We start from the raw sequence: 114972 nt of genomic DNA on the forward strand, positions 1-114972 counted from the left end.
AAGAACTGCGTTTTACCCGCGTTGGCCGCATCGGCCTTGGCGTGGGCCTCCAGCATGCGATCGTGCTCAAGCTCTTGCCGCATGCGCTCCCGCTCCACTTGCGTTTGGCGTGCACCGATCGCGAAGGATGAAGCCAAGAGCAAAACCATCAAAGCGCCCATCCAGCCCAGTTTGGCCAACGCATCCTCAACCTGGTGATTCAGCAAGCCCTGCTGCTCTTCGGTTATGAGAGTCGATGCCCGCATGGTCATGGCACTCATCGCCGGGGCCATGTTTTGCAACTCCCGCCACAAGGCCACTTGATCGACAGGGGACGCGGCCGCTTGCGCCAATGTGGCCTCCAGTCGCGGGAGCAGCAGCACCAACAAGGTATCCACGCGCTTGAACTCGTCGGTTTGACGCAGGTTCGCAGCCACTGCAGCGGTACTCACACCTTGGTGCTGAGCGCGCAAACTGTTCAACGCGCGTTTCGACTGCGCGGGATCCAAGGCCTTGCCGCTGTGAATGCTGGCGTCGAGTTGTTGCGAGAGCTGGAGGTATTCCCGCTCCAGCTGATAGGCGGAATAGGAGGAGGACTGGCTGAATGCGACCTGCCTGCGCTGCGCCTCACGCAACTCGGCATAGGCCTGCTGCATGAGCACCCCCACGATCGACACGCACACCACGGTCGCCAGCCAGAGCAGCAATCGTCGTAACAGTGTGGGGGTCAGGTGGAACATACGGTTTCTCTAGAAGAGCTCGCGATCCTGCAAGGCGCCGGGCGACGCAGTGCCCCTTGCTGCGAGCTTGCGCGTTTGCGCAGCACCAACCATGATGGAGGAAATGATTTGACCTGCAGCTGACTCCGCTGAAAACTCCACATCACAGGGCATCGCACAACGCATGAGATCACTCCTTGAAATCACATCACCCCAATAATACGCCAAATATCTTTTATTTGTTGTAAATATTCAATTCAGTCAAAATCAACACCAAAGACTCGTCGCACCAAATCGTCAGAAAAGTAATAACGAATGCTTTTCTTGCTTTTTTTGATAAATTTGATACATTGACAAAAAACAAGACGCTTTTTCGGAAACCACACCATGGCAACCAACTTCCATCAACCTTCGGTTCATGCGCTCTTCGACGCAATGCCCACTGCGTTGATCACTTTCGGTGTCAACGGAGTTGCAACCTACGCCAACCGCGCTGCGCGCCTCCACCCGGACAAACCGGTTGAAGCCATGAGTGGCCGGATCGTGATCAAGAACCTCGCGCAAGCCATCGCCTTGGGTAAGGTCAAACTGCCCTACCCTGCCGAGGTCGGGGTCGCAGACGGTAAGAAGCTCAAAGGCATGTTCATGGCCGGCCCTTCTGGCTTAGACATTGCGTTTGTCGCCTTGCCTGAAGAAAAAGAGTCAACTACGGCCGGCCCCGGCATCCAGAGCCGCATGGGCCTCGACCAGATCATTGAACTACTGCAAGACGAAGTCGGCCCCCCCATGCGCAAGCTAACCAGCATGCTGGGCTCCCTGCCTGAGAGCGAAGCCGGCAACCGCATCGAAATGGCGGCAGACGAGCTTAAAGAGCGGCTGCGCCGGCTGGCAGACTTGCTCGCAGTCTTTGGCGAAGAGGCGATGCAAATGGACGATCGCATGGACCTAGGGGCCCTGGTCACCCAAACCCTGGAAGACCTCCGCCCGAAAGCCGTGCAATCCAAAGTCCGGTTCGAAGTCCGCCCGCCCAACAACACGCTTCCCCCCATTTATGGCAATGCCCGTTTGATCAAGCGCGCTTTGATGGAGTGTTTTGACAATGCACTCACGCATTCGCGCCGGGAGGTCAAAGGCGGCGTGGACTGTGCGGTGCAAATCAGTTACACGCTGACTGGCGAACATATCTTGGTGAGTGTGCGGAACCAAGGGGCCGTGGCCCCGGAAGACAAAGGCATTGAAACGCGCGATTTGTTCGCTGCGCGCAGCCCCAACCAGGCGAACGGTCGCCTTGGTTTGCCCTTGGTAAACCGCATCATCGGTTTGCATGGCGGCAACATGCGGATGTCTATCGTGGACGGTGAAGACACCCGCGTGATGATTGAATTTCCCACCGGCGCGCCACAGCGCGGCCAAGCCAATTTGGATATGGAACAGGCCCAGCGCTATGCCGCGGATCTGGCCCAGTTAATGCAACGTCGCAAGAAGGAAGACGCATCATGAAACGCAAAGCACTCATCGTCGACGACCAGCCGGACATCCGCAAGCTGATCATGATGACCATGGAATGTGAAGACTTTGACCTCCACGAGGCCGACAACGGGGAAGACGCCTGGCTCGTTGCCCAAAAGTTGCGTCCCCAACTCATCTTGCTCGACGTGATGATGCCGGGCTCGCTGGACGGCTACCAGGTCTGCGAGAAGGTCAAGGCAGACCCGATGCTCGGCTCCATGACCAAGGTGATCTTGCTGACCGCCAGAGGCCAAAAAGCCGATGTGGAGCGCGGCCATGAAGCCGGTTGCGATGCCTATCTGGTCAAGCCCTTCAGCCCGATCGAGCTACTGGATACCGTCGACCGCTTGGTCCCCTGAACCACACCCGCTGCTGCTATGCAATCCCTGCAAGGCCTCACGTTCGTCAGCCGCCGGTGGGCTCCGCCCTACCGGATCGGCAGCCTGATCATGGGTGGAACACTCGCCGTCATGCTGATCCTGTCAGCACTGTATGGCGTGTATGCCTACCAACGCATCGGCGCTGAAACACTGCGACTTGCCCACACCCATGCCACATCAGTAGCCCGCATGGTGGCAAGCAGCAGCTCGGCAGCGCTGGTGACGGACCGGCAGCAAAATTTGCAAGCCAACGCCATTGATGCGATCAAGCTGCCCGGCATTGAGCGCATCAGCGTGTACCGCCCTGACGGCGTCAATCTGATGGAGGCCACGCGTTCGCCGGACGGCGTACATGTCAACACCGGCAAACCGTTAACCGGCTCGCAACTCACCCAAGTGCTGCCCGCGAGCGGCCCTGCAGGCGACTACTACACCGCCTGGCAGCAGGTCGACAAAGACAACACCTTCAACAATGTGTGGGTACGTGTGGACTACAGCTTGCACGAGCGCACCCAGGAACTGCAACGCCTGTGGCTGCAGTCAGTGTGGGTGGCCTTGGGCTTGATGGGTTTGGTGATGCTGTGCCTGCGGGTGATCATTGCCCGGGCACTGGCACCGGTGCGCGAGCTCACCGAATTTGCAGCCCAGATTCCGCTGCGCATGGGGGAAGAAATCGCACTCGAGCGCTCCAGCGTCGAGGTCAGCCAACTGCAATCCGCCATCAACCAGGCCAGCCGCGGTATGGCAGCGCAGGTCAACCGGGTGCAGGCGATTGTGAACACCGCGGCAGAGGCCATCATCGGGCTGGACGAATACGGAAGAGTCACCACCACCAACCCGGCAGCGACCAGTATTTTCGGCCGCTCGGAGGAAGAAATTCTGGGTAGCTCTATCGAGTGTTGTGTGCCCGGCCTCAATGCCGATGCGCTGCACGAAATGTTCGGCCAGGGCATGGAGCATGTGCTAAGCATCAGCCGCGTGACCCGCCATGACTTCATGGGTACCCGGGCGGACGGCACGCCCTTCCCGGTAGAAATTTGCTTGGGCGAAGTCAAAAACGACAAGACCCTGCGCTATGCCTGCATCGTGCGGGATCTGACCGACGAGCGCGCCGCGCAAGAGACCTCCGAGCTGTATGAACGCGCATTGGCCAGTAGCCACAACGCCGTCTTCATCACCAACGGCAAGATGGAGCACCAGCCGATTGTGTACATCAACAATGCGTTCCAGAAATTCGTGAACTTGCCACGCTGGGACATTCTGGGTGAGAGCCTCGCACTGCTGCGTGGCAAGAATGCCGACGATCCGGGCGTGCGGGAGCTCACCGAGGCGGTGCGCGAACACCGCAACGCGAATGTCACCATCCACCGCGAACTCGAAAACGGCGAGATCCAGATTGCTGAAGTATCCTTGTCGCCGGTGATGTCGGACAAAGGCACCTTGACGCACTTTGTCGGCATCGTGTCGGACATCACGGCGCGTGTGCGAGCCGAAGAAGCGATGGCCGAACGACGCGCCCAACTGGATGCGATCTTCAGCCTGAGCCCGGATGGTTTTGTGATGTTTGACGCGCAAGATCAGTTGGTGTTTGCCAACCCTGCGTTCGAGCGCATGACCGGCTTGGGCAAGCATGGCTCTGCACCAGTCAGCCTCTCGCAGTTCGAGCATCAGCTGCTGGCCTTGTGTGATGAAAACAAGCCATTGCCCGCCATGCGGGGCGACCAGCCCGATGCGTCGTGGGAAGAAAAACTCCAACTCGCACGCCCCCAGCGGCGCGTGGTGCAAGCCCGCTCCCGGCGCAACGAGGCCGGGCGCCGCGAAACGATTCTCTACTTCCGCGATGTCACCCATGAAGACGAGGTGGACCGCATGAAGAGCGAGTTCTTGACCGCTGCCGCGCACGAGTTGCGGACACCGATGGTCAGCATTTTTGGCTTTTCCGAGTTGCTGACCCGGCGCAAGTTCAACGAAGAGCGCCAGAACGACATGCTGCGCACCATCCACAAGCAATCGGGTCTGCTGGTAAAAATGCTCAACGAGCTGCTGGACCTGGCCCGGATCGAATCGCGCGGTGGCTTGGACATGCAAATCACGCCCCATCCCCTGGCCGATATGGTGCAAGGCTGCATTCAGGGGCTGATGCTCAAGGACACGGACCGACCTGTCCTGCTGGCGCCCCTGCCGGCGCTGCAAGTGTTGATGGACCCGGAAAAGATGCAGCAGGCCCTGACCAATCTGTTGGCCAACGCATTCAAATACTCACCACAAGGCGGCGACGTCACCCTCGACGTGCGCACCGAAGTGGCACAGGGTGTGGAGTACGCCGTCATCAACGTGCGGGACCAGGGCATCGGCATGAGCTCCGACCAGTTGGAGCGGGCTTTTGAGCGCTTCTACCGCGCTGATGCCTCGGGCAACATTCCGGGCACCGGGCTGGGACTCAGCTTGGTCAAAGAAATCGCCGAGCTGCACAAAGGCCGCGCCGTGTTGCAAAGCGCGTTGGGACACGGAACCACAGCGAGCCTTTGGATACCTTTGGCGGTGGATCTGTAAACACTGGGGTAAATTGCAGCACCTGCCTCGGCAAGTGCGCCAGCAGATGCCCTAGAAAGGCTTCTGGCGAATGCCCTGAAAAGGCTTAGAGGGACAGCTGACGGTTGCGGGCGAGCCGCTCGATCGCCGCAAAATCAACCGGTTTTTGGAACAGTGCGGTGCCTTCGGGCAGACCACCGCGGTCCGCCACGTCACCCGGGCTTAAGGCCGTAACCGCCACCACCTGGAGCCCAGCGAAGCTGACGCCACCGGCGCGCAGGGAGCGCACCATTTCAAAACCATTCATGCCCGGCATGTTGAGGTCGGTGACCACCATGTCTGGCATCCACTGCCCGATACGAACCAGGCCCTGGAATCCATCACTCGCGGTACTGAGCTCCACCGGGAAGGACCAGCCCTCCACCACCATGGAGAAGAGCTGTCGCAGATCGGCATCGTCCTCCACCACCAACAGCCGCAAAGGGCGGTCGCCGGCAGCAGGCTGGCCGTGCACCACCGGAACCAGCATGTCCGAGCGCTCACGGGTCAGGCGCTCGACCGCACTGCGGGCAATACGACGGTGCCCACCGGCTGTGCGCCATGCCGGCAATACGCCCGACTCCACCCACAGCTGCACCGTACGCACCGCCACGCCCAGCACTTCGCCCACCTCGCGGGTGGTCATGAGTTCGCTGTTGCTGTCGATCTTGCGCATGGCGTTCAGTGCATTCCGGAGGGTTCTTGCAAGGGCAGCCACAAAGTGACTTCGGTGCCCACACCCTCTACGCTGTCCAACTCGGCATCGCCGCCTTGGAGCTGCATGATTTCTTTGACTAGGCTCAAACCTAAGCCGGTACCCGGAATATCCCCTAGCGGGTGGGCGCGGTAAAACCGCTCAAAGGCCCGTGCGGATTGCGCGGGCGTCATACCGATGCCTTGGTCCGTGACGCGCACGCCCACCTGCTGCTGCTCGCCCACGCGGCGCAGGCAGGAGTCCAACAGCACGCGGCCACCTTTGGGGGAATATTTCACGGCGTTGGAGAGCACATTGAGTAGCGCCTGCCGGGTCTTTTCAAGGTCGGCCTGCACCATGCAGCAACCGTGGGGGAGCTCGCACACCAGGGCATGCTGATCCGCCTTGTAATGCCAGCCGGCAAGGGTTCCGTCGACCAGCGCAGCCACACTGCAGGACGCGATCCGCAGGTCTTTACCCCGTCGGGCCTCGATGCGCGAAAGGTCGAGCAACTCATTGATCAGGTCGATCAACGAGCGGGATTGCCGGTGAATCGTGCCCAGCAGCTCCTGTTGTTTGTCAGGGTGAAGCTGCCGGACCAGCATCAATTCGGTGAAACCGAAAATGCTCGCCAAGGGTGTGCGCAACTCATGGGCGGCTGCCGAGAGAAACTCTGATTTCATCCGGTCAATATCGTGGGCCTCGGTCACGTCGCGCAGGTAGAGTCGGTGCCCGCTTACTACGCCGCTGCCTAGAGCTACACACCGGACCTGCAGCACCTTGCGGCCGCCGGCATGCCACTCCACGCGGCACTCGGCCACGCTGCCCGGCGAATGTGGCAGGTCCATGAACCATGCCGTCAAGCCGGCGCGCTCTGCCATGTCCGCCTGGTCCCACCACTGCGTGGCACGCGCGTTCAGTGGCTCGGGCTCTGTACTTGGGTGCCAGATGAAAACCGCCTCTTCCGAACCCTCTAGAGCGCTTTGCATCTCTTGCAGTTGGCGGCGCAAACTGTGGGCCTCGGCGTGCACCTCCGGCTGTGCGCACAACAGAGCGTCCGGGTCGATCCACATCGCACCCGACTCGGCGCCACATTGCAGATGGTAGTTTTTCATCATAAATGGCTGCTACCCAAGTAGATATTGCGCACCATGCTCTTATTTTTATAGCATCTAGCGACCATCCACGGCTGTGCGACCGAGCAGGTGCACCGTGAGTGCGTCCAGATAGCCGCACAACCGGTCCGCGCTCAAAGGTTTCTGGTAGCGCACCACCTGTTGCGGTAGCCGGGTGTCCCCCTCCATCTCCTGCGGAGACATGGCAGACAGCGCGATGATGTTGAGCCCCTTCAGGTCCGGCTCTTGGGCCAATGTCTGGATCAAGGTAAAGCCGTCCATCGGCTCCATCACCAGATCGGTGACCACAAGATCCGGAATCATGGCGCGCACATGGGTCAGAGCCTGGTTGGCTTCGTTGACGATGGTCAGTTGGACCGTATGCCCGATGCGTGCCAGCAGCGACTTGAAGAACGCGATTTGCACCGCGTCATCCTCGACAAGCAGGATCCGCAATGGCCGCGCACTGGTCACCCCGGCAAGGCCGACATTGCGCGCGTTGAGCAGTTGCTCCACGCTGCTGCGAAATATCCGGCGGTGCCCTCCAGGGGTGATCCAGGCATCCAACTCCCCGTTGATCACCATTTTTTGCACCGAGGTGGTGGAGAGCCCCAACAACTTCGCCGCCTGTTGGGTGGTTAAAACGTCGCGTTCAGCGTTCATATCAACTTTCTCCGGTTGCATTTTTCATGACCCACAGGCAATTCGCACAAATATCAGAAGGAATAAGAGTTAAATTTAACTAAATCATTATTACGCAAACAAGCATATAAAACAATTTAAATTTAATCAATTAATGAAAAACAAGCAAAATTAAACAGGAATCCACAAACGCTCAATCGCATCGGCCACAACGGCATAGTCTTGAGCCGCCCGGCTGTGCGCGGCATGCTGCCGCACCGGTTTGCCACGGCCGAACGCCTCGGCCACCCGGATATCCACCCGGATGCCGGGCAGCAGACGATTCCGCCCGAATTGCTGGCCCAAGTCCTCGCAGACCTCGCGGTGCAAGCCAATGCGCGCATCGAGCATCACCGGCACAAAACCCAGCACCTTCAAGTTGTCGTTCATGCCGCGGCTGGCGACCCGGAAGATCACACGCGCCAACTGCCGGACCCCCTCTCCCGACAAAAAATGGGGCACAAAGGGAACCAACACCCGGTCGGCAGCGCACAAGGCGTTGAGCAACAAGCCGTCCAGCGAAGGCGGTGTGTCCAGCACAATCATGTCGTAGTCCGCCAGCAAACCCTCGGCGGCCAGCGCCAAACCCAGCGCGTTCGAGGTATCCCCCGACCCCCCGTGGTTGAACAAAGGGTCTGCCGGGACCAGATCCAGGCCCGGCACCGCACAAGGGCGCAGCGCCTGCCGCAAGGTGTTGTGCCCCGCCAGAAACCCCTGAGCGGAAGCGGCACCCCGCACTTGCGGAACCCCGAGGCCTATCGCACAGTGGCTCTGGCTATCGAGGTCGATGAGCAAGACCCGGCGGCCGCGGGCGGCATATTCGCTGGCCAGGTTGACCGCCATCGAGGTCTTGCCGGTACCGCCTTTGCGGTTGGTGATCACGAGTACGCGGGCTTGTGGCATTTAGAAGAGCTCGATCTTGGGCAAACCGTCGTTACTGACCTGCGCTTCACCACCGGTGGCGGTTTTGTGGGCCAGGTGCTGGCTGGCCATCACATAGCGGGACACCTGTTGCTCCAGCTGCTGGGTGAGGGACACCATGCCCTCGCGGTCCCAAGGCTTGTCGTGCATCTGATCGGCCACGCTCTGCAAATGGCTGTTGAGCTCATGCATGGCGCCCTGTACTTGCTCGATACGCTGGCGGATCACATCGTGGAACTGGATCTGACCCAGCGCCTCCGAGAGCTTGTGCACGATCTCCATATGGCCGCTGCGCACACCCTCCACGATTTCCAGCAAACTCGCCGAGCCCTCCGCAAAGCGCGCTTGCATCGCGTTGATGTCGTCCAGCACCTTGCGCATGTTGCCGGCTGAGGAGTGCCGATCTGTATGGCTCTCCACGCTTTCCAGCTCTTGATCGATCCCGTCGGTGGCAGAGCTGATGCGGCGTGCAATGTCCACCGCAACCTCGGCAGTCCGGTTGGATAGCACCCGGATTTCGGCTGCCACCACCGCAAAACCACGGCCGCTTTCGCCGGCACGGGCGGCCTCGATGGCAGCGTTGATGGCCAGGAAGTTGGTTTGCCGAGCGACGTTGGAAATCACATCCACCAAAGGCGTCAAGGCCTTCACCTCTTGCAGGCGCTTGAGCCGTCCGAGGTTGGTTTCAATGTCGCGCTGCTGATCTTGAACGAACATTTCCAGAATCGCACCGAGTTGCTGGTCAACCTGAATCTTTTCGCGCACCACCTCTGACAGCTCGGCCCCATTGGCTTCAGACGCCTGTATGCGCTCCAGCTGTTGGCCCGAGACCTGGTACACCGAATCCACAATTTTGATGACGTTCATGACGCCTTCCTCGGTGTCACTCACCGAGCCATCGAGCTGCTGGGCCAGTACCTCCAGGTAGGGCGCCACGTGGCGCAACTCGGCAGCGGCCATGTCGGGCGGCATCCGGGCGTGGCCTCCGACGCCCCGGCTGGTACTGCGGGCGTGCTGCCATGCCCGTTGCACCACCAGGTTCAGGCCACCGGCCAAGGCAATGGCCAGCAGCGAAACGGCCAAGTACTCCCAAGGTTTGGAGCCACCCAAAACCGTTGCAGTGTGGGCAAGGCCCCAAGGGGCCAGCCAGTACATGGCCACACTGACACTGCCCCACACGAGGCCGGTCATCCACAGGCGGTGAAGCCAAGGTATATCAATAGCATGCGACATGGTGTCTCCTGCACGAGCAATCGGGCTCAGGCGCCGGGCACGACCTGCTTGACCACGCGGACCAGATCAGGGCCGGACACCGGCTTGACCAACCAGCCGGTGGCCCCCAGTTTCTTGCCTTCATCGCGCTTGCTGGCGTCGCTCTCGGTGGTGAGCGTCAGGATGGGGATGAAACGGTAGCCCGGCAGGATTTTGACTTGGCGGATCAGCTCCAAGCCACCCATGTTCGGCATGTTGATGTCAGTGATGATCAGGTCCGGCTTCAACCCGCCCTTCAGCTTGGTCAGCGCCTGCACACCGTCGGAGGCGGTCTGCACCACAAAACCGTTCATCTCCAGACTGCTTTTGACACTCATGGTCATTGTGAGCGAATCGTCCACGATCAAAATAGTTTTTGCCATCACTCTCTCCTTACGAACCGGCTGAAAACACGCTGCGCAAAGCACACTCCAGTGGCGCAGCGACAGGCCAAACGGCCACCTGCACACCGGCGGCCATCAGCACTTGAATATTGGCGGGGTGCATGTGTGTGCACGCAGAAAAATCGGCTTGCACCGGGCTGCGCTCTTGCAGCCAGGCCAGAAGCACTTCGGCGTCTTCCACACCGACGATCTCGGCAAACACCACCTCGGTGTCACGGTATTCGATAGTCATCAGAGCATCTCCTTGGTGTTGAGCACCATCAGGACGGAGCCATCCCCCATCAAGGCCGAGCCGGAGTACGCCCGCAACCCGCTCAGCACCCCGGAGAGCGGCTTGAGGATGATGTCGGCCGTCTCATGGAAGTCATCGACCACCAGCCCCAGCGACTCGTCGCCTACGCGGACAACCAGCACGGCATATTCGTCGCTGTCGTTCGTCACCGGCGGTGCGGCCAGGCCCAATACGGCGTTCAGGTCACGCAAGGGGACCACCCGCCCACGCAAGAGCGTTGCCTTGCGTTGCTTGATGGTGCGCACTGAAGCGCGCGGCACCCGCACAGTCTCCACGACCGCATCCATCGGAATACCGAACATCTGCTGGTTCGACTCGACGGTCATCACATTCGTCACGGCCATCGACAGCGGCAGCGACAGGCGGATGCGGGTGCCCTGCCCTTTGGTGCTCTCCAGCACGATATTGCCGTGCACTTGCTCGATGGCAGTGCGCACCACGTCCATGCCGACGCCGCGGCCTGACAAGTCCGAGATCACCTCGCTGGTCGAAAAGCCGGGAATGAACACCAGGTTGACTGCTTCCTGGTCGCTGATGCGGTCCATCGTGGCTTCGTCAATCAGCCCTTTTTGGTAGGCCTTGAGCTTGATGGCCTGGGCGTCGATGCCTTTGCCGTCGTCGGTGATTTCAATCACCACGCGGTCAGCCTCCTGGCGGGCGGCAATACGCAAGGTACCGGCCGCCGGCTTGCCTGCTGCGGTGCGCACCTCGGGCATTTCAAAGCCGTGGTCCAGGCTGTTACGCACGATATGGACCAAGGGGTCGCCCAAAGACTCGATGATATTTTTGTCAGCCGCTGTTTCCTGGCCCTCAAGCTCCAAATTCACTTGCTTGCCCAAGCGGCGCGAGATGTCCCGCACCAGGCGCGGAAAGCGCTGGAACACAAAAGACACCGGCATCATGCGGATCTGCATGATGGCGTCTTGCATTTCTTCCGAAATGCGGTTGATCGTGGCGTACTGTCCCTTGATTTCCCGGGCCAGCTCGCGCACACCGAACACGGTTTCTGCGCGATTGGCCAGGTAGGGCATGGCATTTTTAGCCACCACCATCTCGCCGATCAGATTCATCAGGCGATCGATCTTGACCTGGTCCACCTTGAGGCTCTTCGGGCTGGCCTCCTCGGGGCGACGCCCCACCCGCACATCCGCCTCTTGCAATTCGGGCTCTGCGGGCTCCGACTCCATCGCAGGTGCGACCACGGCAGCCACCACAGGCGCAGGAGCAGGAGCAGCCGGCACTGTTGCGCTGACTTTCACGGCGGGAGCGACCGTAGCAGTTGCTACCGCTACAGGGGCCACAGGAGCTGCAGGCACGTCGGCCACAGCGGCTTCTTCCGGAAAAGCTTGGTCCAGCCAAGCGGCCAAGGGGGCTGCGGTTTGTGTTGCCAGTGCAGTGGCAGCCAAGGCCTCCAGCGCCGGCACTTCGCTCTGCCGGCCAAAGGCTTTCAAGCAACCGCTGAGGGACGCCACGGCAGCCTTGATGCGTCCGGGCAGCCAAGCAGCATCGTCGGGCAGCGCCAACACCTCGCGCTGCACATCGATCACGTTTTTCAGCGCCATCGCATGCACATTGTTGTGAATCGGCGATTGCGCAGGCGCCGCGGGTTTGGCGGGTGCCACCGATGCGGCAGCTGGCTCGGTCCAGTCCGGGTTCTCGAAGGTGTTCACGGCCGAGACCAGGCGGCGCAACGCGGCGGTATCCGGCTGAGCGGCGGTCAACAAAAGCTGCATCCAGCGCAACGCCGAAGACAACCACAGGCTGCTGCTCGACAGCTGGATCATGGTGTCCACCGCGCGCTTGAAGCCTGTCAGGTCCTGGTGGTCGATCAGCGCGAGCGCGTCTTCCACAAAATCTTCGTACACCGGCCCGCCGTTGGAGTCGCCTTGCGGTATCAGCAAACACAGCGCAGGCACCTCCACGATGTGCACCTGGTCCGGCACATAGCGATAGTGCGCCTCGACTTCGCCACGATCAGCGGCTACCAGCACATCAAAATCGAGCATGCACCGGTAGGCATCCAACTCCGCCAATGCGGGCCACGCAGCCCGGGCCGACATGCCGGTCCACAGCCAGCCGGGGGTTTGGTTGGCCTGGTGCAGCGGGTCATCGCCTTGATAAAAGCACTCTTCGGACGGCACGTAGCGCACCCACAACAGGGGCGCACCATCCCGCGCTTGGGCCCACGCCTGCATCCGGACGACCTCAGGCACCCGGGCCAATTGCTCGGCCAGGGGGAAGGTGGGCGCCACGCTGCCGCTTTGCACAGCGCCCGCCTCGCTCACTGCCTGCGCGGATGTTTCTGCATCCGGGCTGATGAGTGCGCGCAGGGCTTTGGCTTGGCGCACGGCCTCGGCGGCCATGTCGGCAGAGACCGGCTTGTCGGCTTCAATGCCATCACACAACAAGCCTACAAAGTCCATCGCGTCCAGCAGGCGGTCTGCCAGCGTTTGCGAGTAGCGCACCTCTCCGTGGCGCACCGCGTCCATCAGGTCTTCGCCGGCATGGAGCACCCGGCTCATCTCCGGAAAGTCAAACAAGCCGCTGTTGCCCTTGAGGGTGTGCACCACCCGGAAGAGCTGGGTCATCAACTCTTCGTCGTCGGGTGCCCGCTCCAGCTCCATGAGCTTGCCGCCGATGCCTTCCAACGCATCGCGCGCTTCGGACAAAAACTGTGCAAGCAACTCATTCATAGCGCATCCCCTTGCAGCAAGGCCACGTGTGCCACCAACTGATCAGGCCGTGTGGGCTTAACCAGGTACAGGTTGGCGCCCGCTGCGTAGGCCCGGCGCCGGTCGGCAGAGGCGGACTCGGTCGACACCATGATGGCGGGCACCTGGGGCATGTCCTGGCGGCGAAGTTCGCGCAAAAAGCCGTAGCCGTCCAGCTTGGGCATATTGACGTCGACCAGGTACAGGTCAAACGCGGTTTGCATGGCTTTTTCAAGGGCCTCAATTCCGTTGATCGCCTCTTGCACTTCGTAGCCGGCACTCTCCAGGATATTGCGGTGGTACATGCGCACTGTAGCGGCATCATCAATTACCAGTATTTTTTTCATGGGGTTTACTCCGTTGGCTTCTGGTAAACAATCGCTTCGGGGAACTTGCGCACCTTGTAGAGCGAAGAAATCCGGCTCATGGATTCGGAATGTCCAAGGCAGATAAATCCCCCCGGCTTAAGGGCGTCGTAAAAGGTTTCCGCAGCCGCCTTGCGGGACACATCGTCAAAATAAATCAGCAGGTTGCGGCAGAACACCACATTAAAATTGCGGTAGGCACGCGTGTCCGCCCGGTCCGACAAGTTGACTCGGGTGTACTCCACGGCGCCACGCAAGTCGTCGCAAATCTGAAAGTCTTCCCCCACCTGCCGGAAGTACTTTTGCCGGTATGCCGTGGGCAGCTGCCCCACCGAACGGGGCGAATACAAACCACGGCGGGCCTGCTCGAGGATCCGGGTGTCGATATCCGACGCTACGATTTCGACATCAAAATTATGGATGCCGGCCCAGCGCTCCAGCAGGTAGATCGCGATCGAATAGGGCTCCTCACCGCTGGAGGAAGGCAATACCCAGATCCGCAGCGGACCATCGTCTTTCTTGCGCGACACCAAGTCCGGCAACAAGGAGTTCACCAGGCACTTGAACTGGTACTCCTCGCGGAAAAAGTAGGTCTCGTTTACCGTCATGGAGTTGGTGAGCGTCTGCAGCTCGACCCCACTGGCCTGAAAGCGCAGCATGGTGAAGTAGCTGCGAAAGGTGGCGTTGCCGGTGTCCGCCATTCGCTCCAGAAGCCGCTTGTCCACAAAGTAACGCTTGGACATGTCGAACTGGATGCCGGTTTTGCGATAGAAGAACTCCCGGAATTTCTGGAAGTCGTCTTCGGAGATAGAGGCGTCTGCCATACGGTGCTCAGTTCTCTTGAATGCGTTTGATCGCGAGATCAGCGGCATATTGGATGTAGGGCTCATCAGCGAACCGGACTTTGAGGCGCAACAGCGATTCGAGTGAGGCTGCGCCACCGACCTCACCAAGCAAATCCACCGCGGTGCCGCAAACGTTGACATGGTCGTCCACATCGATCACCTGCAGCAGCCAGTTCTCCACCAAGGGGTGGCGCAGGGACTCCAAGATGTTCACCGCGAAGATACGCACATCACTGTCTTCATCCATTAACAGGCCCAGCATGATGGGTGCCACTGCATCGGGCAGTTGCTTCATGGCTTCGATGGCTTCGTTCCGCAAGCCCGCGTCCTCGGAGCGCAAGCACGCCACCAGGCCGTTGACAGCGGTGCCGTCGCCAATGCGGGTGATGCTTGTCAGCATGACCTCACGCACCGAGGCATCAGGCTCGACTTGCAATGCCTCCACCAGGGCCTCCGAGCAGTCGGGGCAATCCACCAGGTCCCGCGCAGCCCAGCGGCGCACTTCGGGTTCAGCGGCGAGCAATTGCTTGCACAAGCTGGGGCAGTCACGCGCGGAGGTCCGGGTGTCCCCGCGGACGCCCTCCGCTGGAGTTTGTTTGATCAGTCCCATCGTGTGTACCTCAGGTGCGTGCAACCCAGGTTTTGACCTGTGCTGCAATTTTGTTTAAAGGGAGAACCAGGCTTGCGCCTTTACGCTGAACCAGTTCTTTGGGCATGCCGTACACCACGGCGGTTTCTTCTGACTCGGCAATCGTGCTGCCACCGCGCCGTTTGATTTCTGCGAACCCCTCGGCACCGTCGTAGCCCATACCGGTGAGCATCACTGCGATGATCTTGGAAGGCGCCACATGCTCAAGCGCACTGCGCGCCAGCAACTCCACCGACGGATGCCACATGTGCTCAGGCGACTCCGGTTTGGGTGCCACGGTCAGGGTGTTGCCACGTTTGCTGAGCACCATGTCTGCACCACCCTTGCCGATGTAAATCTTGCCTACCTCCACCGGCATGGGGCGATCGGCTTCCAGCACCTCCAGGGGGCACATGGCGTTCAGTCGGCCCGCGAAGGGGGCGGTAAAACTGGCCGGCATGTGCTGCGCCACCAGCACCGGCAGAGGAAAGTCTTCCGAAAAGAAAGGCAACACCTCTTCCAGTGAGCGGGGGCCACCGGTAGAGACACCCACCAGCACTACACCGTCTTGCTTGCTGGCCGCCAACTGGCTCGCGCGCTCAGCCACTGCCTGCCGGTCGGTTGCCATGCGCTCGCGCAGCGAGCCGCGCTCTGCGCCCGAGGTCGCTTTGCTCCGCAGTTTGGAGCGGGCTGCCGCCCGCACCTTGGCCAGCATGTCCTTGCGGATGTCGTCCAGCGTGAGCGAAATCGTGCCACCGGGCTTGGCCACATAGTCCACCGCCCCGAGGTTGAGGGCCTCAAAGGTGGCCAGTGCGCCTTTCTCGGTGAGAGACGAGACCATGATCACCGGCACCGGCCGCTGGGCCATCATCAAGGAGAGGGCGGTAATACCGTCCATCTCAGGCATGTTGATGTCCAAGGTCACGACGTCAGGCTCAAAGCTCAGGTTTTGTTCCACCGCATCCTGGCCGTTGCGGGCCTGGCGGATGTCGAAGTCACCTTCGTTTTGAAACAACTGCGTCAATTGGCGCCGCATCAGTGCGGAGTCGTCAACGATGAGCAGTTTGATCATGGCTGTATCTCTCTCTTTCTTCAGGCGCTGATCGCCGCAACCTGGTTCAAATCGGCGTCGGCGAGCAAGTGGGAGGGTTCCAGCAGCTGGAGCATGCGTTTCTGCTTCTCGAGGTTGGCCATGCGGGCCAACAGGCTGCTTTGCGCATCAGACATGCGGGGTGCCGGCTCGATCGCGTGCAGCGGCACCTTGAGGACTTCGGCCACCGAATCCACAATGAAGCCGGTGCGCACGTTTTGGATCATGAAGACCACAATGCGTTGGCCATCATTGCGGGCTACCCCGTTCAGCCCCAGCCGCCGGCGCAAATCCATCACCGGCAAGACCTGTCCACGCAAGTTAATGACCCCCTCCACCGCAGCAGGTGCTTTGGGCACATGTGTCAGCTCTGCAGGCACGCGCACGATTTCCTGCACGCTGTCGATGGGCACACCGAACTCTTCGGTACCGAGGCGGAAGACCACGACCTGCTCGTCGTCGGGGCCCGTGTTCTGGTGCCGATCTGTCAGGCGCTGGCCCTCGGCATCGAGGTTGGCCAGGGCGTCCTTAATGGCAGAGTGGCGAAACAGGTTGTCGGTGGAGATGATGGACACCAAGCGCTTGCCGCCGTCGATGCTGCAGATTTCGGTGATATCGGCCATGTCGCCTTCGCGGGCCAACAAGGGCGGCATCGGCTCCACCAGCTTTTGCGGGACCCGTAGCACCTCGTTCACGTTGTCTACCACCACACCGACCGAGGCGCCCTGCACCGACACCACCACGATGCGGCTGGACTCATCCGACGCGCGACGGTCCAGTGCAAACATGCTGCGCAAGGAGACCAGCGGTAGCAGGCGGTTGCGCAAGGTCATCACCCCTAACACATGGCTCTGAGAGCGCGGCACTTTGATGATGGTCTCTGGGATCTGCACAATTTCTTGCACATCCGAGATCGCAATCGCGTACTCCTGAGCAGCCACATCAAAGCTTACGAGGTGCAACTCGTCTTCGCTGACCAGATGCTGCGCAGTAGCCGTGGTGCCAGAGCCCATGCTGCTGATGCCAGCGGCTTGCTGGTCGCGCTGCATGCGGGCGATGTGGGCAAACTCCTGGTCGATCAGTTTCTGAAAGTTCAGAACCATCACCATCGCGTGGCCACCCACGTCTTTGATGATGCCTGACAGCAGGTCGGCATCGACGGTGCATCCGACGCCGTCCAGGCCTTCCATTTTGCTGGGGTCTACCCCCACCACGCTGGATACCCGGTCCACCACAAAGCCCAGGGGCTCGCCGTAATTGATGACCACAGCCCGCGAGGAGTCGTCGGACACTCGCTCTGCAAATCCCAGCGCGCGGCGCAGGGACACGATCGGCAACACATGGCCCCGCAGGTTGGCCAAGCCCTCCAGGGTGTGAGGTGCCATAGGTACCCGCACAACCTCAGGCACACGGATGATTTCTTGCACCGGCGCCATTTCCACCGCGAAGACCTCGTCCCCCGCCATGAAAGTGACGTACTGCCGGATCCCGGAGGCGTTATCGCCTTCGTCCGGCACAGCCGCACCGGACGGCTGCATGGAACTGTTGGGAGTGCTCATAACGCGTTACTCCGGTTCAAGCGCTTTGGAGTTCGTCAGCGAGTGAAGAAATCTCTTCGATAGCAGCCGCCAGTTCTTCGGCGCCTTGGGCTTGTTGCTTGGCCGCCGAGGCCGCCTCTTCCGAGGCTTTGGCCGCTTCTTGCGCAGCACCGGCAATTTGCTCCACACCCCGCTTCACCTGTGCGACTGCTGCTCCGATTTCTGTAGCAGCGGCCAGAATCTCACCGACGTTGTCGCCCACCTCGGCAATATCGGTTTCGATGGTGAGCAAATTGACGGTGGTGGCCTTGGCCTTTTCAACCTCGTTAACCGCAGTCGACACGATTTCTTCGAGGTCACGGCCTACAACGCCGATCTGGTCCTGCACCGCCTTGACCAGGTCTTTGATGCGGTCTGCGTTCTCCGCAGAGTCTTGGGCGAGGTTGCGAATATCCGTGGCAACCACCACAAAGCCTTTGCCGAATTCACCGGCGCGGGCCGCTTCGATCGAGCCGTTCACAGCCAACATATTGGTTTGGATCGACACCGTGGTGATCGCATCCACAATCTTGTCGATACGGCGGGACACGAGTTCCAACTCTTTCACCTGGCGAATGCTTTGGCGGCTGGAGTCTGCACTGGCCAACACATTGGCAATCAAGGCGTCCACCGAAGTCTTGTTGGTGGCAAGCAGTTCACGAATCGCTTTCACTTTGGCCGTTCCGGCGGTGCCGCGCTCCACTGCCAACTGGGCGCTCTTTTCGATCTGGGTCACAGCAGCAGAGGCCTCTTCGGTTCCGGCGGATTGAACCTCGGCACCTTTGCGGATCTGGTCGATGGCGGCCATGATCTGGGAGCCCGAGCGGCTGATTTCCTGCACCGCGGACGACAACTCTTCGGCGGCAGAGGCCACTTCCTCGGCGCTCTTGGCAACATCGGTCGAGTTCTTCAGGTCCTCGGCCAATTCCGACAGACCTTGCGCGGTTTGCTCGCATTGCGACAAGGCCTGCGCCTGCTCGGCCACGGTTTTGGCGGCTTCTTCTGCAGCAGCGGACTGCTCTTCGGCGGCTGCTGCAATATCTTCAGAACCCTTGAGCGCCTGCACAGTGGCAGTCGCAGACTGCTGGGCACCGGTGGCAATCTCACCGATGGCGCCCACGATTTCCACTGTGTCTTTGCGGATCTGTTCCAGCTGGCTGGTGATCACTTTGCCGTTTTGAACTTCCTCTTCTACCGCTTTGGCCGATTTGCCAATGCCTTCGGCGATCACCTTGACCTCGCCCTGAATCTGACCCACGAGATCCTGAATTTGTTTGGCGCTCTTCTCCGAGGTTTCGGCCAAGGTGCGGACTTCGTCCGCCACCACTGCAAAGCCTTTGCCGTGCTGCCCGGCGCGGGCGGCTTCAATCGCAGCATTGAGTGCCAGCAGATTGGTCTGGTCTGCAATCCGGGCAACCGCTTTGACGATGTCCCCGATATTGGCGGCCTGCTTTTCCAGCTCTGCCACCATACCGACCGATGCCGCTTGCCGCTGTGCCGACACACCCACATTGGCCACCAGGCTGGTCACTTCAGTGCCTGTGCGGGCAATCAGTGCTTGCGACGACTCCACCCGTGCCGCACTGGCCTTAGCGTTGTGCAACTGGCGGGTCACTGCACCTTCCACCTGCTTGAATGCGGCCAGCGACTCTTGGGCTGCGCCTGTTGCCTCTTCGGCACCGGTGGCGATCTGGTCGGATGCGCGCTTGAGCTCTTCGGCAGCCGAGGCCGCTTCGGTGATGCCGGACGACATCTGAGTAGTGGCCGCTGCAATGCGCTCTGCCGCTTGCTGTTGCTTAGCCAAGGTGCGGGCGCGCTTGCGTTGGGCCTCAGCCTCACGGGTGACAGCGGCGGATGCGCGAACGGAATTGGTGTCTGCAGCGACGCCATGAGGTGCGCTAACGGCTTTTTTAACGAGTGCCATGGGAGTGAGTCCTTTCGGGGGAGAGTTGCAGGCAGCTGGGCGCAGGGTTGACGAGAACGAAAGGGCAGCGCCGGGGCCCGGCCATATTCCATTGCGCTGCTAGGGAAAACATGCGAGAACCTGTGAGTTAGCGGTGGACCACGCCGGCGGACGCAGACTCTGGCTGGGCCGCCTCGTCAATCAGGCGGGTGACCAGCTCAATCAGCTCCACAGGCTGAAAGGGCTTCACAAGATAAGCCTTGGCGCCGCTAGCCAGACCGGCTGAAATATCGTCCTCCGAATCCGCAGCTGACAACATGACTACCGGCACGTTGCGAAGCTGGGGGTCTGCGCGCATGACTTCGCAAGCCGTCAGCCCGGAAACACCGGGCATCCGGACATCCATCAGCACGAGGTCGGGCTTGTGTTCACGCGCCATTTCGAGGCCCTGCTCACCGCCATTGGCCTCCAGCACCAGAAAGCCCATATATTCGAGCGTCATGCGAATCAGCCGGCGAATGCCGTCGCCGTCCTCAACTGTCAAAATTGTTTTTTTCATGTTTTTTTGCACCTGAAAATCTTTGTGGTGAATTTACCGAAAATTCCACTTTTAGTGTTGATTTTGATTTAAATTTTTTCTCAAACTTTTCTATCACTTCCTTCTCGCGATAGTTTTCATGTTTATTTTTTCGAAGATCGTGGCGTGGATCACCCAGCCCTTGTTTTGGGTTCTGCTGGTGTTGATCAGTGCGTGGGTGCTCGCCAGGCGAAGCCCGGCGCTGGCGCGACCGGCCCTGGGCTGGAGCGCGGTGCTAGTGACATTGATCGGCTGGATGCCATTGCCGGAGCTCTTGATCCGGACGCTGGAAGCGCCTTATGCCGAGATCACCCCGGAAACCGACATCTCCGGGTATGCCGGCATCGTGGTCTTGGGCGGTGGCACGGCCCGGGGGCACCTGCAGGCCGACTACCGCCACCCGTTGACCAATGACGCAGGCGAACGCCTGTCTGTCTCTGCAGCGCTGGCGCTCAAAAATCCGGGAATGACGGTGATCTACACCGGAGGCGAAGGCGACCCTAACGGGGGTGGACCCAGCGAGGCTGAACGGGCACTCAGGTTCTATGACAGCCTGGGGGTCCCGGACGGGCAAGTGCGTTACGAGTCGGTCTCGCGGAACACGTATGAGAACGCGGTGCTGACGGCCGAGCTACCGGGCATCAACCCGCAAAACCGCTGGCTGCTGCTGACCTCTGCCTGGCACATGCAACGGGCCAAGGCCACCTTTGAGAAAGCGGGGTGGAATGTGACAGCCTACCCGGTCGATTTCCGCGCCGAGATTAGCCCGCGGTGGACACGCTACTCGATGCAAGCCGGAGTGTCCGACTGGCAAATGGTGCTCAATGAATACGTGGGCTGGGTGGCCTACCGGCTCACCGGGCGGCTCTGAGCGCCCGGGATATCCAGCTTAGGCCTGGGGCTCTTTGAACGCGCGCACCTGGTCGATGCGCCGGCCTTCGAGGGTCTGGACTTCAAACACCCACTCGCCCACGGTAATGCGGGCACCAGGCTGGGGGAGTTGACCCGTCACCGCCATGAGCAACCCTGCCAGCGTGTTGTAGCGGCCACGCTCTTCATCGGGGAGCTCGTCCTCAATGTCCAGGCGGGCTTTGAGCTCGCCCACCGGCATGAGCCCATCCAACAACCACTGGCCATTCTCTTGCAGCGTAGCCCAGGCCTCTTCCTTGGCGTCTGGTTGCAGTTCACCGGTGATGGCCTCGAGCAGATCGTGCGGGGTCATCAGGCCCTGCACCACGCCATACTCATCCACCACAAACACCATCCGGGCCGAGCGCACCCGGAATTGCTCGATCAGCTCCATGCCAGTGAGCGTCTCAGGCACAAACACCGCCTGCTCGGCCAATGAGTCCACGGTGCCGGTGTAGGAGTCGCCCATGGCCAGCAAGCGGGACACGCTGACCAAGCCCACCACATTGTCCAAAGAGCCGCGGCACACCGGATACCAGGAGTGACCGTTACCTTCGCGGGTATCACCCGCCAAGGCCAGCGCCTGGGGAACGCTCAAACCGGCCTCTATCCACGCAATATCGACCCGCGGCAGCATCATGCTGGTGAGCGGCCGGTCGTCCAGGTGGAACACATTGCGCACCATCTGGTGCTCGTGCTCCTCGATGATGCCGGCATCCACCCCTTCTTCAAGGCTGGCGGATATTTCTTCTTCGGTCACCGCGCGGTTGTCGGTGGCGTTCAGGCGCAGCAGGCGCAAGGTGGCGTGGGTCGCGTAAGACAGCAGTTTCACAAAAGGTTTGGCCCCCGTAGCCACCCAGGTCATGGGAATCGCCAGAGCCCGTGCCACGGTTTCGGGATAGAGCTGCCCGATGCGCTTGGGCACCAACTCGCCGAACAGAATCGTGATGAACGTAATGCCGGTCACCACCAGCGCAGTGGCCGAAATCTCGGCTACCCGGGTAGAGAGAGAGAACTGGGTTTCCAACCAATGCGCCACGCCGTCGCTGAAGGCCGCTTCACCCACAATGCCATTGAGCATGCCGATCGAGGTAATACCCACCTGCACCACAGACAAAAACTGGGTCGGGTTGTCCAACAAGGCCAAGGCCGCCTTGGCCCCTTTGTCTCCAGCCTCCACCATGGTTTGCAAACGGACTTTGCGGCTGGCTGTGAGCGCCAGTTCCGACATGGCGAATACGCCGTTGAGCAAGGTGAGAACCAGAATGAGTAAGAAATCCATGGATGCAAGCGAGAATCGAGACCATGGCAATGTACCTTATCGGGGATGTTCAGGGCTGCGACACCGCTCTGGAACGGCTCACCCAAGCCATCGACTTTTCTCCCAGCCGCGACACGCTCTATCTTTTGGGCGACCTGGTGAACCGTGGCCCCGAATCTGCGGCGGTACTGCGCCGCTTGATGGGCTACGGCAACTCAGCCCGCTGTTTGCTGGGCAACCACGACCTACATTTGCTCGCGGTGAGTTATGGGGTCCGCAAACCCGGCAAACGCGATACCCTCGCCCCCTTGCTGGAGGCCGACGATGCCCCCGGGCTCTTGTACTGGCTACGGCACCAAAAACTGGTCCTGTACGAAAACGTCGGCGATTCAGGCCTATTAATGGTCCATGCCGGCGTATTACCTGCGTGGACAGCTATCAAAACAATAGCATTAGCCCGAGAGGTAGAAGCCGCCCTTCAGGCACCGGATGCGCACCTTTTCTTCCAGCAGATGTATGGCAATGGCCCGGACGCTTGGAGCGACGCCCTCACCGGTGCCGACCGGTTGCGGGTGATCGTGAATGCGCTGACCCGGCTTCGTTACTGCACGCCGGAAGGCGTCATGGAATTCAAACACTCAGGCGGCCTGGAGGCAACACCTGCAGGCTATGTGCCCTGGTTTAATGCCCCCGACCGCCAGACCACCGGTGAGATCATGGCGTTTGGCCACTGGTCCACACTGGGCTGGCTCCACCGGCCGGATGTATGGGCCCTGGACAGTGGTTGCGTGTGGGGCGGGTGCTTGAGCGCGTTGCGAGTTGCTGCTGCACCCGCAGGCGGTCTTGCGACCGAGCTGATTCAGGTGAAATGCCCCCAGTCCCAGGAACCCGGGGACTGAGAGCCACCCGAACGGTCAGGCCGACTTGAACAGTGCCGCGACCTTGCGCTTGGGCTTGATATTGGCAGAGATGCCACGGCTGGCCGGCTTGGCCGCCGACTCCCACGATGGGGAAGGTGCTTCAGCCGCAGGTGCGCTGGGCTCGTAGGGCTTGTCAAAGAACGGATCACGGGGTGCAGGAGCCGGACGACCGTATTCGCGGGGGGCGCGGGTGCGGTAGGCGTCATCGCGCTCATTACTATGGCTGCGACCACGGCCCTCACCGCGACTGTCTCCACGACCTTCGCTACGCGGGCCCCGGGCGTGCTCGCCGTTTTCGGCATACATACGGCGGCCGTCATTGATGCGACCCTGGCTGCGGATGTCCGGACGGTCTTCGTCGAACTCCACGGCCTCGAGCTCGATCTTGGTCTTGATCAGCTTCTCGATGTCAGCCACCAGGCGCGCATCGTTGCCGCCACCGACAAAGCTCACCGCCAGACCGGAAGCGCCGGCGCGGCCCGTACGGCCGATGCGGTGCACATAGTCTTCTGCGTTGAACGGAATGTCCATGTTGAACACGGCGGGCACGTCCTTGATGTCCAAACCGCGGGCAGCCACATCGGTACAGACCAGCAAGTCCACTTCGCCTTTTTTGAAGGCTTCCAGCGCTTTCAGGCGCTCGTCCTGGGTCTTGTCGCCGTGCAAGGCCGCAGCGCGCAGGCCATCGCGCTCCAGGGCGCGGGTCAGGCGGGCGCAACCGAGCTTGCTGTTCACAAACACAAAGGCTTGCTTGATTTGTTTGCTGCGCACGATCTGCAACAAAGCATGGCGCTTGTCGTCGCCCGGTAGAAGTGCTGCTCCACGGTGGAAGCCGTCGCATTGGAGCGGGCCACTTCAATCGTGATCGGGTTTTGCAGGTAGCTGTTCGCCAGGCGTTTGATTTCGGGCGAGAAGGTCGCCGAAAACAGCAAGGTGGTACGGGTCTTGGGCAGGTAGCTCAGGATGCGCTGCAGGTCCGGCAGGAAGCCGATGTCCAGCATGCGGTCAGCTTCGTCCAGTACCACGTACTCGACTTGATTCAACACCGCGTTCTTGGCTTCAATGTGATCCAGCAAACGGCCGGGCGTCGCCACCAACACTTCGACACCGGCTTTGAGTTCCAGGGTCTGGGGCTTCATGTCCATGCCACCAAACACCACGGCGCTGCGCAGGTTGGTGTACTTGGCGTACAGCTTGACCTGCTGAGCCACTTGGTCAGCCAGCTCGCGGGTTGGCAACAGCACCAACGCCCGAACGGGGTGGCGGGCGGGGGAAGTGGAAGCGTTTTCGTGCTTCATCAGGCGCTGCAGCAAAGGCAGTGCGAATGCAGCGGTTTTGCCGGTGCCTGTCTGGGCGGCGCCCATGACGTCTTTCCCGGTCAGCACGACGGGGATGGCCTGCGCCTGAATCGGCGTCATGGTGGTGTAGCCCATTTCCGCTACGGCGCGGGCAAGCGGGTTGGCCAGCTGCAGCTGGGCAAAAGCCATGGTGGGCGTGTCCGCGGTGAGCTCGTTGGAGGTCACGGGAGTGGGAGTCAATTCAGTAATCAAATCGGTAAGGCATAGCCATAAAGAGTGCTATCCATCCGATAGCGGGTCGCCCAAAGGAAGTCAGGGCAAACCCCGATTATCCCCTAGTCCTAAATGGAGCGGTTAGAAAACGTGTCACAGCCCTTGACGCTGCCGGTTTTCAGGCCCTTGTCGAACCAGCGCTGGCGCTGTGCGCTGCTGCCATGGGTAAAGCTTTCCGGCACCACCGCGCGCCCGGAACCGCGTTGCAAAGCGTCGTCACCGATTTTGGCGGCGGCATTCATGGCTTCGGCCACATCGCCGTCCTCCAGCAACTGGCGGGCGTTGTTGGCATGGTGCGCCCAGACGCCGGCAAAGCAGTCAGCCTGCAGCTCCAGGCGCACACTCAGGGCATTTCCTTCGGCCTCGCTGACGCGGCTGCGTGCCTCTTGTACCTTGGCGCTGATACCCAACAGGTTTTGCACGTGGTGGCCGACCTCGTGGGCAATCACATAAGCCTGCGCAAAGTCGCCCGGCGCGCCCAGTTGTTTTTGCAGGGTCTCGTAAAAACCGAGGTCGATATAGACCTTTTGGTCGGCCGGGCAATAGAAGGGTCCCATGGCGCCCTGACCTTGGCCGCACGCGGTCGGAGTAGCGCCGCGGAACAGCACCAGCTTGGGGTTACGGTAGGTGCCGCCCCCTTTAGCGAAGACCTCGCCCCATACATCTTCAGTATCCGCCAACACGGTGGACACAAACTTAGCCATCTTGTCATCGGCCGGCGGGCGTTGAGCAGGTGCTTGCTGCACCTGCGCCGTGGGCGCCCCACCACCGCTCAAGGCACTCAGAATCGTCAAAGGATTGATCCCCAGCACCCATCCGCCCAGCAAGGCAATCACGATGGTGCCTACCCCCAAGCGCCCGCTCAGCAGCGCGCCCAAGGGCCCGAGCCCTCCGCCACCGCCGCCCCTGAAGCTGCCCCCACCGCCACTGCGGCGGTCTTCCACGTTGTCGGACTCGCGGTTGCCTTCCCATTTCATAGCTGTGTCTTTCGCCCGCCCTGTTCAGCGGGAAGAGGTGGTGGTTTCAATAAATTGCGCCAGTTGGGCCGACCAATCGGCCGACTCCGGCTGCAAGGTTTGCAAAGACTCGATTTCCACACCCGCATCGCCGAGCATTTTTTCGGAAGCCGCGTTCACCCGCTCTTGGTGCGCTTTCTTTTCAAGGTACACCACGCGCTTGATACCGACCTGGATGATGGACTGAACACAGCGCGGGCACGGGTATTGGGTAGCGTAGATGGTGGAGCCATGCAACGGCAAGGAAGTGCAATTCAGGATCGCATTCTGCTCGGCGTGCACGATGTAGCTGTGGCGCGAGTTCAGTGGGTCGTTGTCGTCGTCCTGCCAGTAATGCTCGTCGTGGTCGTCGCAGCCACGCGGCAACCCGTTGTAGCCCACGCCGGAAATCTTGTTGTCCGGGCCGACGATGCACGCGCCATTGCGCTTGCGGGAATCTTTGGAACGGGCGGCGGCCAAGAGCGCCACACCCATGAACATGGAATGCCAGTGGATCAGAGAATCGTTTTTCATAGCATGCAGTGGTTTGGTCCAGTCTAGCACCGCATGGTTTGAAATCGCTTCGGGGAGGTTAGCGTGGCCGCTCAGGCCGGACGCAGGCCGCAAATGCCGCGCCGTTCCAGCATGACAGACGCCGTAAACACCAACAGGCCAACGAACGACAGCGCCGCGCCCACATAGCCGGTAGCGGCATAGCCGTAGCCCAAGGTGATCACCAAGCCACCCAACCATGCGCCCAAGGCGTTGGCAATGTTGAAGGCGGAATGCATCGAGGCAGCGGCCAGGGTCTGCCCGTCTGCGGCAACATCCATCAACCGGGTCTGGATAGCCGGGCCGGCAGCAAAAGTGCAGCCAATCAAAAAGGTACACAAGCACAGCATCCAAGGGGACGCTGCGGTCACGCTGAACAGCGTCATCACCACAATATTGAAGATCAGCATGCCGCCGATGGTGCCCATCAAGGCGATATCTGCCAGTTTGGACCCCACGACATTGCCCATATTCATGCCAACACCAAACAGAGCCATGATGACTGGCACCATCCCAGCGGGCATGTTCGCGAGCTCGGTGGCAGTGCCCGCAATGTAAGAAAAGATCGAGAACATGCCGCCAAAACCGGTCGCGGCCAGGGTGAGCGTCAGCAACACTTGCGGGTGGGTGAAGGCCACCAGCTCGCGCATGACGGTAGCACCCTCGCTAGGCTTGTCGCGTGGCAGGTAGAGCCAAATAAGCGTGACCGTGATTGCCCCGATCACCCCCACCGACAGAAACAGCACCCGCCAGTTCAACGACTGCCCGAAATAGGCCATGACCGGTGTCCCCAGCAAAGTCGCGACCGTGAGGCCCATCATCACGTAGCCGACCGCCTGGGCCCGCATCTGCACCGGCACCAGCGATGCCGCCACCAAGGCAGAAACGCCGAAATAGGCACCGTGTGGCAGACCCGTCAAAAACCGCAGCACCGTAAAGCTCAAGAAATCAGGCGCCAGCGCACTGGCGAGGTTTCCCACGGTAAACACGGACATCAAGATCAGCAATAACGAACGGCGGGACGCCTTGGCCCCGGCAATCGCAATCAGCGGCGCACCTACCACGACACCCATGGCATAGGCGCTGATGACGTAACCCGCCTGCGGCGTGGTGACCTGAAACGTGGCAGCCACATCCGGCAGCAGGCCCATGATGGCGAACTCGCCGGTGCCAATACCGAAGCCCCCGCACGCCAGTGCGAGGATGACCAAAACCACCTGAAACCGTGTCAACGGGGTAGCATCTTCTTTTGAATGCATGAATTCCTTGGGGGGTGGTACAGTGCACCTCGACATGAAACCGCGAGTGCTGCGTCAATTGGGGCAGACGCGCTCTCCAGTTGCTTTTCTGACGAAGCACAAGTCTTCGTCCGGATTGCGGCGCTCGCTTTCCGGACGCTGCTTTTTCGAGGCCTCTTGGGCCTGTTGCTGTTGAACTGCGGCTTGCACTTGTTTGTCGCGGCGCTCGCATTCCGCCCGCGCATCAGGTGTGGGGTATTTGTTGCACAGCTCTTGGGCTCGCGCAAGAAAGCCCCCGGTACTGCAACCGGCGAGCAAGCTTGCAGCCATCAACAAAACTCCGCTAGCGCGCCGAGCCATCACTCAACTCCTGGGAGATCACCGTTTTCTCGACCAGACGGTCGTCGCCCAACACGATCAGGCTAAAGAGCAGCTCGTCGAGGTTGGAAGCCAACGCCGTTTTGCGGGCCAGCAGCGGTGTGGCTTGGGGGTTGAGGACCACAAAGTCGGCCTCGCAACCGGGCAGCAGGTTGCCTACCGATGGCCCACCGTTTGCTCCGTCCAGCCCCAAAGCGCCTGCGGCACCGGCAGTGTGCTGCCACCACAGGTGTTGGGGGGAGAGCGAGAGGCCGGGCTTGGTCTGGCCTTCGCGGCCCACGTAGTAGGCCGCGAGCATGGTTTGGAAGGGGCTGAACGACGTGCCGCCTCCCACATCGCTGGCCAGGCCGTATTGGTAACCCACGCGGTCAGCGCCTTCGTAATCGAAGAAGCCGCTGCCCAAGAACAGGTTGCTGGTCGGGCTAATGGCCGCGGCTGCACCGGTGTCGCGCATCAAGGCGCGGTCGTCGTCATCGAAGTGGATGCAGTGGGCGTAGATGGCGCGTTCGCGCATCAAGCCGAAATCGTCGTAGGTGGCGAGGTAGGAGCGGGACGCCGGGAACAGCTCACGCGCCCACGTAATTTCGTCTTTGTTCTCAGCCACATGGCTTTGGATCCATACATCGCCGTATTGCTTGGCCAACTCGCCCGCGCCGCGCAACTGGGCATCGGTACTGGTGGGCGCAAAGCGTGGAGTGATGGCGTAGCCGAGGCGGTCCACGCCATGCCAGCGCTGAATCAGTGACTCGGTGTCGCGCAGGCTTTGCTCGGTGCCGCTCACGTTGCCCTGCCCCTGGTTCACCAAGTAGTCCGGGGCATGGCGGTCCATCAGCACCAGCCCGGTGATCAGGCGCATGTGTCGTGCTTGAGCCTCGGTGAACAAAGCGTTCACCGACTCGGGGTGCGAAGTAGCAAAGGTGAGCGCCGTAGTGACGCCGTTGCGCAGCAGCTCCGCTACAAAAAACGTAGCTGCTTGCGCACTGTGGTCTTGGGCTGAGAAGCGATTTTCTTCTGGAAAGGTGTAGTTCTCCAGCCAAGGCAGCAAGCCACTGGCGGGCGACCCGATGACGTCGATCTGCGGGTAGTGAATGTGCAGGTCAATAAACCCCGGTGCAATGATGCGCCCGGGAAAATGCTGCACCGGCACTTGCGGATACTGCCTTGATACGTTGCTGTACGCACCGATGGCCTGCACCACTTGCCGCCCCTGCGCATCAGGACCGACGACCAGCAGGCCGTCCTGCTCAAACAGGGCGCGGGCCACGCCCTCGCTGCGGGTGGCAAACCAGAGAAGAGAGGCGCGGTAAGCGTTCATGGTGCTGTGTTTAGTGGGCGCGCAACGTGCAGCTGTCACCGATGCCGTCACGCCAGACCCGCACTTGCGACAAGCCCGGAAATTCAGCCGCCATGGCGCGCCAGATGAATGCGGCCAAATTCTCCAGCGTGGCTGGGCCAAGGCCTTCGACTTCGTCCAACAAATGGTGGTCCAGCTGGGGGCGCAGCACCTGAATGGCGTTACGCAAGTGGCCCAGATCCACCACCATGCCGGTGTCGGCATCGGCGCTGCCGGTCACCGTCACTTCGGAGTGGTAGGTGTGGCCGTGGATGCGGCGGCTACCGGCGATCTCTTCGGCGTCATCCACCGTGCGCTTCAAGGTATGGGCGGCATCGAAGAAAAACTTCTGGCTGACCTCGCAGCTGCGGGGGAGCGGGATGGCGGGTGCTTGGGTCATCGGATGCCTGTGATCTTGTGGGTTTGCAACGAGAGGCGCCAGGCCGGACGCTGCATACACTGGGTGATGCAGGTCTCAGTGTTGGCCGCGCGCTGCGGGTTGTCCATGGGCTGCAGGTAGCGGTGGGTGAAGCTGGCCGCTTCGCACTCCTCCAGGGTGATGCCAGCCTGCGGCCACACCAGTTTGAGTTCGTGGCCCTGGCGCTGGATCCACTGCGAGCCGGCTTTGGGGCTCACGCAAATCCAGTCGATGCCTTCGGGCGCGAGCACCGTGCCGTTGGTTTCCACCGCGATCTGGAAGCCTAACGCGTGCAGCGCGTTGATCAGCGCGGTGTCGACTTGCAGGAGGGGCTCCCCGCCGGTCATCACCACAAAGCGATGCGCTGTATCGCCAGCCGGCCACTGTGCTGCAATGCGCTCGGCCAGCGCCTGCGCGGTGCTGAACTTGCCACCCAGCGTGCCGTCGGTACCCACAAAGTCGGTATCGCAAAACTTGCAGACGGCGGTCGCGCGGTCTTGCTCCCGGCCAGACCACAGGTTGCAGCCCGCAAAACGGCAAAACACGGCGGGGCGCCCTGCGTGTGAGCCTTCGCCCTGCAGGGTGTAGAAAATTTCTTTGACTTGGTATGCCATGGCCGTTACGCAACCACAGCGAAAGAAAGAGAGAAACAACAAGCGGCCACAGGTGTGGCAGCGAGGTTTTTGTACATGGTAGTCCTCTACATGGCTCCGGAACACAAAAGACAAGGCCCGCCGGAGCAGCGGGCCTTGGGGTGGATTTTACCGTGCGGCTCTGCCAACGGTATACAGCGCCACAGATACTATCTATTTGATAGCTGCTCGCACAGATTCTGCGTGGGCTAGAGGCCTATTTAGCACTCAAATGGTGCCCGGGAGCAGGCGAGAGCGCTTGGCCGGTGTTCAGCGAAACGTTTCAAACATCTCATCCAAGCGCTGCGCATACTTCTGGCGCAGAGATGCATCGATGAAGCTGGCATCAAAGCTATTGCGCGCCAGTGCATACGCGTGCTGGGCGCTCAGGCCCAACGCGGCAAAGGTCTGGGTGAAGTTTTCGTTCAGGTAGCCGCCGAAGTACGCCGGGTCGTCGGAATTGACGGTGGCCATGATGCCTGCGTCCAGCATGGTGCCGATGTTGTGCTGTGCCAGTGTGGGGAACACGCGCAGCTTCAGGTTGGACAGCGGGCACACGGTGAGCGGCATCTTGTCGGCCGCCAGACGCTGCATCAGGGCCGCGTCGTGGATCGCTTGCACACCGTGGTCGATGCGCTCGACTTTCAGCACATCCAGCGCGCTCCAGATGTAGGCGGGGGGCGCCTCTTCACCTGCGTGCGCCACCAAGCGAAAGCCCAACTCGCGGGCGCGGGCATAGACCTTGGCAAACTTTTCGGGTGGGTGCCCTACTTCGCTGGATGCCAAGCCGATACCGACAATCTTGTCGCGCAAGGGCAGCGCCTGCTCCAGGCATTCAAAGGCTTCTTCTTCGCTCAGATGCCGCAGGAAGCACAAAATGAGCGAGGCGGTCATGCCGAACTTGGCAGGCGCATCCGCACACGCGCGGTACAGGCCGTTGATCACCGTCTCGGCGCTCAGGCCGTGGCCGGTGTGCGTTTGGGTGTCGAAGAAGATTTCTGTGTGCAGCACGTTGTCGGCCTGGGCTTTGGCCAGATACGCGCAGGTCATGTCATAGAAGTCCTGCTCGGTCTTCAGCACCATGGTGCCCTCGTGGTAGATGTCCAGAAACTCTTGCAGGTTGTTGAACACATAGGCGTCGCGAAGCGCCTGTTCACTGGGGAAGCGCAGGGGCACGCTGTTGCGCTTGGCCAGTGCAAACATAAGCTCCGGCTCCAGCGAGCCTTCGATGTGCATGTGCAACTCCGCCTTGGGCATGGCGCGCAAGAGGGCGGGCATGCGGTCAGCAGATACGCTCTTGACGGCAGGAAAATTGGTCATCAGCAGACTCCAAAAGTAATACGTTCTTGTTTGAGAAACCGGCGGTATGCCGATGAGGCTTTGTCGGCCACGGTGTGCACTTCGGCGCGCACATCCAGGGGCAGGCATTGGGGGGTTTGCGATTCCAGCACCGGTTTGTCTTGCATGAAGATGGTGTGCTGGAAGTCTTGGAGCTTGGCATCGGGCGACTCAAAGTCGGCCATTGCCAACCTGAACCAGACCCTGCTACTGGTGGGTGTGAGGGGGCTGATAAACAAACCAATCGACTCCCTGAAGCCCTGCACCGCCACACTGGCGGCATCCGGTACTTTGATGAGGTTTGCCGTATAAGGGGCGACCACCTCATAGGTGTACTCGACCTGTGCAGGGGCGGTGGAGTGCACATTGCTTTGGGGCTGCCAGGCTTTGCATTGGGTGGCACGCAAACCCGTGGGGGTGGGCTCTACGGTGTAGTCGTCAATCGCGGTGGCTTCGCGCATGCCGAGCCAACCTTCGTGCACAAAACCGAAGTGCGCCATGTCCAGAAAATTTTCCACAATCCGCGGCGCGCTGGTGGCCACGTCGTAGGGGCCGCACAGCACTTTGCGCAAACCGCCATCGGACTCCGCCGCAAACGGCGGCACCGCGCGGGTCGGGTCCGCCTCCAACTGCACCCAGAGGAGCCCGTAGTGCTCTTCGATGCCAAACACGCGAGCGGCATGGCCGGCAGGCGGAACAAATTCGGGAAGCGCCGGCACCTTGACACAGGCGCCTTCCGCCGCAAATTGCCAGCCGTGATACGGGCACTCCAAGTGCCCCGCGCACACCCGCCCCAACGACAGCTTGGCACCGCGATGGGGGCATTGATCCGCCCAAGCGTGGGCGGTGCCTGCGTCATCGCGCCAGAGCACTACCGATTGACCGAGCAACTGCACGCCCAGAGGGGCTGCTTGCAAAGCGGTGCTTTGCGCAACCGGATGCCACATACGGGCTTCTATCAAAGATTCCATGCTTTCTCAGGTGCAACTACGTGGGAGCCATTAACAAAAAAGGGCCGCACAGGGCGGCCCTTTCACTTACCGGGTCACCATTATTTGGCGCCGGGAACCTTGCCTTCCACGCCCTTGACGTAGAAGTTCACGCCGGACAGGAACTTGTCGTCAGCGGTTTCGCCGTCTTTCAAGATTTCCTTGCCAGCGTTGTCCTTCAGAGGACCTTTCCAGATAGCAAAGCTACCGTCGGCCAAGCCCTTTTTGATCTCTTCGACCTTGGTTTTGGTTTCAGCTGGCACGTCTTCCGCCACGGAAACGATATCGATCGCGCCTTCTTTCACACCCCACCAGACACCGGTGTTACCAGTCCAGGTGCCTTCCAGGGCGTCTTTGGTGGCCTTGATGTAGTAAGGACCCCAGTTGATCACTGCAGATGCCAAGTGGGCCTTGGGGCCGTAGGCAGTCATGTCAGAGTCCCAGCCGAAAGCGCGCTTGCCCTTGGCTTCCGCGGTTTTCAAGACAGCGGCAGAGTCGGTGTTCTGGAACAGAACGTCGGCACCGCCGTTGATCAAGGATGTCGCAGCTTCAGTTTCTTTGGGTGGATCAAACCAGCCATTCACCCACACCACTTTGGTCTTGATCTTGGGGTTGCTGCTTTGAGCGCCCAAGGTAAAGCTGTTGATGTTGCGGATCACTTCAGGAATTGGGATCGAGGCCACCACACCCAAGGTGTTGGTCTTGGTCATTTTGCCGGCGATCACACCCGCCATGTACGCGCCTTCGTAGGTGCGGCTGTCGTAGGTGCGCATGTTGTCGGCTTGCTTGTAGCCGGTAGCGTGCTCGAACTTCACGTCCTTGAATTCGGGCGCGACTTTGAGCATGGGCTCCATGTAGCCGAAGGTAGTGCCGAAAATCAGCTTGTTGCCGCTGCTGGCCATTTCGCGGATCACGCGTTCAGCGTCCGCAGACTCAGGCACGTTTTCCACGAAAGAAGTGACGATCTTGTCGCCGAACTCGGCTTCGAGCGCCTTGCGGGCATTGTCGTGTGCGAATGTCCAACCGCCGTCGCCCACAGGGCCGACGTAGGCGAACGCAATTTTCAAAGGCTCTGGCTTAGGCGCAGGTGCGGAGGCAACTGGAGCCGGTGCCGGCGCAGGAGCCGGCTCTTCCTTCTTGCCGCAGCCAACCAAGGCAGCGCCAGCAACGGCGGTAAGGGCCGCTACCTTGAGCAAGGAGCGTTTTTGCAAATCTGTCATGTCACTTCCTTATAAAAAAACGAGAGATCCAACCAAAACTTTCGTGCGTCAGGAACCCGGATAAAACGGCTTGCCAATAGAGGCGGGCATGTTAATCCGTATCCAACGCGGATTGCGCGAAATAAGAGCCAAGACCACGATGGTCGCAAGATACGGCAACATGGTCAAGAACTGGCTGGGCACTTCGACGCCGATACCCTGCAAATGGAACTGCAACATGGTCACGCCGCCGAACAAATAGGCTCCAAGCAACACCCGTGCCGGGCGCCAGGTGGCAAAAGTGGTCAAGGCCAACGCGATCCAGCCTTTGCCGGCCACCATGCCCTCGACCCACAAGGGGGTGTAGATCACAGATATATACGCACCCGCCAAACCGCACAGTGCGCCGCCGCACACCACGGCGCCTAAGCGAATGGCGCGCACCGGGTAGCCGAGTGCATGCGCAGACTCAGGGCTCTCACCCACGCTGCGCAAAATCAAACCGGCACGGGTGCGGTACAAAAACCAGATCAACCCCAGTGCAAACAATACCGTCAGGTACACCATCGGGTGGTGTTTGAACAAGGCGGGGCCCACAAAGGGGATGTCCGAGAGGCCGGGAATCGCGAAGCTGGGCCGATCGGGCATTTTTTCCTGAACATACGAGATCCCTGCAAACGCAGAGAACCCCGCGCCGAAGAGGCTCAGGGCCAAGCCAGTGGCGTATTGGTTGGTATTGAGCCAGATCACTAGCACACCAAAGATGGCCGCCATGACCGCACCGGCGGCAATACCGGCCATGAAGCCGGCCACATCGCTGCCGGTGTGCACCACCGCCGCAAAGCCGGCAATAGCGGCGCACAGCATCATGCCCTCGGCTCCCAGGTTCACGATGCCGGCTTTTTCATTGATCAACAGGCCGAGCGAAGCGATGGCCAGCACGGTGCCGGCATTCAGAGTTGCTGCGATCAGCAGTGCATACGCATCCATTATTTTTTACCTCCTGCAGCGGAGACCCATTTAAGGCGGTAATTCACCAACGTATCGCAAGCCAAGAGGCTGAACAACAGCAAGCCCTGGAACACACCTGTCAGCGACTTGGGCAGCCCCAAACGGGACTGGGCGAGCTCACCACCGATATAAAACATGCTCATCAGCAGCGCCGAAAACACCATCCCCACCGGATGCAAACGCCCCACATAGGCCACGATGATGGCCGCAAAGCCGTAACCGGCCGGCACATAGGGGGTGAGCTGGCCGATGGGGCCTGCCACTTCCAGTGCGCCAGCCAAGCCCGCCATGCCGCCGGATACCAGCAAGGCGGTCCACAGCGCTTTGCGTGATGAGAAACCGGCATATCGGGCAGCGGCAGGCGCCAACCCGCCGACCTGCTGGGCAAACCCGGCACGTGTGCGGAACAGAAAAATCCAAATACCCGCCACGGCCACCACCGCAAACACCACGCCGATCGTCATGCGGGAGCCCTGAAACAGCCGTGGAATACGGGTGGCCGCCTCAAAGGTTTTGGTTTGCGGGAAGTTGTAGCCCAAAGGATCTTTCCAGGGGCCGTAGACCAGATAGCCCAGTACCTGCACCGCCACGTACACCAGCATCAAGCTGACCAAGATCTCATTGGCGTTGAATTTGTCGCGCAAGAAGGCGGTGAGCCCGGCCCAGGCCATGCCCCCGGCAATGCCCGCTATCACCACGGGCACCACAATCCAGCCCCCAGTTGTTTTTTCGGCCAGCAAGGCCACACCACTGGCCGCCACAGCACCAATGATGTACTGCCCCTCGGCTCCGATATTCCACACATTCGAGCGGAAGCAGACCGCCAGCCCCAGCGCAATCAGCAGCAATGGGGTCGCCTTGACCACCAGCTCACCTAGGGCGTAACCGCTCTTGATGGGCTCCCAGAAAAACACCAACAGACCCCGCACCGGGTCTTTGCCCAGTGCCATGAACAGCACGATACCGATGAGCACCGTCACCAGCAGCGCCAGCACCGGGGAACCGTAGCCCCAAGCTTTGGACGGCTGGGGGCGGGCTTCGAGTTTCAATCCGGCTTTAGCCATGGGCCACCTCCACAGCAGCGGCTGCGCCGGAGCCTTCCCACAATCCACTCATCCATTCCCCAATCTTTTCCACCGTGGCCTCCGCCACCGGCACCGATGGCGACAGCCGACCATGTGCAATCACGTGCAGGCGGTCGCTCACCTCAAACAATTCGTCGAGCTCTTCGCTCACCACCAGCACCGCGCAGCCGGCATCCCGCAGGGCCAGAATCTCGCCGCGGATCTGGGCCGCAGCCCCCACGTCCACCCCCCAGGTGGGCTGGGACACGATGAACAGCTTGGGTGCCGCGTCGATCTCGCGGCCCACAATGAACTTCTGCAAATTACCGCCAGAGAGCGAGCGCGCAGCCGCTGTCGGGCCATTGGCCTTGACGTTGAAGGCCTTGATGATGCGCGCGGCATGGTCTTCCAACTGGCGCACCCGGATCCAGCCGCCGGCGAACTTGGGCGCAGAAATGGACTCGGTGCGGGTCAGCAACATGTTCTGGGCCAGACTCAGGGTGGGTACCGCGCCGCGCCCCAAACGTTCCTCAGGCACAAAGTGCAGGCCCAGCTTGCGCCGGCCGCCGGGGTGCAAAGACGACACATCGGCCTTGCCCATGGTGACGCTTCCCTTGGGCGCGCGCACGTCTTCACCCGACAGGGCGTAAAGCAGCTCTTTCTGGCCATTGCCGGATACACCCGCAATGCCCACCACCTCACCCGCATGGACCGTGAGCGAAATGCCATTCAGGTCCACGCCGAACTGGTCTTCGCGGGCGAGGCTCAGGTTTTTAACGGTGAGTACCGGCGAGCCGGCTTGCTGCGGGCGATGCTCCAGCTGTGGCGGTTCTGCGCCGATCATCAGGCGGGACAAGGATGCGTTGGACTCTTCTGCCGGGTTGCACACACCGGTGACCTTACCGCCGCGCAGCACGGTGCAGGCGTTGCACAACTCACGGATCTCGTGCAATTTGTGCGAGATATACAAAATACTGCAGCCCTCTGAGGCCAACTTTTTGAGCACCACAAACAGCTTCTCCACCGCTTGCGGGGTCAGCACCGAGGTGGGCTCGTCCAGAATCAGCAACTGCGGGTTGGTCAGCAAGGCCCGAATGATTTCCACCCGCTGCATCTCACCCACGCTCAGGGTGTGCACCGGGCGGCTGGGGTCGATGTCTAGGCCGTATTCGGCCGCCTTGGCGGTGATGCTGGCCGTCACCTGCTCCAGGCTTTGCGCCTTGTCCAGGCCCAACCACACGTTTTCCGCCACGGTGATGGTGTCAAACAGATTGAAGTGCTGGAACACCATGCTGATGCCCAGAGCCCGCGCTTCTTTGGGGTTGCGAATATTGACAGGCTTGCCGTTGAACAGCACCTGGCCGGCATCGGGCTTGATGGAGCCGTAAATGATCTTCATCAAGGTGGACTTACCGGCACCGTTTTCGCCCAGCACGGCATGGGTCTGGCCGGGCAGCACGGTGAGCGACACCTCGCTATTGGCGATCACGCCCGGGTAGGCTTTGGTGATGCCTGTCAATTGCAGCCGAGGGACGACAGGCATGGGAGGAGAAGATTCCATACGAACGGGTTGTATTAATTATTCTTTGCGAAGCTCGGCCGCCACCGACTTGATGCGCTCGCGCAGCCACTTATTGGACGCACTCGTGTGCGTGCGGGCGTGCCAGAGCTGGTAGTACATCATGCGGGGGAACTGCACAGGGCAAGGCATTATTGTCACCGGTAGGGTGTCCACAAAACGTTCACAGTACTGGCGGCCGGTAGTTAACACGAGCAAGGTTGATGCCACCATGCCCGGAATCAGGCTGAAATGGGGGCAACGGGCCACAATGTGCCGCTGCAAACCGAGGCCGCTCAGGTGCTCGTCAATCACCCCCTTGGCACCCGGGTGGGTGGCGCCGGGCGCAATGTGCTCGGCCTCCAACCACTGGGTCTGATCCCAGCCACGGCGCACGGCGGGGTGCTTGTTGGACACCAGGCACACCACTTCGTCCCCGAAAAGGCGGCCCAGATGGAGGTCGTCCGGCGGTTGGGGCCAGTTGCCGATGACCACATCAATATCACCCTGCGCCAGCTGGGTGCGGTAGTCAGAGGCACCGCTCAGCGGGTGGATTTCTATTTCTGCAAAAGGCGCCTGCTCCTTGATTTGTGCGACCAAGCGCGGGAGAAACAGGGGGTCCAAATAATCGCTGGCGGCCAGCCGGAAGGTATTACGAGCGGCATCGGGCTCGAACCCTCGCGCATCCGAGAACAACATCTCGGCGGCACGCAAAATACTGGCACTGGGCTCGAGCATGCGCAGCGCCGTCTCGGTGGGCACCATGCCGGAGCCGGAACGCACCAACAAGGGGTCGCCGGCAAAGTCTCGCAGCCGCTTGAGCGATGCGCTGACCGCCGGCTGGTGCATGCCCAGACGGATGGCGGCTTTCGAAACGCTGCGCTCGGTTAACACAGTATGAAGGACCCTGATCAAATGAAGGTCTATCTTGTCGAAAAGGGATTGGTCTCTCATACACAGCGTTCAATTGGACCCATATGCTAATGCGTATGGAAACGGAACAACACCCGGATTACCCTCCCGCACGAGGAAACACGCATGACCACCACCCCATTGAAGTTTGTACGCCGCGGCGAAATCGTCACGCTGGATGGCGTTCCCCCCACCCGCACCCTGCTCGAGGTGCTGCGCGAAGACCTGCACTGCACCGGTACCAAAGAGGGCTGTAACGAAGGGGACTGCGGTGCCTGCACCGTCGTCGTGGGCGAATCCGTCAACGGCGAACTGCAGACCAAGGCGGTCAACAGCTGCATCAAAATGGCCCACAGCCTGAACGGCAAGGCCCTGTGGACGGTAGAAGACATTGCCACTGACGATGGCCGCTTGCACCCCGCCCAAGAGGCCATGGTGCAGTGCCACGGCTCGCAATGCGGCTTTTGCACCCCCGGCTTTGTGATGAGCCTGTTTGACCTGTACCGCCAACACGCTCATGCCGGCGCCCCCATTACGCGGGACGACGCGTTGCACGCCCTGAGCGGCAATTTGTGCCGCTGCACCGGCTACCGCCCGATTCTGGATGCCGCCCAAACCATGTTGGGCCAGCCGGCCGTAGATATGCAGGAGGCGGAAACGCTATCAAAATTGGAGCAGCTTGCGCAAGAAGGACGAGGTCTAGATACCGATTCTTCTTATATTTTGCCCACCACCCTACCCGCCTTCCTGGCAGCGCGGGCGCAGTACCCGCAAGCGCAAATCGTCGCCGGCTGCACCGACGTGGGCCTGTGGGTCACCAAAATGCACAAGGATTTCTCCCGCGTGCTGGATGTGACCCAAGTGGCCGAACTGCGGCGCGTGGAGCAGTACCCGCACCATATCGCCATAGGCGCCGCCGTCACCCTGACTGATGCGTTTGCCGCCCTGGTGGCGGACCGGCCGCAGTTGGCCACCTTTGCCAGCCGCTTTGCCGGCCTGCCGGTGCGCAATGCGGGAACGCTGGGCGGCAACGTGGCCAATGGCTCGCCGATTGGCGACTCCATGCCGCTGCTGATTGCGCTGGGCGCCAGCGTGGTGCTGATGGCTTGGCGCGGCAAAGGCATCAAGGCCAAAGCGGTGCACCGCGAACTGCGCCTAGAAGACCTCTACACAGGCTACCGCCAGAACGTCATGGCGCCGGACGAAGTGCTGGCGTGGATCAAAGTGCCCAAGGCAGGAGAGACCACGACCACGACCACGACCACGACCACGAGCACGAGCACGAGCGCCGCGCCGGGCCGCCCCAAGCAAGCGGGCGCCCCCTCGGGGGGCAGCGCAGCACACGCAGTGGCAAGCGTGGGGGCCGAATTTCTTCGTGTTTACAAAATTTCCAAACGCTTTGAAGACGACATTTCTGCCGTCTGCCTCGCGCTGAACCTGCATATCGAAGGCGGCATAGTCACCCACGCCAGCATCGGGGTGGGTGGTGTGGCGGCCACGCCTGTGCGTGCGCTCAAGACACAAGCTGCTTTGCTGGGCAAACCCTGGAACCTCGCGACCGTGAAAGCTGCGCAGGCCACTTTGCGAGGCGAGTTCAGCCCGATTTCGGACATGCGCGCCAGCAGCGCCTACCGGGTGGAGGTGCTGGGCAACCTGCTACAGCGCTACTGGCTGGAAAGCCAGGGCCTCACGGCCATCAATCTAGAGAGCTATGTGCAGACAGGAGAAGCTGCATGAGCGCCACACCCTTCAACCCGTCTTTGACTCCCACCCTCTCCCCCGAGGTGGCCGCCGCCGTGCCCAGCCCCCGCGGCCCGGCTGCCGGCGTCAACCAGTTTCATGAGAGCGCCGTGGCCCAGGTGGCCGGCGCGGTGCACTACATCGACGACCTGCCTGAGGTGCGCGGCACCCTGTATGCCGCGCCCATCCTTTCCACCCATGCGCACGGCAAGCTGCTGGGCGTGGACAGCACGGCAGCGCGCGCCATGCCCGGCGTGGTGGACGTGGTGCTGGCGGAGGACATTCCGGGCGACCCCATGCTGGCCGCCTTTGCCGGCGACGAGCCGGTGTTTGCCCTGGACACCGTGCAGTTCGTGGGCCAGGTGGTGGGCGTGGTGCTTGCCAAAACGGTGATGCAGGCCCGCCATGCCGCCCGCAAAGTGCAACTCAAGATCGAGCCCTTGCCGGCCATCCTGTCGGTGCAAGAGTCCATCCGCGCCCAAAGCTTTGTGCTGCCACCGGTCCACGTTCGGCGCGGTGATGCGGATGCGGCCTTGAAGAGCGCGCCCCACACCCTGCACGGCACCCTGGAGGTGGGCGGGCAGGAGCACTTTTACCTGGAAGGTCAGATTGCCTATGTGCTGCCGCAGGAGCAGAACCAGTGGGTGGTCTACAGCAGCACCCAGCACCCCGGCGAAGTGCAGCACTGGGTGAGCCACGCATTGGGAATCGACAACCACGCCGTCAAGGTGGAATGCAGGCGCATGGGCGGCGGCTTCGGCGGCAAGGAAACGCAGGCCGGCCATCTGGCCGTGTGGGCGGCCATTGCGGCGGCCAAAAACCGCTGCGCCGTGAAGCTGCGGCTGGACCGGGACGACGACTTCATGGTCACCGGCAAGCGCCACCCCTTTGCGTATGAATACAGCGTGGGCTTTGATGATACCGGCCGCCTGACCGCCCTCAAACTGCAAATGGCCGTCAACTGCGGCTTCAGCGCCGACCTGTCAGGCCCGGTGGCAGACCGCGCCATCTTCCACACCGACAACGCCTACTACCTGCAGGATGTGGATATCACCTCCTACCGCTGCAAAACCAACACCCAAAGCCACACCGCCTTCCGCGGCTTCGGTGGTCCGCAGGGCGTGGTGCTGATTGAGGCGGTGATGGGCGACATCGCCCGTGCGCTCAAGCTGGACCCGCTGGACGTGCGCATGCGCAACCTGTACAGCGATGAGGCCATCCCCGGCACTGACATCGCCAATCCCATCCGGCGCGACACCACCCACTACCAGATGAAGGTGGAAGACAACATCCTCCAGCCCCTGCTATCAAAATTGGAGCTGTCTGCGCAGTACCGACGGCGGGTAGAGGCCATTTCGGCATGCAACCAGACCAGCCCCGTACTCAAACGCGGCATCGCCATCACGCCGGTCAAGTTCGGCATCAGTTTCACTGCCACGCTGTTTAACCAGGCCGGTGCGCTGGTGCATGTGTACACCGACGGCAGCGTGCAGGTCAACCATGGCGGCGCCGAGATGGGCCAGGGCCTGAACACCAAGGTCGCCCAGATCGTGGCGGACGAACTGGGCATTCCCTTCACCCGCGTGCTCAGCACCGCCAGCGACACCAGCAAAGTGCCTAATGCTTCTGCCACTGCGGCCAGTGCGGGTACCGACCTGAACGGCCGCGCGGCCCAGTTTGCCGCCCGCAATGTGCGCGACAACCTAGCCGCCTTTGTGGCTGGGCTTGATGGCTGCGGCGCAGGTGCCGTGCGCTTCAAGCATGGTGAAGTGTTCTCGCCCACCACCACCCGCAGCTTCGACGACGTGGTGAAAATGGCCTATGCCAACCGCATCCAGCTCTGGAGCGACGGCTTTTACCGCACGCCCAAGATCCACTACGACAAGACGACGCTGACCGGCCGGCCCTTCTACTATTTCGCTTATGGTGCAGCGTGCACCGAAGTGGTGATCGACACCCTCACCGGCGAGAGCAAGGTGCTCAAAGTGGACATCCTCCACGACGTGGGCCGCAGCATCAACCCCGCTATCGACGTGGGGCAAATTGAGGGCGCCTTTGTGCAGGGCATGGGCTGGCTCACCACGGAGCAACTGGTCTGGAACGACAAGGGCTACCTCAGTACCCACGCCCCCAGCACCTACAAGATCCCCACCGCAGCGGATGTGCCGGAACACTTCAAGGTGGACCTCTGGCACGAACCCAACCGTGAAGACAACGTGTTCGGCAGCAAGGCGGTGGGCGAGCCGCCTTTCATGCTGGGCATCAGTGTGTTTGAAGCCTTGCGCGATGCGGTAGCCCAGGCCAAAGGCCCGGGTGCCACCGTGCAACTCACGGCGCCTGCTACCGCGGAAAACGTGTTGAAGGCGCTCAAGGACTGCGCGCCTAAAGGGTGGCACTAAACCCCGGCAAGCGTTCGCAAACCGCTGGGATCCACCAGATTCACCGTGCGGCCTGAGCCGCTGATGAGGCTGCGTTCCCGCAGGTGGCGCAGCACGCGGGAGAGCGTCTCGGGTGCAATGCCCAGCTGGGCCGCGATCAGGCGTTTGCGCTGTTGCAGCTGCACGGCGCAACCACCCTTGTCATTCGATTCCGCATGTTGCAGCAGCCATTCGGCGCAACGCGCCTCGGCGCCTTTGGCCAGGCGACTCACCGCCAGTTCGGTTTGTTCGCGGTGCGCCTGGGCCAAGCCGGTCAGCATGGTAGTGCTGAGTTGGCGGTTGGCGGCCAAGGCCGCTTGGAATTCAGCCATCGGCATCTTGCGCAACACCACCTCCGTCTGGGCGACTACGTCCACGACGGCGGGCAGCGATAGCACCGCAGCTGTCGGATTGAGCCAACAGGGGCCCTGCATCTGACCGAGCTGATGCTCCAGCAGCTCGTCGCGGCTACCCGGCTCACCGCTGATTCCCGTGAGCACCAGACCGCTTTCCAGATACCAAGCCGCCACCGTCGGGTCACCGCGACTTAACAGGACGGTGCCCGCCGCACAGCGTTCAAGGCGTGCACTGGCCAGAAACGAAGGGGGTTGAGTAGTTGAGGGTGACAGCATGGCACCACTATGCCCGCCGACGCCGGGCTGCGCTTTGAGACAGATCAAGGGTTTGGCGCACGCTGCCGCGCAAAAAACCGCAACTTTGTGAAAAACCGCACTCTGCGACCCTAAAAAACCTGGAAACAGTCTGTAACGACACGTAAGATTGCGCGCGTCACACATCTAGGGGTTTACGCCTACAAATTCGCTCAAGCGGTCTGTGCGTTACCCCAGCCTGATGGCCTACGTTTTCGATAAGGCCACACTAAAAAATGAAAAAGCTCTTCTTCCGCTTGCTGGCTGCTTTCGCCTGTGCGGCTCAAGCCAGCGCTGCAAGTCCTTCCGTGGCTCTTTATTACGGTGCCTCGCCACCGTGGGAACTCCTGCGCGCGTTTGACCGGGTGGTGGTAGATCCCGGCCATGTGCCGGAGCCTCGCTCCATAAAAAATGGTCCGCCCGAATTGGCAGCTTATGTGGCGGTGGGCGAAGTACAGCCCAGCCGACCCTATGCAGCCGCCATTCCTGCGGCCTGGATCAAAGGTAAAAACAAAGACTGGGGCAGCCAGCTGATTGACCAAGCCCAGCCCGGGTGGCCTGTTTTCTTTGCAGAACGCGTGATCCAGCCTTTGTGGACCGCCGGCTACCGGAGTTTCTTTTTCGATACGCTGGACTCCTACCACCTGTTTTCCAAAACGCCCGAAAGCCGATCGGCACAAGAAGCGGGCATGGTTGAACTGGTGCGCGAGGTCAAACGACGGTATCCCCAAGCCAAGCTGATTTTCAACCGCGGCTTTGAAATCCTCGGCAAGACCCATTCACTCGTGGACATGGTGGCGGCAGAGTCCCTGTTCCAAGGGTTTGATGCCGGAAAAAGCCGTTTCCGACCGGTGCCCGGGGCAGACCGCGAATGGTTACTGGGGCAACTCTCAACCGTCAAAAACACCTACGGTTTGCCGGTCCTCGCGATTGACTACGTGCCGGCCCACGACAGGGCATTGGCCCGCACCACCGCGGAGCAGATCCGCGAGCTCGGCTTTACCCCTTGGGTGACTACGCCCGACCTCACCAGCATAGGGGTTGGCAGCGTCGAGGCCATGCCGCGCAAGGTACTGGTCGTACACAGCACACCGGTCAATGAGGCTTCGTTGCGCTACCTCGATCCCGTGCGCATGCTGTCGCTGCCACTGAACTATCTGGGCTATGTGCCGGAGTTTGTCGACGCCAGCCAGCTACCCGATCACCCCTTGAAAGGGCGTTATGCGGGCATTGTGATTTGGCAAACGGTTCCGGCCACCACCGCGGAGCAGCAGCGCTTGTCAGGCTGGCTGCGTAAGCAAGTGCAAGACACGGTACCGGTGGCATGGCTCAACATGCCCGGCACCTTGCTCGATAGCAATTTGCGCAGTACCTTGGGCATCACCCTCACGCCCACCTCCGGTGCTATTGCCCCGATCACCGTGGTGCAACAAAGCGGGATCATGGGGTTTGAGCGAGCGCCAACGCCTGCGCTTGACAGCTTTGCGGGGATGACCGTCGAGGGCGCACGGCCTCTGCTGGTGCTGATGCAGGCCGATCGCACCCAGCATGCAGCGGCCATCACCCCATGGGGTGGGTTTGTGAGCTCGCCGTTTGTGACCTCGGTTCTGCCCGGCGAACTAGGCAGCCGCTGGGTGGTGAACCCGTTTGACTTCTTGAGCCAGGCGCTGCGCCTGCCAAAGATGCCCATCCCGGACACCACCACCGAATCCGGCAAACGCATGCTCATGATCCACATGGACGGCGATGGCTTTATCAGCCGCTCCGAGACGCCCGGCAACCCCATCGCCGGTGAAATGGTCCGTGACCGTGTGGTGCGCAAATACGCGCTGCCGATGACCATCTCGGTCATCGAAGCTGAAATTGCACCGGATGGCCTGTACCCCGGTCTCTCGCCGCTTGCCGAAAAAGTGGCCAAAGAAATCTTTGCAGCGCCCCATGTGGCCATCGCATCCCACAGCTACTCCCACCCCTTCTTCTGGTACAGGGCCAGCGCGGGTGAAGGCTCGGACAGCTACAACCTGCGCATCCCCGGTTACCGCTTCGATGTGAAACGCGAGGTCGATGGGTCCATCGCCTACATTGAGCGCCGCTTGGCTCCGCGCGGAAAAAAGGTGGAAGTATTCCTCTGGACCGGCGACTGCATCCCGACCAGCGAAGCACTGCGCGCGGTAGCGGCCGCGGGCATTGTCAACATGAATGGCGGCGACACCGTGGCCACACGCTCGAACCCGAGCCTCACTTACGTTGAGGGTCTGGGCCTGCAGCGGGCCGGTGGCTTTCAGGTTTTTGCACCCAACCAGAACGAAAACGTTTACACCAACAACTGGCTGGGTCCGTATTACGAGTTTGAGCGGGTGATTGAAACCTTCCAACTCACAGAGTCCCCGCGCAGACTCAAGCCCATCAACATTTACTTTCACACTTATCTGGCGACCAAGCGTGCCGGTGTGCAAACCCTGGACAAAATTTTCCAGTACGCGCTGAGCCAGCCCGTCACGCCGGTGCACATTGCCGACTATGCGCGCAAGGTGATGGATTTTCAGGACTTGTCGATCGCCAGAACCCCTCAAGGATGGCAAATCCGGGGTGCGAGTGCACTGCGCAGCCTCAGGCTCCCTGCCGCGGTGCCACTGCCGGACCTCGAATCCAGCCGGGGAATTGCTGGCTACACCGCGGATAGTGGCGACCGGTATGTCCACTTGCATACAGATTCGGTGTCCTGGGTAGCGTCGCCCGGCGCACTAACCAGCAGGCCGCTGTTGGTGTCTGCCAATGCCCGGGTGACCGACGTGCAACACGCCTCCACTGGCGTGCGCTGGAGTTTGAGCGGCCATGTGCCCCTGCAATTCACCCTGAAGAATGTTCAGGACTGCGATGTGCGCCTGGGCAACCGCAAATTAACGCCGCTCCGCCAGGAGGGCTCCTTCTCTCACTTTGAACTCATTGAACATGTTGCCCCATCGCTCGAAGCGCTATGCAGGAATTGATGGAGAGATTCCACGCCTGAAGCTGGCGACGGGTTGGCAACTGCTACTCATCGGCTTCATGGTGGTGACTCTTCTGGCTGTCGTGTTTCCGCGCAAGGAACTGGTAGCCAAGCTCTACGAGCAAGAAACGCTCGATGAGCTCACGCTGTCCTACATCCAAAACCTGTACCGGGCCAGTGCCGGCAACCTCGATGTTGCCTTGCTGCTCGCACGCGTGCAGCAACAGAAACTGGACCTGCCGACCCTGAGACTGATGCTGCTCTCAGCCGCAGCAGAGGGCGATCTGCGTCAACGCACCGCTGCCCGCACGATTTTGCTGAGCGCTTATGACCGCCGCTTGCAAAAAAGCACCAACGCCGAGCAACTGGCTGAACTCCGCCAAGGACTGCCCGCGTTTCTGGATCCGGCGCTCACAGACCCGATGACTGAAAGCATGGCCCAGCAGTTTGCAGATCTGGCCTTCACGCTCGACAACCCAGATGCGGGTCTTCAGTTCATCGCAAAAAACCAAAAATCCAGTGGCCCGGATGCCTTGGAGCGTTATGCCGTGCGCGGCTTGGCACGTGGCAACTATGAGCAAGCGGCAAGGTATTACTTCATGGCACAGCAGCACACAGAGCCTTACACCGACAAGCGGCGGCTGTTCATGGCCGGGGTTGACACCCTGATGGCAGGCGGCTTGTACGCCCGCGCCATGAGCGCTGCGAACACACACCTGGGCGCACTGGCGCAAGACAGGGTCACGCTGCGCTACCTGGCACGTGTTGCCCTGGCGGCGGGTTATCCGAACGAGGCCAACGCCTATGCCAGAGCCCTGATTTTCCAGCCGCAAGGAGCGCAACCTTGAGCCTGCGCCATGCCTGGATCCTTGCGCTTTACCCTGCTTGGGGCGCTGCTTGGGCCCAAGAAAACCCGACACCGGGCCAGGATTACCAATCACTGCAAATCGCCAGTAGCACTGAGCTCAAAGGTTTGCAAAGCCTCTACGAGCAGCACCGGAACTTGCCCTTTCTCCGCTTGGAGAAGCGCGGAAATCAATTCACCCTGCGGGCAGGCTTTTGGCGTAGCACCGAAGAGGCGCGGCGCGCACTCTCGGGCCGCGCCATCCCGGGTGCCCAGCTTCGCATCGCGGTGCTGCGCCCCGAGTTGCTGCTGCAGACCAACTGGACCTCGAATGCCCCGCTCGCGCAAGATGCGCGCCCCCAGGCCGCAGAGCCCCTGCAGCCTAGACCCGAGGCACCCGCGCCCCCTTCGTCCCCATCTCCCTCGCCTCCTGTCCAGCCTGCCCAGTCGGCTCCTGTCAGGGCGCCAGAGATCATCACACCCAAGGCCAATAGACCTGACGACGGCAAAGCGACGGGCCTGACCCTGCGCAACCTGAACCTCGAAGACATAGCCCTGTCTTATGGCGTGCTGCTCAGCACCGGGGACTTGCAACCGGCCCTGCAGATTGCCCGTGCAGCGGTACAAATGGCTCCCGCGAACCGGGAATGGCGACTCCGCTTGGCGAAAGTTGCGGAGTGGACCCAACAGCCGCTGATTGCCGCGCAGCAGTGGGCATACATCTTTCAACAAGGCGCCCGGGACGCAGAGACTCTGGCCAATGTGACCCGACTCGCCTGGCAGATGGAAGACCTCCAAGTCCCCTTAAGCGCATGGCAAACGCTGGCCAAACGCCGCCCGCTCAGCGCTGCGGAAATGGTGGAAGTGCTGAAGCTCTTTGAAGAGTCCGCACAGCCTGCAGAAGGCTCCCTGTTCTTTGAAGCCCAGTACCTGCAGCGGGGTGATCTGCAACTGCTGGAATACGCCGCGCGCCTTGCAGGCAACTACGGAAATGACGCACGCACGCTGCAGCTACAAATTTTGCGCAGCCAGGCAAACCCCTTTTCGCTGGGCGCGGTGCTCGATGTGGTGATGGTCTACGTCCGCAGCAACCGGCTGCCGGAAGCCCTTGCATTTATGCAGAGCCACGAAGCGCGTGTGCCCGCCGAGGCCTCGGAGTTCTGGCGTCTGCTGGGTGAAGTGGCTTGGGACCTGCAGCGCGTGGACATTGCACGCGGGGCCTATGCCAACTACGTCAAAAGTGAGTCAGCTACCAGTGACGATTGGGGCCGCCTCGTGGCATTGGCCGGCGTCCAACAAACAGACCAGGCCGCGAACCTTGCGCTGGAAGGGTACCGCCGCTTTGGTACCTTTGCCCTGCTGACACAAGCGCTGGAGATGTTTGCCAACCAGGCCCAATGGACCCGCATGGGCGAGGCGCTAGCGCTATTGCAAGGGGCGGCACTCACTGATGCCGAGTCGTCGAGCCAGTTTTTGCTGCTGCGCGCCCGGTATGCGCAAGGCCTCAAACAAGGGGATAACGCGTGGGCCGATCTGCGCCGGGCCATGGTGATGGAGCCGGTGTCCAAAATCGTGGGTCTCAGCAGCTTGTGGTTTTTGATAGACCAGCAACGCACCGCGGAGCTAGCCGTGGCCCTCAAGCACTACCAGAGTCATGGCGGGGATGCGGACTATTGGCCTGCCTTTGCTGCAGGCCACCAGGTGCTTAACCAACAACGGCAGGCACTCAGCTGGTACCAACGTATCGTGGCCAAGGCGCCGCAGGATGCCTTCACCCTCCTGAACTATGCCGATGCGCTGGAACGCAACCAACAAGCAGGCATGGCCGCACGAGTGCGCCGCCATGCTTGGCTGATCTTGCGGGCACAGCTTCCAGCAGACACAGCGCGCACAGAGGCCGATACGTCCAGCGCCGAATGGCGCACGCTCTTGAGACTTTCGCTCTTGAACCGGCCTGGTGATCCTGCACTGCAACAAGCCCGCGACTGGGCCCGCAGCCTCAAGGCACTGCCCGCCGACGCTTCCGCCCCGGAGACGACCGAACTGATCTTGGCCTGGGCCATCAGCACGGAACAATTTGTCAATGCGCGGACGTGGATGGCCCGCCGCTTCCGTGAGCAAGCCCAAGCGCCCGTGTGGGGGCGGGCCCAAGTAGCCCTGCAAACCGGAGACACCCGGGACATGGACGACTTGCTGCAGACCCAACGCGAGACACTGCCGATCTACAACCGCTACGACATCGAACGCGCCATGGGTCTGCACGCAGAGGCGCTGACCACAGCATTCAATGGACTCACGCGCAGCCCGGATGACGAGGCCTTGTACGACCGTTGGCGCCAGCACGCGCCTGCCCAGGCAGCCTATCTGGAAAGCGCGCTGAAGAGTGAAAACGCAGGCAGCTTCAGCAACTTCTCGGTCGGGCAGCATGCCCAGTGGCCGGTGAAACAAGGGCTGGTCGCAACCCTGGGCTGGACCAGAGCCCGGCAAACCTCAGGCGATGCAGGACTGCAAACGCTGCTCACCGATACCGAGCAACTCAACAACCTGGGCCTCCAATGGGCCAGCCCCGGGCAAAACGGGGCGCTCACCCTGTTCCAGCGCCGGGAGCTGGGCACCATGAATGGGGCGCAACTGAGCCAGTCACTCCGTCTGCCATATGGGCTCCTGTGGAGCACCCGCCTGGACATCGGCAATGCCAGCCAAGCAAGCCCCACCATGCAAATTGCAGGCGCAGAAGACAGCCTGAGCACCACCCTCGGTGCCCAGCTGGACAAACGCCTCAACCTGCAAGCCACCCCGGCCGTAAAGCGCTATTACAGCCAACTCGGTGACGGTCTCGGACGTGGTCAGTCTCTCGACCTCGAGGCCGGATACCGCCTGCGGGTGGACTATCCGGACTGGCGGCTCCGCGTCAACTTGCGCAGACAAGTCTTTGACCGCGAAGACGGGCCGAGTGCCGGATCGCTGCAGCGCTACCCGGAAGCGTTTCAGCAAGCCGTGAGTGCAGGCACGCTCAGCACCGCCAACTATTTCTTGCCGGAAAGCAGCACCAGCTGGGGCCTGTGCCTCGGCATGGGCGAGAACTTGGGCGGGCAGAGCTTGCAAAACGGATTCAGCCGAGGCTGGCGCCCTTTTGTCGATGCCTGTTTGCGCCATGACTCCCAAGCCGGCGAGGGCTACTCCTCGCAAGTCGGTCTGGCGGGCTCGGTATTCGGGCGGGACTTGATGCGTATCGAACTCCAACACAGCGATGGCCTTGCCAGCAGCAACGGCCCGGGCAGAACCTTGACCTTGCGTTACCGCAATTACTTTTAACCACGAGCACCCTGATGAAACTCCACACTCTCTTGTGCACCGCTGCGCTGGCCCTGACCGGCTGCGCCACCTCCATCGAATCCAATACCGGCCGCGGCACGCTGGAAGCAGGCGCCTCCTGGGCGTTACTCCCCTTGTCCAACAATACCGACACGCCGCAGGCTGCGCTCAGCGCAGAGTCCATGCTGGAACACCTGCTGCGTCGCCGTGGTGTGCCGGAGCTCAAGATCTACCCCGCAGCCCTGTCACGGGATAGCTTGTTTGAACCCTCGGAGCGGAAAGTCAGCGAAGAAGCCCAGAAGTGGGCCCGCGAACAAGGCGTTCGCTATGCAGTGAGTGGCAGCGTTGAAGAGTGGCGCTACAAAGTCGGCCTCGACGGCGAGCCCGCTGTCGGCATTACCGTCAAAGTGACAGACCTGAGCTCAGGGCAAATCGTCTGGAGCACCACAGCAGCCAGCAGTGGATGGAGTCGGCAAGCCCTGTCCGGCGTGGCGCAGGCCGTCATGCGCGACGCCCTGACCAGCTTGCCACTGCCCGCCGTGGCCCCTGCAAAGTAAGTCGCTTATGGGAGCTCCCTCCTCGACCAGTTGGCTCAAAAAGCTCATCAGCCCGCATCGGCTGGCACCCGATCCGGTGCTGGCCCGTGACCAGTGGCTCGAAATATTTTTGATCCCCCTGCTCGGCATTGCTGTGGGCTGGTGGATCAGCGCCGACGACCCGATGCTCGCGCAAAGCCACTTTCCCTGGCTCTGGTTTGCACCGGTCTTGATTGCGTTGCGCTACGGCGTTTCGCCGGGCTTGCTGAGTAGCATTCCGCTGATCATCAATTGGTTGATCGCCAATGCCATGGGCCGGGTTGAAGATGCCTTCGCCTTCCGCTTTTTCTTCGGTGCGGGTGTGCTGGTCATGGTCTGCGGCGAGTTCAGCGATGTGTGGCGTGATCGCAATGCCCGCATGGAAGAGACCTACCTGTATGTGACCGAGCGTCTTTCGCGGCTCACCAAGAGGCACTTGCTGCTCAACCTCTCCCACGATCGGCTTGAACAAGAGATGCTGATCCGCCCGGGCTCTCTGCGCGATGCCCTGGCCCGCCTGCGGGGCATGGCCATGCAACCCACCCCGCAAGACGAGCCCATGCCGGCGGCCAACAGCTTGCTGCAGTTGCTGTCGCAGTATGTCAATCTGGAATCCGCCACGCTGTATGCCATCAAGAACCCGGACACTGACCCGCAATTGGGCCCGGCTCTGGCAGTCATCGGGGACCCGCTACCGCTCCTGCCGGGAAATGTGCTGTTCCAGAAAGCAATGGAAACACGGGCACTGGTGCACATCGCCGGCGAAGACATCAGCAGCTCTGACCCCGACAGCCCCTTGGTGGTGGCCCCGCTGGTGGCTGGTAACGACACCATATTGGGCGTGCTGGTCGTGACCCGTATCCCGTTTTTCTCACTGACGGTCGAGAACCTGCAAATGATGTCGGTGATCCTGGCCTATTACGCAGACAACATCCGGATCGGCCCAGATACCCACAAAGTCCAGCAGGCGCTTCCGGGCATCCCGGCCTTGTTCGCAGAAGAGCTGGTGCGCATGAGCCGGCTGAATCACTCGGTAGGCCTGTCCAGCCATTTGGTAATCATGACCTTTGAAGGTGCACTGGGGGCCGAAATCACAGCCGAGTTTGTGCGCGTGAAGCGCGGACTGGATTTGTACTGGCAAACGCATATCCGCGGGCAGCCTGCAGTCGTGGTGCTGATGCCGTTTGCATCAGACTCTGCTAAGGAAGGTTTTATCCAGCGGATTGATGACTGGCTGCAACTGCGATTTCATGGCGACATCGAAAGCCTGCAAGTCCGCCTGCACACCATCGACTTCGCCCTAGAAGACCCGGTGCAAGCCCTGACCACCCAGTTCGCCCCGTGAGAAAGCCCGCATGTTCACATTGAAGTGGGCCTGGGCGGCCATCGCCATTGAAGTAGGCGTCTTCTTAAGCCCGCTGTTGCACCAGTCCACGCTGGGGGCGTTGCTGGCCATGCTGGCGCTGCACGCCTTGGCGAGCGCGATCGTGGCATCGGGCAGTTATGTGCTGCTGCCCCACAAGTACATGCGACCCCGTGTGACCGTGTGGTTGCTGTTGTTTCTTTTTGCATTTGTCGCCCCCCTGATCGGTGCGGTCGGAATGCTGGCCATCATCTGGACGACCTTCCAGAAAGAGTCGCCAGACGAATACCCGCCGGAACCGGTGACAGTGCCCCTGCCCGAATTTGACATGCAAACCAAAGATGTCAGCCGCAGCGGGCAAGGCTCCATTCGCTCACGCCTGAACTCACATGTGCCTAGCGCCATCCGGCTTCAATCCCTGATGACACTTCAAGCGATCCCTACCCGGGTTGCCAACCCCATCCTGGACGAACTACTGAGCGACAACTCTGACGATGTGCGCCTCGTGGCGTTTGGCATGCTCGATGCCGAGGAAAAGAAAATCAACGCAGACATCCAGCGCGAACGTCGCCAACTCGACCAGGCGGAGAACGACGCCCAGCGCCACACCTGCTTGCGACACCTGGCAGAACTGCACTGGGAACTGATTTACGCCTCGCTGGCCCAAGGCGAACTCAAAAAACACATCCTCAGCCAGACACTGCAATATGTCGACGCCACACTGGCCCTGGAGCCCGAGCCGGACGCCGCCATGCTGTTCCTCAAGGGGCGGATTTTGCTGGCCATCGGCGAATACGCTCCAGCCCAAGCCGCCATTGAACACGCAATTACGCTCGGCCACCCTTTGGTATCTGCCGTGCCCTACGTGGCCGAGCTGGCCTACCAACGCCGTGATTTCGCGCAAGTCAAACAATCCCTGCTCCGCCTGGAGAAACTCAACGTCGCCTCCCGTACCCGGGCCGTTGTAGACATTTGGACCGGACGAGACAACTTTCCACATCGCAGTGACCGCAACTACTTCCCCCACATCTGAACCCGTCCTGCCCAAGGCAGAGCAGGTCGACGTCATGCTTCTCCTAGAGGGCACCTTCCCGTTTGTGTCCGGGGGAGTGTCCAGCTGGGTCCAGCAAATCATTCTGGGCTTTCCGGACATCCGCTTCGGTGCCATTTTTCTGGGTAGCCGCAAACAGGACTACGGGCACATGCGCTACGCCTTGCCGCCCAATCTGGTCCATCTGGAAACGGCCTATCTAAATGAAGACGAGGCGCCACCGCCAATCGCACGTGTCAAGGCACCGGCCAAAAGCATGGAACTGGTCGAGCGAATGCACGACATGTTTGAGAACGATCTGCGCCACCCCGAGTGCCCGCACCTCTTTGCCAGCATGATGGACGAAGCAGGCCCCGGCGGCATGCTTAGCCAAGATATGTTCCTCTACAGCGAAGGATCCTGGGACTACATCAAAAAAACCTACCGGAGCCGGAGCACCGACCCGTCGTTTGTCGATTACTTTTGGACTGTGCGCACCATCCACCGTCCGTTCTGGGGACTACGGGAGGTCGCGGTCCGCGCGCCCAAGGCGCGCATCTACCATGCGGTGTCCACCGGATATGCCGGCATTCTGGGCGTCCTGCTCAAGCACCGGAACAAGCGTCCCTTCATGCTCAGTGAACATGGCATCTACGTCAAAGAGCGCAAGATCGACCTCTACCAAGCTCAGTGGATTAAGGACAACCGTAGCGTGTTTGAACACGACCCCTCGCGTGTCAGCTACTTCCGGCAGTTGTGGATCCGGTTTTTCGAGCATCTCGGCTACGTAACGTACCACGCGGCGAACGACATCGTGGCGCTGTACGAAGCGAACCGGCAACGGCAGTTGCTCGACGGCGCGCCCGAGGAGCGCACCTCCAACATCGCCAACGGGATCGACGTGGTGAAGTTCGGTGCCCTGCGCAAAGACTGGCCGGATGGCCCGCCGCAGGTCTTGTGCCTGATTGGCCGTGTGGTGCCGATCAAAGACATCAAGACCTACATCCGCGCTGCGCGCATCATCGCCAACCGCATGCCCGGGGTGGAGGCCTGGATCGCCGGCCCGAGGACGAGTCGCCCGAATACGCGCAAGAGTGCCGCGACTTGGTAGCCCAACTCGGACTCGAAAACACCGTCAAATTCCTAGGTTTCCAAAAGCTCACTGAGCTGCTGCCCCAAGTCGGGCTGGTGGTTCTCACTTCCATCAGCGAAGCCCTTCCCCTGGTCATTCTGGAGGGCTATGCCGCGGGCGTGCCCACCGTCAGTACCGATGTGGGCTCTTGCCGCCAACTCGTGTATGGCTTGCCGGGCGAGGATGAGGCCTTGGGGGCATCCGGGCGGGTGGTACGGATTGCAGACCCCCAGGCCATGGCAGAAGCCACTCTGGAGCTGCTGGGTGATCCGGCCGAATGGCAGCGGGCCCGCGAATCAGGTATCCGGCGCGTCGAAAAATACTACGCACAGCACATCATGTTTGACCGCTACCGGTCGCTTTACGACAAGAACTTCGCATGGCAGGCATAGGCTTCGAACTCCGCAAACTCCTGCGAAAGCAGACCTATGCAGGTTTGCTGCAGGCCTATGCTTTCGCCGGCATCATCAGCTCCGGGCCTTGGGTGCTTTCCATCGTGGGCATCATGCTGATTGGCCTGCTGAGCGCGGGCGCGGGGGTGGCGTCGCCCCGGGTCAGTGTGTCGCAGTTTCAGGTCACGGTGACCTACCTGTTTCTGATCTCACTGATCAGCACCGGTCTGGTTCAACTGTCGTTCACCCGCTTTGTGGCGGACCGCACGTTTGCCAAAGACGAGGCCTCCATCCTGCCCAACTTCAACGGGCTGATTCTGGTGGTGATGGGCGTCAGCATGCTGGTAGCCCTGCCCTGCGTGGCGATCTTTTTCCCCGAGCAATCGGTGCTCTACCGCTTGCTGTTTGTGATGGGCTTGGGAGTCATGTCCGCGATCTGGATTGCGACCGTGTTCCTCACCGGCATGAAGCACTACCGCGCGATTGTGCTCATGTTTTTTCTGGGCTACAGCGCCACCCTGGGCCTGGCATTGTTGCTGCGGAGGCCCTTAGGCCTAGAGGGCTTGTTGCTCGGTTTTGTTCTGGGGCACTACCTGCTCCTGATGGGCATGGTCTATCTGGTTTACCGGCACTACCAGTCCGACCGCTTTGTCGCGTTTGACATCTGGAAGCGCGGCGCCATGTACACCAGCCTGATGGCCACCGGCTTCCTCTTCAACCTGGGCGCGTGGATCGACAAGCTGATGTTCTGGTATTTCCCCAGTACCGGGCAGCAAGTTATCGGGCCTCTGCATGCTTCTGTGATTTACGACTTCCCGATCTTTTTGTCGTACCTGTCTGTCATCCCCGGAATGGCCATTTTTCTGGTGCGGATCGAAACCGACTTTGTGGAGTACTACGTCAAGTTTTACAACGCAGTCCGCGAGGGCGCCACGCTGGACTACATCGAGCGCATGCGCAACCACATGGTCTACCACGTGCGCCGTGGTTTGTTTGACATCGCCAAAATCCAGGGTATCGCCGTCCTCTCTACCTTTGCGGCTGGCGGCGTGGTGCTCCAAGCGCTGGGCATTTCCACCTTGTACCTGCCGCTGCTGTATGTGGATGTGGTCGGTGCCGCGCTGCAGGTGGTGCTGCTGGGGATATTGAATATTCTGTTTTACCTCGACCAGCGCCGCGCGGTGGTTTTGCTGACCGCCATGCTGCCCCTGTGCAATGCGGTGTTTACCGGCATCACCTTGCACTTGGGCGCGGCATGGTTTGGCTATGGCTTTGCGCTGGCGATGCTGGTCACCGTGCTGACCGGCATCTGGATTCTCAGCCGCAAGCTCGAGGTTCTGGAGTACGAGACCTTCATGCTCCAGTAAGGGCTGTCGCCCGCCTTCCGCCTGAGGGTTTCAGGCCTTGCGATAGCCGTCGGGGTTGCGGCTCTGCCAGCGCCAGGAGTCTTCGCACATCGACTGCAGGTTTTGCGCGGCCTGCCAGTCCAGCACGGCTTTGGCCATGGCGGCATCGGCATAACACTGGGCCACATCGCCGGGGCGGCGCGCCACCACGTCGTAAGGCACAGGTTTGCCACTGGCTTGCTCAAAAGCGCGCACCACATCCAGAACGCTGTAGCCCTGGCCGGTGCCCACATTCACGGTGAAGGTGTCAGCCCCCGCCAGGAGTTTGCGCACCGCCGCCACATGGGCTTGGGCCAAGTCTTGCACGTGGATGTAGTCGCGCACGCCGGTACCGTCGGGTGTGGCGTAGTCGCCGCCAAAGACTTGCAGGCGGGGGCGCTTGCCCACCGCGACCTGGGTCACAAAAGGCATCAGGTTATTCGGAATACCGGACGGGTCTTCCCCAATCAAGCCGCTCGGGTGGGCACCCACCGGGTTGAAATAACGCAGCACCCCCGCACGAAGGGCAGGCAGCGCGGCGCACTGGGCGGCGATCATGTCCTCACACACCAGCTTGGTGTGGCCATAGGGATTGGTGTGGCTGCGCGGAAACGACTCGGTGATCGGCACCGATGCGGGGTCGCCGTAGACCGTGGCACTGCTGGAAAACACCAGCTTCTGGCACCCGGTGGTGGCCATGGCCTGCAACAGCGCAATCGTGCTGCCGAGGTTGTTTTCAAAATACTTAAGCGGCTGGGCCACGCTTTCGCCGACTGCTTTGAAGCCTGCGAAATGGATCACCGCCTGGACCTGGTGCTGCGTCAGCAAAGCTTCCAGGGTCGCACGGTCGCGGGCATTGCCGCGCTGGCACAGCACTTCGCGCCCGGTGATTTGCTGCAGGCGCTGCAAAACCTCCGGGTCGCTGTTAGAAAAGTCATCCAGAATCAGCGGCTGGTAACCGGCCTCCACCAAGGCCACATAGGTGTGGCTGCCGATGTAGCCGGCCCCGCCGGTCAGCAAAATAGTCGTCGGTGATGTCATTTTTATGGGCTCCCTCAAAAGTCGTGTGTGTCAGTAACACCCGAACTTTACTTGCCTTTGATGACGCTGCCGCTGAATCCGGCGGCGCTCACAACACCAACAGCGCCCGGAAGTCGTTCACATTGGTGTGGGTAGGGCCGGTGGTGAACAAGTCGCCCAGCGGCTGGAAGAAACCTACCGCGTCGTTCCGGTCCAGGCAGTCGCTCAGGGACACGCCGGCTGCCGCTGCACGCGCCAGGGTCTCCGGGGTGACCAGAGCACCGGCGTTGTCTTCTACCCCGTCTATGCCATCGGTGTCGGCGGCCAGCGCCCAGACGCCTGCCTGCGCTTGCAGGCCAAGGGCGAGCCCCATGCAGAACTCCCCGGCACGTCCACCGCGGCCTTTTGCTGCTCCTTCTCGACGCGGGCGAACGGTGACCGTCGTTTCGCCGCCGCTCAGAATCACACAAGGCTTGGCAAAGGGTTGCACGGCTGAAGCCGGTTTGAGCGCCGCGGTACGCGCCAAGGCGGCATGCACCTTGCCGACTTCGCGGGACTCGCCTTCGAGCTCATCGCTCAGGATGTAGGCATTCAGGCCCATGCTGCGGGCCAAGTTGGCAGCAGCCTTCAGGGATTGCTGGGGCGCAGCAATCAGATGCACCGTGTTGTTGGCAAACACGGCATCGCCGGGCTTGGGGGTTTCCAGCACGCCGGATTCAAGTGCTTTCAGCATGAAATCGGCATCTAGCCCAGACGCATCCTGCGTGAGCCGCTTCAAAATTGATAGCGCATCTGCACAGGTAGTGGGATCCGGCACCGTCGGGCCACTGGCAATGACGCTGGGGTCGTCACCCGGCACATCGCTGATCAGCAGCGTCACCACCTTGGCGGGATAGCAGGCTGCGGCCAAGCGCCCGCCCTTGATAGCGGACAGGTGCTTGCGCACACAGTTCATCTCCTGAATGCTGGCGCCACTTTCCAGCAAGAGCTTGTTGATGCGCTGCTTGAGCTCCAGGCTGATGCCGCCCTGCACGCCGTCCACCTCCCACTGCGCGGGCAGCGTCAGCAAGGAAGATCCTCCACCGGAGATGAGGCAGATCACCACGTCGTCTTCGGTGAGCCCTTCGGTCAAGGCCAGGATGCGTTGGGCTGCGGCCAAGCCAGCAGCGTCAGGCACAGGGTGCGCGGCCTCCACCACTTCAATGCGGGCTGACACGGCGTCTGCGGGCAGAGGTGGTGTATGGCCATAACGGGTAACGACCAAGCCCGACATTGGCAAGTCTTGGGGCCATAGCGCGTCCAGCGCATGGGCCATGGCGCCACCGGCTTTGCCGGCACCCAGCACCAGGGTGCGCCCTTTGGGCGGCTCAGGCAGGTAGTGCTTGAGCGTATGGGCGGGTAGCGCCTGGCGCACTGCGGCCCAGTACAGCCGGCTCAGCAACTCGCGCGGGGTAACGTCAGAGAAATGCGCAGGGGCTTCGGAGTGGGTTTCAGTACTTGGCATATTCATCGCTTGATGCAAAAGTAAATGGGGCAAAATTCAGGGGCGCACTGCGCAACAGCACAGCCCGGGATGCGCGGCAACGTGGTGCTCGCCTCTGGCAGCCAATCTGGCCTGCCAGCGGGATTCGGCCTCGACAGGAGCCACCTATGCCGGTGGGAGACTTGTTTGACGGAGAAACACATTCATGGGCACTTTGCTGATCCACAACGCGCGCGCCATCGCCACATTCGATTCGGCCGCTTTCGACCACGCTGACCCGGCACACTCCACCGAGCTGCGCAACGCTTCGATTTACATCGAGGGTAACCGCATCGCTTTCATGGGCGCTACGGCCGACCTGCCGCCACACGCGCTGGAGGCCGACGAGGTGATTGACGCGCAGCGCCATCTGGTCACCCCCGGTCTGGTGAACACCCACCACCACATGTACCAGAGCCTCACGCGGGCCATACCTGGCGTGCAAAACGCTGAGCTGTTCGGCTGGCTGCGCGGGCTGTACCCCATTTGGGCCGGGCTGACCCCCGAGATGGTGCAAGTGAGCACCCAGATCGCCATGGCCGAAATGCTGATGAGCGGCTGCACCACCAGCAGCGACCACCTGTACATCTACCCCAATGGCGTTCGGCTGGACGACAGCATTGGCGCGGCTGCCGAGATCGGCATGCGCTTTGTGGCCACCCGCGGCAGCATGAGCGTGGGCCAGAGCCAGGGCGGCCTGCCGCCGGACCGGGTGGTAGAACAAGAAGACTTCATTCTCAAAGAAAGCCAACGGCTGATCGAGCAGCACCACGATGCAAGCTGGGGCTCTATGCTGAATGTGGCGCTGGCGCCCTGCTCCCCGTTCAGCGTGAGCCGCGACCTGATGCGCGAAGCCGCCCTGCTGGCCCGCAGCTTCAAGGGCCAGGGCGTGCGCCTGCACACCCACCTGGCGGAGAACGACCACGACCTCGCCTACAGCCGCGAAAAGTTCGGCTGCACCCCCACCCAATACGCCCAGGACCTGGGCTGGCTGGGTGAGGACGTGTGGCACGCACACTGCGTGAAGCTGGACGACGAGGGCATCAGCCTGTTCGCAGCCAGCCGCACCGGCGTGGCCCACTGCCCCTGCAGCAATATGCGCCTGGCCAGCGGCATTGCGCCCATCCGCAAAATGCTGAACGCCGGCGTGCCGGTAGGCCTGGGTGTGGACGGTAGCGCCAGCAATGACGCGGCCCACATGGTGAACGAGGCTCGCCAGGCCTTGCTGCTGGCCCGCGTGGGCCGCGCCATGCAGCCACCCGAGGAGCGTGTGCTGCCCACTGGCGAGCGCCGCACCTTCTTCGGCTGCGATTTGGGCCCGGCCGAAATGACCGCGCGGGATGCCCTGAGCGTAGCCACCCGCGGTGGCGCGCAGGTGCTGGGCCGCAAGGACATCGGACACCTGGCGGTGGGCATGTGTGCGGACCTGGTGCTGTTTGACCTGGACACGCTGGGTTTTGCCGGTGGCGCGGTGCACGACCCTGTCGGCAGCCTGCTGCTGTGTGCCAGCCCGCAGGCGGACTACACGGTCGTCAACGGCAAAGTGGTGGTGCGCGAGGGCCACTTGGAAACGGTAGACCTCGGCCCGCTGATGGAGCGCCACAACCGGCTGGCGCTGCAGCTGGCTGCGGCTGCAGACCACTGACCTCACCTGCTCAGTAGCTAAAGGCAATAGCGCGAATTTGCTCCTGAAATAGGAGCTACTCGCGCAATATCTACGGGCACTAGAGGCCAATTCAAGCCTCAACGCACGAGGCAGGGGCGCTTGGGGTCGAACTTCCAGCCGGGGATCAGGTACTGCATGGCCATCGCGTCATTGCGCGCGCCCAAGCCGTGCTGCAAGTAGATCTGGTGCGCTTTTTCCACTTCGACCATGTCCAGCTCCACACCCAAACCGGGCGTGGTGGGCACCGCAATCTGCCCGCCCACAATTTGCAGCGGGTCTGTGGTCAGGCGCTGGCCGTCTTGCCAGATCCAATGGGTATCAATGGCCGTTACCTTGCCCGGTGCAGCGGCCGCCACATGGGTGAACATCGCCAGCGACACATCAAAGTGGTTGTTGGAATGCGAACCCCAGGTAAGCCCCCAGGTCTGGCAGACCTGCGCCACCCGCACGGAACCCTGCATGGTCCAGAAATGCGGGTCAGCCAAGGGAATGTCCACCGACTGCAAGGCCAGCGAATGCGCTAGCTCGCGCCAGTCGGTGGCGATCATGTTGGTGGCAGTGGGCAGGCCGGTGGCGCGGCGGAACTCGGCTACCACTTCACGGCCGGAGAACACGCCTTCTGCCCCGCAGGGGTCTTCGGCATAGGCCATCACGCCATGCAGGTCACGGCACAGGCGGACCGCGTCATTCAACAGCCAACCGCCGTTCGGATCTAGGGTGATGCGGGCTTGCGGGAAGCGGGCATGCAGGGCGCGAATGGCCTCCACTTCTTCTTCGCCGCGCAGCACACCGCCCTTGAGCTTGAAATCCTGAAAGCCATAGCGCGCATAGGCAGCTTCGGCCAAGCGCACCACGCCGTTGGCGTCCATGGCTTTCTCGTGGCGCAGGCGCTTCCAGTCGTCGGCCTGATCCGGCTCGCTGATGTAGGGCAAGTCAGTCTGGTGGCGGTCGCCCACATAAAACAGGTAACCCAGCACCGCCACGCTGCTGCGTTGTTGGCCATCGCCCAGCAAGGCCGCCACCGGCACACCCAAGAATTTGCCCAGCAAATCGAGCAAGGCACTTTCCACGGCGGTCACTGCGTGAATCGCCACGCGGAGGTCAAAGGTCTGCAGGCCACGACCCTCGCTATCGCGGGCGGCAAAGGCTTCGCGCATGCGGTTGAGGATGGCGTTGTAGTTTCCGATGGATTGACCCACTACCAAGGAGGCAGCATCTTCCAGCGTCTGGCGGATCTTCTCGCCGCCGGGCACTTCGCCCACACCGGTGTTGCCGCTGCTGTCAGTCAGGATGACGATGTTGCGGGTAAAAAACGGCGCGTGGGCACCGCTCAGGTTCATCAACATGCCGTCATGGCCGGCAACCGGGATGACGCGCAGCGCAGTCACCACAGGGGTGCCGCGCACAGAGGGTTTTTCAGACGGGGTCATGGTCAATCTCCTTAGCGGGGCGCTCGATATAAAAGGATGGGTGGCGCCCCTACATATAGGACATCATACAACTAAACCGCGTCGACCTGCGACTTTCTCAAACGGTCTTTGCTGTTGGCCAGATGGGTGCGCATGGCGGCGCGGGCCGCATCCGCGTCCTGATTGCGGATGGCGTTGAAGATGTATTCGTGCTCACCATGCACCCGCCGCAGGTACGCCAAGCGCCCTTCCGGCGCACTGCTCGCGGTGTTGATGCGGGTGCGCGGAATGATCATGGTGCCCAGGTACGTCATCAGGTCCGCAAAGTGACGGTTACCCGTGGACTTGGCGACCTCCATATGGAAACTGAAGTCAGAAGGCACGGCATCCGAGTCTTCTTCGATCGACTTTTGGAACGCATCCAGCATCGCCTGCATGGCTTGCAAATTGGCCTCCGTGCGGCGCTGTGCCGCCAGGCCCGCAGCCTCGGTTTCCAGCGAAATCCTTAGCTCTAGCAGGGCAATCACATCTGCGACAGTGGCGAAATCCACATCAGCGATCTGAAAGTTGCCACTGCTCTGCGGTGCCAGTGCGAAGGTGCCCACACCGTGGCGGGTCTCTACCAAGCGGTTGGCTTGCAGGCGCGAAATGGCTTCGCGCACTACCGTGCGGCTGACATCAAAACGGCCCATGATTTCTGACTCGGTGGGCAGTTTGTCGCCGGGTTGGATCGCGCCTTCGCGGATGCTCGCGGCCAGACTTTCGACCACTTCATTTACCAAGCCTTTGGCGCGGCGCGGGCGCAAAACGTCGGTCGCCTCCGGTGTTGCACCAGACGCTGCAATTGTTCTAGGGGTTTGCACTAGGTCCATGGAAAAGTCCTTGACGCGGTCTGAGACGATGACCACAATTTAACACATCAGACAACATACAACTGACAATTCAGCTCTCTATTTCATGACCATTAAAGTACACCACACTTTGCTGATGACCGGCGCTGCAGGCGGCTTGGGCACTGCCATGCGCGACCGTTTGAAGGCCAACTGCGAGGTCTTGCGCCTCTCTGATCGCAGCGATTTCGGTGCTGCCCGTGCCGGCGAAGAGGTGGTGCTAGCTGACTTGGCCGATGCCGCAGCGGTAGATGCGATGGTCAAAGGCGTGAACGCCATCGTCCATTTCGGCGGCATCTCGCTGGAGGGCCCGTTCGAGCCCATCCTGCAAGCCAACATCCTGGGCGTCTACAACTTGTACGAAGCCGCACGCAAACATGGCGTGAAGCGGGTGGTGTTTGCCAGCTCCAACCATGTCACAGGCTTTTACAAGCAGAGCGAAACCATCACCCTGAACCACCCTGCCCGCCCCGACAGCCTGTATGGCGTGAGCAAGGCTTTTGGCGAAGACCTGTCCCGCATGTATTTCGACCGCTACGGGATTGAGACGGCCTGCGTGCGCATCGGCTCCTCGTTTGCCGAGCCGCGCGACCGCCGCATGTTGGCCAGCTGGCTGAGCTTTGATGACCTACACCGCTTGGTGACTGCTTGCCTGACCACGCCGGTTCTGGGGCACACCGCGATTTTCGGCATGTCGGATAACGCAGTCACTTGGTATGACAACAGCGCCGCACGCCATGTGGGCTATGTGCCGCAGGACAGTTCCGACCCGTTCCGCGAGGCGGTCTACGCCCGCACCCCCGAACCTGATGTGACCGATCCGGCCGTGATTTACCAAGGCGGCGGCTTCTTGTTCCAGGGCGAGCCCATGACGGCGCACCTGCCACCCAAGAAAACTGCCTGAGGTGTCTGTGTCTGTTCACACCCCTGCCGTAGAGGCTGTCAGCATCAGCCGCGACAAAGTGGGCGAGAGCCCTGTCTGGTCCGTGGCCAACCAGTGCCTGTACTGGGTAGACATCGAAGGCCCGTTCATTCACCGGTTGAACTGGGGCAATCGCCACCAAAGCACCTGGACACTGCCGGAGCGCGTGGGCTGTATCGCCATGACTGAACGCGGCACCCTGATTGCCGCGATGGAGACGGGCATTTTTGAAGTCACCTTGAGTGACCCACCCGTCGCGCACCTCAGCCTGTTGGCCAGCGTGATCCATCCGCACCCGAGCATGCGCTTCAATGACGGTCGCTGCGACCACCAAGGCCGCTTCTGGGCAGGCACCATGGTCCGCGACATGGGGCTTGCCAGCCCCGCCGGCGGTATCTACGGCCTGGACGAGAGCGGACTGCGCGGCCCGGTGCTCGAGGGTTACATCACCCCCAACGGCATGGGTTTCAGCCCAGACGGCACAACCGCTTATCTATCGGATTCGCACCCCAGCCGCCAACAGATCTGGAAGCACTCTTTCGACACCGCCACCGGCACCTGGGGCCCGCAAGCCACCTGGGTCGACATGCAAGCCCTGCCCGGCCGGCCCGATGGCGCAGCGGTGGATGCAGAAGGCTGCTACTGGATTTGCGGCAACGACGCAGCCCAGATCCACCGCTTCAGCCCAGAGGGCACGTTGTTGCACTCGGTCGCCGTGCCGGTGAGCAAGCCGGCCATGTGCGCCTTTGGCGGGCCTGAGCTGCGCCACTTGTTTGTTACTTCCATCCGCCCTGCCAGCCCAGCACCCGGCTTCGATGCCACGCTGGACGGCGCCTTGCTGGTCTTGGAGCTCGGCGTGCAGGGCCTGCCCGAACCCTTGTTTTCCCGTTTTCCCGTCCGTTAACCCCAAACCAATCCCCATAGAGGAGACAACATGACTTTCCGTAGAACTTTTGTAGCGTCCGCCGTAGCCGCCATCGCGCTGTGCACGAGTCTGGGCGCGCAAGCCCAGAACATGGTGCTCAAGGCCACTGACACCCACCCTGCCGGTTACCCCACCGTGGTGGCCGTGGAAAGCATGGGCAAAAAATTGGAATCCGCGACCAATGGGCGCATCAAGATGCAAATGTTCCCTGGCGCCGTGTTGGGCCAGGAAAAAGAAGCGGTAGAGCAAGCCCAGATTGGCGCTATCCAGATCGTGCGTATCTCGCTGGGTGTAGTTGGCCCCGTGGTGCCCGATGTGGACGTGTTCAACATGCCCTTTGTGTTCCGTGACATCCCCCACATGCGCGCTGTGATTGACGGCCCTATTGGTGCTGAGTTGCTGGACAAAGTCACTGCCAGCCCTGCACGCTTGGTAGGCTTGGGCTGGATGGATGGCGGTGCCCGCAGCTTGTACACCAAGAAGTTGGTCAAGACTCCGGCGGACCTCAAGGGCATCAAGGTGCGCATGATGGGCAACCCCCTGTTTGTGGACACCATGAACGCCATGGGCGGCAACGGCATCTCCATGGCCTATGGCGAAGTGTTCAGCGCTTTGCAGACAGGCGTGATTGACGGTGCGGAAAACAACCCGCCCAGCATGTTCACCAGCAACCACTACACCACCGGCACCAAGTACTACGCACAGACGAACCACCTGATCATCCCCGAGCTGCTGGTGATGTCCAAAGTGGCATGGGACAAGCTGTCGGCCGACGACAAGTCCTTGGTGAAAAAGCTGGCCCGCGAAGCCCAGATGGAACAACGCGCGTTGTGGGACAAGAGCGTGGAAGACTACTCCGCCAAGCTCAAGGCTGCCGGCGTGGAATTTGTGCCTGTGGATCAAAAACTATTTTTTGACGCTACCGCCCCTGTGCGCGCCAAGTACGGCACCAAGTTCACCGACCTGATGCAACGCATCGCCGCTACCAAGTAAATCCAAACGCTTTGGATGGGGTGCCCGCCATGCCGGGCACCCTTGGCCCTGCCTTCTGGAATCCCATGAAAAACACACTATTGCGCTGGAGCGATGCGCTCTACTCCGCCTGTATCTGGCTGTCCGGAGGTTCTATCTTCCTGATGTCCCTGATCATTCCCTGGGGCATCTTTGCCCGCTACGTGCTCGGCACGGGCTCACAGTGGCCTGAGCCGATTTCTATTTTGCTGATGGTGGTGTTCACCTTTTTAGGAGCAGCCGCCGCATATCGGGCGGGCGCCCACATCGCCGTGGCCATGGTGACAGACCGCCTGCCGCGTTCAGTGCGCCAAGTGACTGCCTATGTCGTGCACGCCTTGATGGTCGTGGTGGCCTTGTTCATGGCGTTTTACGGCTCCAAGCTGTGCATGGAGACTTGGGGCCAGAACATCGGCGAAATCCCGTGGATGCCAGTGGGCGCCACCTACCTGCCAGTGCCATTGGGTGGATTTCTGACACTGATTTTTATCGTCGAGCACCTGGTGTTCGGCTCCCAGCACGCCCGTGCCATCGTGACCTTTGACCACGCTGCAACTGAACCGGAGGCCATCTGATGGACGCGTTTGTATTGTTGGGCTCCTTCCTGGTGCTCATGATTATTGGCATGCCCGTGGCATATGCCCTGGGCCTGTCGGCCCTGATTGGTGCCTGGTGGATTGAGCTGCCCTACGACGCGGTGATGATCGCCATCGCGGGCGGCGTGAACAAATTCTCCTTGTTGGCCATTCCCTTCTTCGTGCTGGCCGGCGCCATCATGGCCGAGGGCGGCATGTCGCGCCGCTTGGTGGCGTTTGCCGAAGTGCTGGTGGGCTTTGTGCGTGGCGGTCTATCGCTGGTCAACATCTTGGCCTCCACCTTCTTTGGTGCCATCTCAGGCTCTTCCATGGCCGACACAGCCTCCATCGGCTCGGTGCTGATTCCAGAGATGGAGAAAAAAGGCTACCCACGTGACTTCGCCACGGCGGTGACAGTGAGCGGTTCGGTCCAAGCCATCCTGATCCCGCCCAGTCATAACGCGGTGATTTATTCCTTGGCCGCCGGCGGCTCGGTCTCGATTGCGGCCTTGTTCCTCGCGGGCGTGTTGCCGGGACTTTTGCTGGGCCTGACATTGGCAATCATGTGCCTGTTCATCGCCAAGAAGCGCGACTTCCCCAAAGGCCGCAGCATTCCCATGAAAGAGGCGCTGCGCATTTGCGTGGATGCGCTGTGGGGTTTGATGACCATGGTGATCATTCTGGGTGGCATTTTGTCGGGCGTTTTCACCGCCACGGAGTCAGCAGCCATTGCCGTGCTCTGGGCCTTCTTCGTCACCATGTTCATCTACCGCGACTACAAATGGAGTGAGCTGCCCAAGCTGGTGCACCGCACCGTCAAGACGCTGGCGATTGTGATGATCCTGATCGGCTTTGCCGCCAGCTTCGGCTACATCATGACGCTGATGCAGATCCCCACCATGATCACGGGTCTGTTCACCAGCATCTCGGACAACAAGTACACGGTGCTGCTGATGATCAACATCTTGTTGTTGGTCTTGGGCACGCTGATGGACATGGCGCCGCTGATCCTGATCATGACGCCCATCCTGCTGCCCATCGTCAAGACCATGGGCGTGGACCCTGTGCACTTCGGCATGATCATGATGGTGAACTTGGGCATGGGCCTGATCACCCCACCCGTGGGCGGCGTGCTATTCGTTGGTGCAGCGGTCGCCAAGCTGCCAATTGAAAAAGTGGTGAAGGCCCTGTTCCCCTTCTTCGGCGCCTTGCTACTGGTGCTCATGGCCGTGACCTACATCCCCGCGCTGTCCCTGTGGCTGCCTGGCCTGTTGCTGAAGTAATCCACCATGAAGATCACTGCAGTTCGGGTCACCCCGATCGCCATCAAAGACCCCGCTTTGCTCAACGCAGCGGGGGTTCATGAACCCTATGGCCTGCGCTCCATTATTGAGGTGGTAGGTGCCAACGGCATGGTGGGCCTAGGCGAGACCTATGGCGACGCACCGGTGCTGGGCCTGCTGACGCGCGCGGCACCCAGCCTGGTGGGTTTGTCGGCGTTTGATGTCAACGGCATGCTGGCACGGCTCAAGGCGCTGACCCCCAAAATCTCCACCGGCCATGTGGAAATGGAGCTGGCACCCGGCTCGCTCGCCAGCAACCTGGTCACCAGCGCGTTCTCGGCATTTGAGGTGGCCTTTATGGACCTGCAGGCGCGCACCCTGGGCATTCCCTTGGTGGAACTGCTGGGTGGCGCCGTGCGCGACAAAGTGTCTTACTCGGCCTACCTGTTCTACAAGTGGGACGCCTCAGTAGACCCCGAGTACGCGCCCGACCCGTATGGCGAAGCGGTCAATGCCGAACAAATAGTTCAACAGGCGCGCCAGATGATTGGGCAATACGGGTTCGAGAGCATCAAGCTCAAGGCCGGTGTGTTCGACCCCATGGAAGAAGCCGATGCCATTTTGGCGCTCAAGGCGGCCTTCCCCAATCAGCCCCTGCGCATTGACCCCAACAGCAACTGGAGCATGGCCACCAGCCTGAAGGTGGCCGACAAGCTGCGCGGCAGCCTGGAGTACTACGAGGACCCTACGCCCACGCTGGAAGGCATGGCAGAGCTACACAAGGCCACGGGCATGCCCTTGGCCAGCAACATGGTGGTCACCAACTGGGCCGAGCTCAAGCGCAGCATCGAGCTCAACTCCGTGCAAATTTTGCTCAGCGACCACCACTTTTGGGGCGGTCTGCGCGCCACCCAGGCATTGGCACAAACCTGCCAGACCTTTGGCCTGGGCCTGTCCATGCACTCCAACTCCCACCTGGGCATCAGCCTCATGGCCATGACGCATCTAGCGGCTTCGGTGCAACACCTGAGTTATGCCTGCGACACCCACTACCCCTGGCAAAGCGACGAGGTGCTGGTGGGCGGCAAGGTGCCGATTGTGGGCGGCTGTGTGCACCTGACCGACAAGCCCGGCCTGGGCGTGGAGCTGGACCAGGACAAGCTGGCAGAACTGCACGAGGCCTTCAAGGTCTGCCGTGTCCGCACCCGCAACGACGTGGCCCAAATGCAGCGCTACCGCCCTGAGTGGAAGCAAGTCAAACCCCGGTTTTAAACGCCATGTCTGCACCCAATCCACGCCCACCGCTCACGATCCGCATGCATACGGCCGACAACGTAGCCATTGTGGCCAACGATGGCGGCCTGCCTGCGGGCACCGTGCTGCCCGATGGCCTGACGCTGGTGGACCGCGTGCCGCAAGGCCACAAGGTTGCTCTAGTTGGAATTGCCAAAGACGCTGCCGTGCTGCGCTACAACGTACCTATTGGCTATGCGCTACAGGACATTCCAGCAGGCGCATGGGTGCATGAACGCCTGCTGCACATGCCTGCGGCCCGTTCGCTGACCGACCTGCCCCGTGCCACGGCGGCCGCCTGGAATGCCGAGCCACTGGAGGGTTACACCTTCGAGGGTTACCGCAATGCCGATGGCTCAGTGGGCACGCGCAACATTCTGGCCATCACCACCACGGTGCAATGCGTAGCCGGTGTGGTGGACTTTGCGGTGCAGCGCATCAAGGAACAGCTGCTGCCACGCTACCCGAATGTGGACGATGTGATTGGCCTTGAACACAGCTATGGCTGTGGCGTGGCCATCGATGCGCCCGACGCCATCATCCCCATCCGCACGCTACGCAACATCTCCAAAAACCCCAACTTTGGTGGCGAGGTGATGGTGGTGAGCCTGGGCTGCGAGAAGCTGCAGCCCGAGCGCCTGTTTCCGCCTGCCCAGCGCGCTATAGAAATAGTAGCTGCTCGCGCAGATAGTACGCGGGCCACAGACACTATTGGCACACAAACCGCGTCAGATCTCGATGTGGTATGCCTGCAGGCTGAACAGCATGTGGGCTTCATGAGCATGATCGATTCGGTGCTGGCCTCTGCGGTGCCGCACCTAGAGCGGCTGAACGCGCGTCGCCGCGAAACCGTGCCCGCCAGTGAGCTGGTGGTAGGCGTGCAGTGCGGTGGCAGCGATGCTTTCTCTGGAGTAACTGCCAACCCCGCCGTGGGCTATTGCACCGACTTGCTGGTGCGCGCTGGTGCGACCGTGATGTTTTCGGAAACCACCGAGGTGCGTGACGCCATCGAGCAAATGACCGCCCGCGCCACTACCCCTGAGATTGCCGACGCCATGGCGCGTGAGATGGCCTGGTACGACGCTTACCTGGACCGCGGCCAAGCAGACCGCAGCGCCAACACGACGCCGGGCAACAAGGCCGGCGGCCTGTCCAACATCGTGGAAAAGGCCATGGGCTCCATCATCAAGTCTGGCACCGCACCCATCAGCGGTGTGCTGTCGCCGGGCGAGAAGCTGCAGCACAAAGGCCTGCACTATGCCGCCACACCGGCCAGTGACTTTATCTGCGGCACGCTGCAATTGGCTGCGGGCATGAACTTGCACGTGTTTACCACCGGACGCGGTACCCCTTATGGACTGGCCGAGGTGCCCGTGATCAAGGTGGCCACCCGCACCGACCTGGCCCGCCGCTGGCACGACCTGATGGATGTGAACGCCGGACGCATCGCCGATGGCGACGCCACGATTGAAGACACAGGGTGGGAACTGTTCCACCTGATGCTCGAGGTCGCCAGCGGCCGCAAAAAGACCTGGGCGGAGCACTGGAAGTTGCATAACTCCCTGGTGTTGTTCAACCCCGCACCCATCACCTGATCGGTGCCCTCTCCGACACCCACACACCCTTCCCGCACCACAACAAGGAGACACCATATGCAACGCAGAACCTTTATCCAAAGCACCGTGATCGGCCTCACTGCGGGACTGAGCAATGGCCTCGCCAGCCTGTCTGCCCACGCCCAGGGCGCGTGGCCGAGCGGTAAATCCATTACCTACGTAGTGCCCTTTCCCCCGGGCGGTAATACCGACACCTTGGCACGGCTCATAGGGCAACCACTTTCCAACGCACTGGGGACCCCGGTGGTCATCGACAACAAAGGCGGCGCCGGCGGCAGTGTGGGTTCTGCAATTGCATCGCGCGCGCAGGCGGATGGCTACACCCTGCTGGGCGGGACTATTAGTTCGCACTCCATCAACGGCAGTCTCTATACGTCGCCTATCGGCTATGACATGGTCAAGTCCTTTGCGCCCGTGGCCATGTTGGGCGTCAGTCCTCTGTTGCTTGTCGTTCCTGCGAACAGCCCGATCCGGACTTTGGATGAGCTACTCAAGGCCAGTCGTGCAAAAAATGGCGGCTTAAGCTCCGGCTCCCCCGGTATCGGCACCTCACCACACATGGCCCTAGAGTTGTTGTCCCACCAATCGGGTGTGAAGTTCACGCATGCACCCTACAAAGGCTCGGCGCCTGCGGTGCAAGATGTCATTAGCGGGCAACTCGACATGATGTTTGACACCAGCTTGGTGGTGGGCCCACATATTCAGAGCGGCCGACTACGCGCTATCGCGATCACAGGTAACCAACGCGTACCTGGCTACCCCAATGTGCCAACAATTGCCGAGAGTGGCCAAAAGGGGTTTGACATGGTGTCCTGGCAGGCCTTGTTTGTGCCCGCCAATACGCCGCAACCCGTGGTGGACCGCTTGCACTCCGAAGTGATGAAGGTGCTGGCCACGCCTGAGGTGCAGGCCAAGTTGAAAGGCTTTGGAATGGAGCCTTCCAGCATGACGCCCGCTCAACTGCAGGAGTACCAAAAGGCCGAGGTCGACAAATGGGCCAGGGTCATCAAAGCGGCAAACATCAAAGCTGAGTGAACCCGCATTGATTTAAGCCGCATCACAAACAACGAATGCCATTGCAAATCCCATGACCTACCCCACCCCTTACCGCCCTTTCCCCAACCAGTTCAAAAAAGACCTGCTCGCCGGCAAGCGCCTGATCGGCTGCTGGGCCTCGTTGGCCAGCCCGATCAGCACCGAAGTGCTGGGCGTTGCCGGCTTTGACTGGGTGCTGCTCGATGGCGAACATTCGCCTAACGATGTGATCACCTTTGTGCCGCAACTCATGGCACTCAAAGACAGTGTCAGCGCTCCATTTGTGCGCCCGACCAGCAACAACGCGATCGAGATGAAGCGCCTGCTGGACGCCGGCTTTTATAACTTCCTGGTGCCCTTCGTGGAAACCGCCGAAGAAGCCCGCCAGGCCGTGGCAGCCACCCGCTACCCCCCTGAGGGCATGCGTGGCGTGTCGGTCGCCCAGCGCAGCAACCGCTACAACTCGATTGCCAACTATTTTCAGGAAGCCAACCAACACATGTGCGTGGCGGTGCAGATTGAAAGTCGCCAGGCGGTGACAGCGACCGCAGACATTGCTGCGGTGCCGGGAGTGGACTGCATTTTTGTGGGTCCCTCAGACCTGGCCGCCGGCTATGGTCACTTGGGCAATGCCAACCACCCCGAGGTGCAGGACGCCATTGCCAGCGTATTCGCCCAAGCCAAGGCACAGGGCAAGCCCAGCGGCATCCTGGCGCCGGTCGAAGCCGATGCGCGCCGTTACATGGAAATGGGTGCGACCTTTGTGGCGGTTGGCAGCGACTTGGGGCTGTTCCGCAACGCTACGCAGGCTTTGCGGGACCGTTACCTCGGCTAATTCTTCTCCGGACACCGAGGCTGGGTGGGAGCGCGTTCTGCTGCGTGTCCCCCGCCCTGCGGGCTCCTCCTTGACCTTCGCAGAACGCACTCCCACCCAACCTCCTTGGCTCAACGAAATCTTTTCCACTCCATCGCAATCTCACTATGACTACTCTCGGATTTATCGGCCTCGGCATCATGGGCAACCCTATGGCAGGCCACCTGCTGGCTGCAGGTCACACCGTTTACCTGAACACCAAAGGCGATGTGCCCGAAGCCCTGGTGCAAGCCGGCGGCAAGCCCTGCGCCAGCGCCAAGGAAGTGGCACAAAAAGCCGACATCATCTTTTTGATGCTGCCAGACACCCCCGATGTGGAGCTGGTGCTGTTCGGCGCTGACGGTGTAGCCGAAGGCCTCAGCGCCGGCAAGACGGTGGTGGACATGAGCTCTATCTCGCCCATCGATACCAAGATGTTTGCGCAAAAGATCAATGCACTGGGCTGCCAGTACATGGATGCCCCGGTCTCCGGCGGTGAAGTCGGCGCCAAGGCGGCCAGCCTGACCATCATGGTGGGCGCCGAAGAGGCCACTTTCAACACCGTGTTGCCATTGCTGCAGCTCATGGGCAAAAACATCACGCTGGTGGGCGGCAACGGCGATGGCCAGACCACCAAGGTGGCCAACCAGATCATCGTGGCGCTCAACATTGCTGCTGTGGGCGAAGCCCTGCTGTTTGCCAGCAAAGCCGGTGCGGACCCTGCCAAAGTTCGCCAGGCGCTGATGGGTGGCTTTGCCGCCTCGCGCATTCTGGAAGTGCACGGCGAGCGCATGGTCAAGCGCACCTTCAACCCCGGCTTCCGTATCAGCCTGCACCAGAAAGACTTGAACCTGGCGCTGAGTGGTGCCAAAGCCATGGGCTTGGCATTGCCCCAGACCGCAGGTGCCGCGCAACTGATGCAGGTGTGTGCCGCTAACGACATGGCTGGCCTAGACCACTCTGCCTTGGTGCGCGCCTTGGAAATCATGGGTGCCCACGAAGTCGCCAAGGGATGATGCAATAAAGCGACGCACGCCAGGGCGAAGACCCGCGTGCCCGCGTTAGGATGGCAGGCGATCCACTTGTACCTCACCTGTACGCCGCATGAGCGGCACGACGCCATGCTCCCACTCGACACCACACTGACTTTTTTCGCGGCTTCGGTGCTGCTCGCCCTGTCGCCCGGGCCTGACAACGTGTTTGTTTTGCTCCACTCGGCAGTGCATGGGCGTAAAGCCGGCCTCCTTGTGGTGCTGGGCTTGTGCAGTGGCTTGCTGTTTCACACCGCTGCGGTGGCATTGGGTTTGGCTGCTGTGTTCGCAGCCTCAGCGGCCGCCTTTACCGCGCTCAAGCTGCTGGGGGCGGGCTATCTGCTGTACCTAGCCTGGGGCGCTTGGCATGCACCGGTCGGCATTGCCGATACGGCCACCGAGAGCGCGATGTCGCCCCTCCAGACCTACCTGCGCGGTGTGATGATGAACATCACCAACCCCAAGGTGGCCATTTTCTTTCTGGCGTTTTTGCCGCAGTTCGCCGACCCGGCCCAAGGCTCCATGGCACTGCAAATTGTGCAGTTGGGTGGCGTCTTCATGCTAGCGGCACTGATGACCTTTAGTGCAGTCGCGTGGTTCGCGGCCGGTTTCGGGCAGGTCTTCAAGCGCTCCCTGCGGGCCCAGCGAATCCTGAACCGGGTGGCCAGTGTCGTGTTTGTGGGTCTGGCCTTGCGTCTGGCAACCGCACAGCGCTAACAGCAGGCCCGCCCACAAGGGCCCCGGCTACTCCGTCTTTGCACCGCCCTCGAACCAGCGCTTCACGATGTCGCGCTCGGCATCGGTGATGTTGGTGGAGTTGTTCATCGGCATGATTTTGCTTACCACCACCTGCTGGTACACCGCCTGGGCGTGGCTGCTCAGGGCTTGAGGGCTATCGACGCGCACGTTTTTCATTTGCACCGCTGCCCCGTGGCACATGTAGCAACGCTGCTCCAACACAGGCTGGATATCTTGATAGCCGATAGTGCCGCTAGCGCCCGCAGCGACTGCACCTGCAGCTACAGAATTCGTAGCAACAGGGGCGCTAGCGGGTGGCGCTGGCTTGAGCCACACCAGCAAACCCAAAATCGCCACCACACCGGCTGCCGCATAGGGCCAAGGGTGCGGATTGCGGGCCAACTTGTAGCCATGGCGCAGTACAAAAAACTGGCGAATAGCGGCACCGGCCCCCATCATCACAATCAGCACCAGCCAGTTTTGCGGATGGCTATAGGTAAAGCTGTAGTGGTTGCTCAGCATGGCGAACAACACCGGCAGGGTGAAATAGGTGTTGTGCACGCTGCGCTGCTTGCCGCGCTTACCGTGGATCGGGTCTACAGCACGACCGGCAGCCATGTCTTTCACCATGGTGCGCTGGCCGGGAATGATCCAGAAGAACACGTTAGCACTCATGGCCGTGGCCATCATGGCGCCCACCAGCAAAAAGGCAGCGCGCCCAGCAAACCAGTGGCAGGCCAAGTACGAGGCCACACACACCAGCACCGCGACCAGCGCACCCACAATGGCATCGCCATGTTTGCGCTTGCCGAAAACCCGGCAAATACCGTCATAGGCCAACCAGAACACCACCAAAAATGACAGTGCCACCGCAATCGCAGCATGCGGGTGCCAGGCCATGACCGATTTGTCGATCAAATAAGTGCCTGCGCTCCACAGGTAAGACACCGTGAACAATGCAAAGCCCGTGAGCCAGGTGCTGTAGCTCTCCCAGTAAAACCAATGCAGGTTGCCCGGCAACTTGGGCGGCGCTCCGGCGAATTTGACCGGGTGATAGAAACCGCCACCGTGCACGGCCCAGAGCTCGCCGCTCACCCCTTGTTTCTTGAGGTCGTCGTCTTCCGGCGGCGTCAGGCTGCTGTCGAGAAACACAAAATAAAAGGAGGAACCGATCCACGCAATCGCGGTAATGACGTGCACCCAGCGCAACAGCAAGTTGGCCCAATCGAGTAAATAGCTTTCCATCCGGTGTTCTCCTCAGGTTTCCAATCGTCCGGCAGCGCCCGCGGCCGCATCAGGCTCCGCCGGGTCAACCACTTGCAAGAGTTGGGCCGCTACAGCAACCGCAATAATTTCGGGCCGCTTGTCCTTGACCACCGGCACACCAATGGGGCAAGTGACATGCGCTAGTTCAGCCGCGCTAAAGCCGCGCTCGGCCAGGCGATGGCTGAACACCGCCCATTTGGTCCGGCTGCCAATGAGACCGATGTAAGGCAAATCGCCCCGGGTCCGTTGGCGCAGCAGGCAGGCGGCCACGATGTCCAGATCTTCTGCGTGGCTGAAACTCATGATCAGCACACGGCTGCCTGGCTGCAGGTCTGCGACGGCAGACTGCACTGGCTCCGAATGCTCGCAGCGCACGTTAGATGGCACCTGTTCAGGAAACACGCCATCGCGGCTGTCCACCCAGGTCACCTCAAAGGGCAGATGGGCCAACACCTGTACCAGCGCCTGCCCCACATGGCCGCCGCCAAACAGCCCCACAGGCCACAAGGCAGGGGCCAATCGATCGCGCAATGCAGGCGCATCCGCAGCTTGCACCAACTCATAGCGCAGCTGCACCTCGCCGCCACAGCATTGGCCCAAACTGGGGCCCAACCCCATGCGCTTCTCCACAGGCGCCACTGTTTGGCTCGAATGGTGAGCCTCCAGCAGCGCGCGTGCTGCGGCCTCGGCGTCGAGCTCGAGTCGACCTCCGCCGATGGTGCCCAATAGCCCGGTCGGCAACACCGCCATCCAGGCGCCAGCATCCCGCGGCACAGAGCCCCGTGTCGCCACCACCGAGACAAGCACCACCGGGTGCTGCTGCAACACACGCAATAAATCGGACAAATTACTCACAAACAGATACCTTTTGAGGGCTTCCGATATTCCGCAACTCCATAATTTGCTGCACAGTACGACGGCGCAAAAAACAAGGAGATCCGCCATGCCCCGATTGACCCATTTCGTGCCTGCACCCCGTTGGAGCAGCACCCGCCTCGCGCTTAGCGTGACTGTGTTGGCGATCCTCAGCGCCTGCAGCGTGACCCCACCTGCCCCGCAACCCGAAAAGCCCCCGGTTGCAGTGGTAACCCCCCAACCTGCTCCCCCGGTGGTGATTCCTGAAGCGCCACCCGCACTGCAATCCCAAGCGGTCACGCCGCGCGATTACCGCAGGGACGCTGCCGGGCATCTGTACTCCAAAAACTCCAAGCGCATTTACAGCGGGAAAATGCCTCCCCTGCTCTACGCCGTGGGCGTATTGCAGGTTGATATCGACCGCAAAGGTCACGTCACTGACATCCGCTGGATGCGCGCGCCCAGCCATGCCCCTGAGGTCATGGCCGATATCGAGCGTTCGGTGCGTGCAGCCGCGCCTTACCCCGCGCCGGTGCGCATGGGCCGAGTGACCTACACAGACACTTGGTTGTGGCACAAGAGCGGACGTTTTCAATTGGATACCTTGACCGAAGGCCAGATGTAGCCGGTCAAGAACCGCGATAGGTGGAGTAGCTCCACGGGCTGACCAGCAAAGGCACGTGGTAGTGCTGGTCGGCATGGGCTACGCCGAAGTCGAGCGCCACGCGGTTCAAAAAGTTGGGCTCGGGCAGGGCCACACCGCGGGCCTTGAAATAGCCGGCCACATCAAATACCAGCCTGTAAGTGCCTTTTTGCAGGCTTGCATTGTCATAAAGCGGACCGTCCGGGTTGCGGCCGTCCGCATTCAATACAAAACTTTTCACCAGCGTCGCCACCTCGCCTTGCGTGGTGGTCTGTGTGGTGTAGAGCGCCACTGACATGCCCGATGCGGGGGTGCCGTGCATGGTGTCCAGTACGTGCGTGCTCAAGCCCATGGCGCCTGCCTTTCTGTTGAAAAATCAAAGTGTATACACTTTTAGTCATTCTCGGTATCATGACTTGATGGAGACCACCACTACCGGTTTCATCGTGGAGGCGATTACCGCCGCCATCGTGGACCACCAGCTCACCCCCGGGGCCAAACTGGCCGAGCAAAAGCTTGCGGACCAGTTCGGCGTGTCCCGCACGCTGATCCGGCAGGCCTTGTTCCAGCTTTCGCGCAATCGTCTGATCCACATGGAACCGGCGCGTGGCGCCTTTGTGGCAGCACCGTCTGTGACCGAGGCGAGGCAGGTGTTTGCGGTGCGCCGGATGCTGGAGGCCGGCATGGTCCGTGCATTCATCGCGGCGGCTAACCCAGAACACATCGATGCCCTGCGTCAACACATTGCCGAAGAACAAAATGCCGTCCATGGCGGCACCATCAGTAACCGCACCGAGTTGCTGGGCGACTTCCATGTGCGTATGGCCCAGTTGCTCGGCAATGAAGTGCTGGCATTGATGCTGATGGACCTGCTCTCGCGGTGTTCGCTGATCACACTGATGTACCAGTCCAGCGACTCGGCAGCCCACTCGCACGAGGAGCATGCTGCACTGGTGGATGCCTTGGAAGCCCGCGACGAAACCCTGGCCCTGCGGCTGATGGACGAGCACCTTCAGCACGTAGAAGCCGGCCTGTCTTTGCCCCCTGACGAATCGACATGAATCACACCTACGACACCACCCAAGCCTACCCCCGCGACCTGGTGGGTTACGGCGAACACGTGCCTCACGCCCAGTGGCCCGGCCAGGCCCGCGTGGCCGTGCAATTTGTCCTCAACTACGAAGAAGGCGGCGAAAACAGCGTTTTGCACGGAGACGCAGGCTCTGAACAATTCCTCTCCGAAATGTTCAACCCCGCCAGCTATCCCGACCGCCACATCAGCATGGAAGGCATTTACGAATACGGCTCACGCGCCGGTGTGTGGCGCATCCTGCGCGAGTTCGAAAAACGTGGCTTGCCGCTGACGGTGTTCGGCGTCGGCATGGCGCTGGAGCGTTACCCCGAGCTGACCCGCCGCTTGGTGGAACTGGGCCACGAGATTGCCTGCCACGGCCACCGCTGGATCCACTACCAGAACATGGACGAGGCGCAGGAGCGCGAGCACATGCAGCTGGGCATGGCCGCCATCGAAAAGCTCACCGGTGAAAGACCGTTGGGCTGGTACACCGGGCGGGACAGCCCGCGCACCCGCCGCCTGGTGGCCGACTACGGCGGCTTTGAGTACGACAGCGATTACTACGGCGATGACCTGCCCTTCTGGATGAAGGTGCAAAAAACGGACGGCAGCGTGGTGCCCCAACTCATCGTGCCCTACACGCTGGATTGCAACGACATGCGCTTTGCCCTGCCCCAGGGTTACTCGCACGCAGACCCGTTCTTCCAGTACATGAAGGACACCTTCGACGCGCTCTACGCCGAAGGGGACCCGGATGGCCTGAATGCGCCCAAGATGATGAGCATTGGCATGCACTGCCGCCTGCTGGGGCGCCCGGGTCGCATTACGGCGCTGCAGCGCTTTCTGGACCACATTGGGCGGCACGACAACGTGTGGGTGGCTCGACGCATCGACATTGCGCGGCACTGGAAAGCTACGCATCCTTACCAAGGCTGAGCCATGAGCACACTGACTCTGGAACATCTCAATACCCTGCCACTACCGGAGGCTGCACAACGCCTTGACGGCTTGTACGAACACTCTCCCTGGATTGTGGAAACGGCCTTGCAACAACGGCCCTTTGTGTCACTGTCAGCCTTCAAACACAGCATGGTGCAAGTGGTCGCCGCAGCGGGACGCGAGCCCCAGCTTGCACTCTTGCGTGCCCACCCCGAGCTGGCCGGCAAAGCGATGGTGGATAACAGCCTCACCACTGAGAGCACCAATGAGCAAAGCAAGGCCGGCCTCACGCATTGCACGCCCGCCGAGTTCGACAAAATTCAGCGCCTGAATGCGGAGTACAACGCGCGCTTCGGTTTCCCCTTCATCCTCGCGGTACGCGGCCCGCGCGGTACAGGCCTCTCAAAAGCAGAGATCATCGCCACCTTGGAGCGCCGCGTGCAGGGTCACCCGGACTTTGAGCTGGCTGAGTGTCTGCGCAATGTGCACCGCATTGCCGAGATCCGCCTGAACGACAAGTTTGGCTACTCGCCCACACAAGGCCATCAGGTGTGGGACTGGCAGGAGGCGCTGGCCCAACACACTGACGCAGCCTACGTGGGGACCGGTCAATTGACCGTGACCTACCTGACGGATGCGCACCTAGCCTGCGCCCGCCAGATCCAGGCCGACATGCTGGCCGCCGGCTGCGACAGCGCCACCATCGATGCGGTGGGCAATGTGGTGGGGCGCTATGAAAGTAATAGCTACCCGCGCACACCGGACCTGCGCCAGAGCCCTATTTCATCCAAAACCCTGCTGACCGGCAGCCACTATGACACGGTGCGCAACGGTGGCAAGTACAACGGCCGGCTGGGCATCTACGTGCCACTGGCCTGTGTGCAAGCGCTCAAGGCCCGAGGCCAGCGCTTGCCCTACGCGCTGGAAGTAGTGGCCTTTGCCGAAGAAGAAGGCCAGCGCTACAAAGCCACCTTTCTGGGCTCGGGCGCACTCACCGGCGACTTTGACCCCGCTTGGCTGGACCAGACGGACGCAGATGGTGTTTCCATGCGCAACGCCATGGCGATAGCTGGGTTGGACGTGAATGCTATTGGCGCCATCCGCCGCAACCCTGCCGATTACCAAGGCTTTGTCGAAGTCCACATCGAGCAAGGTCCGGTGCTCAACGCGCTGGACATTCCACTGGGTGTGGTCACCTCCATCAACGCCAGCGTGCGTTATGTGGGCGAGATCACCGGCATGGCCAGCCACGCGGGCACCACGCCCATGGGCCAGCGCCGCGACGCCGCCGCTGCGGTGGCCGAGCTGATCTTGCTGGTGGAGCACTGCGCCACGCAGGATGGCGACTCGGTGGGCACGGTGGGGCAACTGCAGGTGCCCAACGGCTCCATCAACGTGGTGCCCGGGTGCTGCCAGTTTTCGCTAGATTTGCGCGCACCGTCAGATGCACAGCGCGATGCACTGGAGGCCAAAGTGCTCACCGGCCTGCGCCTGATCTGCGAGCGGCGCGGCCTGCACCACAGCCTCACCCGCACCATGCAAGCCAGCGCGGCGCCCAGCGCGCCCGAATGGCAGCAGCGGTGGGAAGCCGCAGTCACCGCATTGGGGGTACCCCTGCACCGCATGCCCAGCGGCGCCGGGCACGATGCGATGAAGCTGCACACCATCCTCCCCCAGGCCATGCTCTTTGTGCGTGGCCTGAACTCCGGCATCAGCCACAACCCGCTGGAATCCACCACCAGCGACGACATGCAACTCGCGGTAGATGTGTTCAGCCATCTGCTGCACCAACTGGCCCACGCGGCCTGAATGTTTGCCCCCCATGACCACCCACTACCAACAACTCGACGCCTGGATTGACGCACACTTTGACGAGCAAGTGCGCTTTCTGCAAGAACTGGTGCGCATACCCACCGACACCCCGCCCGGCAACAACGCCCCGCACGCCGAGCGCACCGCCGAGCTGCTGGCCGCCATGGGCCTGCAGGCCGAGAAACACAGTGTGCCTGCCAGTGAAGTGCAGGCCGCCGGCATGCAAAGCATCACCAACCTGGTGGTGCGTCGCCCGTACTCTGCGGGCGGACTCACCATCGGCCTGAATGCCCATGGCGACGTGGTGCCCCCCGGCGAAGGCTGGACGCATGACCCCTACGGCGGTGAGATTGCCGACGGCAACATGTACGGCCGCGCCACTGCGGTTAGTAAGAGCGATTTCTCCAGCTACACCTTTGCGGTGCGCGCCCTCGAATCTTTGGGTCTGCCGCTCAAGGGCGGTGTGGAGTTGCTATTCACCTACGACGAAGAATTCGGCGGCGAACTCGGCCCGGGCTGGTTGTTGGAAAAAGGCCTCACCAAGCCCGACCTGCTGCTAGCGGCAGGCTTTTCTTACCAAGTCATCACCGCACACAACGGCTGCCTTCAAATGGAAGTGACGGTGCACGGCAAGATGGCGCACGCCGCTATCCCCGAGTCCGGAGTGGACGCCCTGCAAGGCGCGGTACACATCCTGAACGCGCTATACGCTCAGAACACGCTGTACAAGCAAGTCACCTCCGATGTGGACGGTATCAACCACCCCTATCTGAACGTGGGCCGCATTGAAGGCGGTACCAACACCAATGTGGTTCCCGGCAAAGTGGTTTTCAAGCTGGACCGCCGCATGATCCCCGAGGAGAACCCCACCGAAGTGGAAGCCTCCATCCGCAAGGTGATTGCGGATGCCGCAGCCCAAGTGCCCGGCATCTCGGTAGACATCAAACGCCTGCTGCTGGCCAATTCCATGCGGCCCTTAGCAGGCAACAAGCCACTGGTTGATGCGCTGCAAAAACATGGCGAAGCCTTGTTTGGCGAATCCATCCCCGCCATGGGCACCCCGCTTTACACCGATGTGCGTCTGTTTTCTGAGCGCGGCATTCCAGGCGTCATCTACGGCGCCGGCCCTCGCACCGTGCTGGAATCGCACGCCAAGCGCGCGGATGAGCGGGTGAGTTTGGACGACCTGCGCAAGGCCACCAAGGTAGTAGCGCGGACGCTGTTGGATTTGTTGAAGGGCTGAGGGCCTGACTGCGTCCACTCGCAGCACCCCCATCAACACCTATCAGGAGGTTCGCAGGTATCGAAGTGCTCTGGAGCGAGTCACACCCAGATAAACCCCAACATTAGAACCCACCCCCAGCGCGCAGAATGAACTTGGAAAGAGCAATGCCCCAAAGTTGGGCATTCTTCTTGCTTGACAGTTGGCATCCGAAAACCATGAAGGAATTTCCATGAAAAAACGCCAGTTTCTCCACGCGATCGCATTTGCCGCTGCCACAGTGGCCGCCGGTTCTGCCATGGCCCAAAGCACGCCGATCAAGTTCCAGTTGGACTGGCGCTTTGAGGGTCCATCCGCCCTGTTTTTGACACCTGCGGCCAAGGGCTACTTCAAAGATGCCAAGTTGGACGTGACCATCGACGCCGGCAACGGCTCGGGCGGTGCGGTGACCCGCGTGGCGTCTGGCGCTTATGACATGGGATTTGCGGATCTGGCTGCGCTGATGGAGTTCCACGCCAACAACCCGGATGCACCCAACAAGCCCATCGCCGTGATGATGGTCTACAACGACACACCCGCTTCGGTGATGGCGCTCAAAAAGTCCGGCATCAAGACGCCGGCCGATTTGAACGGCAAAAAGCTCGGCGCACCCGTGTTTGACGCAGGCCGCCGCGCCTTCCCTATTTTTGCCAAGGCCAACAATGTGAGCGGCGTTCAGTGGACCGCGATGGACCCACCCCTGCGCGAAACCATGCTCGCCCGTGGTGATGTAGACGCGATTACCGGCTTCACCTTCACCTCGCTGTTGAACTTGGAAGCGCGTGGCGTCAAGTCCGAAGACGTGGTGATCCTGCCCTACCCCGAATTCGGCGTGAAGCTGTATGGCAACGCGATCATCGCTTCGCCCAAGATCCTCAAAGACAACCCCGCTGCAGTGAAGGCCTTCCTGGCCGCGTTTGCCAAGGGCGCCAAAGACGTGATCGCCAACCCCTCCGCGGCGATTGCTGATGTGAAGGCGCGCGACGGCATCATCAATGCGGACCTGGAAACACGCCGCCTCAAGTTGGCCATCGACACCGTCATCAACAGCGCCAATGCCCGCGCAGAAGGCTTTGGCCAGGTCAACGGACCGCGCCTGTCGCTGATGGCGTCCCAGGTGTCAGACGCGTTCAACACCAAAACCCGCATCAACCCCGATGTGGTGTGGAATGCCAGCTACCTGCCCTCCAAGGCTGAGCTCAACATCCTTCCCAAGAAATAAGCATGACAACACCAGCATCCCCCTGGTTTGTTGATTTTCAGGATGTCTGGCTTGCCTACAACGATGAGCTGCTAAAGCAGAACCACTTTGCGGTCGAAGCCATCGACCTCAAGGTGCGTAAAGGCGAGTTCATCGCCATCGTCGGCCCATCGGGCTGCGGCAAGTCCACCTTCATGAAGCTGACCACCGGCTTGAAAATGCCCTCCAAGGGCAAGATCCTGATCGATAACGAGCCTGTCACCGGGCCCCTCAAAATTTCCGGCATGGCCTTTCAGGCGCCGTCTTTGCTGCCGTGGCGCACCACGGTCGACAACGTGCTCTTACCGCTGGAAATCGTGGAGCCCTACCGCAGCAACTTCAAAGCCAAGCGCAAGGAATACGAAGAGCGCGCACGCAAGCTGCTGCAAAAAGTGGGCTTGGGCGGCTATGAAGACAAGTTCCCTTGGCAGCTCTCGGGCGGCATGCAGCAGCGGGCGAGTATTTGCCGCGCGCTGATCCATGAACCCAAGATGCTGTTGCTCGACGAGCCCTTTGGCGCCCTGGACGCATTCACCCGCGAAGAGCTGTGGTGCATCTTGCGTGACCTTTGGACCGAGCAGCAGTTCAACGTGATTCTGGTGACGCACGACCTGCGCGAATCGGTGTTTCTGGCCGACACGGTCTACGTGATGAGCAAGAGCCCCGGCCGCTTTGTGGTGAAACGCGAGATCGACCTGCCGCGCCCGCGCGACCTAGAGATCACCTACACCAAAGAGTTCACCGACATCGTGCACGAGCTGCGCGGGCACATCGGCGCCATGCGCTCGACTGCGCCTGCGGCATCCGGTGCCATTACCCAATAAGGCGGCCCATGACAAACAAACGAGTTGAAGCTTGGGCACCCTGGGTGTTGCTGGTGTTTTTCATTGCCCTGTGGCAAGTGCTATGCAGCGCGCTGGATGTGTCGGAGTTTGTGTTCCCGAGCCCCTGGCGGATCTGGACGCAATTCTGGGAGTTCAAAGGCATCATCGCGGGCCACGCATGGCGCACCTTCTGGGTGACCATGGCGGGCTTTGGCATTGCCATCGTGGTGGGTGTGTTGCTGGGTTTTGTAATCGGCAGTTCGCGCCTAGCCTACGCTGCGGTGTACCCGCTGATGACAGCGTTTAACGCGCTACCCAAGGCGGCATTTGTGCCGATTCTGGTGGTGTGGTTCGGCATTGGCGTGGGCCCGGCCATCCTGACGGCTTTTCTGATCAGCTTTTTCCCGATCATGGTGAACATTGCCACCGGCCTTGCCACCTTAGAGCCTGAGCTCGAAGATGTGCTGCGGGTGCTGGGCGCTAAGCGCTGGGACGTGCTCATTAAAGTGGGCCTGCCCCGCTCCATGCCTTACTTTTATGGCTCGCTCAAAGTCGCCATTACCCTGGCATTTGTGGGCACTACGGTGTCCGAGATGACAGCGGCTAATGAAGGCATTGGCTACCTGCTCATCAGCGCAGGCTCCGCGATGCAGATGGGATTGGCCTTTGCCGGTTTGGTGGTGGTGGGGGCGATGGCCATGGTGATGTACGAGCTGTTCAGCGCCATTGAAAAGCGCACTACCGGCTGGGCGCACCGTGGCTCGCAGAACCATTGATGTATGGTTTGGCATGCCCGTTTAAACCTCAACTACCAGGTCGAGAACCAGCGCTGTGTGGCCCGCTATGACCATAGCGGGCCGCTCCGGATTTTGCAAAGCCTCTACCCCGAGGGCGACACCATCTGCCACAACGTGCTGGTGCATCCGCCCGGCGGCTTGGTGGGTGGAGACACCTTGGAGCTGAATGTGTCGGTCGGCCCGGGAGCACACGGGCTGGTTACCACCCCGGGTGCGACCCGGTTTTACCGCTCGGACGGTCCAGTCGCCACCCAAACCACCCGCCTGCACCTGCAGGAAAACGCGCGCCTGGAATGGCTCCCCCTGGAGGCCATTTGCTACGACGCGTGTAACGCGATCAATAAGCTTCAACTGAACCTCGCACCCGGTGCACAGTGCATAGGCTGGGACATCACGGCACTCGGCCTGCCACATGCCAAGCTGCCTTTTATGAGCGGTTGGCTCGACCAGCACCTGGAGATACCCGGAGTTTGGCTGGAACGTGGCCGCCTGCGTGCGGACGACCATCGCTTGATGGACGGGCCCACTGGCCTCGCAGGCCACCGCTGCCTGGCAACTTTGTTTTTTGCAAGTGGCACCCCCTGGAAGCGTTCGGACAAAGAAACTCTGATCGACCTCGCCCGCGACACTTTGCGGGAACACCCGCTCGCCCCCACCGGCGGCGTGACCAGCCCCAACACCCGCACACTGGTGCTACGGGTCTTGGCACCCACGGTAGAGCCCGCCATGCAGCTCTTGCGCACGGTGCGCCAACAGTGGCGCGCGCAGGCGTGGCAAATGGCGGGGCAGGATCCGCGCATCTGGGCCATGTAGCTTTTCTGGTCAATCGCGGTTGGCCCCACCATAATGTGCCCAATGGCTGCGATTGACTATGACCTCTCCACCTGCAACGCCCTAGTCGTTGACGGGAACCCCACTTCACGCTCCATACTGGTTTCACAGTTGCGCGACTTTGGGGTCGCCTCCGTGTCTCAGGCTGCGCGCGCGGTCGATGCGCGGCGGCAACTGGAGTTCCGGACCTTTGATTTCGTGCTGTGCGAGCAGCACTTCCCGACCGATGCCATGTCAGGCCAGGACCTGCTGGACGACTTGCGACGCAACCAACTGCTGCCTTTTTCTACGGTGTTCATCATGATCACCGCAGAGGCCACGTACTCCAAAGTGGCGGAAGCAGCAGAGTCCGCCCTGGATGGCTACATGCTCAAGCCGCACAAAGCCACCCACCTGAGTGAAAGGCTGGCTGCGGCCCGAACGCGTAAGGCGGCCTTGCAAGAGATCTTCACCGCGGTAGAAGAAGAGCGCTTTGAAGATGCCGCCGCTCTGTGCCTGGAGCGGTTTGAAACACGCGCACCTTTCTGGCTCTATGCCGCCCGGGTAGGCGCCGAATTGCTGCTGCGCTTGTCCCGCCCGCAAGAAGCGCAAACCCTCTACAAGGCCGTTGTCACCGCCAAGACCTTGCCTTGGGCCAAATTGGGGGTTGCCCGTGCCCAGCTGGACGCCGGGCAGATCAACCAGGCCACCACCGCCTTGGAAAAGTTGCTGGGCGAAGATGCGAACTACGCAGATGCCTACGACGTGATGGGCCGCGCCCAGTTCGAGCTGGGGCGGTTCGACAAAGCGCTGGAGACCTACAAGATGGCGGCCTCCTTGACGCCGGCCTCCATCAGCCGAGTACAAAACCTGGCCATGATGACCTACTACAGCGGCGACACCGTGGCTGCAGAGGGCTTGCTGGACAAGACGGTTCGCCTCGGGCTGGACTCCAAAATGTTCGATGCGCAAACCTTGGTCATGCTGGCTTTCACGCGGCTTACGACGGGCGACCGCAAAGGTTTGCAACGCTGCCATGACGACCTGCTGCGCTTGCTCGACCGTGACGATGGCAACCCGCGTTTGCAACGTTTGGCCGATGTGGTGGCCGCACTGAATCTGATCCAGCAGCACCAGTTCGCCAAGGCGGTCGACACCGTGCGCGCAATGACGGGCACCGTGCGGGAAACCTCTTTCGATTTCGAGTCGGCAGGGAACCTGATTGCCCTGATGGCCCAGCTCTCTCACAAGGCGGTTCAGCTCAACGAGCTGGAAGAGACGATTGATGTGATTGGGCGGCGGTTTTGCAGCAACCGCTCGCTCACCGAATTGCTGGCCGCCAGCGCGTCAGCCTACCCACCTTACGCCGACCGATTGCGTGCGGCACAAGCCCAGGTGCTCGAATACGCCGAGACGGCCATGGCCCTGAGCCTGAAGGGGGACCCGACCCATGCCGTCAAAAACCTGATCTTGCATGGCCGGGATACCTTGAACCCCCGCCTGATCGACAACGCCTATCAGCTACTGCAAAAACACAGCGCCAAAGTTAACTCGGCAACCGAACTGATAGACATGGTGCAACAGCTCAAGGCCCGGTGCGGCTCGATTGTGAACCGGGGCTCCCCCGGCGAGCAAAAGCGCCAAGCGGGTGGCCTGGTGCTGCGCACTGGCAAACGTGTGGCGCCGGCCTATATGAAATCCGCAGAGATCACGCCCCCCGCCGAAGCGGCAGCACCGGACCTGTTGGTACCCGGCATTTAAATCGCCACGAGGGCGCGCACGCCGTCAACTTCCATGTTCTGGCCCATGCCCCGTGCCAGCACCGCGCCGCGCTCCATCACGATGTAGTTGTCCGCCAGCTCCTGGGCAAAGTCGTAGTACTGCTCTACGAGCAGAATAGCCATGTCGCCGCGGTCGGCCAGCATACGGATGACCCGGCCGATGTCTTTGATGATGCTGGGCTGAATGCCTTCGGTGGGCTCATCCAGAATCAGCACCTTGGGGCCTGCGGCCAACGCGCGCGCAATCGCCAACTGCTGCTGCTGCCCGCCCGACAAGTCGCCACCCCGGCGGTGCAGCATTTGCTGCAACACCGGAAACAACTCAAACAACTCGGCCGGAATCGGTGTGCCGGCCGGCTTGTAGGCCAAGCCCATGCGCAGGTTTTCTTCGACGGTAAGGCGCGCAAAAATCTCGCGGCCCTGAGGCACAAACCCTAGCCCCAAGCGGGCGCGCTCGTAAGGCGTGAGCTTGTGGATCTCTTTGCCATCCATAGAGATGCTGCCGGACTTGATGGGCACCAGCCCCATCAACGATTTGAGCAGGGTCGTTTTGCCGACGCCGTTGCGGCCCAGAATGACCTTGACCTTGCCCACCTCGGCCTCCAGACTCACGTCCCGCAGGATGTGGGAGCCACCGTAGTACTGGTTGATGTTTTTTACTTCAAGCATGGAGAACTCGCCTTAACGGCCTAAATAAACTTCGATCACACGCTCATCGGCCTGCACCTGATCCAGCGTGCCCTGGGCCAACACCGAGCCGTCACACAGCACAGTGACGATGTCGCTGATGGTGCGAATAAAGCTCATGTCGTGCTCCACCACCATCAGTGAGTGCTTGCCCTTGAGGGTCAAAAACAGCTCGGCGGTGCGCTCGGTTTCCTCGTCGGTCATGCCGGCTACTGGTTCATCCAGCAGCAGCAACTTGGGGTCTTGCATCAGCAACATGCCGATCTCCAGCCACTGCTTCTGGCCATGGCTCAGGTTACCGGCCTGCCGCCCCACACTGTCAGCCAAGTGGATGGTGTGCAGGATCTCCGCCAGCCGGTCCCGCTGGGCAAAGTCCAGCTTGAAGAACATGGAGGCTTTGACGCCTTTGTTGGTCTTCAACGCAAGCTCCAGGTTCTCGAACACCGTGAGTTGCTCAAACACCGTGGGCTTCTGGAACTTGCGCCCAATGCCCAGCTGCGCGATCTCGGATTCTTTGTAGCGCAACAAATCGATGGTGCTGCCAAAAAACACGGTGCCGCTGTCGGGCCGGGTTTTGCCGGTGATGATGTCCATCATCGTGGTCTTGCCCGCGCCGTTGGGGCCGATGATGCAGCGCAGCTCTCCGGGCGCGATATCGAGGCTCAAGCCGTTGATCGCCTTGAAGCCGTCAAAACTCACGTGCACATCTTCCAGGTAAAGGATGCGCCCGTGGGTCACATCGACCTCACCTTGGCTGGCCAGGCGGCCGAAACCAGCAGTCCGGCCGCCGGACTCTGTCTGTGCGGTTTGCCCGGCCAGTGCGGCCAGGCGCGCTTCGACCCGGCGTGCGCCTTGTTCCAACAGATCGGGAGTCATGCCTTCCCTCCCTTCAGTTTCTTGATCAAACCCACCACGCCATCGGGCAGGAACAGGGTGACACCGATGAACAGCGCCCCCAGAAAGTACAGCCAGAATTCGGGGTAGGTCACGGTAAGCCAGCTCTTCGCACCGTTGACGATGAAGGCCCCGACAATCGGCCCGATCAGCGTCGCCCGGCCGCCCACAGCGGCCCAAATGGCAATTTCGATCGAGTTCGCCGGGCTCATTTCGCTGGGGTTGATGATGCCGACCTGCGGCACATACAGTGCGCCCGCCACGCCGCACATCATGGCCGAGATGGTCCAGATGGTGAGCTTGTAGCCCAGGGTGGAGTAGCCGCTGAACATGACGCGGCTCTCCGCATCCCGAACCGCCTGCAGCACCCGTCCGAACTTGCTGCCCACCAGCCAGCGGGCCATCAAGAAAAACAGCAACAAAGTGACCGCTGTCATCACAAACAGCGTCATGCGCATGCTGGAGGTCGCAATCGGAATATCCAGAATCCGCTTGAAGTCGGTGAAGCCGTTGTTGCCACCGAAGCCGGTTTCATTGCGAAAGAACAGCAACATGGCTGCAAACGTCATGGCCTGGGTGATGATGGAGAAATACACGCCCTTGATGCGCGAGCGGAAGGCAAAGTAGCCAAACACAAAGGCCACCAGCCCCGGCACAGCCACCACCAAAAACAGCGTGGCGCCGAAGCTGCCGGACAGTGCCCAGTGCCAGGGCAGCTCTTTCCAATCCAGGAACACCATGAAGTCCGGCAGGTTGCTTTTGTAGTTGCCGTCCAGCCCGATCTGGCGCATCAGGTACATGCCCATGGCATAGCCACCGAGTGCAAAGAACAGGCCGTGGCCGAGGCTCAAAATCCCTGTGTAACCCCAGATCAAGCCCATCGCGAGGGCACAAATCGAGTAGCACATGATCTTGGCGGTGAGTGCCACCGCAAAGTCGCTCAGGTGCAGCACGCTGCCCTCCGGCACCATGAGGTTCAAGACCGGCACCAAGGCGCACAACACGATCAGCGCGGCCAGCCACGCGGCCCAGCCGGTGCGGGACAACAGGGGTTGGGGAGTAGGTAAGGTGATGTTGCTCATGCTTCTGCGCTCCGGCCCTTCATGGCAAAAATGCCTTGCGGACGCTTCTGGATAAAGATGATGATGAAGACCAGTACCGCAATCTTGGCCAGCACGGCGCCCGTCCAGCCTTCCAGGAATTTGTTCAAAACACCCAAGCCCATGGCGGCGTAAACCGTGCCCGCCAGTTGGCCCACGCCACCGAGCACCACCACCATGAACGAGTCCACGATGTAGCCTTGGCCCAAGTCCGGCCCCACGTTGCCCACCTGGCTGAGCGCGCAGCCCGCCAGCCCGGCAATACCGGAGCCCAGTGCAAAGGCATAGGTGTCAATGCGGGCCGTGTTCACGCCCATGCAACTGGCAATCGGGCGGTTCTGGGTCACACCGCGGACAAACAGGCCGAGTCGTGTTTTTTCAATCAAAAACCACACTCCAGCCAGCACAGCCACTGCGAAGCCCACAATCACCAAGCGGTTGTAGGGCAGTGAGAGATTGCCGAGCAATTGCACGCCACCGCTCATCCAGCTAGGGTTCTCCACACCCACGTTTTGCGCGCCAAAGAGGGTGCGCACCAGCTGCATCAGCATCAGGCTGATACCCCAGGTAGCGAGCAAGGTTTCGAGCGGACGGCCATAGAGAAAACGGATCACGCTGCGCTCCAGGGCCGCGCCCACCAGCGCTGATGCCATGAAAGCCACCGGTACCGCCGCCAGCAGGTACCAGTCGAATGCGCCGGGCAGGTATTTTTGGAACAGCACCTGCACCACATAAGTGGCGTAGGCCCCGATCATCATCAGTTCGCCGTGGGCCATGTTGATCACGCCCATCAAGCCGTAGGTAATCGCCAGCCCCAAAGCCACCAGCAGCAAGATGGAGCCCAAGCTCACGCCGCTAAAAATAGCGCCTAGGCGGTCGCCCCAAGCCAGACGCGCCTCCACGGCGCCCAGGCTTTTTTGGAGTGCGGCTTTGACGGCACCATCTGTCTCCGCCTGCAGGCGCTCTACGAGCAGTGTTTTGGTAGCGGCTTGGGCGCTGGTGCCGAGTTCGGTGGCAGCGGCCAAACGCTCGGTCGGGTTGTCACTGCCCAGCAGCGCGGCAGCGCGCAGTTGCTGCAGGGCCTCTTTCAAGGCGGGTTCGGTCTCGGTGGCGAGCGCCTTCTCCAGCAAAGGCAGCTTGCCGGTATCGACCTGGCCACCCAGCGTTTGAATGGCGGCACGACGTATCGCCACCTCTGGCGACAAGAGCTTGACCGCGGCCAGCGCGGTGTCGAGCTCGCCGCGCATGCGGTTGTTGTTCATCACGTCTTCCGCCGTGTCCGGCACGGTGACTTCGGCCAGCGTGACCGGGTCGAGGCCTTTGCCATCGATCACCATCACTGGAACCTCGCCCACGAGCTTGACGGCATCATCGGACAGCGCTTGGATAAAGCGCACGGTGCGCGCATCGGCGCTCTCCACCGCCTTCTGCAATGCCGCCACACGCGCATCGCTCTCGCCAATTGCAATGGCTTTTGCCTCGTCAGCACTCAGAGCGCTTGCGCGAGTAGCTATCAAAAGCATAGCAATTGTGAGCAATTGAAGTAATTTTTTTGGCATACGCCAATCTCTCCGGAGTAAAAACAACAAGCCGCCACGCCCTTTTCAAGGCTGTGGCGGCTCTGGCTAAACGCTAGCCTCTCCCTGCCGACGCCTTATTTCTTTGCGGGCTCATCAGGCTTCTTGTCGTTGCCTTCGATGTAGGGAGACCATGGCTTGGCTTTCACAGGGCCCGGAGTCTTCCAGACCACGTTGAACTGGCCGTCGGCCTTGATCTCGCCGATGAACACGCTCTTGTGCAAGTGGTGGTTTTTCTCATCCATCTTGGACACGATGCCGCTTGGTGCCTTGAAAGTCTGGCCCGCCATGGCGGCGATCACTTTGTCGGTGTCGGTGGATTTAGCCTTCTCGACGGCTTGCTTCCACATGTTGATACCGATGTAGGTCGCTTCCATCGGGTCGTTGGTCAAAGGCTTGTCCTTGTGACCGGCAATGCCCTTGGCCTTGGCGTAGTCAGACCATTTTTTGATGAACTCAGTGTTGGCAGGGTTCTTGATGGATTGGAAGTAATTCCATGCCGCCAAGTGGCCGACCAATGGCTTGGTGTCCACACCGCGCAACTCTTCTTCGCCCACCGAGAAGGCCACCACGGGCACGTCTTTGGCTTTCAGGCCGGCGTTGCCCAGTTCTTTGTAGAAGGGCACGTTGGAGTCACCGTTGATGGTGGATACCACCGCGGTCTTGCCACCAGCGCTGAATTTCTTGATGTCAGCCACGATGGTCTGGTAATCGCTGTGGCCAAACGGGGTGTATTTTTCGTCGATGTCAGACTCTTTCACGCCCTTGGACTTCAGGTAGGCACGCAAAATCTTGTTGGTCGTGCGGGGGGACACATAGTCGGTACCCAACAGCACCCAACGCTTGGCGCCGCCACCTTCTTTGCTCATCAGGTAGTCCACTGCGGGGATGGCTTGCTGGTTGGGCGCAGCACCGGTGTAGAACACGTTTTTGGACAGCTCTTCACCTTCGTATTGCACAGGGTAGAACAACAGGCCGTTCAGTTCTTCCACCACAGGCAGCACCGACTTGCGGGAAACCGAAGTCCAGCAACCAAAGATGACCGAGACTTTGTCTTGCGTCAGCAGCTGCTTGGTCTTTTCAGCAAACAGGGGCCAGTTGGAGGCGGGGTCGACGATGACAGGCTCCAGCTTTTTGCCGAGCACGCCGCCCTTGGCGTTGATCTCGTCAATCGCCATCAGCACGGTGTCCTTCAACACGGTTTCCGAAATGGCCATGGTGCCGGACAGGCTGTGCAGGATACCGACCTTGATCGTGTCTGCAGCCATGGCGGGCACTGCTGACAAGGTGGTGAGGGCGACGGCAGCTGTGAGTGCCTTCAAAGTAAAACGACGTTGCATGTGGGCTTCTCCGGGGGGTTAAACAAATCCATCTCACTTCTCGCGGAACAAACTCAGAAGAGGTTGTGTGATGCGATGGAGTGACTGTAGGTTTGCCCGCCCGAACCGGAAATACGCCTAGTGGCGTACAGCCCGCGCACTGCAGTCAGCCGGAGAGGGCACTAGACGCCCCTGCCGAATGGCGCTATCTTTTGCAGTACTTGGGCCATCAACTGGGTATCCACGGGGCGCTCTTCTTCCACTTTTCAACATTCACCTAATGAGCAATCGGCGTCAATTCATCGCAAACAGTGTGGCGATCAGTAGCTTGGGCGGTTTGGTGGATGCACTGGCGATGGGCCAGCGCCCTTTGCAAAGCGGCATACGCCGAATCAAGGGCGAAGTGTTTCTCAACGGCGGCGTGGCCCGTATCGAACAAGCGATCATGCCCGGGGACACCATCAGCACCGGCGCTCTGAGCGAAACGGTGTTTGTGATGGGGGACAACGCCTACTTGCTCCGTGAAAAAAGCAGCCTGCAATTCGCCCAAGACGAGGTGGTGAGTGTGCTGCGGCTGATCAGTGGCAAAGCGCTTGCGGTGTTTGGCCCCGGTCCGAAACGCATCGAGACCCGGGGCGCAACCGTGGGTATCCGGGGTACCGCCTGCTACATGGAAGCGCAGGAAACTCAACTCTATTTCTGCCTGTGCTACGGGACTGCAGATATCCAACCGCTCGCAAACCCCGGCCTCGCGCGCAGCTTGACCACGAGGTACCACGACATGCCGATGTACATCAGTTACGACAGCAGCCAACCTGTGTTGCGGCCAGCACCCATCATCAATCACCGCGATTCGGAGTTGATCTTGCTGGAAGAAACCGTGGGCCGGCAGCCCCCATTCGTGCAAAAGCAGGCCCAGGAAAACAGCAGCTACTGATTGGTGCGTTGCCGCAGGCCGCCACGGAGTAGCGGCAAATGCCCGCAAAAGTTCACATATCGGCGGTTTTTTGCGTCAGATTGTCCAGAGGACAACAATTGACGGCCCCTGACGACCAGGAAAAACCTTATCGTTGGCTCCATCCAAAGCAGGGAGCCCCGCCAGAGGGCACAAAACCATGTCCGCCCCACTCAAAACCGCCGCATCACCCCACCAACTTGCCTTTCGCCGCGCCGCGAGAACGTTGATTGCAGCCACCTTGGCTGAATGGGTGCTCGAGGAAGAGGACTGGCTGGGCGCTTGCCGCAAGCGGATCAAAGACCGCATGTCAGATGCCAAACACATGGTGTTTAACAACCAGCGCAAAATCGGCCTGATGCTGCTGGGAAGGACCGACGAGATTCCGGCACTGGAAGACAAAAACCGTCAACTCGAACACGCGGCTCTGGTCTGCGAATATGCCCTCGATATTCTGGACGAGATGGTCTCAGCCCAGACACCGGCTGCACCCGTGTCCCCGCAGCACCGGGCGCTGCCCGCACGCACAGCGCAACCTGCGTACCGAGAAACGGCTGCCAGCCCCTGAACCGCGCCCGGGCCTCAGGCCCCCTACGTTTAGCTGGTTGTGCCGAAGCGGAAGCTGGACGCCGTCACGCCGCCAAACACCGCTTCGTCGTGGTACACGCACTCTGCAGCGTCGTCGTAGGCAGCGCCCACGGCCACCATCAGCGGCAACAAATGTTCTTCACGCGGATGGCAGATCCGGGCGGCCGGCGCGGACTCCCAGTTCACCAGTGCTTCTGCCCGCACCGCAGGTGCAGCGGCCATGACGTCTTGCAACCAGACGTCAAAAGCCTTGGACGGAGCCCGCCCGCCCGCACCAAAATTGCGCAGGTTGTGATAGCTCAGGCCACTGCCCACGATCAACACATCTTCATCCCGCAATGGTGCCAGTGCACGACCCAAGGCGATGTGCTCAGCCGGGTCCAGCCCCGCGCGCAAGGACATTTGCAACACCGGCACTTGTGCATCCGGGTACATCACGGCCAAGGGCACAAAAGTGCCGTGGTCGTAGCCACGCTCGGAGTCGAGCGCCACGGGCAGACCCGCCTCTTGCAGCAGACCCTGTACCCTCGTAGCCAGTTCAGGGGCACCCGGTGCGGGGTACACCACCGAGTAGGTGTGTGCCGGGAAACCACCGTAGTCGTAGACCATGCCGGGTGCCGGACTGGAGCCCAGGGTAAAAGCACGCTCTTCCCAGTGCGCAGTGATGATCAGAACAGCCTTGGGTGTGCGGCCGATCTGGCGCGGCATATCGGCCAGAGCCGTATCCAAGCTGGCCAGCATCTCGCGCATATCTGCCATCCAAGGCCAAGGGCCACCGCCGTGGGACACAAAGTAGGTAGGCAGTCGGGAAGTCATAGGGTTCTCCTAGTCAAAAGGACGAAATTCAATGGTCTCAATCGCCCAAATCGATGGTGGCGGCGAGTGGCACCCCGGCAGGCGCTTCATAGTCTGCCAATACCCAGGCGCGCGAACTGTGTGCCGCCGCATCCTGCAGCAGCTCGGTGATGGTGCGTATGGAAGCACGGTCCAAGGCGGCGAAGGGCTCATCCAAGCAGGTGAGCTCCGCACCACTAGCGCAGGCCGCCGTAATCCAAACCTTGCGCTTGGAGCCGGTGGATAGCATGTACATCGGTTTCGCAAGGTGCTCGTCCAGCCCCAAGGCGGACGCCAGCTCGCGGCAGATTTCCGCACTCCACAGGGGCCAGAGGCGCTTGCCCTGCTCCCAAAACTGCAAGGGAGAAGACTGGTCCCAGGCACTGGTGCGTGGGTCCATCCAAAAGGCTTTTTTGCGGTACTTGGCAGGGTCGGTCTGCAGGCCGGTGCCGGCCAGCTGCAGATTGCTCCCCGGCACCACGAGGTCACCAGCCAGCATGCGCAGCAAACTCGATTTGCCCCGCCCTTCCCCGCCGGTCACCCAGGTCACGCCGGCCGACAGCTGCACATCCAGCGGGCCCCACAAACGGTGCGGGCCTGCGCTGCAGCGCAAAGCACGGGCGATCAACACGGCAGAAGAGGCGGGCGATTCAGAAGCGGACATAGAGGTACAAGCGGATGACTGGTTGCTATGAAAAATATAGCTTACTGCGCAGATAATTCGTGCGCTAGAGGCTGATTTTGCATAAAAAAAGGCCAGCCTTGCGGCGGGCCTTCAGATCAGTCCGCGGGAGCGCGGTCTGGTGGCAGATTACTGCTTGATCGCTTCGATAGCGATGGTGATGGTCACGTCGTCGCCCACTGCAGGCGCGAACTTGCCAGCGCCGAATTCGCTGCGCTTGACGGTGGTAGTGGCGTTGGCGCCGATAACGTCTTTCTTGTTCATCGGGTGAGAGGTAGACACGAAGTTGGTCAACTTCAGGGTCACAGGCTTGGTGATGCCCTTGATGGTCAGGTTGCCTTCGACAGCTGCTGGCTTGTCGCCTTCAAACACCACTTTGGTGGACTTGAAAGTCGCGGTAGGGAACTTGGTGGTGTCCAGGAAGTCTTCGCCCTGGATGTGGCCGTTGAAAGCGGACGAACCGGTTTCCACGGTCTTCATGTCGATCACGACATCCACTGCGCCTGTCTTGCCGGCCTTGTCATAGGTCACGGTGCCGGTGGTGGTGTTGAAACGGCTTTGCTGGTTGGACAAACCAAAGTGGTTGTACGAAAAGCTGGAGAAAGTGTGGGAAGAGTCAATCGCGTAAGTCGCGGATTGGGCGCTGGCAGCACCGGCGAAAGCGGACAGTGCCAAAGCGGCAGCGATGAGGGAAGTACGCATAAAAACTCCTGATTTACGGGTTGGTTAAAAAAGAACTGGAAAAACTTACATCTTGCCCACGCCGGTCAGCGCGAGCTTGAACTTGACTTGCACGTCGTCAGCGACCATGGAGGTGTCTGCCCACTCGTTCTCGCCGATCTTGAAAGCCAGGCGCTTGAGCGGGAAGGTACCGGTCACGGTGGTGGTGGCGCCGCTCTGAACAAGGGCCACGGGCACGACCACATCACGGCTATTGCCCTTGATGGCCAGCTTGCCACTCACTTCAAACTTGCCACCACCCAAGCCTTTGACGGCGGTGGACTGGAAGGTCGCTTGCGGGAACTTGGCGGTGTTGAACCAGTTGGGGCGGGGCAACTCGGCATCGGTCTCGGGCACACCCAGGGTGGCACTGGCGATGTCGACGGTGAACGCGATCTTGCTGGCGTCAGGCTTGGCGGGGTCGAAGGCGATTTGCGCATCGAACTTCTTGAAGCGGCCTTCCACCGGCACACCCATCTGCTTGCTCACGAACACGATCTCGCTTTGGGCGGGCACCAGCTTTTGCTGGGCAAAGGCAGATGTGCCGAGGAGTGCAGACGCTGCAATCGCGGTGGACAGAATTACGCGGGAAACCATCATGTCAAATCCAATCAGTTAAAGAGTTCAGTCGCGGCCGGGCAACATGCGGTTGATCAGGCCGTCGCGGTCGATCCACTGGTGCTTGAGTGCAGCGGCAATGTGCAGACCGGCCAGTCCGATCAAGGCAAACGCAGTTAGTTCATGGAAAGGCTTGATCATTTCTGCCAAGGCCTTGTCGACCGGCACAAAGTCTGGCAAAGGCAACACGCCGAACACCACGATCGGGAAACCGGATGCCGAGCTATACGCCCAGCCGATCAGCGGGACCAGGAAAAACAAGGCGTACAGCGTGTGGTGGGTGCCGTGGTGGGCCCAGTGCTGCCATGCGGGCATGGCTTTGGAAATATTGCCGGGCAATGCGGGCGGGCGGTGTGTCAGGCGCCACAGCAAACGCAAGGCAGACAGCACCAGAATCGTCACACCCGCCCATTTGTGCCAGTTGTAGAGCTTCAAGCGGGTGGGCGAAAACGGCAAATCGGTCATGTACAGACCGACCGCAAAAATGCCCAGAAGTGCAGCGCCCAGCACCCAATGCAACACGATGGCCGTGAGGCTATAGCGCTTGGTGCCAGCGTCAAAAGAGGAAGTGTGGTTGGATGCCATGCCCCGAAGTCTAGGGGGGCATGAATTGCTGATTTTTGAATCTAATTGATGACTTGATTCAAAAAATATGAACAGTCAAGTTCCCTGCACTCGTTAAAAAGGTGCGGCGGGCGCGACAAACGGCGCGGCTTAGCGCCCTGAACGGCGTAATTCGCGCAGCATGAACAGGTACAGCCCTTCGACCTTGTCACGTGCCCAAGGAGTTTTACGCAAAAACTTGAGGCTGGAGCCCACGCTGGGCTCAAACGTAAAGCAGCGTACCGGGATGCGCTCCCCTAACCCATCCCAGCCATAGTAGTCCGACAGTTCGGTCACGATGGCTTCCAGGGTCTTGCCATGCAAGGGGTTGTTGGCTTGCTTGGGCGGGGCGGGTGGAGATGCATCGGTGCTCATGCGGTGATTGTCGCAGCCTCACCGCATCTCGAACAGTTCCTGGTGAAAGTCCGCAGTCGGCAATCCCTGTGCCACCAGCGCTGCTTTCAGGGCCCGGCCAAAGGCGGGCGGGCCACAGAACCAGACATCGGCCTCACGCCAGTCGGGCACGGCTGCACACAGGCGTGCAGCGTCAAGCCGGCCGTCGCGCGCGTCGTGCAGCACATGCAAGCGCACGCCGGCGGAGGCTGCGTCATCCTCCATCTTGTCGATGGCGCGCGGGTCCAGCACGGTAGTGGAGTGAAACAGGTCGATCTGCTTGCCGTCCGGGGCACCGGCCAGCGTTTTCATGCGGGCCACAAACGGGGTAATGCCAATGCCCGCCCCCACCCAAATCTGGCGCCGCTTGGGGCCCTGGAAGGTGAACTGACCGTAGGGGCCTTCGATTTCTGCGGCATGCCCCACCGCCAGATAATCCGGCAAAGTGCGGGTGTAGTCGCCCAGCTCTTTGATGAGGAAGGTGATGTGTCCATCGCCCTGCCACGCGGAGCTGATGGTGAAGGGGTGAGCGCCCTCTTTGGCATCAAAATTCACAAACGCAAACTGCCCCGCTTGGTGACCGGGCCAGCGCCCGTCCAAGCGCAGCGCCACGTAGAGCACTTGCAACGCATCAAAACGCTCCACCGTCTCAATCACCCCCGCCACCTTGCGGTGCTCACCCACTTTGCGGAACAGCACCACCACCGCCGACACCGCACCCGCCAGCATGAGGACGGCCATGAACGGCGCCAGGCCCTGCGCCCAATAACTGAAGTTCATCAGCACCACCGCATGGAACACCAGCACCAGGTAGGTGACAGCCAACACCCGGTGGGTTTGGAAAAACCACTTGTAAGGGAAACGTTTGATAAGGGCCAAGGCAATCATCAGCACCGTCGCATAAAAGGCCCACTCGCCCACGCCTTCCGCCAGACCGCGCCAGCTCTGAAAGAGTTTAAAAAGCTCCACGGTTTGCTCCACCCGTGGCGGGCGCCCACTAGTGGGCTGCGCCATGAGCCCGGACCCGATCAACCACTTCGGTGCGTTGGAGCATAACCAGTGCAAGATGGACACCACCAAGCCGCCAATACCCAGCCATTTGTGCAGGCGGTACATCTTGTCCAGCCCGCCCAGGTAAGGCTCAAACCACACCGGTCGCACCGCCAGCACCATGCCCACACTCATCATGGCCATGCCCAGCAAGCCGGTGTAATTGACCAGCGAATTGCGCACCGCAAAAAAGCCTAGCGGGGTGCTCAGCAGCGGGTCTGCCCACAGCCACCACGCGGTCAGCCCCAGCAGCAAACCCCACAACACGTACTTGATTTTTTGCATCCCTTGATCCTTGCTTATCTGAACCAGGCCACTTTACAAACCCCACGTAAAGCGGAGGTAAGCGACAGATGGCCTCAAGGCAAACAGGATTGCGCCAGGTCAAACAATCGTCAGTGCGTTAGCCCTCGAACTGGGGATGCAGCTGCCGGATGCGGCTCATGGCCATGCCTGCAGCGGCGGTGCGGGTTTCCACACCGAGCTTCACGAACACGCGCTCGAGGTGCTTTTTGACGGTCATCGGGCTGCTGCCCAAAATGTCGCCAATGTCTTTGTTGGTTTTGCCTTTGACCACCCAGTACAAGACCTCCGCCTCTTTGGCGGTGAGCTTGAAAGACAGGCTCATGGCCTCGATCACCGCGGTGTCAGACACCTCCCGCATCACGATGAGCCAGTCGCCGCCGGCATCGCTATCGCCGATCTGCTGATGCAGACGAAAAGTCAGCCGCTTGGGACCGCGCTCCAGACTCAGCTTGGCCGGCTCGTCACCCCGGGCCACAGTTTGCAGGCAGGCCTGCAACCAGGCCAGCACTTCGGGCGGTGTGATCGGGGCCTGAGTGCCACAGTAGCGCTCCAGCAGCTCGCGCGCCAACGGCGTTTGCCACATCAGGCAGCCATCCGCGGCACGCACGGTAATGGTGGCGTAGCCGAAGGCATCGAGCGCATTGCGGGTCTGGCGTCGCTCGCGCGCGCCGGCCAGATGCACCCCCATACGGGCCAGCACCTCTTTGGGCTTGATCGGCTTGGTCACATAGTCCACCCCGCCACTCTCCAACGCAGCCACCAAGTATTCGGTCTCGGTGAGGCCAGTCATAAAGATGATGGGGATATGCGTGGTTTGCGGCGCCGCCTTGAGCCGGCGTGCCACCTCAAAACCATCCATGCCGGGCATCATGGCGTCCAGCAAAATCACGTCGGGCAGTGCCTGTATGGCGCGCATCAGGGCAGCCTCACCGGAGGTGGCAATCAAGACCGTGTAGCCCGACTCGTCAAGAGCATCGTGCAAAACGGCCAAATTGTCAGGCACATCGTCCACGATAAGGACCACATCGCTGTTGGCACGGTCCAGCGTGCCGTCCAGGCGGGCTGTATCCGGCAGGGTGTCAGCGGGGTTCATCAGCGGAGCAGGCATCGAGCACCTTTTGCAATTGGTCAGACATCATTTCAAACTGGTACTGGCGGGCCAAGGCCTCCTGCTGTTGCAGGAAGGTGGCACTCGCCGGATAGCGGGTCTGCAGTGACTGCAGCAAATTCATCACGCCGCGGTAGTAGCCCAGCTGGGCTACCTCCAGCAAAGCTCGGGCAGCCTCGGCCGGCAGCGCGGGCGTGGACACCACAGCGGCAACTGCCACCGGCACATCCATCACCGCCGTGGCGGCTGCAGGCGCGGGCTTATCGATCCACACCAACTCAAGCCGCCGCTCCAGCCAATCCAACAGCTCGCTGTGGCGCACCGGCTTCACAATGAAATCCTCGGGCGGCAAGCCCAGGCCGTTGTCGAGCCCGCGATCAAACGCATTGGCCGACACGATGGCCACCTGCGGCTGGCTGCCACCCAGCGCCGGGTTGGAGCGGATGCGGCGCAAAGTCTCCCAGCCATCAATGCCGGGCATGGCCAGATCGAGTAACACCACATCGGGCTGCAGTCCGGCCGCCATAAGGTCCAGTCCGTCGTGGCCGCTGGCAGCGGTACGCACATCAAAACCCAAAGGCTGCAGCAGGCTCACCAAGAGCTCGCGGTCGGCCTCTTCGTTGTCGACCACCAGCACCTTGCGCCGGGCGCCGGCATAAGCCAGCCGGGTTTTGCTGGCGCGGGCTGCCGGGCGGGTTGCGCTGGCTGGCATGTGCAGCTCCGGCAAAAACAAGCGCACTTTGAAGACACTGCCCTGACCGGGCACGCTGCTGGCGGTGAGCTCGCCCCCCATCAGGTCGGTCAGCATCTTGGCAATCGTGAGCCCCAGGCCTGAGCCGCCGGACGCAACCGCTACCCCGGATGCCGCGGTGGAGCCCCGGGTGAAGGGCTCAAAAATCCGATCCAACTCTTCGGTGCGCATCCCGGGGCCGGTGTCATGGATCTCTATGTGCGCCATCTCGCGGGCATAGCGCAGCACCAGGCGTACGCTGCCGGCAGCGGTGAACTTGATGGCATTGCCCAGCAGGTTGATACAGATCTGGCGCAGGCGCTTCTCGTCGGCCCGCACCCACTCGGGCACATTGCCCACCACCTCGAAGTGAAACTGCAGCCCCTTGCCGGCAGCCTGTAACTCAAACATGCCAGCCAGCTCTGCCATTCCGTTGGCAAACTGCATCGGCTTTACATTCAGGGTGAGCTTGCCGCTCTCGATGTGGGCCATATCCAGCGTGCCCTCGATCAGCGAAAGCAGGTGCTCACCGCCGCGCTTGATCACACTCACCGCCTGCTTGCGGTGGGGTGGAATGGCCGCATCCTCCCCCATCAACTGGGCATAGCCCAGGATGCTGTTGAGCGGCGTGCGCAGCTCGTGGCTAATGGCGCTTATATAGCGGCTCTTGGCCTGGTTGGCAGCCTCCGCGGCGAGGCGCGCCTGTTCGGCCACCCGCTTGGCTTCTTGCAGGGCAATATCCGTCTGGCGGTGCGACTCGATCTCTTGCAGCAACAAATGACTTTGGCGGTTGGACTCTTCTTGCGCCACTTGGCGGCTCTTGTGCGCCAGCACCAGCCACCACGCCACGATGCACGACATCAACAAAAGCGCCGCAAAGGTTTTGCTGAAACCCGCGCGCAGCGCGACTGCCACGCTGTCGCGGTGCTCAGCCCAGACCGCGAGGTTGCCCATCTCTTGCTGGTAGAACATGGCAAACACAGTGGCCAAGATCGGCAAGATCACTAGCATCAACAACAAAAAGTGCCCGAGCCCTGTATCCAGAAAAGGCCACACACGGCGCGGCAACAGCCAGCGCAAAGTCGCAGACCACTGGGTCGCCAAGTTGGCGTGTGGTTTGCACATATCGCCACAGCGCGCATCCAGCGTGCAGCAGAGCGAGCAAATCGCGCCCTGATAGGCAGGGCAATGGGCCATGTCGGGGCCTTCATACTCACGCTCGCAAATGACGCAACGCTGCACTTGGGGTGTCCATCCGGGCGCTGGAGTTTGGGTGCCAATGCGTTTTGCGGAGGTCACGGAGGAGCCTGCGCAGCAGGCGGGGGACACAGAGCAAAGCGCGTTGCCATCCAAACTTCCGTCGCTTGCGCGCGCAAGGTAGTACTTGCCTTTGGTCCACCACGCAATCAAGGGCGAAGTCACCATGGCCGTGACCAATGCCACTACCGCCGAAAACGCCTTGGCCAGTTCCCCGAAAAGGCCCAGGTAAGCCAAAATGGACAGCAAAGACGCCATGGCCATGGCGCCCACGCCCACGGGGTTGATGTCGTACAGATGCGCTCGCTTGAACTCAATGCCTTTGGGCGAGAGGCCAAGGGGCTTGTTGATCACCAGGTCTGCTACCACGGCCATGATCCAGGCGATGGCGATGTTGGAATACAGGCCCAGCACCTGGCCCAGCGCCTGGAACACATTCATCTCCATCAGCATGAACGCGATCACACTGTTGAACAGCACCCACACCACCCGCCCGGGGTGGCTGTGCGTGAGGCGGGAGAAGAAGTTGCTCCACGCCAACGAGCCGGCATAAGCGTTGGTGACATTGATTTTGAGCTGTGAGATCACCACGAACACCGCCGTCGCCGCGACCGCCCAGCCCAAGGTCGGGAAGACGTATTCGTAGGCCGCGAGGTACATCTGGTTCGGGTCTACCGCACGATCGGTCGGGACACTTGCTCGAATGGCCAGGTAAGCCAAAAAAGCCCCGCCCAGCATTTTGACCACGCCGAGCACCACCCAGCCCGGCCCGCCTACCAACACACCAGCCCACCAGGAGACCCGGTTGGCTGCGGTGCGCTGGGGCATGAAACGCAGGTAGTCGGCCTGCTCGCCCATCTGGGTCATAAGGGCGATGCCCACCGTGAGCGCGGCACCAAACAGGTGCAAGTCAAAGCCGCCAGCCGGGCCTTTCTCACCAGCGTAGTGCGTGATGCCCGCAAAAGCCTGTGGGTCGCGCACCAAAACAAAGCCGAACGGCACGATCAGCATGATCAGCCACAGAGGCTGCGTCCAGATTTGCAGCCGGCTGATGGCGGACACCCCGTGGGTAACCAGCGGAATCACTACCACCGCACAAATCAGGTAGCCCCAGGTGGGCGGTATGTCCAGGGCCAGCTCCAGCGCATAGGCCATGACGGCCGCCTCCAGCGCGAAGAAGATAAAGGTAAACGAGGCGTAGATCAACGAAGTGAGCGTGGAACCGATGTAGCCAAAGCCCGCGCCGCGGGTCAGCAAATCCATGTCCACCCCGTAGCGTGCGGCGTACACGCTGATAGGCAAGCCGGCCAGAAAAATCACCAGCCCCGTCATCAGAATCGCCCAGAAGGCGTTCACAAAGCCGTATTGCACCAAGAGGGTGGCGCCCACCGCTTCAAGAATCAGAAAAGAGGCCGCACCGAAGGCCGTGTTGGCAACCCGCCACTCCGACCACTTGCGAAAGCGCTGCGGTGTGAAGCGCAGGGCGTAATCCTCCATGGTCTCGCTGGCCACCCAGTTGTTGTAGTCGCGGCGAATTTTGACCACCCGCTGGGCGGGCGCTTCGGGCGGCGGTGGGGGTGGGAGGTCGATGGGCACAGCTGGCAGGGTGCAGTTTCCATGCCACCGGCATGCGACCTTTGGCGTATGGCACCACCACAGGGCACGGGGCTTGCTTAGGATGCACCATCTGCAGACATACCGGACCGACCATGGAACTGACCCCTCGTGAAAAAGACAAGCTCATGCTGTTTACCGCCGGATTGCTGGCGGAACGCCGCAAAGCCCGTGGCCTCAAACTCAATTACCCCGAGGCAGTCGCCCTGATCAGCTGCGCCGTGATGGAAGGCGCGCGCGACGGCAAAACCGTGGCCCAACTGATGAGCGAAGGCCGCGCCGTGTTGACCCGCGCCGATGTGATGGACGGCATTGCAGAAATGATCCCCGACATCCAGATCGAAGCCACCTTCCCCGACGGCACCAAGCTCGTGACCGTGCACCAGCCGATCGTCTGAGCCCCTATCCGGAGAATGCCATGTCCAAAATCCTGAAATCCGCTCTTCTTTTAATAGCTGCCAGCGCAATATCTACCAGCGCTAGCGCCCATATTGGCACTGAATTGCACCACCACAGCAGCTTCATGACCGGCCTGCTGCACCCCTTGGGTGGCTTGGACCACTTGCTGGCCATGCTGGCTGTGGGCATCTGGAGCGCCGTGTCGGCCCGTCGCGCCGGGCCCGCCTTGCTGTGGGGGCCGCTGGCGTTTGCCAACATGCTGGTGCTGGGCGCTCTGCTGGGCCTCCAAGGCATGGGCGGCGCCGTGGTGGAGCCCATGGTGGCTGCGTCCGTGCTGGCGCTGGGTCTACTGGTACTCACACGCCAAGGCATGAATGCCGCAGCCTCCATGGTGTTGGTGGGTGGCTTTGCTGTGTTCCACGGACTGGCCCACGGTGCGGAGTTGGCAGCTACGGGTGACGCGGTTGCGGCAGTGGCCGGCATGTTTGTCACCACCATCGCGCTGCATCTTTCCGGCGTGGCACTGGGCTGGTCCTTGCGTGCTGCCAATGTGTGGGCAACACGCGCCACCGGCGCTGCTGTGGCGGCTTCGGGCATGGCCTTGTTGATGCAATTGGCGTGAAGGACGGCACCATGATCCCCGGCGAACTCATTCTTGACGACGGCGAACATCTGCTCAACACAGGCCGCCGTACCGTGACGGTGGTGGTGCAGAACCAGTCGGACCGGCCTATCCAGGTGGGTTCCCACTACCACTTTGCAGAGACCAATGGCGCGCTCGGCTTTGACCGTGCGGTGGCGCAAGGCATGCGCCTGAACATCGCATCCGGCTCAGCCGTGCGATTCGAGCCCGGCCAACAACGCACTGTGGAGCTGGTGGAGATTGCCGGCGACCGGATGATTTATGGCTTTCGCGGCCTGACCCAAGGGAGTCTTTGAACATGGCAACCATCGGACGCCGCGCCTACGCGGAAATCTTCGGCCCCACCACTGGCGACCGCGTGCGCCTGGCAGATACCGGCCTGATCATTGAGGTCGAAAAAGACTACACCCTGGCTGCGGGCAGCTATGGCGAAGAGGTCAAGTTCGGCGGCGGCAAAACCATCCGCGACGGCATGGCGCAAAGCCAGCGCACCCGCACAGAAGGTGCCGTGGACTGCGTGCTGACCAACGCCCTCATCCTGGACCACTGGGGCATCGTCAAGGCGGACATCGGACTCAAAGACGGGCGCATTGCGGCCATCGGCAAAGCAGGCAACCCTGACACGCAGCCGGGTGTGGACATCATCATCGGACCGGGTACCGAAATTATCAGCTGCGAGGGCAACATCGTCACCGCGGGCGGCATTGACTGCCATATTCACTTCATCTGCCCGCAGCAGATTGAAGAAGCACTCTCCAGCGGCGTGACCACCATGATGGGTGGCGGCACGGGTCCGGCCACCGGCACCTTGGCCACCACTTGCACGCCAGGCCCCTGGAACATCGAGCGCATGCTGCAAGCGGCTGACGCCTTCCCCATGAACCTCGGCTTTTTTGGTAAGGGCAACGCCAGCCTGCCCGGCGCACTGCATGAGCTAATCAACGCCGGTGTGATTGGCCTCAAGCTGCATGAGGACTGGGGCAGCACGCCCGCTGCCATCAGCAACTGTCTGGATGTGGCTGACGAAACTGAGATTCAAGTGGCCCTGCACTCGGACACGCTCAACGAATCCGGCTTTGTGGAAAACACCATCGAAGCCACCAAGGGCCGTGGCCTGTGCGCCTTCCACACCGAAGGCGCAGGCGGCGGCCACGCCCCCGACATCTTGAAGGTGGTGGGCCAGGCGAACTTTTTGCCCAGCTCCACCAACCCCACCATGCCCTACACCCAGAACACTCTGGACGAGCATGTGGACATGCTGATGGTCTGCCACCACCTGGACGCGGGCATTGCCGAAGACCTGGCCTTTGCCGAAAGCCGCATCCGCAAGGAAACCATTGCGGCCGAAGACATCCTGCACGACATGGGCGCGATTTCCATGATGAGCAGCGACAGCCAGGCCATGGGCCGTGTGGGCGAAGTCATCATCCGCACCTGGCAGACGGCCGACAAGATGAAGTCGCAACGGGGCTCGCTCCCAGAGGATTCGTCAAGGAACGACAACTTCCGCGCCAAGCGCTATGTCGCCAAGTACACCATCAACCCTGCGATTTCGCACGGCATCAGCCACGAAGTGGGCAGCATCGAAGTCGGCAAGTGGGCCGACCTGGTGATCTACAAACCCGCTTTCTTTGGTGTGAAACCCGCGCTGATTTTGAAGGGCGGATTCATTGCCCACGCCGCCATGGGCGACCCGAATGCGTCCATCCCCACACCGCAGCCGGTGCACTACCGCCCCATGTTCGGCAGCTTCGGTGGCGCGCTGCATCGCGGCTCGCTGACCTTTGTGTCGCAATCGGGTTTGAACGCCGGCATCAAGGAACGCTTTGGTCTCGCCAAAAACGTGGCCGCGGTCAAAAACATCCGCGGCATACGCAAGCAGCACATGGTCCACAACAGCTACCTGCCCACCATGGAAATCGACGCGCAAACCTACAGCGTGCGCGCCGACGGCCAGCTGCTGACCTGCGAGCCGGCGCTTAAGCTGCCCATGGCACAGCGCTACTTTTTGTTTTGAGCGCCATGCAGATCATGGCGGGTGGCCTAGAGCACCCTCAGGTGCAAGCACTACTGGAGGCCCACCTGCGCTCCAGCCAGTCGCACTCGCCCCCCGGCAGCGTGCACGCACTGAATTTGGACGCCCTGCGGCACCCCTCCATCCGCTTCTGGGCTGCATGGAATGGCGAGGATTTGATGGGCTGTGGTGCCCTCAAGACCTTGACACCCACGCTCGGCGAACTGAAGTCCATGCGCACCGCGGACGTCCACCTGCGTAAGGGCGTTGCGCGGGCCATGCTGCAGCACATTGAAGCCCATGCCCGAGCTTGCGGCATGCACCACATCAGCCTCGAGACCGGCTCACACGCCCCGTTTGCAGCGGCCAGAGAGCTCTATGCCAGCGAGGGTTTTGTCGAATGCGGCCCCTTTGCCGACTACGCGCTGGACCCTTACAGCTTTTTCATGACCAAGCAACTGACATGAGTGGGCCCTCTGCAGCTGGGCCACAATGCCTGCAACCCTTGTTCACCCGAATATTTATGCTCCAAGTCTCCAAATGCATCCCGCAAGGCCAAGGCCTGGCACCGGTTCTCGTCAAGCGCGCCGCCACCGTCGAGCTGGACTGGGACGTGCGCCAGAAAAGCCGTTTTGATGCGACCGACAGCCAAGGCCGCCAGATCGGCGTATTTCTGCCCCGTGGCACCGTGGTGCGCGGTGGCGATGTGCTGGTGGCTGAAGACGGCTCGCTCATCGTCGCCAAAGCTGCGCCGCAAGCGGTGCTGAAAATCACCCATTGCCGCAATCACGGCACACCTTTCGACCTGATCCGCGCCGCCTACCACCTGGGCAACCGCCATGTGCCCATCGAGTTGCAGCCCGACCACCTGAAGATTGAGCCCGACCACGTGTTGGCCGACATGCTGCGCGCCATGCACCTGATCGTGAATGCGGTGGACGAGGCTTTCGAGCCCGAAAACGGCGCTTACGCCACCGGTGGACACCACGGCGGCCATCACCATGGACACGATCACGATCATGGACATGGCCATGACCACGGGCATTCCCACTCCGGCCACAACCATGACCATGCGCCCAAGCCGGCGGCTACCTTGCGCGGCATCCCGGTGGCAGTACAAGCCAAACCCCATGTGCATGGCCCGGACTGCAAGCACGGTCACGACCATAGCCATGATCACCACCACGGCGACCAATAGACAAGCAACACCATGCTCGACAGCAGCCTGATGCAGCTCATGTGGCTGGCCTCCCCGGCCTTGCCGATTGGCGGATTTTCATACTCCGAATGCCTGGAAGCCGCCGTAGATACTGCGCGAGCCGCTACAGAAAGTGAAGCATCCGTCTGGCTGGTCGATCAACTGCACATGACGCTGGCCCGCTCGGAGCTGCCTGCGGTGGCCCAGGCCATTGCCGCCTGGCGCGCAGACGACCAGCCCCGCATTGCCGAGCTCAATGCCTGGGTGCTGCAAACCCGCGAAAGCGCCGAGTTGCGCGCGCAAACCGAACAAATGGGCAAAAGCCTGCTGGAATGGTTGAAGAACCACACCACGGCCACGCCCGCACAAATCGCCCTGCTCGCTGCGCAGGAGCCCACCTATCCCATCGCATTCGCGCTGGCCGCAAGCGCCACACAAGCGCCTGTGCGCGAATGCCTGCTGGCCTTCTCCTTCGGCTGGGCCGAGAACATGATGCAAGCCGCCATCAAGGCCGTGCCGCTGGGCCAGAGTGCGGGGCAACGCATCCTGTCCGCGCTGACCGCCGAGATTCCTTCCGCTGTCGATTACGCCCTGAGCGTGAGCGACGACACCCGCCAAGCCTTCAGCCCCATGCTGGCCATACTGAGTAGCCAGCATGAAGTGCAGTATTCAAGGCTTTTCCGCTCCTAGCGCTCGTTGATATTGCGCGCGCAGCTCACTTTTTGATAGTAAACACCATGTCCGCACTTCACCACATTGCCAATCGCACCAAGACCCTGCCCCCTTTGCGCGTGGGCATAGGCGGCCCTGTTGGCTCCGGCAAAACCACCTTGCTGGAAATGCTGTGCAAGGCCATGCGCGACCAGTACGACCTGGTCGCCATCACCAACGACATTTACACCAAGGAAGACCAGCGCCTGCTCACCGTGAGCGGCGCGCTGCCCGCCGAGCGCATCATGGGCGTAGAAACCGGCGGCTGCCCGCACACCGCCATCCGCGAAGACTGCTCCATCAACCTGGAAGCCATCGACCGCATGCTGATGGACTTTCCCGATGCTGACATCGTGTTTGTGGAAAGCGGCGGCGACAACCTGGCCGCCACCTTCAGCCCCGAGCTGAGTGACCTGACCATCTACGTGATCGATGTGGCTGCCGGCGAAAAAATCCCTCGCAAAGGCGGCCCCGGCATCACCAAAAGCGACCTGTTCGTCATCAACAAAACCGACCTGGCCCCCCACGTGGGCGCCAACCTCGACGTCATGCGCGCCGACACCGAGCGCATGCGCAACACCCCCAAGGGCATGAAGCCGTTTGCCATGACCAACCTCAAGGACCAAAGCGGCCTGCAAGAGGTGATTGCGTTCATCGAAACCAAAGGCATGTTGAAGCCGCGCTAGAATACGCAGCTCTGGAAGCTTGGCCGAGCGGTTTAAGGCACCGGTCTTGAAAACCGGCGAGGGTTTATCCCCTCCGTGAGTTCGAATCTCACAGCTTCCGCCATTCTGGCTTTGCAGCGCAAAGCCTGTCTATCAACAGCGCTTCGCGCTCGTTCTCCATCATCGCCGCAATCATCCATTGCGTCGGGTCCTCTCCTAATTCAATAGCAAAGTTTCCAGCAATGGCGGGGCTTAGTTTGCCTTTCGTCCTTGCGTTCGTGATCGTGCTTGGCACGATATTGAACAGTCGCGCCCATTCAGATGCGCTCTTGATGGCAAGCGCTTTATTCAGTAATTCGATGGTTTTGGGCATGTCTGGCTCCTTCGGTTCGGGAAATTTTCGCACCAAACGTGAAAAAAAGCTTGCACCAAACGTGAACTGGCCTCTACATTTCATTTCACTAAACGTGAAAAGAAATTTAAGCGGCCATGCAAAAACACCTCAACGATTTACGGAACCCTGTGCAGTCATCCCCTGCGCAGGTTGGCTTGGCCGCTTCCCCTGCGCAATCTGAACAGGGTTCCACCACTTCCGGTCTGTTTACCTTATCAACAGCCACAAAGCGATTCCAAGGACCGTCGCAGCAAAAACGTATCGGCTCATTCCCCTTTTCGAGTTTGTCTGCCGTTTCTTTTTCACGGTCTTTGCTGGTGGAGCTAACCAAGCCGGCTCTGTCGGTAGCCATGGCCGGCGGCCGCGCGCTTCTTCTTCCGTCATCTGCACTTACCTCCCCTTTCTGCCTTTGCATTATCGGCACCCCTTTGGCTGCTTCATGCCAAGCTAAAGCGCTGGAAGGGGCCCCGCTTGCGGGGAAGGCATCCGGCGCGATAGCGCAAGAGCTGCCCCCCGTTGGTAACACGGGGGGATCATTCCGGAGCGTGCCAAATGTCTAAGACAAACCCCATAGTTGTCGAAGGCGATCAGATCAAGCTCCGCCTTCAGGCCGAACGCACAGCCCACAACACCCCTATCCATGTCGATTGGGTCCGCTTCACCTGCTTACTGCGCAGTGTTACCCCTGACTTCTTGACCCGTCGCGGTCCAGTCCTTCCCACTCGGGATATGTTGGCTAAACGCTCCGTGGCGTCGGTCGGTCGAATGGTCGTTCATAAGCCCCGTTACAACGACGAGCTGAGCGAGTCCGAGCAAGATCGCGTTCACCGGCTTATTCGCTGCACTCTTGAAGCCTACGAAGCCGAACACCAAACCCCCGCTTTTCAGTGGGCATCCGGTCAAGCTCTCGAACTCGCAAAAGAGATCGTGGAAGCCTTGGGTGAAGAGTTTGAAGTCTCTCCAGAGATCAAGGGCGGTAAAGACTTCTACAAGTACTCATTCATCATCGAACGCAAGGGCCACCCCTGCGGCTGGGTGGGGTTCATGGCTGGTTCAAACAGCCACAGCGCACAAGCGCAAAACCAGACCATTCACGCCAACATTGAAGGCCACGCTTGTACGTTTGCCTCTGCCGGTTGGACTGACCGCATAGCTGACCTGATCGACAAGCACGAAGCAAAGATTACCCGTGCTGACTTGGCCCTAGATCTCTTCGATGGTGGCCTTGATATGGACGGTCTCAAAGACTTGTATCTCTCTGGTGGCTTCGACGTTCGCGGACGTAGGCCGCAAACAGACGTCAAGGGCGATTGGGTCAATGGTCGTGAACGCTCCTTCTACGTTGGCTCTCGTAAGAACGGGAAAGAAACCAACATCTACGAAAAAGGCGACCAACTTTTCGGGCGTGAAGCAAACAGCCCATGGGTCCGCATTGAGCTGCGTTACGGCGATCAAAACCGCGTCTTGCCTTCCGACATTTTCCGCCGCCCTGCCGACTTCTTTGCAGGCGCTTCCGACTGGCATCAGCTCCAGCTCGTGAAGCACGAAGCCCCCGCAATCCCTCAAAAGATTTCAGTTCACAAAGCTTTGCCCTTGCAGACGGTCAAGGCTGAGATTTCCAGAAACCTCCGCTGGGCCTTCACGTCTGCTGCTCCCACGATTGCCGCCGCTTTCAAGTACCTGAGTGAGTCCGAATTCTTGGAGCTGTGCGACTGGCGCAAACACAAATTGCCAGGGCGACTCCGCAAGTTTTCAGAGTCCGATTTGCTCGGCGCATTTTCAGTAACCAACAGCGGCGGGGGTGCTGGCCACACCTTATTAGCCGCTTAACAAAACCGGCCACGAAAGACAAAACCATGCGTATGAAAGCACAGCAAACCCTCTTCGGTATCAAGGCAAGTGAAGGCCAAGTTGAAGACAACAAATTCAGCTCTACAACCTTCTACCTGCCAGCCGACTTAGCAGCAAACGCCAGTTCAAAAACACTCGGCATCGTCACAGTCCCCTACAAGTTTGGAGACGCCTCCGAGTTCTCCAAGTGGGCGCACCTTGAGAAATCATGGCCTGCTGCCGGTGTTCCTGTTGACGTCGAATTCGACATCGTTGCCGGTAAGGATGCCCAAGGCCGTGACGCCGCCAAGGTCGTGTTGGTAGGTATCCAAATTCGCCGCGCTGCGGGCGCTCAGGCCTAAACATGCCCCGATACATCGTCCAGTCGAAAAGCACGGGCCGCCTTCTCGTTCCTTCGTCGGACGATGGTCAACCCGAATGGACCCTCGACCTCAAAAAAGCAGGCGTTGGCGTTGTCCCTGAAATCGATCGTGCTGTGCAGCTCGTCGAAGACTGGTGCGATGTTGACGACCTCCCCCAAATCATCGATCTCGACCGATTGGGAACGCAGGACGACTACCAGTGAAAGCACTCCGCAACATCCCCGCCGCTTGGGTCTACATCGCCCAGGCATTCACCACCAGCGCCGAACTCTTCCGCATGGGATGGCAAGACGCAAAACGAACCTTAAAGGCCCCCTGATGGAGTACCAATGCACAAACCCCGAATGTGGATGGACTGGCGACAACCCAGACGAATCCAACGACGGCGAAGGCAGCCCCGTTTGCCCTGAATGTGACCACCCTTGTGAGTACGAGGACTGATGGACTACGCATCGTTAGGCGTCACCCCTGAAGCTGTCGGTTACGCATGGGCTTTCGGCTTCGGCTCCGTCGTCCTCTGCTACCTGTTCGGCTACTCCATCGGGGTTATCAAAACCGCCATTAACAAGATTTGAAACCGCAACGTTAAGCACTGCGCGCAGTGTTTAGCGGTGTCGATTTCCGGCATCAATCAACCAACTTTTCTAAGGAAAACTGAAATGAACTTCAAGCAAAAAATGGCTCGTCTGTCTGCAATCGCTTTGGCTACTGGTGCAGGTGTTTCCGCACACGCTGCCGGTACTGATCCTGTGTCCACCCTCTTGGGCGGAATCGACCTGACTGCCGTTGCAGCTGCCGTGCTCGTCATCGGCGCTCTGGTCGTTGGCATCACCATGTCCTTCAAGGGCGTGGACGTGTCCAAGCGCGCTATCAAGAAGGTCTAAGCACCTATGTCAGACGCTGCCGCCGTTTCCCTGTTATGGGGCTTAATCGTCGCCGTTGGCGCCCTCGGCGGCATTGCGTTTGTCATCGGCATGAGGTCAACACCATGAGAAAAAATCTTTTTCGCTTGGCGTTGGCCTTGTGTCTGTCTTTGCCGGTAGTTGTCCAGGCTAACCCCGTCTTTCCCGCCACCACATCAGGCAACACCACCAGTTACGGCGAAGGCACCTATTCAAACGCTACCTATGCCGCCGCTGCTGTTGCCACCACTGCGGCCGGTGCCATCGCAGTTGAATACCGCACCCAAATCGCTACCGCTGCCGGTGCCGTTTTCCCGATCGTTACTCGCGCATTGCCTTCTACTGCTGCGATTGCCGGTGCCGCGCGGTACTGCCTTGCAAACGTCGCCTGTTACGGCACTGCCGCTGCTGCTGCCGCTATCGGCGTCATTGCTTCCCATTACGGCTACGACTACGAAAACACGCCCACCGGCCCTGTAATCACTCGAAATGACCCCAACTCGTGCACCTCGTACCCGTGCACGCAGTTCGCATATGCCCCTGATAGCCGCTTGCCAACTCCCTCATGGTTCACCACCACCGAAAAGGCTTGCAAAGCCTTTGTTTCCGCTTGGAATGCCTACGGGGGCCTAGCTCGCCGTGAGTTTTACTACGTCGAAGGTCTTACTTGCATGATGCGCCAAGATAACGGCGGCTGGTGGGGTGTTGCAGGTAACGACCTCCAGCGCAGAACCATTGAATCCGGAACACCTAGCAAGCTACCCGCAACCCCTGCGGAGCTTGCATCCGACATTGAAGCCAGCGCTAAGCCCGACACCGCGCAGTCAACTGACGCCAAGAAAACCGTTCTCACAGAGTCCGCTAAATCAGGGTACGAAGTACCCTTGAGTCGCCCTACCTCTATCGACGTTCCGAAGCCTGTAGTTACTCAAAACCCAACACACACCGATTTAGGTGGCGGCAAGACAAAGACCACTACAAAACGCACGTCTGTCACCTGTACGCCTCCTGATTGCGTAGCAATCGAAACCACCATCGAACAGGTCAAGGATCTTGGTGTTGGAACCACCACAACCACCACCACCGAAACCCCCGCTGATGTTGTCCAGGACGTGCCGCTCTCAGATGTCCCCAAGCTTTACAAACGTAAGTATGAAAGCGGGATAGTCGGCGTTTGGACTGAAAAGAAGGCACAGCTCTCAAGCTCCGGTCTCGGCTCCCTCCTTCAGGCCATGATGCCCAATATTGGCAGTTCAGGCGGTTGCCCTGTCTTCTCCATCCCCGCCAAAATCGGCCCCCTTTCGTTCGGGTCCGGCTTCTCTGGTCCCCCTTGCTACATCTGGGAATTTTGCAAAGTTGTCGTTCTGCTCGGCGCTGCTTTCCT

General features: G+C 60.9%; 105 protein-coding genes, 1 tRNA gene and 3 pseudogenes (2 of these 109 cut by a window edge). 54 read left to right on the forward strand and 55 right to left on the reverse strand.

Annotation, left to right across the window (positions count from 1 at the left end; genetic code table 11):
- On the reverse strand, nt 1–719 hold the beginning of the coding sequence (locus RAE19_RS04665) for a response regulator (RefSeq protein WP_313873815.1). Its footprint begins 1576 nt before the window's first position; only the first 719 of its 2295 coding nucleotides appear in the window; its start codon is at nt 717–719; the stop codon falls past the left edge of the window.
- A 366-nt stretch (nt 720–1085) separates the two neighbouring features.
- Between RAE19_RS04665 and RAE19_RS04670 the strand changes: the two genes are divergently transcribed.
- Genes RAE19_RS04670 through RAE19_RS04680 form a run of 3 tightly spaced genes read left to right on the forward strand, consistent with a single transcriptional unit; the run spans nt 1086 to nt 5140 of the window.
- The gene (locus RAE19_RS04670) at nt 1086–2198 is read left to right on the forward strand and encodes a sensor histidine kinase (RefSeq protein WP_313873816.1); all 1113 of its coding nucleotides are present in this window, start codon (nt 1086–1088) and stop codon (nt 2196–2198) included.
- Nucleotides 2195–2566, forward strand: coding sequence for a response regulator transcription factor (locus RAE19_RS04675; protein WP_313873817.1), 372 nt, complete (start codon nt 2195–2197; stop codon nt 2564–2566). The genes RAE19_RS04670 and RAE19_RS04675 overlap by 4 nt, the downstream gene beginning before the upstream one ends.
- An 18-nt stretch (nt 2567–2584) precedes the next feature.
- Nucleotides 2585–5140 (forward strand): PAS domain S-box protein, encoded by a 2556-nt coding sequence (locus RAE19_RS04680; protein WP_313873818.1) that lies wholly within the window; start codon nt 2585–2587, stop codon nt 5138–5140.
- 85 nt (nt 5141–5225) lie between these two features.
- Here RAE19_RS04680 and RAE19_RS04685 read toward each other — a convergent pair whose 3' ends face one another.
- From RAE19_RS04685 to RAE19_RS04755, 15 genes are all read right to left on the reverse strand, one after another.
- Nucleotides 5226–5876, reverse strand: coding sequence for a response regulator (locus RAE19_RS04685; RefSeq protein WP_313873819.1), 651 nt, complete (start codon nt 5874–5876; stop codon nt 5226–5228).
- On the reverse strand, nt 5840–6967 hold the full coding sequence (locus RAE19_RS04690; RefSeq protein WP_313873820.1) for a sensor histidine kinase: 1128 nt from the start codon (nt 6965–6967) through the stop codon (nt 5840–5842). The genes RAE19_RS04685 and RAE19_RS04690 overlap by 37 nt, the downstream gene beginning before the upstream one ends.
- A 57-nt stretch (nt 6968–7024) precedes the next feature.
- Nucleotides 7025–7630 (reverse strand): response regulator, encoded by a 606-nt coding sequence (locus RAE19_RS04695; RefSeq protein WP_313873821.1) that lies wholly within the window; start codon nt 7628–7630, stop codon nt 7025–7027.
- Nucleotides 7631–7780: 150 nt separating this feature from the next.
- A complete protein-coding gene (locus RAE19_RS04700) occupies nt 7781–8551 on the reverse strand; it encodes a ParA family protein (protein WP_313873822.1) in 771 nt (256 codons plus the stop codon).
- Complete coding sequence (locus RAE19_RS04705; RefSeq protein WP_313873823.1) at nt 8552–9802, reverse strand: methyl-accepting chemotaxis protein; 1251 nt, start codon at nt 9800–9802, stop codon at nt 8552–8554. It lies immediately after the preceding gene.
- A gap of 26 nt (nt 9803–9828) precedes the next feature.
- The gene (locus tag RAE19_RS04710; RefSeq protein ID WP_313873824.1) at nt 9829–10203 is read right to left on the reverse strand and encodes a response regulator; all 375 of its coding nucleotides are present in this window, start codon (nt 10201–10203) and stop codon (nt 9829–9831) included.
- Nucleotides 10204–10213: 10 nt separating this feature from the next.
- Nucleotides 10214–10456 (reverse strand): hypothetical protein, encoded by a 243-nt coding sequence (locus RAE19_RS04715; RefSeq protein ID WP_313873825.1) that lies wholly within the window; start codon nt 10454–10456, stop codon nt 10214–10216.
- Nucleotides 10456–13209: a chemotaxis protein CheA gene (locus RAE19_RS04720; RefSeq protein WP_313873826.1), complete on the reverse strand. Its 2754-nt coding sequence runs from the start codon at nt 13207–13209 to the stop codon at nt 10456–10458. Before RAE19_RS04720 ends, RAE19_RS04715 begins: the two co-directional genes overlap by 1 nt.
- Nucleotides 13206–13574 carry a response regulator gene (locus RAE19_RS04725; protein WP_313873827.1) on the reverse strand — a complete coding sequence of 123 codons (369 nt, stop codon included), beginning with the start codon at nt 13572–13574 and terminating at the stop codon, nt 13206–13208. The genes RAE19_RS04720 and RAE19_RS04725 overlap by 4 nt, the downstream gene beginning before the upstream one ends.
- Nucleotides 13575–13579: 5 nt before the next feature.
- Nucleotides 13580–14416: a CheR family methyltransferase gene (locus tag RAE19_RS04730; protein ID WP_313873828.1), complete on the reverse strand. Its 837-nt coding sequence runs from the start codon at nt 14414–14416 to the stop codon at nt 13580–13582.
- A 7-nt stretch (nt 14417–14423) separates the two neighbouring features.
- Entirely contained in the window at nt 14424–15047 is a 624-nt protein-coding gene (locus RAE19_RS04735; RefSeq protein ID WP_313873829.1) for a HEAT repeat domain-containing protein, read from the reverse strand.
- A 10-nt stretch (nt 15048–15057) separates the two neighbouring features.
- A complete protein-coding gene (gene cheB, locus RAE19_RS04740; protein ID WP_313873830.1) occupies nt 15058–16137 on the reverse strand; it encodes a chemotaxis-specific protein-glutamate methyltransferase CheB in 1080 nt (359 codons plus the stop codon).
- A 20-nt stretch (nt 16138–16157) separates the two neighbouring features.
- Entirely contained in the window at nt 16158–17714 is a 1557-nt protein-coding gene (locus RAE19_RS04745; protein ID WP_313873831.1) for a chemotaxis protein CheW, read from the reverse strand.
- A 16-nt stretch (nt 17715–17730) separates the two neighbouring features.
- Entirely contained in the window at nt 17731–19656 is a 1926-nt protein-coding gene (locus RAE19_RS04750) for a methyl-accepting chemotaxis protein (RefSeq protein ID WP_313873832.1), read from the reverse strand.
- Nucleotides 19657–19783: 127 nt separating this feature from the next.
- A complete protein-coding gene (locus RAE19_RS04755; RefSeq protein ID WP_313873833.1) occupies nt 19784–20194 on the reverse strand; it encodes a response regulator transcription factor in 411 nt (136 codons plus the stop codon).
- A gap of 118 nt (nt 20195–20312) precedes the next feature.
- Between RAE19_RS04755 and RAE19_RS04760 the strand changes: the two genes are divergently transcribed.
- Nucleotides 20313–21083: a YdcF family protein gene (locus RAE19_RS04760; protein ID WP_313873834.1), complete on the forward strand. Its 771-nt coding sequence runs from the start codon at nt 20313–20315 to the stop codon at nt 21081–21083.
- 18 nt (nt 21084–21101) lie between these two features.
- Here RAE19_RS04760 and RAE19_RS04765 read toward each other — a convergent pair whose 3' ends face one another.
- Nucleotides 21102–22403: a hemolysin family protein gene (locus RAE19_RS04765; protein WP_313873835.1), complete on the reverse strand. Its 1302-nt coding sequence runs from the start codon at nt 22401–22403 to the stop codon at nt 21102–21104.
- A 23-nt stretch (nt 22404–22426) separates the two neighbouring features.
- On the opposite strand from RAE19_RS04765, the gene RAE19_RS04770 reads away from it, so the two are divergent.
- Nucleotides 22427–23281: a symmetrical bis(5'-nucleosyl)-tetraphosphatase gene (locus RAE19_RS04770; RefSeq protein ID WP_313873836.1), complete on the forward strand. Its 855-nt coding sequence runs from the start codon at nt 22427–22429 to the stop codon at nt 23279–23281.
- Nucleotides 23282–23296: 15 nt separating this feature from the next.
- On the opposite strand, the pseudogene RAE19_RS04775 reads toward RAE19_RS04770, so the two are convergent.
- From RAE19_RS04775 to RAE19_RS04845, 15 genes and pseudogenes are all read right to left on the reverse strand, one after another.
- Nucleotides 23297–24789 (reverse strand): annotated as a pseudogene (locus tag RAE19_RS04775) (DEAD/DEAH box helicase).
- Between the two features lie 152 nt (nt 24790–24941).
- On the reverse strand, nt 24942–25850 hold the full coding sequence (ypfJ, locus tag RAE19_RS04780) for a KPN_02809 family neutral zinc metallopeptidase (protein ID WP_313873837.1): 909 nt from the start codon (nt 25848–25850) through the stop codon (nt 24942–24944).
- 24 nt (nt 25851–25874) lie between these two features.
- Nucleotides 25875–26402 (reverse strand): deoxycytidylate deaminase, encoded by a 528-nt coding sequence (locus tag RAE19_RS04785; RefSeq protein WP_313873838.1) that lies wholly within the window; start codon nt 26400–26402, stop codon nt 25875–25877.
- Nucleotides 26403–26473: 71 nt separating this feature from the next.
- Entirely contained in the window at nt 26474–27679 is a 1206-nt protein-coding gene (locus RAE19_RS04790) for an MFS transporter (RefSeq protein WP_313873839.1), read from the reverse strand.
- A gap of 54 nt (nt 27680–27733) precedes the next feature.
- A complete protein-coding gene (locus tag RAE19_RS04795; protein ID WP_313873840.1) occupies nt 27734–28018 on the reverse strand; it encodes a hypothetical protein in 285 nt (94 codons plus the stop codon).
- Entirely contained in the window at nt 28002–29351 is a 1350-nt protein-coding gene (guaD, locus tag RAE19_RS04800; RefSeq protein WP_313873841.1) for a guanine deaminase, read from the reverse strand. The genes RAE19_RS04795 and guaD overlap by 17 nt, the downstream gene beginning before the upstream one ends.
- Nucleotides 29352–29361: 10 nt before the next feature.
- Entirely contained in the window at nt 29362–29769 is a 408-nt protein-coding gene (locus tag RAE19_RS04805) for a 6-carboxytetrahydropterin synthase (RefSeq protein ID WP_313873842.1), read from the reverse strand.
- Nucleotides 29766–30401 (reverse strand): 7-carboxy-7-deazaguanine synthase, encoded by a 636-nt coding sequence (gene queE, locus RAE19_RS04810; RefSeq protein WP_313873843.1) that lies wholly within the window; start codon nt 30399–30401, stop codon nt 29766–29768. The genes RAE19_RS04805 and queE overlap by 4 nt, the downstream gene beginning before the upstream one ends.
- Nucleotides 30402–30689: 288 nt before the next feature.
- On the reverse strand, nt 30690–31739 hold the full coding sequence (locus tag RAE19_RS04815) for an adenosine deaminase (protein WP_313873844.1): 1050 nt from the start codon (nt 31737–31739) through the stop codon (nt 30690–30692).
- Nucleotides 31739–32719, reverse strand: coding sequence for an aromatic ring-hydroxylating dioxygenase subunit alpha (locus tag RAE19_RS04820; RefSeq protein WP_313876179.1), 981 nt, complete (start codon nt 32717–32719; stop codon nt 31739–31741). The genes RAE19_RS04815 and RAE19_RS04820 overlap by 1 nt, the downstream gene beginning before the upstream one ends.
- 89 nt (nt 32720–32808) lie before the next feature.
- Nucleotides 32809–33966, reverse strand: a complete 1158-nt coding sequence (locus tag RAE19_RS04825) for a BMP family ABC transporter substrate-binding protein (RefSeq protein WP_313873845.1) — start codon at nt 33964–33966, stop codon at nt 32809–32811.
- Nucleotides 33967–34014: 48 nt separating this feature from the next.
- Complete coding sequence (locus RAE19_RS04830) at nt 34015–34935, reverse strand: ABC transporter permease (RefSeq protein ID WP_313873846.1); 921 nt, start codon at nt 34933–34935, stop codon at nt 34015–34017.
- Nucleotides 34935–36020, reverse strand: coding sequence for an ABC transporter permease (locus RAE19_RS04835; protein WP_313873847.1), 1086 nt, complete (start codon nt 36018–36020; stop codon nt 34935–34937). Before RAE19_RS04835 ends, RAE19_RS04830 begins: the two co-directional genes overlap by 1 nt.
- Nucleotides 36013–37563 carry an ABC transporter ATP-binding protein gene (locus RAE19_RS04840; protein ID WP_313873848.1) on the reverse strand — a complete coding sequence of 517 codons (1551 nt, stop codon included), beginning with the start codon at nt 37561–37563 and terminating at the stop codon, nt 36013–36015. The genes RAE19_RS04835 and RAE19_RS04840 overlap by 8 nt, the downstream gene beginning before the upstream one ends.
- Before the next feature lie 36 nt (nt 37564–37599).
- Nucleotides 37600–38532, reverse strand: a complete 933-nt coding sequence (locus tag RAE19_RS04845; RefSeq protein ID WP_313873849.1) for a LysR family transcriptional regulator — start codon at nt 38530–38532, stop codon at nt 37600–37602.
- An 84-nt stretch (nt 38533–38616) separates the two neighbouring features.
- Here RAE19_RS04845 and RAE19_RS04850 point away from each other — a divergent pair, with 84 nt between their 5' ends.
- Together RAE19_RS04850 and xdhB are read left to right on the forward strand one after the other, a co-directional pair.
- Nucleotides 38617–40227, forward strand: coding sequence for a xanthine dehydrogenase small subunit (locus RAE19_RS04850; RefSeq protein ID WP_313873850.1), 1611 nt, complete (start codon nt 38617–38619; stop codon nt 40225–40227).
- Nucleotides 40224–42629 (forward strand): xanthine dehydrogenase molybdopterin binding subunit, encoded by a 2406-nt coding sequence (xdhB, locus tag RAE19_RS04855; RefSeq protein WP_313873851.1) that lies wholly within the window; start codon nt 40224–40226, stop codon nt 42627–42629. Before RAE19_RS04850 ends, xdhB begins: the two co-directional genes overlap by 4 nt.
- On the opposite strand, the gene RAE19_RS04860 is transcribed toward xdhB, so the two are convergent.
- Complete coding sequence (locus RAE19_RS04860; RefSeq protein WP_313873852.1) at nt 42626–43279, reverse strand: Crp/Fnr family transcriptional regulator; 654 nt, start codon at nt 43277–43279, stop codon at nt 42626–42628. The two genes, xdhB and RAE19_RS04860, sit on opposite strands and share 4 nt — an antisense overlap.
- Nucleotides 43280–43533: 254 nt before the next feature.
- Here RAE19_RS04860 and RAE19_RS04865 point away from each other — a divergent pair, with 254 nt between their 5' ends.
- From RAE19_RS04865 to pelG, 8 genes and pseudogenes are all read left to right on the forward strand, one after another.
- Nucleotides 43534–46287, forward strand: coding sequence for a bifunctional glycoside hydrolase 114/ polysaccharide deacetylase family protein (locus RAE19_RS04865; protein WP_313873853.1), 2754 nt, complete (start codon nt 43534–43536; stop codon nt 46285–46287).
- Complete coding sequence (locus RAE19_RS04870) at nt 46250–47134, forward strand: hypothetical protein (RefSeq protein ID WP_313873854.1); 885 nt, start codon at nt 46250–46252, stop codon at nt 47132–47134. Before RAE19_RS04865 ends, RAE19_RS04870 begins: the two co-directional genes overlap by 38 nt.
- Nucleotides 47131–50445 carry a tetratricopeptide repeat protein gene (locus tag RAE19_RS04875; protein ID WP_313873855.1) on the forward strand — a complete coding sequence of 1105 codons (3315 nt, stop codon included), beginning with the start codon at nt 47131–47133 and terminating at the stop codon, nt 50443–50445. The genes RAE19_RS04870 and RAE19_RS04875 overlap by 4 nt, the downstream gene beginning before the upstream one ends.
- Nucleotides 50446–50459: 14 nt before the next feature.
- Nucleotides 50460–51002: a penicillin-binding protein activator LpoB gene (locus RAE19_RS04880; protein ID WP_313873856.1), complete on the forward strand. Its 543-nt coding sequence runs from the start codon at nt 50460–50462 to the stop codon at nt 51000–51002.
- A 7-nt stretch (nt 51003–51009) separates the two neighbouring features.
- On the forward strand, nt 51010–52365 hold the full coding sequence (locus RAE19_RS04885; RefSeq protein WP_313873857.1) for a PelD GGDEF domain-containing protein: 1356 nt from the start codon (nt 51010–51012) through the stop codon (nt 52363–52365).
- A gap of 10 nt (nt 52366–52375) precedes the next feature.
- Entirely contained in the window at nt 52376–53416 is a 1041-nt protein-coding gene (locus tag RAE19_RS04890; protein ID WP_313873858.1) for a tetratricopeptide repeat protein, read from the forward strand.
- Nucleotides 53417–53450: 34 nt separating this feature from the next.
- Nucleotides 53451–54937: pseudogene (gene pelF / locus RAE19_RS04895) on the forward strand (GT4 family glycosyltransferase PelF).
- Nucleotides 54925–56304, forward strand: a complete 1380-nt coding sequence (pelG, locus tag RAE19_RS04900; protein WP_313873859.1) for an exopolysaccharide Pel transporter PelG — start codon at nt 54925–54927, stop codon at nt 56302–56304. Before pelF ends, pelG begins: the two are co-directional and overlap by 13 nt.
- Before the next feature lie 30 nt (nt 56305–56334).
- Here the strand turns inward: pelG and galE are convergent, their stop codons facing one another.
- Together galE and RAE19_RS04910 are read right to left on the reverse strand one after the other, a co-directional pair.
- Nucleotides 56335–57363, reverse strand: a complete 1029-nt coding sequence (galE, locus tag RAE19_RS04905) for a UDP-glucose 4-epimerase GalE (RefSeq protein WP_313873860.1) — start codon at nt 57361–57363, stop codon at nt 56335–56337.
- A gap of 88 nt (nt 57364–57451) precedes the next feature.
- Entirely contained in the window at nt 57452–58852 is a 1401-nt protein-coding gene (locus RAE19_RS04910; protein ID WP_430962513.1) for a glycerate kinase type-2 family protein, read from the reverse strand.
- 178 nt (nt 58853–59030) lie between these two features.
- Between RAE19_RS04910 and RAE19_RS04915 the strand changes: the two genes are divergently transcribed.
- Nucleotides 59031–60509, forward strand: coding sequence for an 8-oxoguanine deaminase (locus tag RAE19_RS04915; RefSeq protein ID WP_313873862.1), 1479 nt, complete (start codon nt 59031–59033; stop codon nt 60507–60509).
- Nucleotides 60510–60607: 98 nt separating this feature from the next.
- On the opposite strand, the gene gudD is transcribed toward RAE19_RS04915, so the two are convergent.
- Nucleotides 60608–61960, reverse strand: a complete 1353-nt coding sequence (gudD, locus tag RAE19_RS04920) for a glucarate dehydratase (RefSeq protein ID WP_313873863.1) — start codon at nt 61958–61960, stop codon at nt 60608–60610.
- Nucleotides 61961–62031: 71 nt separating this feature from the next.
- Nucleotides 62032–62811 carry a FadR/GntR family transcriptional regulator gene (locus RAE19_RS04925; protein ID WP_313873864.1) on the reverse strand — a complete coding sequence of 260 codons (780 nt, stop codon included), beginning with the start codon at nt 62809–62811 and terminating at the stop codon, nt 62032–62034.
- Nucleotides 62812–62896: 85 nt separating this feature from the next.
- Here RAE19_RS04925 and RAE19_RS04930 point away from each other — a divergent pair, with 85 nt between their 5' ends.
- The 11 genes and pseudogenes from RAE19_RS04930 (at nt 62897) to RAE19_RS04980 (ending at nt 74090) form a co-directional block, all read left to right on the forward strand.
- Nucleotides 62897–63733 (forward strand): NAD-dependent epimerase/dehydratase family protein, encoded by an 837-nt coding sequence (locus RAE19_RS04930; protein WP_313873865.1) that lies wholly within the window; start codon nt 62897–62899, stop codon nt 63731–63733.
- Nucleotides 63734–63740: 7 nt separating this feature from the next.
- Nucleotides 63741–64655 carry an SMP-30/gluconolactonase/LRE family protein gene (locus RAE19_RS04935; protein ID WP_313873866.1) on the forward strand — a complete coding sequence of 305 codons (915 nt, stop codon included), beginning with the start codon at nt 63741–63743 and terminating at the stop codon, nt 64653–64655.
- A 30-nt stretch (nt 64656–64685) separates the two neighbouring features.
- On the forward strand, nt 64686–65669 hold the full coding sequence (locus RAE19_RS04940) for a TRAP transporter substrate-binding protein (RefSeq protein ID WP_313873867.1): 984 nt from the start codon (nt 64686–64688) through the stop codon (nt 65667–65669).
- Between the two features lie 65 nt (nt 65670–65734).
- Nucleotides 65735–66262, forward strand: coding sequence for a TRAP transporter small permease (locus RAE19_RS04945; protein WP_313873868.1), 528 nt, complete (start codon nt 65735–65737; stop codon nt 66260–66262).
- A complete protein-coding gene (locus RAE19_RS04950; protein WP_313873869.1) occupies nt 66262–67545 on the forward strand; it encodes a TRAP transporter large permease in 1284 nt (427 codons plus the stop codon). The genes RAE19_RS04945 and RAE19_RS04950 overlap by 1 nt, the downstream gene beginning before the upstream one ends.
- A 6-nt stretch (nt 67546–67551) precedes the next feature.
- Nucleotides 67552–68817 (forward strand): glucarate dehydratase family protein, encoded by a 1266-nt coding sequence (locus RAE19_RS04955; RefSeq protein WP_313873870.1) that lies wholly within the window; start codon nt 67552–67554, stop codon nt 68815–68817.
- Nucleotides 68818–68822: 5 nt separating this feature from the next.
- On the forward strand, nt 68823–70433 hold the full coding sequence (garD, locus tag RAE19_RS04960) for a galactarate dehydratase (RefSeq protein ID WP_313873871.1): 1611 nt from the start codon (nt 68823–68825) through the stop codon (nt 70431–70433).
- A 57-nt stretch (nt 70434–70490) separates the two neighbouring features.
- Complete coding sequence (locus RAE19_RS04965; RefSeq protein WP_313873872.1) at nt 70491–71489, forward strand: Bug family tripartite tricarboxylate transporter substrate binding protein; 999 nt, start codon at nt 70491–70493, stop codon at nt 71487–71489.
- Between the two features lie 52 nt (nt 71490–71541).
- Nucleotides 71542–72324 (forward strand): 2-dehydro-3-deoxyglucarate aldolase, encoded by a 783-nt coding sequence (gene garL / locus RAE19_RS04970; RefSeq protein ID WP_313873873.1) that lies wholly within the window; start codon nt 71542–71544, stop codon nt 72322–72324.
- 137 nt (nt 72325–72461) lie between these two features.
- Nucleotides 72462–73358: pseudogene (locus RAE19_RS04975) on the forward strand (2-hydroxy-3-oxopropionate reductase); the annotation flags it as partial.
- Nucleotides 73359–73463: 105 nt separating this feature from the next.
- Nucleotides 73464–74090, forward strand: coding sequence for a LysE family translocator (locus RAE19_RS04980; RefSeq protein ID WP_313876180.1), 627 nt, complete (start codon nt 73464–73466; stop codon nt 74088–74090).
- 27 nt (nt 74091–74117) lie between these two features.
- On the opposite strand, the gene RAE19_RS04985 is transcribed toward RAE19_RS04980, so the two are convergent.
- The gene (locus tag RAE19_RS04985; RefSeq protein WP_313873874.1) at nt 74118–75356 is read right to left on the reverse strand and encodes a urate hydroxylase PuuD; all 1239 of its coding nucleotides are present in this window, start codon (nt 75354–75356) and stop codon (nt 74118–74120) included.
- Between the two features lie 12 nt (nt 75357–75368).
- Nucleotides 75369–76232, reverse strand: coding sequence for a xanthine dehydrogenase accessory protein XdhC (gene xdhC / locus RAE19_RS04990; protein ID WP_313873875.1), 864 nt, complete (start codon nt 76230–76232; stop codon nt 75369–75371).
- A gap of 88 nt (nt 76233–76320) precedes the next feature.
- Here xdhC and RAE19_RS04995 point away from each other — a divergent pair, with 88 nt between their 5' ends.
- Entirely contained in the window at nt 76321–76857 is a 537-nt protein-coding gene (locus RAE19_RS04995; protein WP_313873876.1) for an energy transducer TonB, read from the forward strand.
- 4 nt (nt 76858–76861) lie between these two features.
- On the opposite strand, the gene uraH is transcribed toward RAE19_RS04995, so the two are convergent.
- A complete protein-coding gene (uraH, locus tag RAE19_RS05000) occupies nt 76862–77227 on the reverse strand; it encodes a hydroxyisourate hydrolase (RefSeq protein WP_313873877.1) in 366 nt (121 codons plus the stop codon).
- A 67-nt stretch (nt 77228–77294) separates the two neighbouring features.
- Between uraH and RAE19_RS05005 the strand changes: the two genes are divergently transcribed.
- From RAE19_RS05005 to RAE19_RS05045, 9 genes are all read left to right on the forward strand, one after another.
- The gene (locus RAE19_RS05005) at nt 77295–77936 is read left to right on the forward strand and encodes a GntR family transcriptional regulator (protein WP_313873878.1); all 642 of its coding nucleotides are present in this window, start codon (nt 77295–77297) and stop codon (nt 77934–77936) included.
- Complete coding sequence (gene puuE, locus RAE19_RS05010; RefSeq protein WP_313873879.1) at nt 77933–78886, forward strand: allantoinase PuuE; 954 nt, start codon at nt 77933–77935, stop codon at nt 78884–78886. Before RAE19_RS05005 ends, puuE begins: the two co-directional genes overlap by 4 nt.
- A 3-nt stretch (nt 78887–78889) precedes the next feature.
- Nucleotides 78890–80698 (forward strand): 2-oxo-4-hydroxy-4-carboxy-5-ureidoimidazoline decarboxylase, encoded by a 1809-nt coding sequence (gene uraD, locus RAE19_RS05015; RefSeq protein ID WP_313873880.1) that lies wholly within the window; start codon nt 78890–78892, stop codon nt 80696–80698.
- A 13-nt stretch (nt 80699–80711) separates the two neighbouring features.
- Nucleotides 80712–81944 carry a M20 family metallopeptidase gene (locus RAE19_RS05020; RefSeq protein WP_313873881.1) on the forward strand — a complete coding sequence of 411 codons (1233 nt, stop codon included), beginning with the start codon at nt 80712–80714 and terminating at the stop codon, nt 81942–81944.
- Between the two features lie 211 nt (nt 81945–82155).
- Nucleotides 82156–83184 carry an ABC transporter substrate-binding protein gene (locus RAE19_RS05025; RefSeq protein ID WP_313873882.1) on the forward strand — a complete coding sequence of 343 codons (1029 nt, stop codon included), beginning with the start codon at nt 82156–82158 and terminating at the stop codon, nt 83182–83184.
- A gap of 2 nt (nt 83185–83186) precedes the next feature.
- Entirely contained in the window at nt 83187–84026 is an 840-nt protein-coding gene (locus tag RAE19_RS05030) for an ABC transporter ATP-binding protein (protein WP_313873883.1), read from the forward strand.
- 8 nt (nt 84027–84034) lie between these two features.
- Complete coding sequence (locus tag RAE19_RS05035; protein WP_313873884.1) at nt 84035–84802, forward strand: ABC transporter permease; 768 nt, start codon at nt 84035–84037, stop codon at nt 84800–84802.
- 3 nt (nt 84803–84805) lie between these two features.
- On the forward strand, nt 84806–85636 hold the full coding sequence (locus RAE19_RS05040; protein WP_313873885.1) for an urease accessory protein UreD: 831 nt from the start codon (nt 84806–84808) through the stop codon (nt 85634–85636).
- Between the two features lie 42 nt (nt 85637–85678).
- Entirely contained in the window at nt 85679–87394 is a 1716-nt protein-coding gene (locus tag RAE19_RS05045) for a response regulator (protein ID WP_313873886.1), read from the forward strand.
- Here RAE19_RS05045 and urtE read toward each other — a convergent pair.
- The 5 genes from urtE to urtA form a co-directional block, all read right to left on the reverse strand.
- Nucleotides 87391–88083 carry an urea ABC transporter ATP-binding subunit UrtE gene (gene urtE / locus RAE19_RS05050; protein WP_313873887.1) on the reverse strand — a complete coding sequence of 231 codons (693 nt, stop codon included), beginning with the start codon at nt 88081–88083 and terminating at the stop codon, nt 87391–87393. The two genes, RAE19_RS05045 and urtE, sit on opposite strands and share 4 nt — an antisense overlap.
- A 12-nt stretch (nt 88084–88095) precedes the next feature.
- Nucleotides 88096–88977, reverse strand: coding sequence for an urea ABC transporter ATP-binding protein UrtD (gene urtD, locus RAE19_RS05055; RefSeq protein WP_313873888.1), 882 nt, complete (start codon nt 88975–88977; stop codon nt 88096–88098).
- On the reverse strand, nt 88974–90077 hold the full coding sequence (gene urtC, locus RAE19_RS05060) for an urea ABC transporter permease subunit UrtC (protein WP_313873889.1): 1104 nt from the start codon (nt 90075–90077) through the stop codon (nt 88974–88976). The genes urtD and urtC overlap by 4 nt, the downstream gene beginning before the upstream one ends.
- Nucleotides 90074–91618, reverse strand: coding sequence for an urea ABC transporter permease subunit UrtB (urtB, locus tag RAE19_RS05065; protein ID WP_313873890.1), 1545 nt, complete (start codon nt 91616–91618; stop codon nt 90074–90076). The genes urtC and urtB overlap by 4 nt, the downstream gene beginning before the upstream one ends.
- Nucleotides 91619–91749: 131 nt before the next feature.
- Complete coding sequence (urtA, locus tag RAE19_RS05070; RefSeq protein ID WP_313873891.1) at nt 91750–93012, reverse strand: urea ABC transporter substrate-binding protein; 1263 nt, start codon at nt 93010–93012, stop codon at nt 91750–91752.
- Between the two features lie 259 nt (nt 93013–93271).
- On the opposite strand from urtA, the gene RAE19_RS05075 reads away from it, so the two are divergent.
- Complete coding sequence (locus tag RAE19_RS05075; protein WP_313873892.1) at nt 93272–93928, forward strand: FecR domain-containing protein; 657 nt, start codon at nt 93272–93274, stop codon at nt 93926–93928.
- Nucleotides 93929–94106: 178 nt separating this feature from the next.
- Entirely contained in the window at nt 94107–94514 is a 408-nt protein-coding gene (locus RAE19_RS05080; protein WP_313873893.1) for a hypothetical protein, read from the forward strand.
- Nucleotides 94515–94543: 29 nt separating this feature from the next.
- Here RAE19_RS05080 and RAE19_RS05085 read toward each other — a convergent pair whose 3' ends face one another.
- From RAE19_RS05085 to RAE19_RS05125, 9 genes are all read right to left on the reverse strand, one after another.
- Complete coding sequence (locus RAE19_RS05085) at nt 94544–95350, reverse strand: DODA-type extradiol aromatic ring-opening family dioxygenase (RefSeq protein ID WP_313873894.1); 807 nt, start codon at nt 95348–95350, stop codon at nt 94544–94546.
- A 37-nt stretch (nt 95351–95387) separates the two neighbouring features.
- Nucleotides 95388–96032: an ABC transporter ATP-binding protein gene (locus RAE19_RS05090; RefSeq protein WP_313873895.1), complete on the reverse strand. Its 645-nt coding sequence runs from the start codon at nt 96030–96032 to the stop codon at nt 95388–95390.
- Between the two features lie 147 nt (nt 96033–96179).
- Nucleotides 96180–96752, reverse strand: a complete 573-nt coding sequence (locus RAE19_RS05095) for a YceI family protein (protein WP_313873896.1) — start codon at nt 96750–96752, stop codon at nt 96180–96182.
- A gap of 45 nt (nt 96753–96797) precedes the next feature.
- Nucleotides 96798–97367, reverse strand: a complete 570-nt coding sequence (locus RAE19_RS05100) for a YceI family protein (protein ID WP_430962563.1) — start codon at nt 97365–97367, stop codon at nt 96798–96800.
- Nucleotides 97368–97394: 27 nt separating this feature from the next.
- Complete coding sequence (locus RAE19_RS05105) at nt 97395–97973, reverse strand: cytochrome b (RefSeq protein ID WP_313873898.1); 579 nt, start codon at nt 97971–97973, stop codon at nt 97395–97397.
- A 129-nt stretch (nt 97974–98102) separates the two neighbouring features.
- Nucleotides 98103–98366 (reverse strand): VF530 family protein, encoded by a 264-nt coding sequence (locus tag RAE19_RS05110; RefSeq protein ID WP_313873899.1) that lies wholly within the window; start codon nt 98364–98366, stop codon nt 98103–98105.
- An 18-nt stretch (nt 98367–98384) separates the two neighbouring features.
- Nucleotides 98385–99719 carry a ferredoxin reductase family protein gene (locus tag RAE19_RS05115; RefSeq protein WP_313873900.1) on the reverse strand — a complete coding sequence of 445 codons (1335 nt, stop codon included), beginning with the start codon at nt 99717–99719 and terminating at the stop codon, nt 98385–98387.
- A 118-nt stretch (nt 99720–99837) separates the two neighbouring features.
- On the reverse strand, nt 99838–100848 hold the full coding sequence (locus RAE19_RS05120) for a response regulator (RefSeq protein ID WP_430962514.1): 1011 nt from the start codon (nt 100846–100848) through the stop codon (nt 99838–99840).
- Nucleotides 100820–104440: a hybrid sensor histidine kinase/response regulator gene (locus RAE19_RS05125; RefSeq protein ID WP_430962564.1), complete on the reverse strand. Its 3621-nt coding sequence runs from the start codon at nt 104438–104440 to the stop codon at nt 100820–100822. The genes RAE19_RS05120 and RAE19_RS05125 overlap by 29 nt, the downstream gene beginning before the upstream one ends.
- A 104-nt stretch (nt 104441–104544) precedes the next feature.
- On the opposite strand from RAE19_RS05125, the gene ureA reads away from it, so the two are divergent.
- The 9 genes from ureA to RAE19_RS05170 all read left to right on the forward strand — a co-directional run bounded on the left by ureA (nt 104545) and on the right by RAE19_RS05170 (nt 110203).
- A complete protein-coding gene (gene ureA / locus RAE19_RS05130) occupies nt 104545–104847 on the forward strand; it encodes an urease subunit gamma (RefSeq protein ID WP_313873902.1) in 303 nt (100 codons plus the stop codon).
- 20 nt (nt 104848–104867) lie between these two features.
- Nucleotides 104868–105470, forward strand: a complete 603-nt coding sequence (locus RAE19_RS05135; protein ID WP_313873903.1) for a HupE/UreJ family protein — start codon at nt 104868–104870, stop codon at nt 105468–105470.
- 11 nt (nt 105471–105481) lie between these two features.
- Entirely contained in the window at nt 105482–105787 is a 306-nt protein-coding gene (locus RAE19_RS05140) for an urease subunit beta (protein WP_313873904.1), read from the forward strand.
- Nucleotides 105788–105789: 2 nt separating this feature from the next.
- Nucleotides 105790–107508, forward strand: a complete 1719-nt coding sequence (ureC, locus tag RAE19_RS05145; protein ID WP_313873905.1) for an urease subunit alpha — start codon at nt 105790–105792, stop codon at nt 107506–107508.
- 5 nt (nt 107509–107513) lie between these two features.
- Entirely contained in the window at nt 107514–107972 is a 459-nt protein-coding gene (locus tag RAE19_RS05150) for a GNAT family N-acetyltransferase (protein ID WP_313873906.1), read from the forward strand.
- A 56-nt stretch (nt 107973–108028) separates the two neighbouring features.
- Nucleotides 108029–108703 carry an urease accessory protein UreE gene (ureE, locus tag RAE19_RS05155; RefSeq protein WP_313873907.1) on the forward strand — a complete coding sequence of 225 codons (675 nt, stop codon included), beginning with the start codon at nt 108029–108031 and terminating at the stop codon, nt 108701–108703.
- A gap of 12 nt (nt 108704–108715) precedes the next feature.
- Entirely contained in the window at nt 108716–109393 is a 678-nt protein-coding gene (locus tag RAE19_RS05160) for an urease accessory protein UreF (protein WP_313873908.1), read from the forward strand.
- Between the two features lie 47 nt (nt 109394–109440).
- Nucleotides 109441–110100, forward strand: a complete 660-nt coding sequence (ureG, locus tag RAE19_RS05165; protein WP_313873909.1) for an urease accessory protein UreG — start codon at nt 109441–109443, stop codon at nt 110098–110100.
- 13 nt (nt 110101–110113) lie between these two features.
- Nucleotides 110114–110203 (forward strand) — tRNA-Ser (locus RAE19_RS05170).
- Here the strand turns inward: RAE19_RS05170 and RAE19_RS05175 are convergent.
- A complete protein-coding gene (locus RAE19_RS05175; protein WP_313873910.1) occupies nt 110189–110452 on the reverse strand; it encodes a hypothetical protein in 264 nt (87 codons plus the stop codon). The genes RAE19_RS05170 and RAE19_RS05175 overlap by 15 nt on opposite strands.
- Before the next feature lie 573 nt (nt 110453–111025).
- On the opposite strand from RAE19_RS05175, the gene RAE19_RS05180 reads away from it, so the two are divergent.
- The 6 genes from RAE19_RS05180 to RAE19_RS05205 form a co-directional block, all read left to right on the forward strand.
- Entirely contained in the window at nt 111026–112303 is a 1278-nt protein-coding gene (locus tag RAE19_RS05180; RefSeq protein WP_313873911.1) for a replication initiation factor domain-containing protein, read from the forward strand.
- 26 nt (nt 112304–112329) lie between these two features.
- Nucleotides 112330–112665: a hypothetical protein gene (locus RAE19_RS05185; RefSeq protein ID WP_313873912.1), complete on the forward strand. Its 336-nt coding sequence runs from the start codon at nt 112330–112332 to the stop codon at nt 112663–112665.
- A 2-nt stretch (nt 112666–112667) separates the two neighbouring features.
- Nucleotides 112668–112889 carry a hypothetical protein gene (locus tag RAE19_RS05190; RefSeq protein ID WP_313873913.1) on the forward strand — a complete coding sequence of 74 codons (222 nt, stop codon included), beginning with the start codon at nt 112668–112670 and terminating at the stop codon, nt 112887–112889.
- 237 nt (nt 112890–113126) lie between these two features.
- A complete protein-coding gene (locus RAE19_RS05195; RefSeq protein ID WP_313873914.1) occupies nt 113127–113261 on the forward strand; it encodes a hypothetical protein in 135 nt (44 codons plus the stop codon).
- 84 nt (nt 113262–113345) lie between these two features.
- Nucleotides 113346–113570 carry a hypothetical protein gene (locus tag RAE19_RS05200; protein WP_313873915.1) on the forward strand — a complete coding sequence of 75 codons (225 nt, stop codon included), beginning with the start codon at nt 113346–113348 and terminating at the stop codon, nt 113568–113570.
- 104 nt (nt 113571–113674) lie between these two features.
- On the forward strand, nt 113675–114972 hold the 5' portion of the coding sequence (locus tag RAE19_RS05205) for a hypothetical protein (RefSeq protein WP_313873916.1). Its footprint extends 28 nt past the window's final position; 1298 of the gene's 1326 nt are visible here — the first part of the coding sequence; it begins with the start codon at nt 113675–113677; its stop codon lies beyond the right edge, outside the window.

Source organism: Rhodoferax potami, assembly GCF_032193805.1.
Classification (GTDB): domain Bacteria; phylum Pseudomonadota; class Gammaproteobacteria; order Burkholderiales; family Burkholderiaceae_C; genus Allorhodoferax; species Allorhodoferax potami_A.

What these genes read in the sequence shown, in the direction of transcription:
- RAE19_RS04755 (WP_313873833.1), bottom strand. Translation starts at nt 20,194, where the DNA reads ATGAAAAAAACAATTTTGACAGTTGAGGACGGCGACGGCATTCGCCGG.
- RAE19_RS04950 (WP_313873869.1), top strand. Translation starts at nt 66,262, where the DNA reads ATGGACGCGTTTGTATTGTTGGGCTCCTTCCTGGTGCTCATGATTATT.
- xdhB (WP_313873851.1), top strand. Translation starts at nt 40,224, where the DNA reads ATGAGCGCCACACCCTTCAACCCGTCTTTGACTCCCACCCTCTCCCCC.
- RAE19_RS04915 (WP_313873862.1), top strand. Translation starts at nt 59,031, where the DNA reads ATGGGCACTTTGCTGATCCACAACGCGCGCGCCATCGCCACATTCGAT.
- RAE19_RS04910 (WP_430962513.1), bottom strand. Translation starts at nt 58,852, where the DNA reads ATGAATATGCCAAGTACTGAAACCCACTCCGAAGCCCCTGCGCATTTC.
- gudD (WP_313873863.1), bottom strand. Translation starts at nt 61,960, where the DNA reads ATGACCCCGTCTGAAAAACCCTCTGTGCGCGGCACCCCTGTGGTGACT.
- galE (WP_313873860.1), bottom strand. Translation starts at nt 57,363, where the DNA reads ATGACATCACCGACGACTATTTTGCTGACCGGCGGGGCCGGCTACATC.
- RAE19_RS05135 (WP_313873903.1), top strand. Translation starts at nt 104,868, where the DNA reads ATGTCCAAAATCCTGAAATCCGCTCTTCTTTTAATAGCTGCCAGCGCA.
- RAE19_RS05175 (WP_313873910.1), bottom strand. Translation starts at nt 110,452, where the DNA reads ATGCCCAAAACCATCGAATTACTGAATAAAGCGCTTGCCATCAAGAGC.
- RAE19_RS05095 (WP_313873896.1), bottom strand. Translation starts at nt 96,752, where the DNA reads ATGCGTACTTCCCTCATCGCTGCCGCTTTGGCACTGTCCGCTTTCGCC.
- RAE19_RS04790 (WP_313873839.1), bottom strand. Translation starts at nt 27,679, where the DNA reads ATGCATTCAAAAGAAGATGCTACCCCGTTGACACGGTTTCAGGTGGTT.
- garL (WP_313873873.1), top strand. Translation starts at nt 71,542, where the DNA reads ATGACCTACCCCACCCCTTACCGCCCTTTCCCCAACCAGTTCAAAAAA.
- RAE19_RS05200 (WP_313873915.1), top strand. Translation starts at nt 113,346, where the DNA reads ATGAACTTCAAGCAAAAAATGGCTCGTCTGTCTGCAATCGCTTTGGCT.
- RAE19_RS05075 (WP_313873892.1), top strand. Translation starts at nt 93,272, where the DNA reads ATGAGCAATCGGCGTCAATTCATCGCAAACAGTGTGGCGATCAGTAGC.
- RAE19_RS05035 (WP_313873884.1), top strand. Translation starts at nt 84,035, where the DNA reads ATGACAAACAAACGAGTTGAAGCTTGGGCACCCTGGGTGTTGCTGGTG.
- RAE19_RS05105 (WP_313873898.1), bottom strand. Translation starts at nt 97,973, where the DNA reads ATGGCATCCAACCACACTTCCTCTTTTGACGCTGGCACCAAGCGCTAT.
- urtD (WP_313873888.1), bottom strand. Translation starts at nt 88,977, where the DNA reads ATGACTCCCGATCTGTTGGAACAAGGCGCACGCCGGGTCGAAGCGCGC.
- RAE19_RS04825 (WP_313873845.1), bottom strand. Translation starts at nt 33,966, where the DNA reads ATGACAGATTTGCAAAAACGCTCCTTGCTCAAGGTAGCGGCCCTTACC.
- RAE19_RS05045 (WP_313873886.1), top strand. Translation starts at nt 85,679, where the DNA reads ATGGCTGCGATTGACTATGACCTCTCCACCTGCAACGCCCTAGTCGTT.
- RAE19_RS04675 (WP_313873817.1), top strand. Translation starts at nt 2,195, where the DNA reads ATGAAACGCAAAGCACTCATCGTCGACGACCAGCCGGACATCCGCAAG.
- RAE19_RS04765 (WP_313873835.1), bottom strand. Translation starts at nt 22,403, where the DNA reads ATGGATTTCTTACTCATTCTGGTTCTCACCTTGCTCAACGGCGTATTC.
- RAE19_RS04865 (WP_313873853.1), top strand. Translation starts at nt 43,534, where the DNA reads ATGAAAAAGCTCTTCTTCCGCTTGCTGGCTGCTTTCGCCTGTGCGGCT.
- urtB (WP_313873890.1), bottom strand. Translation starts at nt 91,618, where the DNA reads ATGCTTTTGATAGCTACTCGCGCAAGCGCTCTGAGTGCTGACGAGGCA.
- RAE19_RS04980 (WP_313876180.1), top strand. Translation starts at nt 73,464, where the DNA reads ATGCTCCCACTCGACACCACACTGACTTTTTTCGCGGCTTCGGTGCTG.
- RAE19_RS04965 (WP_313873872.1), top strand. Translation starts at nt 70,491, where the DNA reads ATGCAACGCAGAACCTTTATCCAAAGCACCGTGATCGGCCTCACTGCG.
- pelG (WP_313873859.1), top strand. Translation starts at nt 54,925, where the DNA reads ATGGCAGGCATAGGCTTCGAACTCCGCAAACTCCTGCGAAAGCAGACC.
- RAE19_RS04840 (WP_313873848.1), bottom strand. Translation starts at nt 37,563, where the DNA reads ATGCCTGTCGTCCCTCGGCTGCAATTGACAGGCATCACCAAAGCCTAC.
- RAE19_RS05115 (WP_313873900.1), bottom strand. Translation starts at nt 99,719, where the DNA reads ATGCAAAAAATCAAGTACGTGTTGTGGGGTTTGCTGCTGGGGCTGACC.
- RAE19_RS04785 (WP_313873838.1), bottom strand. Translation starts at nt 26,402, where the DNA reads ATGAAAAACGATTCTCTGATCCACTGGCATTCCATGTTCATGGGTGTG.
- RAE19_RS05080 (WP_313873893.1), top strand. Translation starts at nt 94,107, where the DNA reads ATGTCCGCCCCACTCAAAACCGCCGCATCACCCCACCAACTTGCCTTT.
- RAE19_RS04695 (WP_313873821.1), bottom strand. Translation starts at nt 7,630, where the DNA reads ATGAACGCTGAACGCGACGTTTTAACCACCCAACAGGCGGCGAAGTTG.
- RAE19_RS04850 (WP_313873850.1), top strand. Translation starts at nt 38,617, where the DNA reads ATGACCACCACCCCATTGAAGTTTGTACGCCGCGGCGAAATCGTCACG.
- RAE19_RS04725 (WP_313873827.1), bottom strand. Translation starts at nt 13,574, where the DNA reads ATGAAAAAAATACTGGTAATTGATGATGCCGCTACAGTGCGCATGTAC.
- ureE (WP_313873907.1), top strand. Translation starts at nt 108,029, where the DNA reads ATGCTCCAAGTCTCCAAATGCATCCCGCAAGGCCAAGGCCTGGCACCG.
- RAE19_RS04750 (WP_313873832.1), bottom strand. Translation starts at nt 19,656, where the DNA reads ATGGCACTCGTTAAAAAAGCCGTTAGCGCACCTCATGGCGTCGCTGCA.
- RAE19_RS04735 (WP_313873829.1), bottom strand. Translation starts at nt 15,047, where the DNA reads ATGGGACTGATCAAACAAACTCCAGCGGAGGGCGTCCGCGGGGACACC.
- RAE19_RS04745 (WP_313873831.1), bottom strand. Translation starts at nt 17,714, where the DNA reads ATGAGCACTCCCAACAGTTCCATGCAGCCGTCCGGTGCGGCTGTGCCG.
- RAE19_RS04860 (WP_313873852.1), bottom strand. Translation starts at nt 43,279, where the DNA reads ATGCTGTCACCCTCAACTACTCAACCCCCTTCGTTTCTGGCCAGTGCA.
- puuE (WP_313873879.1), top strand. Translation starts at nt 77,933, where the DNA reads ATGAATCACACCTACGACACCACCCAAGCCTACCCCCGCGACCTGGTG.
- RAE19_RS04710 (WP_313873824.1), bottom strand. Translation starts at nt 10,203, where the DNA reads ATGGCAAAAACTATTTTGATCGTGGACGATTCGCTCACAATGACCATG.
- RAE19_RS04995 (WP_313873876.1), top strand. Translation starts at nt 76,321, where the DNA reads ATGCCCCGATTGACCCATTTCGTGCCTGCACCCCGTTGGAGCAGCACC.
- RAE19_RS05195 (WP_313873914.1), top strand. Translation starts at nt 113,127, where the DNA reads ATGGACTACGCATCGTTAGGCGTCACCCCTGAAGCTGTCGGTTACGCA.
- RAE19_RS05185 (WP_313873912.1), top strand. Translation starts at nt 112,330, where the DNA reads ATGCGTATGAAAGCACAGCAAACCCTCTTCGGTATCAAGGCAAGTGAA.
- RAE19_RS05030 (WP_313873883.1), top strand. Translation starts at nt 83,187, where the DNA reads ATGACAACACCAGCATCCCCCTGGTTTGTTGATTTTCAGGATGTCTGG.
- ureA (WP_313873902.1), top strand. Translation starts at nt 104,545, where the DNA reads ATGGAACTGACCCCTCGTGAAAAAGACAAGCTCATGCTGTTTACCGCC.
- RAE19_RS04940 (WP_313873867.1), top strand. Translation starts at nt 64,686, where the DNA reads ATGACTTTCCGTAGAACTTTTGTAGCGTCCGCCGTAGCCGCCATCGCG.
- RAE19_RS04830 (WP_313873846.1), bottom strand. Translation starts at nt 34,935, where the DNA reads ATGGATGCGTATGCACTGCTGATCGCAGCAACTCTGAATGCCGGCACC.
- RAE19_RS04925 (WP_313873864.1), bottom strand. Translation starts at nt 62,811, where the DNA reads ATGGACCTAGTGCAAACCCCTAGAACAATTGCAGCGTCTGGTGCAACA.
- garD (WP_313873871.1), top strand. Translation starts at nt 68,823, where the DNA reads ATGTCTGCACCCAATCCACGCCCACCGCTCACGATCCGCATGCATACG.
- RAE19_RS05180 (WP_313873911.1), top strand. Translation starts at nt 111,026, where the DNA reads ATGTCTAAGACAAACCCCATAGTTGTCGAAGGCGATCAGATCAAGCTC.
- urtA (WP_313873891.1), bottom strand. Translation starts at nt 93,012, where the DNA reads ATGCAACGTCGTTTTACTTTGAAGGCACTCACAGCTGCCGTCGCCCTC.
- RAE19_RS05020 (WP_313873881.1), top strand. Translation starts at nt 80,712, where the DNA reads ATGACCACCCACTACCAACAACTCGACGCCTGGATTGACGCACACTTT.
- RAE19_RS05100 (WP_430962563.1), bottom strand. Translation starts at nt 97,367, where the DNA reads ATGGTTTCCCGCGTAATTCTGTCCACCGCGATTGCAGCGTCTGCACTC.
- uraD (WP_313873880.1), top strand. Translation starts at nt 78,890, where the DNA reads ATGAGCACACTGACTCTGGAACATCTCAATACCCTGCCACTACCGGAG.
- RAE19_RS04930 (WP_313873865.1), top strand. Translation starts at nt 62,897, where the DNA reads ATGACCATTAAAGTACACCACACTTTGCTGATGACCGGCGCTGCAGGC.
- RAE19_RS05140 (WP_313873904.1), top strand. Translation starts at nt 105,482, where the DNA reads ATGATCCCCGGCGAACTCATTCTTGACGACGGCGAACATCTGCTCAAC.
- RAE19_RS04890 (WP_313873858.1), top strand. Translation starts at nt 52,376, where the DNA reads ATGTTCACATTGAAGTGGGCCTGGGCGGCCATCGCCATTGAAGTAGGC.
- RAE19_RS04880 (WP_313873856.1), top strand. Translation starts at nt 50,460, where the DNA reads ATGAAACTCCACACTCTCTTGTGCACCGCTGCGCTGGCCCTGACCGGC.
- RAE19_RS04815 (WP_313873844.1), bottom strand. Translation starts at nt 31,739, where the DNA reads ATGACCAATTTTCCTGCCGTCAAGAGCGTATCTGCTGACCGCATGCCC.
- RAE19_RS04690 (WP_313873820.1), bottom strand. Translation starts at nt 6,967, where the DNA reads ATGAAAAACTACCATCTGCAATGTGGCGCCGAGTCGGGTGCGATGTGG.
- RAE19_RS04805 (WP_313873842.1), bottom strand. Translation starts at nt 29,769, where the DNA reads ATGACCCAAGCACCCGCCATCCCGCTCCCCCGCAGCTGCGAGGTCAGC.
- RAE19_RS04700 (WP_313873822.1), bottom strand. Translation starts at nt 8,551, where the DNA reads ATGCCACAAGCCCGCGTACTCGTGATCACCAACCGCAAAGGCGGTACC.
- RAE19_RS05120 (WP_430962514.1), bottom strand. Translation starts at nt 100,848, where the DNA reads ATGCCTGCTCCGCTGATGAACCCCGCTGACACCCTGCCGGATACAGCC.
- RAE19_RS04845 (WP_313873849.1), bottom strand. Translation starts at nt 38,532, where the DNA reads ATGAGAGACCAATCCCTTTTCGACAAGATAGACCTTCATTTGATCAGG.
- RAE19_RS04770 (WP_313873836.1), top strand. Translation starts at nt 22,427, where the DNA reads ATGGCAATGTACCTTATCGGGGATGTTCAGGGCTGCGACACCGCTCTG.
- RAE19_RS04870 (WP_313873854.1), top strand. Translation starts at nt 46,250, where the DNA reads ATGTTGCCCCATCGCTCGAAGCGCTATGCAGGAATTGATGGAGAGATT.
- RAE19_RS05110 (WP_313873899.1), bottom strand. Translation starts at nt 98,366, where the DNA reads ATGAGCACCGATGCATCTCCACCCGCCCCGCCCAAGCAAGCCAACAAC.
- urtC (WP_313873889.1), bottom strand. Translation starts at nt 90,077, where the DNA reads ATGAGCAACATCACCTTACCTACTCCCCAACCCCTGTTGTCCCGCACC.
- RAE19_RS05085 (WP_313873894.1), bottom strand. Translation starts at nt 95,350, where the DNA reads ATGACTTCCCGACTGCCTACCTACTTTGTGTCCCACGGCGGTGGCCCT.
- ypfJ (WP_313873837.1), bottom strand. Translation starts at nt 25,850, where the DNA reads ATGAAATGGGAAGGCAACCGCGAGTCCGACAACGTGGAAGACCGCCGC.
- cheB (WP_313873830.1), bottom strand. Translation starts at nt 16,137, where the DNA reads ATGATCAAACTGCTCATCGTTGACGACTCCGCACTGATGCGGCGCCAA.
- RAE19_RS04670 (WP_313873816.1), top strand. Translation starts at nt 1,086, where the DNA reads ATGGCAACCAACTTCCATCAACCTTCGGTTCATGCGCTCTTCGACGCA.
- RAE19_RS04730 (WP_313873828.1), bottom strand. Translation starts at nt 14,416, where the DNA reads ATGGCAGACGCCTCTATCTCCGAAGACGACTTCCAGAAATTCCGGGAG.
- ureC (WP_313873905.1), top strand. Translation starts at nt 105,790, where the DNA reads ATGGCAACCATCGGACGCCGCGCCTACGCGGAAATCTTCGGCCCCACC.
- RAE19_RS04715 (WP_313873825.1), bottom strand. Translation starts at nt 10,456, where the DNA reads ATGACTATCGAATACCGTGACACCGAGGTGGTGTTTGCCGAGATCGTC.
- RAE19_RS05190 (WP_313873913.1), top strand. Translation starts at nt 112,668, where the DNA reads ATGCCCCGATACATCGTCCAGTCGAAAAGCACGGGCCGCCTTCTCGTT.
- RAE19_RS04885 (WP_313873857.1), top strand. Translation starts at nt 51,010, where the DNA reads ATGGGAGCTCCCTCCTCGACCAGTTGGCTCAAAAAGCTCATCAGCCCG.
- RAE19_RS05025 (WP_313873882.1), top strand. Translation starts at nt 82,156, where the DNA reads ATGAAAAAACGCCAGTTTCTCCACGCGATCGCATTTGCCGCTGCCACA.
- RAE19_RS04680 (WP_313873818.1), top strand. Translation starts at nt 2,585, where the DNA reads ATGCAATCCCTGCAAGGCCTCACGTTCGTCAGCCGCCGGTGGGCTCCG.
- queE (WP_313873843.1), bottom strand. Translation starts at nt 30,401, where the DNA reads ATGGCATACCAAGTCAAAGAAATTTTCTACACCCTGCAGGGCGAAGGC.
- RAE19_RS05150 (WP_313873906.1), top strand. Translation starts at nt 107,514, where the DNA reads ATGCAGATCATGGCGGGTGGCCTAGAGCACCCTCAGGTGCAAGCACTA.
- RAE19_RS04955 (WP_313873870.1), top strand. Translation starts at nt 67,552, where the DNA reads ATGAAGATCACTGCAGTTCGGGTCACCCCGATCGCCATCAAAGACCCC.
- RAE19_RS05090 (WP_313873895.1), bottom strand. Translation starts at nt 96,032, where the DNA reads ATGTCCGCTTCTGAATCGCCCGCCTCTTCTGCCGTGTTGATCGCCCGT.
- uraH (WP_313873877.1), bottom strand. Translation starts at nt 77,227, where the DNA reads ATGGGCTTGAGCACGCACGTACTGGACACCATGCACGGCACCCCCGCA.
- RAE19_RS05040 (WP_313873885.1), top strand. Translation starts at nt 84,806, where the DNA reads ATGGTTTGGCATGCCCGTTTAAACCTCAACTACCAGGTCGAGAACCAG.
- urtE (WP_313873887.1), bottom strand. Translation starts at nt 88,083, where the DNA reads ATGCTTGAAGTAAAAAACATCAACCAGTACTACGGTGGCTCCCACATC.
- RAE19_RS04835 (WP_313873847.1), bottom strand. Translation starts at nt 36,020, where the DNA reads ATGGCTAAAGCCGGATTGAAACTCGAAGCCCGCCCCCAGCCGTCCAAA.
- RAE19_RS04985 (WP_313873874.1), bottom strand. Translation starts at nt 75,356, where the DNA reads ATGGAAAGCTATTTACTCGATTGGGCCAACTTGCTGTTGCGCTGGGTG.
- RAE19_RS04720 (WP_313873826.1), bottom strand. Translation starts at nt 13,209, where the DNA reads ATGAATGAGTTGCTTGCACAGTTTTTGTCCGAAGCGCGCGATGCGTTG.
- RAE19_RS04945 (WP_313873868.1), top strand. Translation starts at nt 65,735, where the DNA reads ATGAAAAACACACTATTGCGCTGGAGCGATGCGCTCTACTCCGCCTGT.
- RAE19_RS04795 (WP_313873840.1), bottom strand. Translation starts at nt 28,018, where the DNA reads ATGGCTCGGCGCGCTAGCGGAGTTTTGTTGATGGCTGCAAGCTTGCTC.
- RAE19_RS04760 (WP_313873834.1), top strand. Translation starts at nt 20,313, where the DNA reads ATGTTTATTTTTTCGAAGATCGTGGCGTGGATCACCCAGCCCTTGTTT.
- guaD (WP_313873841.1), bottom strand. Translation starts at nt 29,351, where the DNA reads ATGAACGCTTACCGCGCCTCTCTTCTCTGGTTTGCCACCCGCAGCGAG.
- RAE19_RS05160 (WP_313873908.1), top strand. Translation starts at nt 108,716, where the DNA reads ATGCTCGACAGCAGCCTGATGCAGCTCATGTGGCTGGCCTCCCCGGCC.
- RAE19_RS04705 (WP_313873823.1), bottom strand. Translation starts at nt 9,802, where the DNA reads ATGTCGCATGCTATTGATATACCTTGGCTTCACCGCCTGTGGATGACC.
- RAE19_RS05005 (WP_313873878.1), top strand. Translation starts at nt 77,295, where the DNA reads ATGGAGACCACCACTACCGGTTTCATCGTGGAGGCGATTACCGCCGCC.
- ureG (WP_313873909.1), top strand. Translation starts at nt 109,441, where the DNA reads ATGTCCGCACTTCACCACATTGCCAATCGCACCAAGACCCTGCCCCCT.